The organism is Streptomyces sp. ID05-26A (genome assembly GCF_033794685.1).
In the GTDB taxonomy this organism is placed as follows: Bacteria; Actinomycetota; Actinomycetes; order Mycobacteriales; family Pseudonocardiaceae; genus Lentzea.
Genome location: NZ_JARAYZ010000002.1, coordinates 2,415,214 through 2,521,173, shown reverse-complemented (window position 1 = coordinate 2,521,173; position 105,960 = coordinate 2,415,214). Strand labels below are relative to the sequence as shown.

Annotated in this window: 103 protein-coding genes and 1 rRNA gene (1 of these 104 only partly in view); 68 read left to right on the top strand and 36 right to left on the bottom strand. The window is 69.2% G+C overall.

From position 1 onward, the window contains the following. The first annotated feature begins 184 nt into the window (after positions 1-184). The 3 genes from rrf to PV646_RS27155 all read left to right on the top strand — a co-directional run bounded on the left by rrf (position 185) and on the right by PV646_RS27155 (position 5,184). Positions 185-301 (top strand): 5S ribosomal RNA (gene rrf, locus PV646_RS27165). Between the two features lie 401 nt (positions 302-702). Beyond that, on the top strand, positions 703-2,244 hold the full coding sequence (locus PV646_RS27160) for a deoxyguanosinetriphosphate triphosphohydrolase family protein (RefSeq protein ID WP_500345014.1): 1,542 nt from the start codon (positions 703-705) through the stop codon (positions 2,242-2,244). 228 nt (positions 2,245-2,472) lie between these two features. Next, entirely contained in the window at positions 2,473-5,184 is a 2,712-nt protein-coding gene (locus PV646_RS27155; RefSeq protein WP_500345013.1) for a S8 family serine peptidase, read from the top strand. Positions 5,185-5,321: 137 nt separating this feature from the next. On the opposite strand, the gene PV646_RS27150 is transcribed toward PV646_RS27155, so the two are convergent. Then, positions 5,322-6,224: a hypothetical protein gene (locus PV646_RS27150; protein WP_229694335.1), complete on the bottom strand. Its 903-nt coding sequence runs from the start codon at positions 6,222-6,224 to the stop codon at positions 5,322-5,324. A 397-nt stretch (positions 6,225-6,621) separates the two neighbouring features. Between PV646_RS27150 and PV646_RS27145 the strand changes: the two genes are divergently transcribed. Genes PV646_RS27145 through PV646_RS27125 form a run of 5 tightly spaced genes read left to right on the top strand, consistent with a single transcriptional unit; the run spans position 6,622 to position 9,204 of the window. After that, positions 6,622-7,302: an acVLRF1 family peptidyl-tRNA hydrolase gene (locus PV646_RS27145; RefSeq protein ID WP_500345012.1), complete on the top strand. Its 681-nt coding sequence runs from the start codon at positions 6,622-6,624 to the stop codon at positions 7,300-7,302. Between the two features lie 31 nt (positions 7,303-7,333). Next, on the top strand, positions 7,334-7,729 hold the full coding sequence (locus PV646_RS27140) for a hypothetical protein (protein ID WP_500345011.1): 396 nt from the start codon (positions 7,334-7,336) through the stop codon (positions 7,727-7,729). 10 nt (positions 7,730-7,739) lie between these two features. Continuing rightward, entirely contained in the window at positions 7,740-8,243 is a 504-nt protein-coding gene (locus tag PV646_RS27135; RefSeq protein WP_500345093.1) for a SigE family RNA polymerase sigma factor, read from the top strand. Then, complete coding sequence (locus PV646_RS27130; RefSeq protein WP_500345010.1) at positions 8,243-8,710, top strand: hypothetical protein; 468 nt, start codon at positions 8,243-8,245, stop codon at positions 8,708-8,710. The genes PV646_RS27135 and PV646_RS27130 overlap by 1 nt, the downstream gene beginning before the upstream one ends. Positions 8,711-8,727: 17 nt before the next feature. Next, positions 8,728-9,204 carry a GNAT family N-acetyltransferase gene (locus PV646_RS27125; RefSeq protein ID WP_500345009.1) on the top strand — a complete coding sequence of 159 codons (477 nt, stop codon included), beginning with the start codon at positions 8,728-8,730 and terminating at the stop codon, positions 9,202-9,204. Here the strand turns inward: PV646_RS27125 and PV646_RS27120 are convergent. Further along, positions 9,170-9,745, bottom strand: coding sequence for an NAD(P)-dependent oxidoreductase (locus tag PV646_RS27120; RefSeq protein WP_500345008.1), 576 nt, complete (start codon positions 9,743-9,745; stop codon positions 9,170-9,172). The two genes, PV646_RS27125 and PV646_RS27120, sit on opposite strands and share 35 nt — an antisense overlap. Continuing rightward, positions 9,742-10,623: an EamA family transporter gene (locus PV646_RS27115; RefSeq protein WP_500345007.1), complete on the bottom strand. Its 882-nt coding sequence runs from the start codon at positions 10,621-10,623 to the stop codon at positions 9,742-9,744. The genes PV646_RS27120 and PV646_RS27115 overlap by 4 nt, the downstream gene beginning before the upstream one ends. An 80-nt stretch (positions 10,624-10,703) precedes the next feature. On the opposite strand from PV646_RS27115, the gene PV646_RS27110 reads away from it, so the two are divergent. Further along, positions 10,704-11,579, top strand: coding sequence for a LysR family transcriptional regulator (locus PV646_RS27110; protein ID WP_500345092.1), 876 nt, complete (start codon positions 10,704-10,706; stop codon positions 11,577-11,579). 81 nt (positions 11,580-11,660) lie between these two features. Here the strand turns inward: PV646_RS27110 and PV646_RS27105 are convergent, their stop codons facing one another. Further along, positions 11,661-12,425 (bottom strand): SDR family oxidoreductase, encoded by a 765-nt coding sequence (locus tag PV646_RS27105; RefSeq protein ID WP_500345006.1) that lies wholly within the window; start codon positions 12,423-12,425, stop codon positions 11,661-11,663. Positions 12,426-12,592: 167 nt separating this feature from the next. Between PV646_RS27105 and PV646_RS27100 the strand changes: the two genes are divergently transcribed. From PV646_RS27100 to PV646_RS27070, 7 genes are all read left to right on the top strand, one after another. Continuing rightward, positions 12,593-14,221: an ABC-F family ATP-binding cassette domain-containing protein gene (locus tag PV646_RS27100; protein WP_500345005.1), complete on the top strand. Its 1,629-nt coding sequence runs from the start codon at positions 12,593-12,595 to the stop codon at positions 14,219-14,221. A gap of 174 nt (positions 14,222-14,395) precedes the next feature. Further along, positions 14,396-14,605 (top strand): helix-turn-helix domain-containing protein, encoded by a 210-nt coding sequence (locus PV646_RS27095; protein WP_030473247.1) that lies wholly within the window; start codon positions 14,396-14,398, stop codon positions 14,603-14,605. Between the two features lie 65 nt (positions 14,606-14,670). Then, positions 14,671-15,477: an enoyl-CoA hydratase/isomerase family protein gene (locus PV646_RS27090; RefSeq protein ID WP_500345091.1), complete on the top strand. Its 807-nt coding sequence runs from the start codon at positions 14,671-14,673 to the stop codon at positions 15,475-15,477. A 99-nt stretch (positions 15,478-15,576) separates the two neighbouring features. Further along, positions 15,577-17,457 (top strand): ABC transporter ATP-binding protein, encoded by a 1,881-nt coding sequence (locus PV646_RS27085; RefSeq protein ID WP_500345004.1) that lies wholly within the window; start codon positions 15,577-15,579, stop codon positions 17,455-17,457. 234 nt (positions 17,458-17,691) lie between these two features. Next, positions 17,692-19,305 (top strand): FAD-binding oxidoreductase, encoded by a 1,614-nt coding sequence (locus tag PV646_RS27080; protein WP_500345003.1) that lies wholly within the window; start codon positions 17,692-17,694, stop codon positions 19,303-19,305. A 28-nt stretch (positions 19,306-19,333) separates the two neighbouring features. Continuing rightward, positions 19,334-20,488, top strand: coding sequence for a sensor histidine kinase (locus PV646_RS27075; RefSeq protein ID WP_500345002.1), 1,155 nt, complete (start codon positions 19,334-19,336; stop codon positions 20,486-20,488). Continuing rightward, the gene (locus PV646_RS27070; RefSeq protein WP_500345001.1) at positions 20,485-21,120 is read left to right on the top strand and encodes a response regulator transcription factor; all 636 of its coding nucleotides are present in this window, start codon (positions 20,485-20,487) and stop codon (positions 21,118-21,120) included. Before PV646_RS27075 ends, PV646_RS27070 begins: the two co-directional genes overlap by 4 nt. Here the strand turns inward: PV646_RS27070 and PV646_RS27065 are convergent. Together PV646_RS27065 and PV646_RS27060 are read right to left on the bottom strand one after the other, a co-directional pair. Then, complete coding sequence (locus PV646_RS27065) at positions 21,110-22,669, bottom strand: penicillin-binding transpeptidase domain-containing protein (RefSeq protein WP_500345000.1); 1,560 nt, start codon at positions 22,667-22,669, stop codon at positions 21,110-21,112. The two genes, PV646_RS27070 and PV646_RS27065, sit on opposite strands and share 11 nt — an antisense overlap. Positions 22,670-22,742: 73 nt before the next feature. Beyond that, entirely contained in the window at positions 22,743-23,483 is a 741-nt protein-coding gene (locus PV646_RS27060; protein ID WP_500344999.1) for an SIS domain-containing protein, read from the bottom strand. A gap of 103 nt (positions 23,484-23,586) precedes the next feature. Between PV646_RS27060 and PV646_RS27055 the strand changes: the two genes are divergently transcribed. Continuing rightward, positions 23,587-23,769: a hypothetical protein gene (locus tag PV646_RS27055; RefSeq protein WP_500344998.1), complete on the top strand. Its 183-nt coding sequence runs from the start codon at positions 23,587-23,589 to the stop codon at positions 23,767-23,769. A gap of 4 nt (positions 23,770-23,773) precedes the next feature. On the opposite strand, the gene PV646_RS27050 is transcribed toward PV646_RS27055, so the two are convergent. Then, positions 23,774-24,724 carry an ArsR/SmtB family transcription factor gene (locus PV646_RS27050; RefSeq protein ID WP_500344997.1) on the bottom strand — a complete coding sequence of 317 codons (951 nt, stop codon included), beginning with the start codon at positions 24,722-24,724 and terminating at the stop codon, positions 23,774-23,776. Positions 24,725-24,950: 226 nt separating this feature from the next. Here PV646_RS27050 and PV646_RS27045 point away from each other — a divergent pair, with 226 nt between their 5' ends. Next, a complete protein-coding gene (locus PV646_RS27045) occupies positions 24,951-25,559 on the top strand; it encodes a C39 family peptidase (RefSeq protein ID WP_500344996.1) in 609 nt (202 codons plus the stop codon). Here PV646_RS27045 and PV646_RS27040 read toward each other — a convergent pair. Genes PV646_RS27040 through PV646_RS27030 form a run of 3 tightly spaced genes read right to left on the bottom strand, consistent with a single transcriptional unit; the run spans position 25,534 to position 27,903 of the window. Next, positions 25,534-26,109 (bottom strand): nucleotidyltransferase family protein, encoded by a 576-nt coding sequence (locus PV646_RS27040; protein WP_500344995.1) that lies wholly within the window; start codon positions 26,107-26,109, stop codon positions 25,534-25,536. The genes PV646_RS27045 and PV646_RS27040 overlap by 26 nt on opposite strands. Before the next feature lie 10 nt (positions 26,110-26,119). Continuing rightward, positions 26,120-26,782: a response regulator transcription factor gene (locus tag PV646_RS27035; RefSeq protein WP_500344994.1), complete on the bottom strand. Its 663-nt coding sequence runs from the start codon at positions 26,780-26,782 to the stop codon at positions 26,120-26,122. Continuing rightward, positions 26,779-27,903: a sensor histidine kinase gene (locus tag PV646_RS27030; RefSeq protein ID WP_500344993.1), complete on the bottom strand. Its 1,125-nt coding sequence runs from the start codon at positions 27,901-27,903 to the stop codon at positions 26,779-26,781. The genes PV646_RS27035 and PV646_RS27030 overlap by 4 nt, the downstream gene beginning before the upstream one ends. Before the next feature lie 87 nt (positions 27,904-27,990). On the opposite strand from PV646_RS27030, the gene PV646_RS27025 reads away from it, so the two are divergent. After that, on the top strand, positions 27,991-29,409 hold the full coding sequence (locus PV646_RS27025) for a DUF1349 domain-containing protein (RefSeq protein ID WP_500344992.1): 1,419 nt from the start codon (positions 27,991-27,993) through the stop codon (positions 29,407-29,409). Here the strand turns inward: PV646_RS27025 and PV646_RS27020 are convergent. Next, a complete protein-coding gene (locus PV646_RS27020; RefSeq protein WP_500344991.1) occupies positions 29,342-30,166 on the bottom strand; it encodes an alpha/beta fold hydrolase in 825 nt (274 codons plus the stop codon). The two genes, PV646_RS27025 and PV646_RS27020, sit on opposite strands and share 68 nt — an antisense overlap. A gap of 124 nt (positions 30,167-30,290) precedes the next feature. Here PV646_RS27020 and PV646_RS27015 point away from each other — a divergent pair, with 124 nt between their 5' ends. The 5 genes from PV646_RS27015 to shbA all read left to right on the top strand — a co-directional run bounded on the left by PV646_RS27015 (position 30,291) and on the right by shbA (position 34,893). Then, positions 30,291-30,929 (top strand): alpha/beta hydrolase, encoded by a 639-nt coding sequence (locus PV646_RS27015; RefSeq protein ID WP_500344990.1) that lies wholly within the window; start codon positions 30,291-30,293, stop codon positions 30,927-30,929. Then, positions 30,922-32,160, top strand: coding sequence for an NAD(P)/FAD-dependent oxidoreductase (locus tag PV646_RS27010; RefSeq protein WP_500344989.1), 1,239 nt, complete (start codon positions 30,922-30,924; stop codon positions 32,158-32,160). The genes PV646_RS27015 and PV646_RS27010 overlap by 8 nt, the downstream gene beginning before the upstream one ends. Beyond that, complete coding sequence (locus PV646_RS27005; protein WP_500344988.1) at positions 32,157-32,837, top strand: DUF1365 domain-containing protein; 681 nt, start codon at positions 32,157-32,159, stop codon at positions 32,835-32,837. Before PV646_RS27010 ends, PV646_RS27005 begins: the two co-directional genes overlap by 4 nt. After that, complete coding sequence (locus tag PV646_RS27000) at positions 32,834-34,060, top strand: class I SAM-dependent methyltransferase (protein ID WP_500344987.1); 1,227 nt, start codon at positions 32,834-32,836, stop codon at positions 34,058-34,060. The genes PV646_RS27005 and PV646_RS27000 overlap by 4 nt, the downstream gene beginning before the upstream one ends. Before the next feature lie 230 nt (positions 34,061-34,290). Beyond that, a complete protein-coding gene (gene shbA, locus PV646_RS26995) occupies positions 34,291-34,893 on the top strand; it encodes an RNA polymerase sigma factor ShbA (RefSeq protein ID WP_452253951.1) in 603 nt (200 codons plus the stop codon). Here shbA and PV646_RS26990 read toward each other — a convergent pair. Then, positions 34,856-35,539: an alpha/beta fold hydrolase gene (locus tag PV646_RS26990; RefSeq protein WP_500344986.1), complete on the bottom strand. Its 684-nt coding sequence runs from the start codon at positions 35,537-35,539 to the stop codon at positions 34,856-34,858. The two genes, shbA and PV646_RS26990, sit on opposite strands and share 38 nt — an antisense overlap. Positions 35,540-35,603: 64 nt before the next feature. After that, on the bottom strand, positions 35,604-36,782 hold the full coding sequence (locus tag PV646_RS26985) for an MFS transporter (protein ID WP_500344985.1): 1,179 nt from the start codon (positions 36,780-36,782) through the stop codon (positions 35,604-35,606). A 50-nt stretch (positions 36,783-36,832) separates the two neighbouring features. On the opposite strand from PV646_RS26985, the gene PV646_RS26980 reads away from it, so the two are divergent. The 10 genes from PV646_RS26980 (at position 36,833) to PV646_RS26935 (ending at position 48,129) form a co-directional block, all read left to right on the top strand. Further along, positions 36,833-37,873: a carbohydrate kinase family protein gene (locus PV646_RS26980; RefSeq protein ID WP_500344984.1), complete on the top strand. Its 1,041-nt coding sequence runs from the start codon at positions 36,833-36,835 to the stop codon at positions 37,871-37,873. Between the two features lie 99 nt (positions 37,874-37,972). Further along, on the top strand, positions 37,973-40,090 hold the full coding sequence (locus tag PV646_RS26975) for a transglycosylase domain-containing protein (RefSeq protein ID WP_500344983.1): 2,118 nt from the start codon (positions 37,973-37,975) through the stop codon (positions 40,088-40,090). 705 nt (positions 40,091-40,795) lie between these two features. After that, positions 40,796-41,587 carry a M23 family metallopeptidase gene (locus PV646_RS26970; protein ID WP_500344982.1) on the top strand — a complete coding sequence of 264 codons (792 nt, stop codon included), beginning with the start codon at positions 40,796-40,798 and terminating at the stop codon, positions 41,585-41,587. 568 nt (positions 41,588-42,155) lie between these two features. Next, the gene (locus tag PV646_RS26965; protein ID WP_500344981.1) at positions 42,156-43,664 is read left to right on the top strand and encodes an HAL/PAL/TAL family ammonia-lyase; all 1,509 of its coding nucleotides are present in this window, start codon (positions 42,156-42,158) and stop codon (positions 43,662-43,664) included. Beyond that, positions 43,664-44,422 (top strand): 3-methyl-L-tyrosine peroxygenase-related protein, encoded by a 759-nt coding sequence (locus PV646_RS26960; protein ID WP_500344980.1) that lies wholly within the window; start codon positions 43,664-43,666, stop codon positions 44,420-44,422. Before PV646_RS26965 ends, PV646_RS26960 begins: the two co-directional genes overlap by 1 nt. Before the next feature lie 13 nt (positions 44,423-44,435). Beyond that, positions 44,436-45,092, top strand: coding sequence for an O-methyltransferase (locus PV646_RS26955; protein WP_500344979.1), 657 nt, complete (start codon positions 44,436-44,438; stop codon positions 45,090-45,092). 61 nt (positions 45,093-45,153) lie between these two features. After that, entirely contained in the window at positions 45,154-46,104 is a 951-nt protein-coding gene (locus PV646_RS26950) for an LLM class F420-dependent oxidoreductase (RefSeq protein WP_500344978.1), read from the top strand. Between the two features lie 3 nt (positions 46,105-46,107). Further along, positions 46,108-46,680 (top strand): TetR/AcrR family transcriptional regulator, encoded by a 573-nt coding sequence (locus tag PV646_RS26945; protein WP_500344977.1) that lies wholly within the window; start codon positions 46,108-46,110, stop codon positions 46,678-46,680. Continuing rightward, complete coding sequence (locus PV646_RS26940) at positions 46,677-47,579, top strand: TIGR03619 family F420-dependent LLM class oxidoreductase (protein ID WP_500344976.1); 903 nt, start codon at positions 46,677-46,679, stop codon at positions 47,577-47,579. The genes PV646_RS26945 and PV646_RS26940 overlap by 4 nt, the downstream gene beginning before the upstream one ends. 43 nt (positions 47,580-47,622) lie before the next feature. Further along, positions 47,623-48,129, top strand: a complete 507-nt coding sequence (locus PV646_RS26935; RefSeq protein ID WP_500344975.1) for an MmpS family transport accessory protein — start codon at positions 47,623-47,625, stop codon at positions 48,127-48,129. On the opposite strand, the gene PV646_RS26930 is transcribed toward PV646_RS26935, so the two are convergent. Beyond that, a complete protein-coding gene (locus tag PV646_RS26930) occupies positions 48,116-48,565 on the bottom strand; it encodes a peroxiredoxin (protein WP_500344974.1) in 450 nt (149 codons plus the stop codon). The genes PV646_RS26935 and PV646_RS26930 overlap by 14 nt on opposite strands. Positions 48,566-48,596: 31 nt before the next feature. Here PV646_RS26930 and PV646_RS26925 point away from each other — a divergent pair, with 31 nt between their 5' ends. From PV646_RS26925 to treZ, 7 genes are all read left to right on the top strand, one after another. Further along, entirely contained in the window at positions 48,597-49,508 is a 912-nt protein-coding gene (locus tag PV646_RS26925) for a LacI family DNA-binding transcriptional regulator (protein WP_500345090.1), read from the top strand. A gap of 13 nt (positions 49,509-49,521) precedes the next feature. Further along, positions 49,522-49,941 (top strand): RidA family protein, encoded by a 420-nt coding sequence (locus tag PV646_RS26920; RefSeq protein WP_500344973.1) that lies wholly within the window; start codon positions 49,522-49,524, stop codon positions 49,939-49,941. Positions 49,942-50,046: 105 nt separating this feature from the next. Then, positions 50,047-51,861, top strand: coding sequence for a 4-alpha-glucanotransferase (locus tag PV646_RS26915; protein ID WP_500344972.1), 1,815 nt, complete (start codon positions 50,047-50,049; stop codon positions 51,859-51,861). Between the two features lie 94 nt (positions 51,862-51,955). Next, positions 51,956-52,258, top strand: a complete 303-nt coding sequence (locus PV646_RS26910; RefSeq protein ID WP_500344971.1) for a hypothetical protein — start codon at positions 51,956-51,958, stop codon at positions 52,256-52,258. 69 nt (positions 52,259-52,327) lie between these two features. After that, positions 52,328-54,433 (top strand): glycogen debranching protein GlgX, encoded by a 2,106-nt coding sequence (gene glgX / locus PV646_RS26905; RefSeq protein WP_500344970.1) that lies wholly within the window; start codon positions 52,328-52,330, stop codon positions 54,431-54,433. Beyond that, complete coding sequence (gene treY, locus PV646_RS26900) at positions 54,433-56,511, top strand: malto-oligosyltrehalose synthase (protein WP_500344969.1); 2,079 nt, start codon at positions 54,433-54,435, stop codon at positions 56,509-56,511. The genes glgX and treY overlap by 1 nt, the downstream gene beginning before the upstream one ends. Continuing rightward, a complete protein-coding gene (gene treZ / locus PV646_RS26895; protein ID WP_500344968.1) occupies positions 56,508-58,181 on the top strand; it encodes a malto-oligosyltrehalose trehalohydrolase in 1,674 nt (557 codons plus the stop codon). The genes treY and treZ overlap by 4 nt, the downstream gene beginning before the upstream one ends. On the opposite strand, the gene PV646_RS26890 is transcribed toward treZ, so the two are convergent. Next, complete coding sequence (locus PV646_RS26890) at positions 58,100-58,444, bottom strand: ANTAR domain-containing protein (protein WP_500344967.1); 345 nt, start codon at positions 58,442-58,444, stop codon at positions 58,100-58,102. The two genes, treZ and PV646_RS26890, sit on opposite strands and share 82 nt — an antisense overlap. Before the next feature lie 189 nt (positions 58,445-58,633). Here PV646_RS26890 and PV646_RS26885 point away from each other — a divergent pair, with 189 nt between their 5' ends. The 4 genes from PV646_RS26885 (at position 58,634) to PV646_RS26870 (ending at position 60,615) form a co-directional block, all read left to right on the top strand. Beyond that, entirely contained in the window at positions 58,634-58,813 is a 180-nt protein-coding gene (locus PV646_RS26885) for a CsbD family protein (RefSeq protein WP_500344966.1), read from the top strand. Next, entirely contained in the window at positions 58,791-59,417 is a 627-nt protein-coding gene (locus PV646_RS26880; protein WP_500344965.1) for a UdgX family uracil-DNA binding protein, read from the top strand. The genes PV646_RS26885 and PV646_RS26880 overlap by 23 nt, the downstream gene beginning before the upstream one ends. Positions 59,418-59,684: 267 nt before the next feature. Beyond that, positions 59,685-59,942 carry a helix-turn-helix domain-containing protein gene (locus PV646_RS26875; RefSeq protein ID WP_189152492.1) on the top strand — a complete coding sequence of 86 codons (258 nt, stop codon included), beginning with the start codon at positions 59,685-59,687 and terminating at the stop codon, positions 59,940-59,942. Positions 59,943-60,108: 166 nt separating this feature from the next. Next, positions 60,109-60,615, top strand: a complete 507-nt coding sequence (locus PV646_RS26870; RefSeq protein WP_500344964.1) for a hypothetical protein — start codon at positions 60,109-60,111, stop codon at positions 60,613-60,615. A gap of 4 nt (positions 60,616-60,619) precedes the next feature. Here PV646_RS26870 and PV646_RS26865 read toward each other — a convergent pair whose 3' ends face one another. From PV646_RS26865 to gabT, 5 genes are all read right to left on the bottom strand, one after another. Further along, the gene (locus tag PV646_RS26865) at positions 60,620-61,993 is read right to left on the bottom strand and encodes an amino acid permease (RefSeq protein WP_500344963.1); all 1,374 of its coding nucleotides are present in this window, start codon (positions 61,991-61,993) and stop codon (positions 60,620-60,622) included. Positions 61,994-62,934: 941 nt separating this feature from the next. Continuing rightward, a complete protein-coding gene (locus PV646_RS26860) occupies positions 62,935-63,498 on the bottom strand; it encodes a CAP family protein (RefSeq protein WP_500344962.1) in 564 nt (187 codons plus the stop codon). 520 nt (positions 63,499-64,018) lie between these two features. Next, complete coding sequence (locus PV646_RS26855) at positions 64,019-64,978, bottom strand: LacI family DNA-binding transcriptional regulator (protein ID WP_500344961.1); 960 nt, start codon at positions 64,976-64,978, stop codon at positions 64,019-64,021. Positions 64,979-65,033: 55 nt separating this feature from the next. Continuing rightward, positions 65,034-66,344: an aldehyde dehydrogenase family protein gene (locus PV646_RS26850; protein ID WP_500344960.1), complete on the bottom strand. Its 1,311-nt coding sequence runs from the start codon at positions 66,342-66,344 to the stop codon at positions 65,034-65,036. Beyond that, complete coding sequence (gene gabT, locus PV646_RS26845) at positions 66,341-67,642, bottom strand: 4-aminobutyrate--2-oxoglutarate transaminase (protein WP_500344959.1); 1,302 nt, start codon at positions 67,640-67,642, stop codon at positions 66,341-66,343. The genes PV646_RS26850 and gabT overlap by 4 nt, the downstream gene beginning before the upstream one ends. A gap of 82 nt (positions 67,643-67,724) precedes the next feature. Here gabT and PV646_RS26840 point away from each other — a divergent pair, with 82 nt between their 5' ends. After that, positions 67,725-68,984, top strand: coding sequence for a PucR family transcriptional regulator ligand-binding domain-containing protein (locus tag PV646_RS26840; RefSeq protein ID WP_500344958.1), 1,260 nt, complete (start codon positions 67,725-67,727; stop codon positions 68,982-68,984). On the opposite strand, the gene PV646_RS26835 is transcribed toward PV646_RS26840, so the two are convergent. Both PV646_RS26835 and PV646_RS26830 read right to left on the bottom strand, forming a co-directional pair. Then, positions 68,958-69,755 carry an intradiol ring-cleavage dioxygenase gene (locus PV646_RS26835; RefSeq protein ID WP_500344957.1) on the bottom strand — a complete coding sequence of 266 codons (798 nt, stop codon included), beginning with the start codon at positions 69,753-69,755 and terminating at the stop codon, positions 68,958-68,960. The two genes, PV646_RS26840 and PV646_RS26835, sit on opposite strands and share 27 nt — an antisense overlap. Before the next feature lie 47 nt (positions 69,756-69,802). After that, complete coding sequence (locus PV646_RS26830) at positions 69,803-70,960, bottom strand: FAD-dependent monooxygenase (protein ID WP_500344956.1); 1,158 nt, start codon at positions 70,958-70,960, stop codon at positions 69,803-69,805. Between the two features lie 110 nt (positions 70,961-71,070). Between PV646_RS26830 and PV646_RS26825 the strand changes: the two genes are divergently transcribed. Next, complete coding sequence (locus tag PV646_RS26825) at positions 71,071-71,529, top strand: MarR family winged helix-turn-helix transcriptional regulator (protein WP_500344955.1); 459 nt, start codon at positions 71,071-71,073, stop codon at positions 71,527-71,529. Positions 71,530-71,739: 210 nt separating this feature from the next. Here PV646_RS26825 and PV646_RS26820 read toward each other — a convergent pair whose 3' ends face one another. Continuing rightward, a complete protein-coding gene (locus PV646_RS26820) occupies positions 71,740-72,066 on the bottom strand; it encodes a helix-turn-helix transcriptional regulator (protein WP_500344954.1) in 327 nt (108 codons plus the stop codon). 208 nt (positions 72,067-72,274) lie between these two features. Between PV646_RS26820 and PV646_RS26815 the strand changes: the two genes are divergently transcribed. From PV646_RS26815 to PV646_RS26800, 4 genes are all read left to right on the top strand, one after another. Then, positions 72,275-72,682 carry a nuclear transport factor 2 family protein gene (locus tag PV646_RS26815; RefSeq protein WP_500344953.1) on the top strand — a complete coding sequence of 136 codons (408 nt, stop codon included), beginning with the start codon at positions 72,275-72,277 and terminating at the stop codon, positions 72,680-72,682. Then, positions 72,682-73,299 carry a ScbR family autoregulator-binding transcription factor gene (locus PV646_RS26810; protein WP_500344952.1) on the top strand — a complete coding sequence of 206 codons (618 nt, stop codon included), beginning with the start codon at positions 72,682-72,684 and terminating at the stop codon, positions 73,297-73,299. Before PV646_RS26815 ends, PV646_RS26810 begins: the two co-directional genes overlap by 1 nt. 87 nt (positions 73,300-73,386) lie before the next feature. After that, positions 73,387-74,622 (top strand): ATP-grasp domain-containing protein, encoded by a 1,236-nt coding sequence (locus PV646_RS26805; RefSeq protein ID WP_500344951.1) that lies wholly within the window; start codon positions 73,387-73,389, stop codon positions 74,620-74,622. A gap of 70 nt (positions 74,623-74,692) precedes the next feature. Continuing rightward, positions 74,693-75,958, top strand: a complete 1,266-nt coding sequence (locus PV646_RS26800; protein ID WP_500344950.1) for a serine/threonine-protein kinase — start codon at positions 74,693-74,695, stop codon at positions 75,956-75,958. Between the two features lie 28 nt (positions 75,959-75,986). Here PV646_RS26800 and PV646_RS26795 read toward each other — a convergent pair whose 3' ends face one another. The 3 genes from PV646_RS26795 to PV646_RS26785 all read right to left on the bottom strand — a co-directional run bounded on the left by PV646_RS26795 (position 75,987) and on the right by PV646_RS26785 (position 78,967). Further along, complete coding sequence (locus PV646_RS26795) at positions 75,987-76,652, bottom strand: HAD family hydrolase (RefSeq protein ID WP_500344949.1); 666 nt, start codon at positions 76,650-76,652, stop codon at positions 75,987-75,989. Between the two features lie 22 nt (positions 76,653-76,674). Then, positions 76,675-77,973: a wax ester/triacylglycerol synthase family O-acyltransferase gene (locus PV646_RS26790; protein ID WP_500344948.1), complete on the bottom strand. Its 1,299-nt coding sequence runs from the start codon at positions 77,971-77,973 to the stop codon at positions 76,675-76,677. A 61-nt stretch (positions 77,974-78,034) separates the two neighbouring features. Beyond that, positions 78,035-78,967: an anti-sigma factor RsbA family regulatory protein gene (locus PV646_RS26785; protein WP_500344947.1), complete on the bottom strand. Its 933-nt coding sequence runs from the start codon at positions 78,965-78,967 to the stop codon at positions 78,035-78,037. 146 nt (positions 78,968-79,113) lie between these two features. Here PV646_RS26785 and PV646_RS26780 point away from each other — a divergent pair, with 146 nt between their 5' ends. Next, positions 79,114-79,851, top strand: a complete 738-nt coding sequence (locus PV646_RS26780) for an alpha/beta fold hydrolase (RefSeq protein WP_500344946.1) — start codon at positions 79,114-79,116, stop codon at positions 79,849-79,851. A 117-nt stretch (positions 79,852-79,968) separates the two neighbouring features. Here PV646_RS26780 and PV646_RS26775 read toward each other — a convergent pair whose 3' ends face one another. Then, positions 79,969-80,508 carry an MOSC domain-containing protein gene (locus tag PV646_RS26775; RefSeq protein WP_500344945.1) on the bottom strand — a complete coding sequence of 180 codons (540 nt, stop codon included), beginning with the start codon at positions 80,506-80,508 and terminating at the stop codon, positions 79,969-79,971. A 263-nt stretch (positions 80,509-80,771) separates the two neighbouring features. Here PV646_RS26775 and PV646_RS26770 point away from each other — a divergent pair, with 263 nt between their 5' ends. From PV646_RS26770 to PV646_RS26735, 8 genes are all read left to right on the top strand, one after another. After that, the gene (locus PV646_RS26770; protein WP_089916669.1) at positions 80,772-81,767 is read left to right on the top strand and encodes a LacI family DNA-binding transcriptional regulator; all 996 of its coding nucleotides are present in this window, start codon (positions 80,772-80,774) and stop codon (positions 81,765-81,767) included. A 274-nt stretch (positions 81,768-82,041) separates the two neighbouring features. Continuing rightward, positions 82,042-83,685, top strand: coding sequence for an ABC transporter substrate-binding protein (locus PV646_RS26765; RefSeq protein ID WP_500344944.1), 1,644 nt, complete (start codon positions 82,042-82,044; stop codon positions 83,683-83,685). Positions 83,686-83,687: 2 nt separating this feature from the next. Continuing rightward, positions 83,688-84,593: an ABC transporter ATP-binding protein gene (locus PV646_RS26760; RefSeq protein ID WP_500344943.1), complete on the top strand. Its 906-nt coding sequence runs from the start codon at positions 83,688-83,690 to the stop codon at positions 84,591-84,593. After that, positions 84,590-85,570 (top strand): ABC transporter permease, encoded by a 981-nt coding sequence (locus PV646_RS26755; RefSeq protein ID WP_500344942.1) that lies wholly within the window; start codon positions 84,590-84,592, stop codon positions 85,568-85,570. Before PV646_RS26760 ends, PV646_RS26755 begins: the two co-directional genes overlap by 4 nt. A gap of 2 nt (positions 85,571-85,572) precedes the next feature. Beyond that, on the top strand, positions 85,573-86,391 hold the full coding sequence (locus tag PV646_RS26750; RefSeq protein WP_500344941.1) for an ABC transporter permease: 819 nt from the start codon (positions 85,573-85,575) through the stop codon (positions 86,389-86,391). Continuing rightward, positions 86,388-87,344 (top strand): ABC transporter ATP-binding protein, encoded by a 957-nt coding sequence (locus tag PV646_RS26745; protein WP_500344940.1) that lies wholly within the window; start codon positions 86,388-86,390, stop codon positions 87,342-87,344. The genes PV646_RS26750 and PV646_RS26745 overlap by 4 nt, the downstream gene beginning before the upstream one ends. Next, entirely contained in the window at positions 87,337-88,689 is a 1,353-nt protein-coding gene (locus PV646_RS26740; RefSeq protein ID WP_500344939.1) for a GH1 family beta-glucosidase, read from the top strand. The genes PV646_RS26745 and PV646_RS26740 overlap by 8 nt, the downstream gene beginning before the upstream one ends. A gap of 252 nt (positions 88,690-88,941) precedes the next feature. Next, complete coding sequence (locus PV646_RS26735; protein WP_500344938.1) at positions 88,942-90,192, top strand: lysine N(6)-hydroxylase/L-ornithine N(5)-oxygenase family protein; 1,251 nt, start codon at positions 88,942-88,944, stop codon at positions 90,190-90,192. 9 nt (positions 90,193-90,201) lie between these two features. Here PV646_RS26735 and PV646_RS26730 read toward each other — a convergent pair whose 3' ends face one another. Next, complete coding sequence (locus PV646_RS26730) at positions 90,202-91,020, bottom strand: DMT family protein (protein WP_500344937.1); 819 nt, start codon at positions 91,018-91,020, stop codon at positions 90,202-90,204. Between the two features lie 65 nt (positions 91,021-91,085). On the opposite strand from PV646_RS26730, the gene PV646_RS26725 reads away from it, so the two are divergent. From PV646_RS26725 to PV646_RS26710, 4 genes are read left to right on the top strand one after another with little or no spacing between them, the layout of a single operon-like run. Continuing rightward, complete coding sequence (locus PV646_RS26725; protein WP_500344936.1) at positions 91,086-91,454, top strand: GntR family transcriptional regulator; 369 nt, start codon at positions 91,086-91,088, stop codon at positions 91,452-91,454. Beyond that, a complete protein-coding gene (locus PV646_RS26720; protein WP_500344935.1) occupies positions 91,454-91,609 on the top strand; it encodes an ATP-binding cassette domain-containing protein in 156 nt (51 codons plus the stop codon). Before PV646_RS26725 ends, PV646_RS26720 begins: the two co-directional genes overlap by 1 nt. Then, the gene (locus tag PV646_RS26715) at positions 91,603-91,887 is read left to right on the top strand and encodes a hypothetical protein (protein ID WP_500344934.1); all 285 of its coding nucleotides are present in this window, start codon (positions 91,603-91,605) and stop codon (positions 91,885-91,887) included. The genes PV646_RS26720 and PV646_RS26715 overlap by 7 nt, the downstream gene beginning before the upstream one ends. Beyond that, positions 91,884-92,543, top strand: coding sequence for a hypothetical protein (locus tag PV646_RS26710; RefSeq protein WP_500344933.1), 660 nt, complete (start codon positions 91,884-91,886; stop codon positions 92,541-92,543). Before PV646_RS26715 ends, PV646_RS26710 begins: the two co-directional genes overlap by 4 nt. Here PV646_RS26710 and PV646_RS26705 read toward each other — a convergent pair whose 3' ends face one another. The 3 genes from PV646_RS26705 to PV646_RS26695 are packed head-to-tail and all read right to left on the bottom strand — an operon-like array spanning position 92,544 to position 94,812. Beyond that, positions 92,544-93,524 (bottom strand): LacI family DNA-binding transcriptional regulator, encoded by a 981-nt coding sequence (locus PV646_RS26705; RefSeq protein ID WP_500344932.1) that lies wholly within the window; start codon positions 93,522-93,524, stop codon positions 92,544-92,546. Continuing rightward, on the bottom strand, positions 93,521-93,979 hold the full coding sequence (locus PV646_RS26700; protein ID WP_500344931.1) for a hypothetical protein: 459 nt from the start codon (positions 93,977-93,979) through the stop codon (positions 93,521-93,523). The genes PV646_RS26705 and PV646_RS26700 overlap by 4 nt, the downstream gene beginning before the upstream one ends. Further along, entirely contained in the window at positions 93,976-94,812 is an 837-nt protein-coding gene (locus PV646_RS26695) for a DUF1996 domain-containing protein (RefSeq protein WP_500344930.1), read from the bottom strand. The genes PV646_RS26700 and PV646_RS26695 overlap by 4 nt, the downstream gene beginning before the upstream one ends. Before the next feature lie 214 nt (positions 94,813-95,026). Between PV646_RS26695 and PV646_RS26690 the strand changes: the two genes are divergently transcribed. Then, the gene (locus PV646_RS26690) at positions 95,027-96,736 is read left to right on the top strand and encodes a discoidin domain-containing protein (RefSeq protein ID WP_500344929.1); all 1,710 of its coding nucleotides are present in this window, start codon (positions 95,027-95,029) and stop codon (positions 96,734-96,736) included. Here the strand turns inward: PV646_RS26690 and PV646_RS26685 are convergent. Further along, entirely contained in the window at positions 96,720-98,642 is a 1,923-nt protein-coding gene (locus tag PV646_RS26685) for an endo-beta-N-acetylglucosaminidase (protein ID WP_500344928.1), read from the bottom strand. The two genes, PV646_RS26690 and PV646_RS26685, sit on opposite strands and share 17 nt — an antisense overlap. Positions 98,643-98,883: 241 nt before the next feature. Here PV646_RS26685 and PV646_RS26680 point away from each other — a divergent pair, with 241 nt between their 5' ends. Then, positions 98,884-99,723 (top strand): dienelactone hydrolase family protein, encoded by an 840-nt coding sequence (locus PV646_RS26680; RefSeq protein WP_500344927.1) that lies wholly within the window; start codon positions 98,884-98,886, stop codon positions 99,721-99,723. Positions 99,724-99,780: 57 nt separating this feature from the next. Here PV646_RS26680 and PV646_RS26675 read toward each other — a convergent pair whose 3' ends face one another. From PV646_RS26675 to PV646_RS26660, 4 genes are all read right to left on the bottom strand, one after another. Then, on the bottom strand, positions 99,781-102,303 hold the full coding sequence (locus PV646_RS26675) for an ABC transporter permease (RefSeq protein ID WP_500344926.1): 2,523 nt from the start codon (positions 102,301-102,303) through the stop codon (positions 99,781-99,783). Continuing rightward, positions 102,296-103,087: an ABC transporter ATP-binding protein gene (locus PV646_RS26670; RefSeq protein WP_500345089.1), complete on the bottom strand. Its 792-nt coding sequence runs from the start codon at positions 103,085-103,087 to the stop codon at positions 102,296-102,298. Before PV646_RS26670 ends, PV646_RS26675 begins: the two co-directional genes overlap by 8 nt. 181 nt (positions 103,088-103,268) lie before the next feature. Then, positions 103,269-103,754, bottom strand: a complete 486-nt coding sequence (locus PV646_RS26665) for a hypothetical protein (protein WP_500344925.1) — start codon at positions 103,752-103,754, stop codon at positions 103,269-103,271. A 46-nt stretch (positions 103,755-103,800) separates the two neighbouring features. Next, positions 103,801-104,778 (bottom strand): LLM class flavin-dependent oxidoreductase, encoded by a 978-nt coding sequence (locus PV646_RS26660; RefSeq protein ID WP_500344924.1) that lies wholly within the window; start codon positions 104,776-104,778, stop codon positions 103,801-103,803. Between the two features lie 38 nt (positions 104,779-104,816). Here PV646_RS26660 and PV646_RS26655 point away from each other — a divergent pair, with 38 nt between their 5' ends. Together PV646_RS26655 and PV646_RS26650 are read left to right on the top strand one after the other, a co-directional pair. Further along, positions 104,817-105,086, top strand: a complete 270-nt coding sequence (locus PV646_RS26655; RefSeq protein ID WP_500344923.1) for a GNAT family N-acetyltransferase — start codon at positions 104,817-104,819, stop codon at positions 105,084-105,086. A 35-nt stretch (positions 105,087-105,121) separates the two neighbouring features. Next, on the top strand, positions 105,122-105,960 hold the 5' portion of the coding sequence (locus PV646_RS26650) for an MBL fold metallo-hydrolase (RefSeq protein ID WP_500344922.1). It continues 151 nt past the right edge of the window; only the first 839 of its 990 coding nucleotides appear in the window; its start codon is at positions 105,122-105,124; the stop codon falls past the right edge of the window.

Genomic DNA, 105,960 nt, shown 5'->3' with positions numbered 1-105,960 from the left:
TAGGCCAGAGGTGGAAGACCGGTAACGGTTGGAGCTGACTGGTACTAATAGGCCGAGGACTTGTTACAAAGACGCTACGCATCCACTGTGCGGTTCTGGGAGAACAACCAGGACCGATCGAACCCCCAGCAGGGTCATGAGTTCTTGCTGGTTCGGGGTTTCTGGTTTGTGAATTCCATAGTGTTTCGGTGGTTATAGCGTTGGGGAAACACCCGGTCCCATTCCGAACCCGGTAGTTAAGCCCTTCTGCGCCGATGGTACTGCACTGGTTACGGTGTGGGAGAGTAGGTCGCCGCCGAACTTACGTACAGAAGCCCCTGAGGGTCGAGCGCCACAAACGCTCCCCTCAGGGGCTTTCTGTCTTGGTCACACGCCTTGTCTTGGGCACACGGCCGGGACTGGCTTCCGGCGCGGCCCAGCCACCTCGACATCGTCCACAGTCTGGACATCGTCCACAGTCTGGCTGGCTCAATGCCGTCCGCGGCTCAGCCAACTCGATAACGTCCGCAGCCCAGCCAGCTCGATGCGGGTCCACGGCTCAGCTAACTCGATCGGGTGAACGATGGCCTGATTCGGCTCCTGCTCCCTCTACTAGTTGTTTACCGAGGGAGGTGTGTCCCAAAACCATGGTCATCTTCGCCGCGCAAAGAGGAAGACGCGTGGGGCGCCGAAGCTCATGACCGCCCCGGTACCTTCTCTTCCATGCACAACGAGCAACGTGCCGCCCGTCGTTCGGCCGGCGTGGGCAGGACCGCCGACCTCGCCACGAACCCGTTCCGGGTCGACCGGGACCGCGTCGCGAGCTCCCCGTTCTTCGCGAGGCTCGGTGGCGTCACGCAGGTCGTCAGCTCCACCGGCTCCGGCCTGCTCGTGCACAACCGCCTCACCCACAGCCTCAAGGTCGCGCAGGCGGCCCGTGCCATCGCCGAACGCCTGACCATCCGTCCCGAGCTCACCGCGGTGCTGGAGAAGCTGGGCGGGTGTGATCCCGACGTCGTCGAAGCCGCCGCGCTCGCCCACGACCTCGGCCACCCACCGTTCGGGCACCTCGGCGAGCAGGTGCTCGACCGGCTGGCCCGCCACCGGTTCGGGTTGCCGGACGGGTTCGAGGGCAACGCCCAGTCGTTCCGCATCATCACCACGACGGACGTGCGCGGGCCCAAGGCGCTCGGGCTCGACCTGACGGTGGCGGTGCGGGCGGCGATGTTGAAGTACCCGTGGACGCGTCACCAGCCGCTCGGCCTGGCGGTCGCGCCGCGTGGTGCGTCCGAGCCGGACGACCTGCCGGGTACCGGTAGCTCGAAGTTCTCCGCGTACGTCACCGAGATCAACGACCTGCGGCAGGCGCGTGAGCCGTTCGACGGGCGCATCGAGTCGTGGCAGCAGACCGTCGAGGCGAGTGTCATGGACACCGCGGACGACATCGCATACGCGATCCACGACCTGGAGGACTTCCACCGGGTCGGGGTGCTGCAGCACGCGACGGTCGCCGCCGAGCTCGGGACGTGGCAGGCGCAGGCGCTCGACCTCGCCGGCTTGAGTGACGCCGAACTCAGTGCCGAGATCCGCATGCCGGGACGGTCGCTGGAGACGTTGCGGCGGCGCATGCACCTCAAGGACTCCTGGGTGATGAACGACGAGGCGTTCGCGCTGGCGGTCCGGAAGGTCAGCAAGGAGCTCGTCGACGGGCTGCTGGCGGTGCCGTTCGACGGGTCGGTCGAGGCCGAGCAGGCGGTCGCCGGGTTCAGTGCTCGGTGGACTCGCCGGTTGGTCGACGCGGTCGGGGTGATCGAGGAGCCGACGCCGCGGTCCGGGCACGTCGTGCTGGCCGTGCAGCAGTGGCACGAGGTGCAGGTGTTGAAGTTCGTGCACCGGCGCTTTGTGTTGCTGCGGCCCGATCTGGCGTTGCACCAACGTGGACAGGCCCGTTTGCTCAGTTCGCTGGTGGACGCTCTGGAACAGTGGGTGACCGATCGGGCAGAGGCGGATCGGTTGCCGCGCAGGCTGCACGACCTCGTCGAGCTGGCCGAAACGGAGTACGCGGCGCTCGCCCGGACGGAGCCGTCCACATTGGTCGGTCCGGCCGGTGACCCGCACGTCGGTCCCGACGTCGTGAAGGGGTTGGCGCGGGGACGGGCGGTCGTCGACTTCATCGCGTCGCTGACCGACAACCAGGCGGCCGCGCTGCTGGAGGCGCTTTCCGGGCGAACCGGTCAGTTGTGGACTGACGCTTTTGTTCTGTGAAGTGTGATTGTGTCTGCTAAGTGAGAAGTAGCCCATCTGGATGCTGACTGTGATCAGGCAAGCACCATACGTTGACGCCTCGACCGGGAATCGCCGGTCGCAGGCCGCGTGCTCGGGGGCACGCCAACGTTCGGGGGAGAAACTCCTGTGCGCCGATCTCGAAGAGGCACGACCTTAGTCACCGCAGGTACCGCAGTTCTTCTGGCCGCACTCACCGCTGTCACGCCCGTGTCCGCAGATCCGGGCAAGGCGTCCAAGTCCATCACCGACCGCACGGCAGCGCAGATCGCCGCGCTGCAGAGCGTCAAGAAGTCGCTCACCCCTGCCGAGTCCAAAGTAGACAGCGCACTCGTCGTGGAGGCGCGCAAGCGCGTCTCGGCCGCGACGACGAGCGCTCTCCCGCAGGTGCAGACCGGCGTTGCCGTGACGCCGAAGTCCACCACTCTCGTCGACATCCGTGCCAAGCAGTATTCCGAGGACCTGGTCAACGCTGTCCGCGCGGCGGGTGGGCAGATTCGGGCAGTGTCCCCCGAGCACCGCACCGTGCGCGCCGAGGTCCCGATCGCGAAGATCTCCGAGATCGCCGCACGCTCCGACGTGGCCCGCGTCGAGCCCGGCAGCGACGCGATGACGCAGGACGTGAAGAACAAGCGGGACACCAAGGCCCGCAAGCAGGCTCCGTCCAAAGAGGACAAGTCGGCGGAGATCGAGCGCCGGCTCTCGGAGAAGCAGCTCTCCGTCCAGGCCGCCAAGGTCGCGGAGAGCGACAAGGCGCACAACGCCGAGGCCGCACGTGGGTCGTACCGCGTGACCGGTGTCGGCACGAAGCTCTGCGCGTTGTCCGACGGTGTGAGCTCGCTGGCCGTGTCGCAGGCCTCCGGTGAGCTGCCCGCTGTCGACATCGTGCCGGGTCAGGCGGGTTCCGGTGACGAGGGCACCGCGATGCTCGAGATCCTGCACGACCTCGCGCCCAACGCGGAGCTCGGCTTCGCGACGGCGTTCAACGGCGACGCGAGCTTCGCGGACAACATCAAGAAGCTGCGCTTCGACCTCGGCTGCGACGTCATCGTCGACGACGTCATCTACTTCAACGAGTCGCCGTTCCAGGACGGCATCATCGCGCGCGCGGTGGACGCGGTCGTGGCCGACGGCGCGTTGTTCTTCTCCAGCGCGGGCAACCAGGGCAACGTCGTGGACGGCACGTCCGGCCACTACGAGGGCCAGTTCGTCGACTCGGGTGTGGGCGTCGGCAAGTTCGCCGGTTCCGCGCACGACTTCAACCCGGACCCGAACGCGAAGCAGCTGTTCAACCCGCTGTCGAACGGCTCAGGCGACACGCCCACCGTGCTGCACTGGGCGGACCCGCTGGGTCAGTCGGCCAACGACTACGACCTGTACCTGGTCAACGCCCAGGGCAACGTTGTCACGTTCAGCCAGAACAACCAGGACGGCGCGCAGGACCCGTACGAGCGCATCAACACCCCGTCCAGCTCCGCGGGCACGCGCCTCGCGGTCGTGAAGTACCGCGGTGACGACAAGTACTTCGCGCTGTCGCTGTTCGGCGGCCGGTTCGCCGACACCAACGACGGCCTGAAGAAGTACGTCACGCCGGGTACCACGCGTGGCCACTCGGCGGCGAAGGGCGCGATCTCCGTCGCGGCCGCTCCCGCCGCCGGCGCACTGCCGTTCGACCTGGAACCGGGCGACCCGGCCAACCCGAGCGGCCCGTACCCCGGCGCGTTCACCAGCGCGCAGAAGCCGGAGCGCTTCACCTCCGACGGCCCGCGCAGGACGTTCTTCGCGCCGGACGGCTCGCCGCTCGCCGAGACCCGGCAGAAGCCGGACCTCACCGCGGCCGACGGCGTGACCACGTCGGTGCCGGGCTTCGCGCCGTTCTTCGGCACGTCCGCCTCGGCCCCGAACGCCGCCGCCATCGCCGGTCTGATCCTGTCCGGCAACCCGACGCTGACGCCCGCCGAGGTCAAGGAAGCCCTTGTCACCACGGCGATCGACATCGTCGAGTCCGGTGTGGACAACCGCACCGGCGCCGGCATCGTGATGGCCGACCGCGCCCTCGCCTACACGGGCGCGTCGCCGCAGGCACTGGCCCGCGCGCAGAAGCCGACGATCGTCAACGACGCCGACGGAAGCGCTTTCCTCAAGCCGGGCACGAGCGCCACGGTGACGCTGCCGGTGGCGAACAACGGTGACGGCTCGGCCGCGTCGACCTCGGTCGTGCTGTCGACGACGTCGGCCGGCGTGACCATCGCGCCGCGCTCCAAGTACTACGGCAACATCGACCCGGGCCAGACCGTCAGCAACACCTACAAGGTGACCGTGCCGGCGTCCGCCGGACTCGGTTCGGCGGTCAAGCTCGACGCGCGCGTGACCTACGCGGGCGCGACGTCGCCGACGACCACCTCGTTCACGCTCCGCGTGGGTGAGCCGTCGCGCGACTTCAAGACGTTCGCGTACGGCGGCGCACCGGTCGCCATCCCGGACAACGACCAGACCGGCGTCTCGATCTCGCTGCCGGTCACGGGTGTCGGCGCGGCGTCGAACCTGAAGTTCTCCGTGGACGGGTCCGCGTGCTCCGCCACCGAGGCCTCGACGACGGTCGGCATCGACCACACCTTCGTCGGCGACCTGGTGGGCACGCTCACCTCGCCGTCCGGCAAGTCCGTGACGCTGTTCTCGCGGGCGGGTGGCACCGGCAACAACATCTGCCAGGCCGTGTTCACCGACGACGCCACGCTGCCGTTCTCGGGCGTGACGAGCGGCCAGGCGCCGTTCACCGGGTCCTGGAAGGCGGGGGCGCCGCTGTCCTCGCTGACCGCGGACGCCGTGGACGGCAACTGGGTGTTCAAGGTCGCCGACGTGGTGGGCTCGGACCGCGGCTCGATCCGGGCGGTCACGCTGTCCATCGCCGGCTGGGTGTGATGAGCTGAGTTGAGTTGAACAGGAAGGCCCCCGGCTCACGAGCCGGGGGCCTTCCTCGTGGCCGCGGTGCGGCGGCACATGCGAAAGGGGCGCCTCCCAGGCTGGGAAGCGCCCCTCACACGTCTGTCAGAGCCTCGCTAGCGGTTCGGCCACTCCCACCGGATGCCGAACACGCCAGGACCGAACCCGAGCGCCACGGCGTGCACACCGCCACCCGAGTCCAGGGTGAGGTTGCGACGCCGCGATGGCGTCTCGTCCCCCGCGGGCACGCTGTACTGCTGCACACGCGAAGGCAGGTTCGTCTCGTCGAACCGGACCTCGATCACGTACTCGCGCACCGGCAGCCGGAACTTGCGCGCGAACGTGTTGTTGCCCTTGGGGGCGTGGCCCTCGGGGAACACCAGCTGGTATTCCATGATGAGGGTCTCGCCGCGGGTGAGCGGCCGTTCGAACATCATCTCCGCGACCATGATGTTGGCTTCGTGGTCACGGGCGATGCGGCCGAGGTGGCAGTTGCGCACGTTCAGGATCTCGGGGAGAACATCGCTCTCCTCGGTCTCGAACACGAGTGCCCAACGGTCGGGCCCGTCCTGTTCCGCACGGAGGATCTGCCGCACCCACACGGATTTCTGCCCGCCGTCGGCAGAGATCTCGATGCGGTCGTGCTGGCTGATCCGGCCGAGCTTCAGGTCGGAGGACGTGTCGACCTTCGAGAGCAGGTTCGCGACCCGCTCCCGACGCGCCCAGAGCGCGTCGATCGGCATCATCGTCGTCGGACGGCATCGGCGGCCTCGCGGACGAGGTGGGCCGAGCAGTGCCGACAGTCCCGACTGAGGCACGCCCAGGACCGACTCGAGGTGCCGGAGCGCCTCGAGTGATTCGGGGCGTTCGGGCCTTCGCCGTCCTGATTGCCAGTAGCTGAGCGTCGCGACACTGATGGTCACGCCGCGCAGCGCCAACCGGTGCTGGATGCGGTCGAGGCTGAGCCGGCTCGCCTTGATCGCCGCCCTCAACGCTTCGGGGAACGGTCCCGTCGTCAAGAGCTGCGTAAGGCTGCCGTGGCCCGTTGAGTCCGTCTCGTCAACGGTCAGTGTTGGTCGACCGGCAGCAGTCGTCATGGTGACTCCCCGCTGTCATAAGATCACGCCCCAGTGACCCTACCCGTCCGTGAACATCGCTGGTCGGAGCCGGATGGAGTCAATGGTTAATCCATACGGTTGATGAGTTCACGCTTTCGAGACTCATCTGTCAAGCACTCCGAACCCATCAGTAACATCTCTGTGCCGTTCACGGCCCGTGTCGGAGTGGTTCTAGTGTGTGCATGGTGACCAACTCGGGCGTGCTGACTCTTCACTCAGTCGATCCCGGCATTTGGGAGCACGGCCGGTGCGGCCTGGGAGCCGTACGACCGTTCCGCCGTACCAAGGGGTGGGACGCGTGAGCCGGGTGCGGCCGGTGCCCGGTGGACGGGCCGTCGAAGTCGAGCCCGAACGCGTCGAAGGCTGGATCGGCAGGTTCGCCGATCGCCACGGCGCCGTGCAGATCCTCACAACGGAGGCCCAGGTCGTCGTCACCGCCGAGGACGGCGCGACGGCCACGTTCGCGACGCGCGGAGGTACCTCTATATACGAGGTGGTCGAGAAGCTGATCGAGCCCCGCAGGATCGGACTGGTCCTCGTGCGGCTCGGCGGTCACAGCGTCGGGGTGGCGTTCGGCGGCAGGGTCGAGGTCTCGGCTACGGACCGCAAGCAGGTCCACGGCCGCATCCGGGCCGGCGGGTGGTCGCAGCAGCGGTTCGCCCGGCGCCGCGAGGGCCAGGCCAGGGTCGCGCTGCAGGCCGCCGCGGACGACGTGGCGAGGGTGCTCGTGCCGCGGCTCGCCGAACTCGACAGCGTCGTGCTCGGCGGCGACTGGCAGGCGCTGGACGTGCTGCGCAACGACCGCAGGCTCTCGGGCGTCTTCAGCAAGGCCGAGGATCGCGTGCTGGACGTGCCCGAACCCCGGCGAACGGTCCTGGACGAGGCCGCTGAACGGGCCCGCTGCGTCGAGATCGTGATCCAGGACACAAGGGCAACCGGACCGGAGCCCGACCGCATGGATACGGGTGAGGGTGCCTGATCCTGGCGCCACTGACCTGCTGGAGCTGCAAGTGCGCAAACGAATGGTGATCGTGGCCGGAGCGGTCGCGCTGGGTGCCATCGGCATCGCGGTGCCCGCGCTCGCGCTGAGCGGCGGCGGCAACGCGCCCCAGCCCACGACCTCGGCTCCGCAGCCGCCCGTCTCGACCTCGCCCGAGGTGACGCCGACGACCGTGCTCCCGCCGTCCTCGACGAAGCCGGAGCACCCTCCGACGACGGTGCTGCCGCCGTCCTCCTCGAAGCCGGGATACCCGCCCACCACCGTGCTGCCGCCGGCGTCGTCCACGCCGGCGCACCCGCCGACGACCGCGTACCCGTCGGTGCTGCCGACGCCGTCGGTCAGCCACGGCCCCACGACGTGGAGCCCGCCCGCCACGACGCCGGCCCCGTCGACCTCGCCCCGGTAGGGAGTCACCTCTGAACTGGGAGGCCGAGTTCACCGACTGCTTCGACCGGTACGCCGACTCGATGCGGTTCACCGCGTTCTTGTTGTGCGGGAACTGGCACGAGGCGGAAGACCTCATGCAGTCGGGGTTCTTGAAGCTCTACCTGGCCGGTCCGAAGCTCTCGGACCGGTCGGGGCTGGAGCCGTACCTGCGTCAGATCGTCGTGCGGACGTTCCTCGCCGAACGTCGCAAGGTGCGCTGGCGCAGGGAGAAGCTGACTGACGCACCCCCAGAGGGCCTGTCCTCCGTCGCAGGGGCGGAGGACAGGCTCGTGGTGTGGCAGGCGCTCACCGCCGTGCCCGCACGGCAGCGTGCTGTCCTCGTGCTGCGCTTTTGGCACGATCTGAGCGTCGAGGACACCGCGACGGCGCTGAACTGCACGACGGGCACCGTGAAGTCGCAGAGCAGCAAGGGCCTGGAGACGTTGCGGCGCAAGCTGGGCCCGGAGTTCGACCACTTGAGGCTGGAGGTGTGATGGTTCGCGAAGACGATCTGCGGGCGACTTTCTCCGCTCTGCACCAGGAAGGGGCGCCGCCGCGTGCCGTCACCGCGGCCGATCTGATCCAGCGCGGCCAGGCCGTGCGGTCCCGGCGCCGCACCATCGCGGTGGTCGGCAGCGGGCTTGCGACCGTGGGGGTCGTGGCGGTGGCGCTCGCCGTGCTGCCGGCCGCGACGCCCCCGGAACCGGCGACACCGCCGTTCTCGACGACCTCCCAGCCTCCGCCGACCCCCTCGCCGTCGTCGGTCCGGGTGGAGTCGACGCCGACGACGGTGCTCCCGCCCAGCTCGCACTCGCCCCAGACGCCGCCGGTCCAGTCGACGACGCCGCCGGGGTCGACCACGACGCCCGGCTCGGTGACGAAGCCGGGCGTGCCGCCGACGTCCGTCAGTCCGCCCCAGTCCTCCTCCACCGCTTATTCGGTGCCGCAGACGTCGCGCTGAGGGCAGGATCCTGGGCCATGAGCGCTCAGATCTGCCTGGTCGAGGTCACCGACGCCAATCGCGACGCCGTGGTCGCCGTGCGCGTGCATCCCGCGCAGGAGCAGTTCGTCGCGTCCGTCGACAAGTCCTTCCGGGACGCGCTGGAGAACGCTGACGCCAATCCGTGGTTCCGCGCGGTCTACGACGGCGACGTCGCGGTCGGGTTCGTCATGCTGAGCTGGAACGTGACGCCGCAGCCCGGCGTGGTCGGGCCGTACTTCCTGTGGCGCCTGCTGGTCGGCGCCGGGCACCAGGGGCGCGGCTACGGCAGCGCGATCCTGAACGAGGTCGTGGCGCTGCTGCGGGCGAACGGGGCCGCCGAGCTGTTCACCAGCTACGTGCCGGGGGAGGGCTCGCCCGAGCCGTTCTACCGCGGGTTCGGGTTCGTTCCCACCGGGGAGACCGACGAGGACGGCGAGGTCATCCTGCGGCTGGAGCTCGGCTCGCGACCGTGAACCGCCTGTCCTCGCCGGGGTTCTCCAACTCGTCGAGCACCGCGACGGCCAGGTCCTCCGCCGAGATCGAGGACGGGCCGGTGAGCAGCACGTCCGTACCCCGGCGGTAGGCGCCGGTGCGCTCGCCGGGTTCGAGCAGCGCGGGCGGGCTCAGGTAGACCCAGTCGGCCCGGTGGGCCTCGCACTCCTCCAGCTGGCGCATGCTCGCCTCGGCGACGGGACGGATGTGCGCCGGCACGTACCGGGTGTCATCCAGCACGAGGCCCGTGCCGTCCGGTGTTCGCAACGGTGCGGCGCCACCGACGACGATGACGCGCGTTCTGGCCGCGAGTACCGCATCGAGCACCGTGGTGGTGGTCGTGCCCGTGGTGGCGACGACGACACCGTCCACTCCGGACAGAACGGTGTCCATGAACCCGCGGTCGGTGGCGTCACCCCCGGTTCGGCGGGACACGCCCGTCACGTGGTGCCCGCGGCGCTCCGCCTCGGTGACGACGCGCGAACCGACCATGCCGGACGCGCCGACGACTGCGATCTTCACTGGAGAACTCCTTTGACGAGAACGGGTGCCGGTCGCTGGGCGGCGACGATCGCGGCGAGGGCGAGTGCGAAACCGGTGAGCTGCACCGCGTCCAGGGTCTGGCCGAGGACGACGACGCCGAGCAGTGCGGCGACCATGGGGGACAGCAGGCCGAGCATCGAGACGGACGTGACCGGCAGCGTGGTGATCGCGCGGAACCACAGGACGTAGGCGAGCAGGCCGCCGACACCGCCGAGCCACAGGTAGCCGAGCAGTGCGGTGAGGCCGATCGCGGGCGGCGGGCCCTCGAACAGGAACGTCACCGGCACGAGGAACAGTCCGCCGGCGGTCATTTGCCAGCCCGCGAACGCCGTCGGGCTCGCCGCGGCGGGCCTGCCCCACTTCTTCGTCAGCGTCACGCCGAGCGCCATGGTCGCGGCGCCGCCCAGCCCGGCGAGCACGCCGACCAGGTCGAACCCGGCCGCCGGGCCGAGCACCACGAGCCCGACGCCGAGCATCCCGACGACGCCCCAGGCGAGCCGCCACGCGGACGGGCTCTCCCGCAGCACCCCGACGGCCAGCAGCGCCACCACGAGCGGCTGGGCGGCGCCCAGGGTGGCCGCGACGCCACCGGGCAGGCGTTCGGCCGCGATGAACAGGAACGGGAAGAACAGGCCGATGTTGAGCACGCCCAGTGCGGCCGCCTTGCCCCACCACGAGCCCTTCGGCAGCGTCCGGGTGAGCGCCAGCGCGATCAGGCCGGCGGGAAGCGCGCGGAGCAGGCCCGCGAAGAGCGGGTGGCCGACCGGCAGCAGCTCGGTCGTGACCACGTAGGTCGAGCCCCAGACCACCGGCGCGAACGCCGCGAGCGCGGTGCGGGAGAGGTCGCTGTTTCTCACGTCGTCCAGTGTTGGCGCGCTCGATCAATGAGTCCAACACATGCTTTTCATCTGATCCATCGTGATTCAAGATGGGTGGAGTGGAGCTCCAGCAGATGCGGTACGTGATCGCGGTCGCCGAGACCGGCAGTTTCACGAAGGCCGCCCGCCAATGCCTCGTCGTCCAGTCGGCGCTGAGCCATCAGATCGCGCGCCTCGAACGCTCGCTCGGCGCGCGACTCTTCGAGCGCACCAGTCGCAGCGTGCGACTGACTCCGGCGGGAGCGGCGTTCCTGCCGTCCGCGCGGCAGTGCCTCGACTTCGCCGAACGGGCGGCGGCCGAGGTCGCCGCGGCGGTGGGGGAGGTGCGCGGACGGGTGGTCGTCGGCGTGATCCCGACCGTCGCCGCCGTGGACCTCCCCGCCGCGCTGAAGGTGTTCCGGGACCGGTATCCGCAGGTCCGGGTCGCGCTGCGGATGTCGACGAGCTACGAGATGGTGAGCCAGGTCCGGGAGGGCGGGCTCGACCTCGCGTTCCTCGGGTTGCCGCTCGGCGTGCGGACGGAGGGCGTGCGCGGACGTGAGCTGGCGCGGGACGACCACGTTGCCGTGGTGGCGCCCTCGCACCCGTTGGCGAGCCTGGAGTCGACGAACCTGAAGGCCCTGGCCGAGGAGTTGTTCGCGGACTTCCCGGCGAACTCTCCCGGGCGCATGCAGGCGGACCAGGCCTTCTCGATCGCGGGACTGCACCGCGAGGTGGCGTTCGAGGTGACGACCGCGGAGCTGATGGCCGGGCTGATCCGCGAGGGGCTCGCGGTGGCCGTGCTGCCGTCGCGGTACACGCCGCAGCTCAGCGGGGTGGTGACGGTGCCGATCGTCGACGGGCCCTCGCGGGTGGAGCACCTGGTGTGGAGCGCGGCCGGGCCGACACCGGCGGCGGCCGCGTTCCTCGACGTGCTGGGCGTGGTGCCGGACTAGGCGCTGTCCTGCGAGTTCGTCTGGTGAGAGACGCGGGCCCTCGGCTGCCGCTGTCGCCCGACGAGACTTACAGGACAGCGCCTAACCAGCGGTTCCGGTGGAGAGCAGGCCTCCGTCGACGCGGACCGTCTCACCCGTGATCCACGAAGCGCCGTCGGAGCAGAGGAAAGCCACGAGAGAGGCGACGTCCTCGGGCGTGCCGAGGCGCTTCATCGGGTACTGCTGCGCCGCCTCTTCTTCGCGGCCGACGTAGAGAGCCTCCGCGAACTTCGTCTTCACCACGGCGGGCGCGACGGCGTTCACGCGCACCTTCGGGCCGAGCTGCCACGCGAGTTCCTCGGTCAGACGGATCAGCGCCGCCTTGGACGCGCCGTACGCGCCGATCACGCCCGTGGACCGGATGCCGCCGATCGACGCGACGTTGACGACCGCGCCGCCGTGCTCGCCCATCCACGCCTTCCACGCGAGCTGGACGAAACCCAGCGCGGCCACCACGTTGACGTCGAAGATCTTCCGGACCGCGTTGAGGTCGGCGTCCATCAGGAAGCCGTACTGCGGGTTGATGCCGGTGTTGTTCACGAGCACGTCGAGGCTGCCGAACTCCTCGACCGTGCGCGTCACGGCCTCTTCCCGGGACGCGTCGTCGCCCGCGTTGCCCGCGACGGCGAGCACACGACCGCCCGTGTCCGCCTCCAGCTGCTTCGCCGCCTCGGCCAGCTGGTCGGCCTTGCGGCCGGTGATCGTGACGGAGGCGCCGCGGGAGAGGAGCTCGCGCGCGATGCCGAGGCCGATGCCGCGGGACGCGCCGGTGACCAGCGCGGCCCTGCCCGAGAAGTCTTCGCTCATAGCCGCAATCTATGCGTCCCGCCACAGGTGGGAAATCCGATGGCCGTGATCCCGTAGAATGGTTCGCGTGATCCTCCTCGAGTAGGCCGGCCCGGACGTGCCATCCCTTGTCATGCCCGGCTGTGCTGATTTGCAGGGCACAGAACGCAAGCCACTCGGAGTTTCTCTTGATCACCGCAACTGACATGGAGTTGCGCGCGGGCTCACGCATTCTCGTGAGCGGCGCCAACCTGCGCGTTCAGCCCGGCGACCGCATCGGCCTCGTGGGCCGCAACGGTGCCGGCAAGACCACCTCCCTCCGCGTTCTCGCCGGTGAGGGCGAGCCGTACGCCGGCGCCATCATGCGCAAGGGCGCGCTCGGCTACCTGCCGCAGGACCCGCGTGAGGGCGACCTCTCCGTCATCGCCAAGGACCGCGTGCTGTCCGCGCGCGGCCTCGACCAGCTGCTCCGCGACATGGAGAAGGCCCAGTCGAAGATGTCCGAGCTGGTCGACCCCGACGAGCTCGACAAGGCCGTCACCAAGTACGGCAAGCTGGAGGAGCGCTTCTCCTCGCTGGGCGGGTACGCCGCCGAGTCCGAGGCCGCCCGCATCTGCTCGAACCTCGGTCTGCCGGACCGGGTCCTCGCGCAGCCGCTGAGCACGCTGTCCGGTGGTCAGCGCCGCCGCGTCGAGCTGGCCCGCATCCTGTTCGCCGCCTCCGAGGCCGGCGTCGGCGCCAAGTCGAGCACGATCCTGCTGATCGACGAGCCCACGAACCACCTCGACGCCGACTCGATCACGTGGCTGCGCGGCTTCCTCAAGTCGCACGACGGCGGCCTCGTCGTGATCTCCCACGACGTCGAGCTGCTCGACGACGTCGTGAACAAGGTGTGGTTCCTCGACGCGATCCGCGGCGAGGTCGACATCTACAACCTCGGCTGGAAGAAGTACCTCGAAGCCCGCGCGACGGACGAGAAGCGCCGTCGCCGTGAGCGCGCCAACGCCGAGAAGAAGGCCGGCGCGCTGATGGTGCAGGCCGCCAAGATGGGCGCGAAGGCCACGAAGGCCGTTGCGGCGCAGAACATGGCGAAGCGCGCGCAGAAGCTGCTCGACGGTCTCGACGACGTGCGCCAGAGCGACAAGGTCGCGCGGATCACCTTCCCGGCGCCCGCCTCGTGCGGCAAGACCCCTTTGATGGCAGAGGGTCTGAGCAAGTCCTACGGCTCGCTGGAGATCTTCACCGGCGTGGACCTGGCCATCGACAAGGGTTCCCGCGTCGTCGTCCTCGGCTTCAACGGCGCCGGCAAGACGACGCTGCTGCGGTTGCTGGGCGGCAGCGAGAAGATGGACGCGGGCAAGATCGTGCCCGGTCACGGCCTGAAGATCGGCTACTTCGCGCAGGAGCACGAGACGCTCGACCACGACGCGTCGGTGTGGCAGAACATCCGGCACATGGCGCCGGACGAGCAGGAGCAGAAGCTGCGCTCGCTGCTCGGCACGTTCCTGTTCACCGGCGAGCAGCTCGACCAGCCCGCGGGCACGTTGTCCGGTGGCGAGAAGACGCGGCTCGCACTGGCCGGTCTGGTGTCGTCGGCGGCGAACGTGCTGCTGCTCGACGAGCCGACGAACAACCTCGACCCGGCCTCGCGCGAGCAGGTTCTCGACGCGTTGCGGCGCTACGAGGGCGCTGTCGTCCTGGTGACGCACGACCCCGGCGCGGTCGAGGCACTGGAGCCGGAGCGGGTGATCCTGCTGCCCGACGGCACCGAGGACCACTGGTCCGAGGACTACCTGGACCTCGTTCAGCTGGCGTGATCTCCACCCGTCAAAGGGTTACCGAGCGCGTTCTGTGATCAACTCAGTGTGATCGAATCGACCGTTCGGCGATCTCTTTGCTTGATCACCTGGCGTTCTGCCGGTTCCTGTTCGATCATTGCGACGACAGGGGCCGTGCAACGGCCCACCTGCTCGTACGGAAGGCGGGACAAGGTGGCTGACCTGAAGAAGGGTGCCCGGATCACCGGCGCCACGCGGGACAAGCTGGCCGCTGACCTGAAGAAGAAGTACGAAAAGGGCGCGAGCATCCGGGCTTTGGCGGAGAGCACCGGGCGTTCCTACGGCTTCGTGCACCGGGTTCTCTCCGAATCCGGGGTCACGCTGCGCGGTCGCGGTGGCGCCACCCGGACGAAGAAGAAGTAACCAAAACTCAGACTGCTACTCTCCGGTAACTAGCTTCTAGTCCGCCGGAGGTAACGACCATGCCAGTGCCTTCCATCGACGCTGGCGTGCTCGAGCGCGGTGGCGTTCGGCTCGCGATCTCCGGGCCGCGCGCGACCATCACGCTCGATCGTCCCGACGTGCTCAACGCGCAGACGCCGGCCACCTGGCAGGCGTTGCGGCACATCGGCGAACAGCTGGACCCGGACGTCCGCGTCGTGGTCGTCCGGGGTTCCGGCCGCGCCTTCTCGGCGGGGCTGGACCGGCGGATGTTCACCGGTGAGCCCGTCGACGGCGAACCCGGTGGTCTCGGGGCGATCCTGGCGCTGTCTCCTGAGGAGGCGGACGCCCGCATCGCGTCGTACCAGGCCGGGTTCACCTGGCTGCGCGACCCGGCACGCGTGACGATCGCCGCTGTGCACGGGCATGCCATCGGCGCGGGGTTCCAGTTGGCGCTGGCGTGCGACTTCCGCGTGCTCGCCGAGGACGCGCAGTTCTGCATGGCCGAGACCGGGCTGGGTCTGGTGCCCGACCTCGGCGGCACGCTGCCGCTGGTGCGACTCGTGGGGTACTCGCGCGCGGCCGAGATGTGCGTGACCTCCCGCCGGGTCAAGGCGGAGGAATCGCTGCGGATCGGCCTCGCGAACTCCGTCGTGCCCGCGGACGGGCTGGACGCCGCCGTCGACGAGCTGGTGGCCGCCGTGCTGAAGCCGATGGCCGGTGCCGTGACGGAGACGCTGGCGCTGATCGCGTCCGCCGCCTCGGGTGTCGACGCGCAGACCCAGCTCGCGGTGGAGCGCGCCGCCCAGCTGCGCCGGCTCCAGTCGTTCGCGGCTCTGTCCGCTCAAAGCTGAACCTTTCCCGTTCGCGAGTCGTCCGCGAAGGAATTGTCAGACCGCTGTGCTGTTCTTATCAGCGTGGACGGTTACAGCTCTTGGCGATTCATGATGGGGGTGACCTCGGACGCGCCTGCCAAGGTGCGCCGGGGGACCTTCCGGCGAGTGCTGGCCTTCGCCGGGCCGCACCGGGCGAAGCTGCTGGTGTTCCTGCTGCTGACGGTCGTCTCGTCGGTGCTCGCGGTGTCGACGCCGCTGCTGGCCGGTCGCGTGGTCGACGCGATCGTCCGCGGCTCCGTCCCCTCGGTCGTCGTGTGGCTCGCCGTGGCGATCGCGCTGATCGCCGTGGTCGACGCCGGTCTGGGCGTGGTCGAGCGCTGGCAGTCGACGCGCATCGGTGAAGGCCTGATCTACGACCTGCGCCGGGCCGTGTTCGGTCATGTGCAGAAGATGCCCGTCGCGTTCTTCACGCGCACCCGCACCGGCGCGCTCGTCTCGCGCCTGAACAACGACGTGATCGGCGCCCAGCGCGCCTTCACCTCGACGCTGTCCGGCTTCGTCACGAACATCATCCAGCTGGTGCTGTCGCTGGGTGTCATGTTCACGCTGTCGTGGCAGGTCACGGCTCTGGCGTTGGTGCTGCTGCCGGTGTTCGTGTTGCCGGCCAAGCGGATGGGCCGCCGGATGGCGGACATGCAGCGCGAGGCCTCGACCTTGAACGCCTCGATGGTCACCCAGTCGACCGAGCGCTTCTCCGCGCCCGGCGCGACGCTGGTGAAGCTCTTCGGCCGTCCGGCCCGTGAGGAGGAGGAGTTCTCCGAGAAGGCCGCGCAGGTCCGCGACATCGGAATCCGGACGGCGATGGCCACCCGCTGGTTCATGACGGGCCTGACATTGGTCTCGGCCCTCGCGCAGGCGCTGGTCTACGGCCTGGGCGGCTACCTCGCGCTGACCGGGCACCTCGCGGCCGGCGCCGTGGTGTCGCTCGCCCTCCTGCTGACCCGCCTGTACGCCCCGCTGACGGCGCTCGCGAACGCCCGCGTCGACCTGATGACGGCGCTGGTGTCGTTCGAGCGCGTCTTCGAGGTGCTGGACCTCGACCCGATGATCAAGGAGAAGCCCGACGCCCGCGCGGTGCCCGAGGGCCCGGTGTCGGTGGAGTTCTCCGACGTGCGCTTCGCCTACCCGTCCGCGGACAAGGTGTCGCTGGCCTCGCTGGAGTCCGTGGCCACTTTGGACACTCGCGGCGGCGAGGAAGTGTTGCACGGCATCAGCTTCAAGGCCGAGGCAGGTCAGCTCGTGGCGCTGGTCGGCTCGTCCGGGGCGGGCAAGTCCACCCTCGCCTCACTCGTCCCGCGGCTCTACGACGTCGACTCCGGCGCCGTGCGCCTGTCGGGCGTCGACGTCCGCGACCTGACCTTCGACGCGCTCCGCTCGTCCGTCGGCGTGGTCACCCAGGACGGCCACCTGTTCCACGACACGATCCGGGCGAACCTGGAGTACGCCGCCCCCGGAGCCACCGACGACGAACTGTGGGACTCACTGCGCCGGGCCCGCCTGCTGGACCTGGTGACCTCGCTGCCGGACCAGCTCGACACGGTGGTCGGCGAGCGCGGCTACCGCCTGTCCGGTGGCGAGCGGCAACGCCTCACCATCGCCCGTCTGCTGCTCGCGAAGCCCCGCGTGGTGATCCTGGACGAGGCCACCGCGCACCTCGACTCGGAGTCGGAGGCCGCCGTGCAGGAGGCGCTGACCGAGGCGCTGCAGGGCCGCACGTCCCTGGTGATCGCCCACCGCCTCTCGACGATCCGCGCGGCCGACCAGATCCTGGTGCTGGAGCACGGCGACATCGTCGAACGAGGCACGCACACCGAGCTGATGACGGCCGAGGGCCGCTACGCGGACCTGTACAACACCCAGTTCGCCGAGCCGCCGGTCGTCGGCGTGCTGCCGACGCCGAAGTTCAGCGAACGGCTCGGGGTGCCGCAGGCGAACTGACTCCGGCCGGGGTGCGGACCAGCCGATCGGTTGGTCCGCGGCTCATCCCTCGTGCCGGGTGATCGGCTGATGTCGCGGGGACTTCGTTCCGCCACGGTGAGAGCTACCGAGGCGGAGGGAAGTCCCTGACGCGTTTCCGGGGCCGCATGACCTGCTGTGGTCGCTTCGCGCCAACGGCTTGCGCTCCAGGAACTCCTTCCGCCACGGGGAGACCACAACGTGGAGGGGACGGCGATGAGCAACTCCGGGGGCGGGCACCTGAGCCGGCGGGCGCTGATGGCGGGCGCGGGAGTCGTGGCGGCAGGCGGCCTGATGGGTCAGGGACGCGCGGCCGGCGCTCCCGCGGGGCCGGGCCAGGCGGCCGTGCGGATCGGGCCCGGCGACGTGCGGTACGAGAACCTCCTGCGGGGCAACAACTTCCGGTTCGCCGGGCAGCCCGACGAGATCCGGGTGGCGGCGTCGGCAGACCAGGTGGTGCGTGCGGTCGACGAGGCGGTGCGGGCCGGGCGGCGGATCGCGGTGCGCAGCGGTGGGCACTGCTTCGAGAACCTCACGGCCGCGCCCGAGGTCAGGACGTTGCTCGACCTGTCGGCCATGAACGAGGTCGGGTTCGACGAGCGGAGGCAGGCGTTCTCGGTGCGGCCCGGTGCGACGCTCGGGCAGGTGTACCGGGCGTTGTGCGCGGGGTGGGGCGTCACGATTCCCGGCGGCGGATGTCCCGAGGTAGGGGCCGGAGGGCACATCGCGGGTGGCGGGTACGGGCCGTTGTCGCGGCGGTACGGGGCCGTGGTGGATCACCTGTACGGCGTCGAGGTCGTGGTGGTCGGCAAGGACGGCAAGGCACGCGTCGTGGTTGCGACGCGGGAGGAGGACGACCCGAACCGCGAACTGTGGTGGGCGCACACCGGGGGCGGTGGCGGCAACTTCGGGGTGGTGACCCAGTACTGGCTGCGGTCGCCCGGAGGCGAGCACCTGTTGCCACCCGTGCCCAGGAACATGGTGCAGCACGTGGTGTTCTGGGACTGGGGGCAGTTCACCGAGGAGAAGCTCAACGGGGTGCTGCGCAACTTCGGGACGTGGCACGAGCGCCACAGCGCGCCGGGCGTCCCGGAGGCTGGGCTGTACGGGATCCTCGAGGTGAAGCACCAGGCCGGCGGGGTCGTGATGCTGGCGGTGCAGGCCGACGCGGACCTGCCGGGAGTCGACGCGATGATCACGGAGTTCGTGCGCGCGGTGTCGGCGGGCCTCGATCTCACGCCGGTGTTCGACCTGCGCAAGCCGATGCCGTGGCTGCACCGGATGACGTGGCCGGGCACCGGCGAGCCGGGGGACGTGCTCACCCGGCGGTACAAGATCAAGGCGGCCTACCTGCGGCGATCGTTCACCCCAAAGCAGCTGAACGCCTTGTGGCGCAACCTCATCACGCCGGGTGGGGAGTCGGGCAGCGTGCTGCTGATCGGCTACGGCGGGCAGGCCAACGCGGTGAAGCCGCAGGACACCGCGATCGCGCAACGGGACGTGGTGATGAAGGCGGTCTACCAGTCGGTTTGGACCGAGGAACAGGAAGACGCGGCCAACCTCGCCTGGGTGCGCGCGCTCTACCGCGACGTGTACGCGGACACCGGTGGCGTGCCGGTGCCCAACGAGGTCAACGACGGTTCGTACATCAACTACGCCGACGCCGACCTGGCCGACCCGCGGTGGAACACGTCCGGCGTGTCCGCGCAGTGCCTCTACCACAAGGACAACTACCCGCGCCTGCAACGGATCAAGGCCCGCTGGGACCCGCGCAACGTCTTCACGCACGCCCTCGCGATCGAACCTCGCCAGGCCATCGAACCTCGCTAGGCTCGCGCACACCTGGGGAGGGACGCGGATGAGCATTCCGGTGGCGCGGTGGCCGTACGTCCTGCTGGCGTTGCTGGCCGCCGCCACCACGCTCGACCAACGACCGGTGCTCGCCGAACTCGTGCTGTGCGCGGTCGTGGCGGCCTGGCTGGCGGCGGGGATGGCGCTGAAAACCGCCCACCCCTGGGTGTTCGCCGGCGGGCTGACCGTGCTCACGGGAGTGTTGGTGGTGCTCAACCCGTTGTTCGGGTTCCTCACCCCGGTGCCGTACTTCTACACGTTCCGGACAGTGCCCTTCCCCTGGCAGCCGGCCGCCATCGCAGGCGTCGCGGCCATCGCGGGAACGGCCCAGGCGTACGGAATCGACAAGTCCACGGTCGGCGGCGTCGCCATCTGGGTCGCCGTCATGGCCGGCAACGCCGTGCCGATGTGCGCGTACGCGTTCGTGCTGCGCAAGTTTGAACGGCAGGAGGCGGACCGCGAGGAGGCGCTCGCCCAGGCACGCGAGGCGAACCGCAGGCTCGCGGAGTCGTTGGCGGACAACGCCACCCTGCACGAGCAGCTGGTGGCGCAGGCCAGGGAGGCCGGGGTGCGCGACGAACGCCAGCGGATGGCGCGGGAGATCCACGACACCCTGGCCCAGGGGCTGACCGGCATCATCAGCCAGCTCCGCGCGGCCGACGAGTCGACGTGGCGGCGGCACGTCACGGCCGCGGCCGGGCTCGCCCGGGAGAGCCTCGACGAGACGAGACGGTCCGTCTCGGCACTGCGTCCCGAACCGCTGCGGACCGCCCGGCTGCACGAGGCGCTCACCAGCGTCACCGAGAAGTGGTCGGCGCTGCACGACATCCCGGCCAGGGTCGTCACCACCGGGCAGGCGCGGCCGCTCGCGCACGAGGCCGAGTTCGCGCTGCTCCGGGCGGCGCAGGAGGCGCTGGCGAACGTGGCGAGGCACGCGCGGGCCGGCCGGGTCGGCGTCACCTTGTCGTACCTGGAGAACGAGGTGGCGCTGGACGTGCGGGACGACGGCCGCGGCTTCGACCACGCGCGGACCGGGCACGGGTTCGGGCTCGAGGCGATGCGGCAGCGGATCGAAGGTCTGGCGGGCACCGTGCAGATCGAGTCCGAACCCGGTGCGGGCACAGGAGTCTCGGCCCGCGTGCCAGTGGAGGCGAGAGCGTGATCAAGGTGCTGGTCGTCGACGACCACCCGGTCGTCCGGGACGGTCTCACGAGCCTGTTCGCCCAGGACCCCGGCTTCGAGGTGGTCGGGGAGGCGGGTGACGGCGCCGAGGCGGTGCGGCTCGCGAAAACGCTCGCACCCGACGTCGTGCTGATGGACCTGCGCATGCCGGGCACGGACGGCATCGCCGCGACCAGGGAACTGGCCGGCACCACGCACGTGCTGGTGCTGACCACCTACGACAACGACGGCGACGTGGTCGCGGCGATCGAGGCGGGCGCCACCGGCTACCTGCTCAAGGACGCTCCGCGGGACGAACTCGTGCGCGCGGTCAGGGCCACCGCGCGGGGCGAGGCCGTGCTCGCCCCGGCCGCGGCGGCGTTGCTGATGAAACGGGTGCGCGGTGCCGTCGCGGAGGTGCTCAGCCCGCGTGAGCTGGAGGTGCTGCGGTTCGTCGCCGGCGGGGCGACGAACCGCGACGTGGCCCGGGGTCTCTTCATCACCGAGGCCACCGTCAAGTCACACCTGCTCAACATCTACGCCAAGCTCGAGGTGAGCGACCGGGCGGCGGCGGTCACCGAGGCGTTCCACCGCGGATTGCTCGTTCCGCGAGAGCAGCGGTTCAGCCCTTGAGGAACGCCGCCGTGGCGTTCATCGCGCTCTCCGACGAACCGGCCTTCTCCACGACGACCGCGAACGCCACGTTGTTCTGGTAGCCGACGAACCAGCCGTGGGCGGAGCCGCTGCCCACCTCGGCCGTGCCGGTCTTCCCGGCCAGGCCGGGGATCCCGGCGAGCTGCTTCGCGGTTCCGGAGGTGACGACCTCGCGCATCATCGCGCGCAACGGCGGCAGGACGCCCGCGGGCGGGGCCGCCGCCACGTCGTTCGCCTCGGACGGCTTGCCGCGCAACAACGTCGGCGTCGGCGTCCTGCCGGACACGACGGTCGCCGCCACCAGCGCCATGCCGAACGGGCTGGCCATCACGTTGCCCTGGCCGAAGCTGTTCTCCACCTGCTGGTCACCGGTGGCGGGCGGGACCTTGCCGGTGTTGGTCTCGGCGCCGGGGACGGCCCAGTCGGCGCCCAGCCCGAACCGCTTCGCCATGGCCGGCAGGGCGTTCGCGTCGAGCTTCGAGCCGAGTTCACCGAACGTCGTGTTGCAGGACAGGGCGAACGCCGTGTGGAACGGCACGCTGTCGTGGCCGAAGCCCGCGTTGCTGATCGTGCGGGTGCCGATGGTGGCTTTGGCCGGGCACGGGACGGCGGTGCCCGACTGGACGAGGCCCGCGTTCATGGCCGCCGCGGCGGTGACGATCTTCATCGTCGAACCGGGGGCGTAGCGGCCGATGAACGGGTTGGTGCCGACCATCGCCTTGTTCTGCGCCACGGCCAGGATCTCGCTGGTGGAGGCCTCGATCGCGACGATCGCCGCGCCCTGCGGGAGCGCGTCCACCGCGGCCTGGGCCGCCGCCTGCCGGTTCGGGTCGACGGTGACGGTGATCTTCTCGCCGCCCTCGGCCTTCTTGCCGTCGAGCTTCGTGAACGCGCCGCCCGCGGTGATGCCGACCTCCCAGCCGTCGACGCCCTGCACGTCGCCGACCACCCCGACGATCGTCTTGTACAGGCCGTCCGGGAGGGAACGCGCGTCCAGCGGGCTGCCACTGCGGCCGAGCAGGGCACCTTCGGCGAGCGCCTTGCGGTAGGTGAGGGCGGCGCCGGTGGTGAGCTGCGGGTGGATGACGGTGGGGTCCCAGTGGACCTTCCAGGCGTCGTTCACCCGTTTCATGGAGAGCTTGACGTCGTACTTCATCACGCTCGCGCTCGGCATCGTCCACGTGACGGCCGCCGTGAGCTCGGCGGTCTGCGCGCCGGCGGGCGGAACCTCGGTCGTCGTCACGCTCGCCTGGTAGGCGGACGTGCTCATCCCGGCCTTCGTGGCCTCCAGGGCCGTGGTCGCCGCGTCCGGCGCGTCGGTGAAGACGGCGGCGCTGGCGGGCCCGGAGAACGCCCTGCTCAGGAAGGAGTGGGCGATCTGCGACGGGGTCTCGGTGTTCTTCGCCGGTGCGTCGGCGATCACCACCGTCCTGCTGCCCGACCAGAGCAGGGTGCCCGCCACGCCGACCACGGCCGTCGTGACGAGCGCCCCGCTGATCAGGATCCATCTACGGGTCTTCTGTTCCACTGTTCCCCCAGGTAAGTGCTTTCCCCGGTGGGAGACTAACGGCAGAACGCAGAGGATCTGTGAGGGTTTCTACTCATCCGAGTTGCGGAATGCGGGTCTGGTAGTGGCGGAGCAGGTCGGCGTTGGCCGCGTCGCCGCCCTCCACGTTCGCGCTGCGCCACAACGGCAGTTGCACACCGGACTCGGTCGCCTTGTCGATCAGGCGGACCATCAGCAGGTTCCACAGGAACGTGGTCGCCAGCGTGGAGATCGCCGCGGTGACCGGGGCGTGCTCCGGGTAGGTCGAGTCACCGGGCGGGACCAGGTTGTCGAGGACGACGGTCGAGACCTCGGCCAGGGTCGCGCCCGCGCGGCGGGGAGCCTGCGCGCTGGACGCCACCGAGGTGACGCCGACGACCGGGCAGCCCCTGCTCGCGGCCTCCTGGGCCAGTTCGACGGGGTAGTAGTTGACGCCCGAGGTCGAGAACACGAACAGGACGTCGTGCGGCGCGAGACCCGACTCGCGCAGGACTTCGCCCGCGAGGCCGGAGCGCCGTTCGGCCGACGTGCTGCTGATCGCGCCGTGCATCGGGAGCAGTTCGGGGTGGTAGATCGGACGGACGCAGGCCAGGCCGCCCGCGCGGTAGAAGGTCTCGGCGACCGCCGCCAGCGAGTGCCCCGCACCTGCGGTGAGAAGGATTCCGTCCGCCTGGACGGCGGCCAGCACGAGCTCGGCCACGTCGTCGAGCGCGGCCGCGTTGTGCTGCTCGACGCGCGTCAGGTGCGTGCGCACGAGGTTGCCGTAGTCGGACCCGGTCACGGTGTCGGTCGTCATGCGGGTCAGTAGTACCGGATTGCAGATCACCTCACCAGTAACCCGCGCACCACAAACCTCGATACGCGCGATGAGGGGTGCGATGTCTCGTCGTGGACAGGGGGTGGGTTGGATCAGGCGGTACTTCTACTTCTGGGTGGTGCTGGTGGCGGTCTTCACGGCGGCAGCGGCCACGAACATCGCGCTGGCGGTGACCTACTCCGAGCTGTGGCCGGTGTGGGTGGCGCTGGTGCTGCTCGTCGTCGCCGGCGCGTGCGCGCGGGCGGCGGTCCGGGCGCGGCCCTGACACCTCACGCCAGCAGTTCGACGCCCAGCGCCGAGGCCGTGTGCAGCACCGAGTTGCGGTGCCGCTGGGCGACGGCCAGGCCGGCGTCGCGCAGCACCGAGGCGTGAGCACTGGCCGAGGCGGCCGAGATGCCCAGGCGGCGGGCCAGTTCCGTGGTGGTGCAGCCACCCGCGATGACCTGCAGGGCGGCGGCGCGGGTGCGGCCGAGCAACGCCTCCAGCGACCGCTTCCCCGCGCTCGTCACGTGCAGGTCGCGGGCGATCGGGTAGACGAGCACAGGCGTGCGGCTCGGGTCGCGCAGCATGATCGGCCGCTCCCGGCAGAAGTACGACGGCACGAGCACCAGGCCCTGGCCGTGCAGGTGGACGTCGCGCAGGGGGAAGCGGGACTCGATCGACAGCACCGGCCGTGCCCACGAGATCGTCGGGTGCAGCGCCGAGAGCACGCCCTCGCAGCCGGAGTCCAGGAAGGACCGCGCCCGCACCGCGCGGTCGGCGTCGACGACGGCGCGGACCTCGTCCCAGATCGGCGCCAGCGCGTGACCGTAGTAGCCGCGCAACGCGTCGCCGAGCGAGTCCAGCGTCGCCACGTCGCCGCTGGCCAGCAGGTGCGTGCGCGGGTCGAGACGCTGCTGGCGGCCCAGTTGCGCCAGGTCCGCGCGCAACGACTCCACCGGCGTGGACAGGACCGCGTCGATGCCCGCGTCGACCGCGCACGAGCCCGCGGTGGGCGTGAGGAAGTCGGGGGAGTAGCCGACCGGGGGTGCGAGCTGCAGCAGCCAGCGGGTGGTGCCGGGCAGCGTCGTCCGCACGGTCGCGCGCCACGGGCCGAACACCGGCGCCGCCGACCGCTGCCGCAACACGTGCAGGCTCAGCAGGATCTCCCACATCGGGTCGGGACCCGCGGCGACGCGCACCCTCGCCAGGTCCTCCGCCGTGAAGTGGACTCGCAGCACGGCAAGCAGAGTGGCACAGCGATCCGGGGCGTGTACGGCATTCGAGACCAGTGAGCCGAAAGGTGCACACCGCCCACGCTGAGTAGGTGCGCGCAGGTCTCGTAGTGCCCTCACCTGGCTTTTTAGGCTCTGCCCGAATGTCGTGGCGACTGTTCTGGTGCTCCCGCCAAGCTTCTGCCGAGCGCCGGGCAGGGGACCGGCGCCACCACTGAGGGGATCACTTCCGATGAGGCTTGCGAAGATCACCGGGGCCGTCGCCGCGCTCGGCGTCGCCCTGACCGTCCTGACCGCGCCGGTCGCGTTCGCCGCTCCCGGCGAGACCGTCATCCCGGCCGCCGCCGAGCTGGGTATCCAGGGCGAAGGCGTGCTGCCGCACCAGTTCCAGGTCCAGAAGACCGGCTACTGGTGCTCCGCTGCCGCCGCCCGCATCGCCCTGACGGCGCGGGGCAAGTACGTCGAGCAGTCCACGCTGGCGAGCTTCATGAAGGTCACGACGAACGGCCTGCCCAACATCAAGAACCTCGAGAACGCCCTCGACCACTACACCGGCTCGACCTACTACCAGGTCAAGCAGTGGTCGACCGACGCTCAGCTGCTGACGAAGCTCAAGGCCGACGTCGTCTACAACGCCAACCGCGGCCACGCGGTCGTCATCAACGTCATCCGCCTCAACGGCCGCAACTACTCCGGTGGCCACTACGCCACGATCGTCGGCTACCGCGCGGGCGGCACCGAGTTCGCCGTGTCCGACCCCGCCTACGCGGGTGGCGGGCTGCACTGGCTGAGCGCCTCGAACGTCTCGTCGGGCATCAAGCTCCGCCGGTACGTCGCCTGAGGTCCTCGGGCTGATCGACGTCCGAGCCGTCCGCCACGTCAGCGCACTCGACGTGGCGGACGGTGTTCGACCGGAGGTAGTCCCGTGCTCCCTGGTCGCCCGCCGCCGACGCCATGACGCCCGCGAAGTGGTCGGACCCGATCAGCACGGGGTGCCCGACCTCGCCGTCGTAGGTGGCCCTGGCCAGCGCTTTCGGCTCGGCCAGCGCCATCAGCCGGTGCAGGGCCGCGACGGTGACCCCCGGCGTGTCCACGGGCAGGACCAGCACCGCGTCCGCGCTGCCGGCCGCGTGCAGACCGGTGCGCAGCGACGAGCCCATGCCGGTGTCCCAGTGCGGGTTGTCGACGACGGTCACGCCTTCGAGCCTCGCCTGCCGCCGCACTTCGGACGCCTGCGCGCCGAGCACCACGACGACCGGCGCGCACCCGGCGGCCCTGAGGAGTTCCGCGGCCGAGTCGACGAAGAGCTTGCCGTCCAACGGGACGAGGGCCTTGGGGGAGCCGAACCGGCGGCCGGCCCCCGCGGCGAGAAGAAGACCGGCCACGCGCATGGCGTCGAATCTAGACGCTCCCGTCGATCCGGTAGCCGATTCCCGGTGTCGTCGCGATGACCGGTGGCTGGCCGAGCTTGCGGCGCAACCGGCCCACCGTCACGGTCACGGTGTTGGTGAACGGGTCCGCGTGCTCGTCCCACACCCGCTCCAGCAGTGCCTCGGCGCTCAGGAAGCCGGGATGCGCTCCCAGCAGCGCTTCCAGGACGGCGAACTCCTTCACCGAGAGGGTGAGTTGCCGTCCGTCGCGCACGGCGGTCCGGCGCACCGGGTCCAGCTCGATCCCGCCGGCGCGCAACGTCGGGGGCCTCGCGTCCGGTCTGCGACGGGCCAGCGCCCGGACGCGCAGGACGAGCTCCGGGAAGTGGAACGGCTTGGCGAGGTAGTCGTCGGCACCCAGGGTCAGCCCGCTGACCCGGTCACCGGGCGCGCCCGCCGCGGTCAGCATCAGCACCATCGGCCGGCCGGCCCGCTCGATGATCATGCGGCACAGCACGTCACCGTGGAGGCCGGGCAGGTCCCGGTCCAGGAGCACCACGTCGTACGGCGCGAGGTCGAGGCCCGCGACGACCAGCCCGTCGTGCGCGAGGTCGACGGCCATCCCCTGGTCGCGGAGTCCTTCCGCGACGACCTCGGCGAGGGCGTGGTCGTCTTCGACGACGAGGACCCTCACGCGGTCACCGGCACCTTCGCGGCAGGCAGCGTGACCGACGCGCTCAGGCCGCCCTCCGGCAGTGCGCGCAGGTCGAGCCGGCCGCCGTGCGCGGCGGCGATGGCGGCCACGATGGACAGACCCAGTCCCGACGAGCCGACGCGCTCGCCGCCGAGTCGTTCGAAGGGCTGCGCCAGCCGGTCGACCTCACGCTGGTCGAAGACGGGCCCGCCGGTCTCGACGACCAGCACCACGTTCTCCTCGGCCGCGGAGCCGGTGACCTCGACCCGTCCGCCGGGCTCGTTGTGCTGCACGGCGTTGTCGACGACGTTGCCCACCAGTCGTGCCAGCAATGCCGGACTGCCGTGGGCGACCGTTCCCCGCAGTACGTCCACCGTCACGACCAGCCCCTTCGCCTCGATCGCGGCGGACTGCTCGTGCAAGGCGTCACCAGCGAGCTCACCGAGGTCGACGGGAATGGAGTCGGCCGGCGCGCCGTGCTGCGCCCTGGCCAGCACGAGGAACCCGTCGAGCAGGTGGTCGACCCGGTCCAGCTGCACGCGCAGGCGGTCGGCGAGCGCCACCGTCGAGGCCGCCGGATCGGGCTTGGCGACCGCGACGTCCAGGGAGGCCCGCATCGTCGCCAGGGGAGTGCGCAGCTCGTGGGAGGCGTTGGCGGCGAAGCGGCGTTGCGCGGTGAACGACACCTCGAGCCGTTCGAGCAGCTCGTCGATGGTGTCGGCGAGGCCCTTCACCTCGTCGGCCGGGCCGGTGACCGCCAGCCGCCGGTCCAGGCTGTCGGCGGAGATGCGCCGGGTGGCGCTCGTGATCGTCCGCAACGGCCGCAGCACGCGCCGTGCCAGCACCCGGCCGGCCAGCAGCGAGACGACGGCCATCACGAGCAGCGCCAGCGCCGATCCGGCCAGCATTCGGCGTGCCTGCTGCGCGTGCACCTCGTCCAGTTGTCGTTGCAACTGCTGGATTTGCTGCTGTGCCGCGTCCTGGGACGGCGGGTTCCCGGCGGGCGCGGTGTCGCTCATGCCGCCGGACAGCACGAAGGTCAGGACCAACAACCCGACGCCGGACACGAGGAACACGGCGGCGTACAGGATCGTGAACCTGGCACCGGCGGTTCTGCTCATGCCGTCAGCATGCCCGCGACGACCTAACAACGGCATGACAAGGCGAGTTCGGGCCGTGTTAGCCGTTGATCTGTAGACCCATCGGCCATGTCGAGCACCACGCTTCTCCGTCGCGAGTGGACCGCGTTCCGCAGTCCGGGTCGTCTGATCGCCCTGGCCGCCGCGGCCCTCGTCGTCATCGCACTGGGCCTGCTGTTCGCCCCCGGCACCTCGTCCGGCGTCAGCGACGAGTTCTGGTTCCGGCACCAGGACCTCGGCCGTGACGGCGCCATCACGGTCCGGATGACGGCGATGACCGGGACGATCACCTACCCGCCGCCGGGCCACGACCAGATCGTCCCCGGGCTCGTGCCGTGGGCGAAGGCCGGGATCATCGTCAAGGACGGCCCGCGGCAGGGCTCGCCGTACGCGGCGCTCGCGATGACCGGTGGCCACGGTGTCCGGTTCCAGCACGACTACGTGCACGACGTCGCCGGAAACGCGGGCAGCGTCTCGGAGCAGTCCCCGCGCTGGCTGAGGCTGACCCGTTCCGGCGACACCGTCACCGGTTCCGAGTCGGCGGACGGCGAGCAGTGGCACGTCGTCGGAACCGCTGAGCTCGCCGGGCTGCCGGAGACCGTGCAGATCGGACTCTTCGCCACGTCGCCGGGCGATCTCACGCTCCGCGAGACCGCTCTCGGAGGCACGATCGAGGAGGTTCGGTTCACTCAGGCCGTCGGCGTCTTCGACAACGTGGAGGTCCAGGGAGGAACGGGCTCGTGGAACAGCGAGCCGGTCGGCGAGATGAACCACACGGACTGGGAGAAGTTCCACAACGCGGCAGGCGCCGTGGAGAAGGACGGCGTCGTCACCATCAGCGGCAGCGGCGACATCGGGCCGATCGGTGAAGGCGGTCCGCGCGGCGTTGAGAAGACGTTGTCCGGCCTGGTGATCGCGTTGATCATCGTGCTCGTCCTCGGGGCCCGCCACGGCGCCCGCGGCCCGTCGTCCCGGCAGGCGATCGCGGTCCAGGCGGCCGTCCTCGGATCGGCCACCTTCGTCACCGGCCTGCTCGCCTCCGGCATCGTCGTCGCGACCGCCGAGACTTCGTCGCTGACCGGTGTCCGGGTGGTCGTCGGTGTCGCCGCGGCGCTCGCGCTCTGCGCCGTCTTCTCGTACGGGCTCGGCGTGTGGTTGCGCCGTGGCTGGGCGGCGATCCTCGCCGGACTGGTACTGGTCGCCGTGCCCTACGCCGTCACGGGGGTGCCGCTGCTGCCCGACGTGGTCGCGGAGTGGCTGCTCCGGCTCACCCCGGCCGCGGGCTTCGCCGTCAAACAGACGATGGTGGAGTATCCGCAGGTGACGGCCCACTACGCGCCGTCGGCCGGGTACTTCCCACTGCCGGGGTGGGCCGGGTTCGCCGTGCTCTGCGCTTACACGGCGGCCGTGCTGTGGCTGGCTAGCCCAGGTTCTCCAGGATCAGCGAGGACGCCGCTTCCGGGATCTCCTCGGGAATCCAGTGGCTGACGTCCTCGACCATCTCGAACCGGTACGGCCCGGTGCACCACTTCTCGGTCTCGAATGCCGCGAACGACCCGAACGCGACGTCCTCGGTGCTCCACACGTACATGGTCTTCACACTGACCTTGTCCGCGGCCCCGTGCGGCTTGCCGGCGCGGTACCAGTTGAGCGCGGCCGTGAGCGCGCCCGGCTCGGACAGCCGCTGGACGTACTCCTCGACGTGCGAGGGCCGGATCCGCCACTCGAACATCTGCTTGATGGCCTGGGCGTTGTTGTCGAGCATGCGCTTCTCGGTGCTGCGCTCACGCCAGTCGCGCATGTACTGCGACCGCATCGCCTGCTCCTCGTCGGTCTGCAGCGCGGTCTTCAACGCGCCGGGGTGCGGCGTGGAGAAGACGGTGAGGGTGCGCAGGCGTTCGGGGTGCTCGATCGCGGTCCACCACGCGACGGCGCCGCCCCAGTCGTGGCCGACCAGGTCGAACGTGTCCCAGCCCTGCGAGTCCGCGATCGCGATCACGTCCTCGACCAGGTGCGTGACCGTGTACTCGGACACCTGTTCCGGGCGCACGCCGGGGGAGTAGCCGCGCTGGTCGGGGGCGACGGCGCGGAAGCCGTTCACGCCGAGGACCGCGACCTGGTGCTCCCACTCGATGGCGGCCTCGGGAAAGCCGTGCAGCAGCAGCACCGGGCGGCCGTCCTCGGGACCGGACGCGATGGCGTCGAAGGAACCGGCCTCGGTGGAGATGCTGATGTGGTCGATCACGGGTTCGGACACTACCTGTGTGAGCTGGCTCTCATCGGGCGAGCCAACTGGCGTGGCCTCCCGAACATCAAGTGTGCATCCGCATGTAGACGTGGCGAAACCACAGGGCGATACGAATGCCGTCGTGTTAGTGCTGCACGGTGGACGGGAACACGGCACGGATCCGGTCCGGCGCCTCAACCTCGCGTACCTGCGGATGGTTCCGCTGGCCCGCGCGCTGCGCGCCCCCGGCGTCGAGGTCTGGAACCTCCGCTACCGGGTGCGCGGGTGGAACGCGCCGAGCCTCGACCCGGTGAAGGACGCCCGGTGGGCGCTCGACCGGATCTCCGAACTCCACCCCGGCAAGCCGATCGTGCTCGTCGGGCACTCGATGGGCGGGCGGACCGCGCTGCGCGTCGCCGGGCATCCGAGCGTGGTCGCCGTGTGCGCGCTGGCGCCGTGGCTCGTGCCCGGAGAGCCGTTCGAGCAGCTCAGGGGCAAGGCGCTGCTCATCGCGCACGGGGACATGGAGCGGATGACGGACCCGGCGAAGTCGCTGGCGTTCGCGCGGCAGGCCAAGACCGTGACGGACCGGGTGGCGCGGTTCAGCGTCGTCGGCGACGGGCACGCGATGCTCAAGAGGGCGAAGGACTGGACCCGGCTGGTCGTAGCTTTCGTCCACGGTGAGCTCGGGCTCGAACCGGTGGCACCGGACATCGCGAATGCGATGCGAGAGGCCTCGCCGCGAGGCCTCGACGTGCCGTTGGGAGGCTCGCGTGGCTGAGGTCGCCGTCATCGGAGCAGGGGTTGCCGGGCTCACGGCCGCTTACGTGTTGCAGCGCAAGCACGACGTGACGCTGTTCGAGGCCGACGACCGGCTCGGTGGCCACGCGCACACGCACGACATCGGCGGCACGGCCGTCGACTCCGGGTTCATCGTCCACAACGAACGGACCTACCCGAACCTGATCAGGCTGTTCCGCGAGCTCGGCGTGTCCACTCAGGACTCCGAGATGTCGATGAGCGTGCGCTGCGACGGCTGCGGTCTCGAGTACGCCGGGGCCCGGAAGCTGCCCGGCCTGTTCGCACAGCCGAAGAACGCGGCCAACGGCCGGTACCTGCGGATGCTCGCCGAGGTCACCCGGTTCTACAAGCACGCCCAGCGCGTCCTCGCCCACGAGGAGGCGCACGACGTCACGCTCGGCGCGTTCCTCGCGATCGGCGGGTACAGCCGCTACTTCGTCGACCACTTCATCATCCCGCTGGTCAGCGCGGTGTGGTCGTCCGGTGCCGCGCTGAGCATGAAGTACCCGGCCTGGTACCTGTTCGAGTTCCTCGCGAACCACGGGATGCTCGCCATCGGCGGCACCCCGCAGTGGAAGACCGTGGTCGGCGGCTCGCGCACCTACGTCGAACGCGCCGTGAAGGGTCTCAAGGCCGTGCACGTCGGCACGCCCGTGCGGGCCGTGACGCGCACCGCCGCGGGCGTGGAGGTCCGCGACGAGAACAACGTGCTGCACACCGCGGACCACGTCGTCATCGCCACGCACCCGGACCAGGCGCTGGGCCTGCTGGCCGACCCGACGCGCGAGGAGAAGGAGGTGCTCGGCGCCTTCCGGTACTCCCGCAACGAGACGTGGCTGCACACCGACGCCTCGATCCTGCCGCGGGCTGCCGGCGCGCGGGCGTCGTGGAACCTCTACAAGCGCGCCTGCCGGGAAGCGAACGACCAGGTGCTCGTCAGCTACCACATGAACCGGCTGATGCGGCTCGACGAACCCCGCGACTTCGTCGTCACGCTCAACCCGCACGACGTGAACCCGGACCGGGTACTGGCGAAGATGGTCTACGAGCACCCGATCTACACGCCGGAGTCCGTTGCCGCGCAACGACGTCTGACCCAGATCAACACCGGCACGACGGCCTACGCCGGCGCGTACCACGGCTGGGGCTTCCACGAGGACGGCTGCGCCTCCGGCGTGCGTGCGGCCCAGCACTTCGGGGTTGCGTGGTGATCTACGACGTCCTCATCACCCACCAGCGCCGCGAGTTGCTCGACCGGTCGTTCAGCCACCGCGCCTACATGTGGCTGGTCGACCTCGACGGACTGCCGCGCCTTCCCCTGTGGGCGCGGCCGTTCGCGAGGTTCGAGGCCCGCGACCACCTCGGGTCGCCGGACAAGACCATCCGCGAGAACCTGGACGAGTGGCTGGCCGGGCACGGGATCGACCTCGGCGGCGGGCAGGTCCTGATGCTCGCCAACGCGCGCGTGCTCGGTTACGTCTTCAACCCGCTGTCCGTGTACTGGTGCCACGACGCTGCCGGAGAGCTCGTGTGCGTCGTCGCGGAAGTGCACAACACCTACGGCGGACGGCACTGCTATCTGCTGCGCACCGACGACAAGGGCCGTGCGTCGGTGGACAAGGAGTTCTACGTCTCCCCGTTCCTGGAAGTCGACGGCCACTACGTGATGAAGCTGCCGAAGCCAGGAGCCCAACTGTCCGTGACCATCGCGTTGCGGCAGAACGGGAAGACGACCTTCAGCGCGACGATGAAGGGCGAGCGCAGTTCGGGACTGCGCATGCTGCTACGCCGTCCGCTGATGCCCCAGCGCGTGTCCGCGTTGATCCGCCGCCACGGAATCGCGCTCTACCTCAGGCGCGTCCCGATCATCCCCAGGAGTGATGGATGAGCACGTTGTCCTTGCCCCGTCCCGGTCAGGGCATCTGGCCAGGGCTCTTCAAGGCACCGCGTTCGCCGATGCGCGCCCGCATCGCCGAGTCGCTGTTCCGAAACGCCGTGCGCACGTTGCCGGTGACCGTGCAGTTCCCCGACGGCAGGACGTGGGGAGCGGGTGGCCCGGTGATGCGGCTCGCCCGTCCCGACGAGTTCTTCCACCGCCTCGGCGCCGACGCCAAGATCGGCTTCGGCGAGGCCTACATGGTGGGCGACTGGGTGTCCGACGAGCTCGCGGACGTGCTCGCGGTGTTCGCGGCCAAGCTCTCGACCCTGATCCCGCCCGGCCTGCAGCGGATGCGGCGGTGGGCCGAGCGGCGGCAGACCGAGGTCAACGACGTCGCGGGCTCGCGGCAGAACATCCACCGGCACTACGACCTGTCGAACGAGCTGTTCGCGCTGTTCCTCGACGAGACGATGACGTACTCGTCGGCGTTGTTCGACCGGGGCGAGACCGACCTGCGCACGGCCCAGTTGCGCAAGATCGACGGTGTGCTCGACTACGCCGGCGTCCGGTCCGGCTCCCGCGTGCTGGAGATCGGCACGGGCTGGGGCGCGCTCGCCATCCGGGCGGCGCAGCGGGGTGCCACGGTCACGTCGCTGACCATCTCCGCCGAACAGCGCAAGCTGGCGCTGGACCGGGTGAGGGACGCGGGTCTCCACGATCGGGTGACGGTCGAGCTGCGTGACTACCGAGAGGAGCACGGTCAGTACGACGCCGTCGTCAGCGTCGAGATGATCGAGGCAGTCGGTGCCGAATACTGGCCCGAGTACTTCTCGATGCTCGACCGCGTGCTGGCTCCGGGAGGCCGCGTCGGTCTGCAGGCGATCACCATGCCGCACGACCGCATGATCGCGAGCAAGGCCAGCTACACCTGGATCCACAAGTACATCTTCCCCGGCGGGCTCATCCCGTCCGTGCGGTCGATCGAGGAGTCGGTGCGCGACCACACCCGGCTGCGGATCGCCGAGACCCGGTCGTTCGGCGACGACTACGCCGAGACCCTCCGCCGCTGGCGCGAAACGTTCCTCACCCGTTGGGACGAGGTGCGGGACCTGGGCTTCGACGACACGTTCCGCCGGATGTGGGAGTTCTACCTGGCCTACTCGGAGGCAGGTTTCCGGGTCGGATACCTCGGAGTGCAGCAATTCGGCATGGCCGAAAGACTGGGCCGTTAGGACCACGTTCTACCCCAAAAGGGTGCTGCTCACCCCACCCGACTGGACTTCGTGGTCCTCTTTGAAGCAGGCGGTATCAATCGGCTCGCTGCGGTCTCTTCTTCAGTGAAGCCCCCAGTGTCGCTGTAGTGGAGGAGGTCGCCGGGATGGTTATGCCCACAGCCGTGCGGACCGGTGGCGGTGTCGGCGTCCTCAGTGCCGAGGAGGCTTGGAATTCGCCAACGGTGCCCATGCGCCGTCGGGTGCGCCAAGCGCCGGTCTCCAACCAGTGGCTCGCCGAAGCCGAGTTCGCCGACCTCGTCGATGCCGCTCTTGCCGGAGACAGACGGGCGGTCGAGCACCTGCTCGGCCGCATCCAGCCGCTGATCGTGCGCTACTGCCGCGCCCGTGTCGGCGGCAGGGAGCGCACGCTGGTCTCAGCGGAGGACATCGCGCAGGAGGTGTGCGTGGCGGTGCTCGGCGCGTTGTCGAAGTACCGCTACGAACCCGGCTCGTTCCTCGCGTTCGTGTACGGCATCGCCGCGCACAAGGTCGCCGACGCGCGCCGCCGCGCCGTCCGCAACCGCGCCGAGGTCGTGCCGGAGCTGCCGGACTGCCCCTCGCTGGAGACCGGCCCGGAACAGCACGCGGTCAACGGCGAGATGATGGCCCAGGTCACGCGCCTGCTGCACAAGCTCCCGGCCCGCCAGCGCGAGATCCTCGTGCTGCGGGTGGCCGTGGGCCTGTCCGCCGAGGAGGTCGCGCTGGCGGTCGCCTCGACCCCCGGTGCTGTGCGGGTGGCACAGCACCGGGCGCTCACCCGGATGCGGGAGATGATCGCCGAGGAAGGCTGACGCGCTCGATGATCGCGGCGAGTTCTCGCGGGCAGGACAGGAACGGGGAGTGTCCTGCATCGAGACGTTCCGCGGTGGTCGCTCTTCCCGCCATGGCCTCCTGGGCCGGTGGCGGGATCGCGTTGTCCTTCTCGCAGATGACGTAGGTGCTGGGTGTGCGGTGCCAGGCCGCGTCCGTGACCTGGTCGGTGAAGGCCTTCCTGCTCTGCGGCAGGAGTTCGCCGGTCGGCGGGTCCTCGACGTCGTTGAAGAAGACGGTCTCCGGCGTCAGCGCGTGGACGACGTCTTCTTCCGCGCGCCACCACGGCGGGGGCGTGCCGCCGACCATGCCGAGGAGCGAGTCGCCGACGTCCGGCAGGAACGCGGCCACGTAGACGAGGTGCTGGACGTCGGGTGTGGCCGCCTGCGTCGCCGGGATGCCACCGTAGGAGTGCGCGACGATCACCGTCGGACCGTCGATCGCGTCCCTGATCGCTTCGGCGTCGTCGTGCATGCCGTGCCTGGGCGCGCCTGCCGGCGCCACGCTGGGCAGGTCGACGGTGCCGACCCTCCAGCCGTTGGAATCGAGGAGGGTGCGCAGCGGTTCCCAGCACCAGGAGCCGTGCCAGGCGCCGTGCACCAGCAGCAGAGCGGGGCGTTCGGACATGTCCTCAGTGGACGCTCCACCCGGTGCCGCCGCAAAGCCCGGGCTTCCGCTGGCCGGAAGACTCTCACGTCCGCAGGTCGCTGAACCCCGCGATCATCGCCGTGACCAGCACCAACGCCCCGAAAGTCAGCAACGCGACCGCGCCGCCGGCGAGGTCCGCCAGCAGCGCCCCGACCACCGGGGCAACGGGAGTGAGCCCACGGCTGGCGAAGTTCAGCAAGGCGTCCATGCGCCCCATCAGCTCGTCGGGCACCAACGCGGTGAAGACGGCGCCCACGGAGACGTTGAGCAACGGCGTGCCGATCGCGGTGAGCATGAGAGGCACGAACGGCCACCACGCGCCGAACGGGAGTGCCATCGCCATCATGCTCGCGCCGAACAGGGTGAGCACCGCGACTACCAGGCGGCCCGGCGTCATGGTGACCTTGGGCGACAGCAGGGCGCCCAGGACACCGCCCACGCCGATGCCCGTGAGCACCAGGCCCACGAGCCAGTCGGAACCGCCGCGCTCCTTGACCAGCCACATGATCGGGAGCATCGAGGCCGCGCCGAGCAGGTTCAGGGTCAGGAAGATCGCGATGATGTTGCGCAGCCCGCGCTGGTGCCACAGCCAGGTCCACGGCTCGCGCAGGTCCTGGAGCATGCGCTGACGTGCGCGCTGCTCGGTGCGTGGCGGGATCTTGGCGAACCAGGCGCACACGGCCGCGATGAGGAACGACAGGGCGTCGCCGACGAACGGGACCGAGCGGCCCAGGCCGAAGAGCAGCGCGCCGAGGGACGGCCCGGCCAGGTACGCCACGTGGGTGCGTGCCTCCTCCTGCGCGAACGCGGCCTTGAGCTGGCCGGCGGGCACGACCTCCTTGATCGCGGTGGCCCTGGCCGGGCCGGTGAACGCGGTGCAGACGCCGTCCACCGCCGCCAGCACCAGGAACAGGGGGATGGAGTCGAGGCCGGTGACGACGTTGACCGCCATCACCGCGACCGCCACGGCCTGGGTGGTCTGACTCCAGACCAGGACCCTGCCGCGGTCCCAGCGGTCCACCCACACACCCGCCGGCATCTGGGTCAGGATCAGCGCCGCCGCCCGCACGCCCGCGATCACGCCCGCCCAGAAGAGCGAGCCGGTGACCGCGAGGATCAGCAGGGGGACCGCGACCGTCGTGAGCTGGGTGCCGAGCTGGGAGACCGCGCTGCCCAGCCAGAGGAGCTGGAACTGGACGTTTTTCCTGAGCGGCACCGCCATGCGGACGTTTCTAACGCATGATCACCGGCCGCGGGTGGCAAGGTCTACCCATGGCTGACCCCGGCGCCGAACCCGCCTACGACGTGCTGCTCACCGGCACCGTGTTCCTCGACATCATCTTCACCGGCCTGCCCCGCCCACCGGAGCCGGGGACCGAGGTGTGGGCCGACGGCCTCGGGTCGTGTCCCGGAGGCATCGCGAACCTCGCGGTGGCGCTGCGCCGGCTCGAACTGAAGACCGCGCTCGCGGCGGCGTTCGGCGAGGACGCGTACGGCGACTTCTGCTGGGACGTGCTCGCGGACCAGGAGGGCGTCGACCTCTCTTACTGTCGTCGCTTCTACGGATGGCACTCGCCCGTGACCGTGTCCATGGCGATGGAACGCGACCGCAGCATGGTCACGCACGGGCACAAGTCGCCCGTCATCGCGGACGACCTCTTCGCGCCGCCGCCGACGACCAAAGCGTGCTTCGTGCACATCCAGGCGGAGGACGAGCAGTGGGTGCGCACGGCGAAGGAGAACGGCGCTCTGCTGTTCGCCGACATCGGCTGGGACCGCACCGGGGCCTGGTCACCCGAGCTGCTGCGCCGGCTCGACGGATATGACGTGTTCCTCCCGAACCACGTGGAGGCGCAGGGCTACACCCGCACCGACACGCCCGAGGCCGCCGCGCGCAGGCTCGCCGAGCACGTGCCCGTGGTGGTCGTCACACGTGGCGGCGGGGGAGCGGTCGCCGTCGACAGCGCCACCGGCGAGTGCGTGGACGTGCCGGGCCTGAACGTCGCGCAACTCGACGCGACAGGTGCCGGTGACGTGTTTGGCGCGGGGTTCGTGATGGGCACTCTGGCCGGGTGGCCACTCGAACACCGGGTGCGGTTCGCGAACCTCTGCGCCGCGCTGTCCGTGCAACATTTCGGTGGCTCGCTGTCGGCTCCGGGCTGGGGAGACATCGCGGTCTGGTGGCGGACGGTGAGCAGGCGGCCGGACGAGGAGCTGTCGCGGTACGGGTTCCTCGACGACCTGCTTCCCGACCACGCGGGGGTCGAGGTGCGCAGGGCCAGCCCGACGATCGGACTGCGGTTGCTCCGGTAGGTTGGAAAACAGTCGATCAGCGGACGCAACCTAATGGGCCTTCCGCGCGACTTATACGTGTAGAGAGTCTCTGGGGATTTGCTCGGAAGGAGTTGCGGGTTGTTCGCCGCACGCGCGTCAGGCTTGGTCAAGTTGCTGGGGTTGTGCCTGACTGCGGGCGTTCTCCTCGCCGCGATGGTGTTCCCGTTCGTCGGAGGTCTCGGACTCGCGTCCAACCGCGCGGCCGACACGGTCGACCAGACGTCGGGTGACCTCGCGAAGGGGGAGCTGCCGCTCGTCACCACCATCCAGGACATGAACGGCGACCCGATCGCCTACCTCTACGACCAGTACCGCATCCCGTTGGAGTCCAAGGACATCGCGGACACCATGAAGGGTGCGATCCTGGCCATTGAGGACAAACGGTTCTTCGAGCACCAGGGCGTCGACTGGCAGGGCATCGCCCGTGCCGCCGCCAAGGCCGGTGTGGACGGTGGGGCGACGCAGGGCGCGTCGACGCTCACCCAGCAGTACGTGAAGAACTACATGGCGTTCGTGCTCGGCGCCGACAACGAGCAGGAAGCCTGGGAGAAGGCCACCGAGGCGACCATCGGCCGCAAGATGCGCGAGGCGCGCGTCGCGTTGCAGCTCGAGCAGCAGATGAGCAAGGACGAGATCCTCACCGGCTACCTCAACATCGTGCCGCTGGGCAACCAGACCTACGGTGTCGGCGCGGCGGCGAAGGCGTACTTCAACACCACCGCCGACAAGCTGACCGTCCCGCAGGCCGCGCTGCTCGCCGCGATCGCGAACCGGCCCTCCTCGCTCAACCCCGGCGCCTCCCCGGAGAAGGCGCTGGAGCGCCGCAACATCGTCATCGACAAGATGCGCGAGAACGGCGCGTTCGGCGCCGACGAGACCGAGGCGAAGAAGAAGGCCGAGGAGTTCAAGGCCCAGCCGATGGGCATCGTCGAGGACCTGCAGATCCTGCCCAAGGGCTGCGTCGGTTCCGGTGACGGCCCGATCTACGGCTTCTTCTGCGACTACCTGCTCGACTACCTGCGCACCGCCGGCATCACGAACAAGGAACTGCAGCGCGGCGGCCTCACCATCAAGACCACGATGGACCCGAAGGCCACCAAGGCCGCGAAGCAGTCGGCCGAGCAGCAGGTGCCGAAGACCCAGAACGGCATCGCGAACGTCATGTCCGTCGTGCAGCCGGGCACCGACAAGCACCGCGTGCGCGCCCTCGTCGCCTCCCGCGACTACGGCAACAAGGCCGAGCTCGGCCAGGTCGCCCGCCCCGTGCCCGCCGAGGTCCTGCCGTTCGGTCCGGGCTCGGTGAACAAGATCTTCACCGCCGCCGCGGCCCTCGAACGCAACGTCATCGGCATCGACAAGCCGATGGACGTCCCGAAGGTCTACTACTCGAGGGTCTACCCCAACGGTGGCGCGCCGTGGAAGGTCGAGAACGCGGGCACCTACGGCGAGAAGATGACGCTGACCCAGGCCCTCGCGCAGTCCCCGAACACGGGCTTCGTGATCCTGCAGGAGAAGGCGGGCCTCAGCCAGACCGTGGACATGGCGTACCGCCTGGGCATGCGCGAAACCCTCCAGGGCGCGAACCGGTCGGGCGAGCCCCTGAAGCAGGACAAGTCGAACGGCCCGTCGCAGGGCGACTGGACGAAGCAGAACAACGCGGGCTCCTACACCCTCGGCCCGGGCGCCACCAGCGTCCTCGAACTGGCGAACGTGGCGGCGACCATCGTCTCCGGCGGCACCTGGTGCCCGCCGAGCCCGGTGGAACAGGTCGTCGACCGCTACGGCAAGCCGATGCAGCTCAAGGAACTGCCCTGTGAGCAGGCCGTGAACTCCGACCTGGCGAACTCGCTGGCCCAGGGCATGTCCCACGACACCACCGGCAGCGGCACGGCGGCCGACGCGGCTCGCGGCAGCGGCTGGAACCGCCCGACCATCGGCAAGACGGGCACCACCGAAGAGCACAAGTCGGTCGCCTTCCTGGCCGCGACCCCGCAGTACGCGGGCGCCGTCATGACCTACGCCGACGGCAACCGCCCCGAGGTGATCTGCGCGAACCCGATCCGCCTGTGCGGCGGTAGCAGGTCGGGTGTGTTCGGTGGCCAGGTCGCGGCACCCACCTGGTTCAACGCGATGAAGGTGATCCACGAGGGTCTGCCGGTGGCTCCGCTGCCGCCGGCGGCTGCCAGGTACAAGTAAGTCTCGCTCGGTCAGGGGCCGTCGGACGCCAGGTGCGTCCGGCGGCCCTTTGTGTTGCGTGGGGCTGGTCGGGACGGTTCGCGAGGGGCTGTGTGGGCAGGCCGGGAGGGGTCGGGTCGGGTCAGGTGCGTCGGTCTGGTGGGGCAGGGGCGGTGCTGAGCGGGCAGGCGGAGTGGACCGGGTAGCGGCGATGACCGGCACCGGCTCGTGTCTGCCCGCGCAACCACCCACGCAAGGTGACGCGACCCGTACAGGCCGGCCATCCCGCTGGAACCCGACGCCTCAACGCAAGCCCCGTACTCCCGCCAGGCACGGGCGTGCCCAAACGACCTCGACCACCCGAAGTGACCACCCCGAGGCCGTTCGTCCCCGCCCCCGTCCCCGGCAAACCTTTCACGATAAAGCGACTGACCAGTACAAACACCAGCCCGGGGATTGGTTCAGAACGCGGTGACCATGCCCTGAACCAGGTGATTACCCAAAGTGACCAGCAGTGGGCCTAATCACCTGAACCCCCACTTCGCTTGCCCGCGTCGGTCACGCGAGGTTACGTTCTGCGCCGCATGTCACGGTTCGATAACCGCAAGGACACGGAACGCCCCCGAAGCGGTCCAGTCCACCACCGGGCCCCCGAAGCCCGCAGCCAGGCCCCCGACGCCAGGCGCAGCGCGGTTGCCGAACTCCCCCGAGTGCATGGAGGCAGTTTTGGCACGGCATCGAGCGAAGGGTCCGCTGGTCGACGTCATCACCAGAGTGGACCTGGACCGCAAGAAGGCCGTCGCGGTGGTTGTCGCCGCGGGCGCCCTTGCCGGCGCCGGTTTCGCCCAGGCGGCCACCACCGTCAGCCCGGTCGATCGCATCATCGCCCCTGTGGCGGCCACGAAGAACCTCGCCGCGGCGATGACCGCGCCGCCGCAGCAGCAGGGTCCGCAGACGATTCACTCCGTCGCGACCGGGTCCGAGGCTCGCAAGCTCCTGCAGGCCGAGCAGATCCAGGCGCAGTTCCACGTCGCCGAGGCGCTCAAGTCCGCCGAGGGCGCGTACGCGCAGCGTCAGGAGGCCGCCAAGGTCGAGGCGGCCCGTGTCGCCGCCGAGGAAGAGGCGAAGCGGCCCAAGTGCGTGCGGCCCGCCCAGGGGTCGTTCACGTCCGGCTTCGGTGCCCGGTGGGGGACCAGCCACAACGGCATCGACATCGCGAACGCCATCGGCACGCCGATCGTCTCCGTCATGGACGGCACGGTCGTCGAGGCCGGGCCCGCGTCCGGGTTCGGGCTGTGGGTTCGCGTTCAGCACGACGACGGCACCATCACCGTCTACGGGCACATGAACACCATCGACGTGCCGCAGGGCGCCAAGGTCAAGGCCGGGCAGCAGATCGCGACGATCGGCAACCGCGGGCAGTCGACCGGGCCGCACGTGCACTTCGAGGTGTGGGCCGCCGGCGGTCAGAAGATCAACCCGGTCGGCTGGCTCGCCGAGCGCGGTGTGAGCCTGTAACTCGGCCGCCTGATCACGAGAAGTCCCGGTAGTCTCCGGCCACGCCGTCGTGCACGACGCACGGCGGCGTGGCCGTGTTCGAGCCCGGCACAAGGGAAAGCCGCGTTCGAGGCGGTGACAGCGCGCCCCATTCGGGTCAACGGAGCGATTCCCCGGGCCTTCGTGGTCACGCAAGGCGACGTCGTGATGGACGAGTCGCGGTGGCCGAGGTGGCGCCCCGCGTGCGGATCCGCCAGGTTGAGTCCGTGCGAGAGCTGAAGAGGTCCGTTTCAGGCAAGATCCCGCGCCGTCTCCTGAGGGACGGCTCGCGGTGAGGCTGCCGATCACCGTTGTCGTTGGTGTGAAAGGACATTCTCTTGCGGTGACGACAGGTTCACCCCAGTGGACCAGTCCACCGATCTTTTGGGCCGAATCGTGCGCGGAGAGTTCGATCACCTCCCTGGCGGCTTGAAGGTGCCTGCGCGGAGCTGAGAAATTTTCCTCGCTTAGTGCGTACATAAGGCCCTTCCTCGCTGACTGGTCTACCGGGATCGTCGCGAGTGGCTCCCCACAGTCCTCAGGAGGCATCGTGCCTGTCGGAACCTCTTCTGCTGCCCTGAATCTGGCCGCGCACCTCGAACCGGCGCAGCTCGAACTCGCCCGCGACCCGCTGCACGTCGTACTGCCGGCGGACGTGCGCGACCGGATCGCGCGGTGTCGCGAGTTCGTGCTCGAAGTCAGCGCGTCCGGACGCGCGATCTACGGTGTCACAACGGGTTTCGGCCCGCTGGTGGAGTTCGCGGGCCGCGCGGACAGCGCCGGTCAGTGCGACAACACCATAATCCACCTCATAGTCGGCCACGGTGAACTGTTACCGCCGGCCGTGGCTCGTGCGGCCGTGCTCGCCCGGCTTTTCTCGTTGGCGCAAGGGCGATCTGGAGTGTCCCAGCAGGTCGTGGACTCGCTGACTGCCATGCTGGACACCGAATTCGCCCCAGCCGTACCACGATTGGGCTCGGTCGGAGCCAGTGGTGATCTCCAGCCGCTGGCCTATGTGGCACATGCGTTGCGTGGTAACGGCAACGCGTTCTTCCAAGGAAGACTGATGCCCGCTGCGGAAGCGCTTACACGGGCCGGGCTGAACACACTCGTGCTCGACGGACGGGACGCGCTCGCGTTGGTGAACGGCATCTCGGTGACGGCTGCGGCGCTCGGACTCGCTGTCGCGCAGGCAGTTAGGGCACACCGCACGGCGGAGTTGTTGTCCGCCTTGATGACCGACGTGCTGGGATGCGGCACCGAGTTCATGTCGGTTGGACTACTGGCCGCGTTCGGGCATCCGGACGTCGCTGAAACGGGTGCGTCCATCAGGACGTGGCTCGAGGGCAGCACACCGTCGGGCGAACGGTCGCTGCAGGAGCCCTACAGCATCCGTTGCACACCACAGTTGATCGGCGCGGCCGGCACGAGCGTGCGGCACGCGGACGAGGTGGTGCGCCGCGACCTGAACGGCGTGAGCGACAACCCGTTGTTCTTCCCGGAGACCGGGGAGGTCGTGCACGGCGGCAACTTCTTCGGCCAGCCCAGCGCTTTCGCGGCCGATCAGCTCAACGTCGCCCTGGTGCAGCTGGGCAACCTGGCCGAACGCCAGCTGGACCTGCTGGTGGATCCTCACCGCAGCAACGGGTTGCCGCCGATGCTGAGCCCGCTGCCCGGTCAGCACCACGCGTTGCAGGGCGTGCAGCTCTCGATGACCGCCACCGTCGCCGCGATGCGCAGGGCCGCCGCGCCCGCCTCCATGCAGAGCCTGCCGACGAACCTGCACAACCAGGACGTCGTGCCGTTCGGCACGCAGGCCGCGCTCACCGCGCTGGACCAGGCGAAGCTGTTGCGGTACCTGCACGCCGGGGTCGCGCTCGCGTTGCGCCAGGCCGTGCACGTCGGCGCGCGCCGCCCGCAGGCGCCCCGGCTCGCGGCGGTGTTCGACCGGCTGGCGCTGGAGGTGCCGCCGATCGTGGAAGATCGGCCACTGGACGTCTCGCTGGGCCGGGTGGCGGACGTCCTCGACGCCCTCGTGTCCGAAGTGGAGGGTGTTTGATGAGTGCTCCCGTCTGTCTCCCCGCGTGGGGGCACACCTGGGTGGACCTGCCCGTGCTGCGGATGCCGATGCCGGGCACGGAATTGATTCCGTGCGCGAACGGCTGCTTCCAGCTGCCGATCTCCATCCGCACCCCGGAGGATCCGGTGGAACACGCCGTGCACCGGTGGTTTCTCGGCCATCACGGCGCGTTTCTGGTCTGGAAGTTTCTTTCGGCTTCACTCGATCGGCTGATACGCGAGCCTGATTCGCAGTCAGTCGGCCTGACTGCGCTTGGATACGACGCGTACTCGGTGATGCTCGCCTATTCGGGCAGTTGTTCCCGTGAGATGTACGAGGACGTCATCCGGCCGATGATGGTGACGTTCGACCCGGCGTTCAGCGGGCGGTGGGCACGTGACTACGAGCCCCTGCCCGGCCTGTTGCGCCGGGCTCGTGCCGCACTGGGGCCCGTGGCGGCGCAACCGCTCTCCTCCGCGAGCAAGGCGAACCTGTTGGCACACATGGAGGTCATGCGCAGACTCGTGCCCGGCGGCCCGTCGCTGCTGCGCGAGTCCGGCCGGTCGCGCACGACCACCACCGACGCCGAGCGCGCCCGGTTCGACGAGTTCTTCCTCGTCAGCCGGGAGAACGTGTGCGTGAGCCGCTACCGCGCCCACCGCGCCGCCGTCTTGTCCGCGATCGGTCACGACCTCGCGAAACGCCCGCTGGGGAGCGAGTGCGGAGAGACACTCAGAAAGTTCGCCACCCGACTATGAGAGAAGGCCGCGCGTGAACGACTTCAAGGCCGTGGTCATGACCCCGCAGATCTACCGCTACGTGCGCGAGCAGGCAGGCCGGCCCAGCGCGGTGCAGGAGAAGCTCATCGCCCGCACGCTGGAGCTCGGCGACTCGGCGGAGATGCAGATCCCGCACGAGCAGGCGGTGCTGCTGTCGTTGCTGGTCAAGCTCACCGGCGCGCAGACCGTGGTCGAGGTCGGCACCTACACCGGGTACTCCACGCTGGCGTTCGCGCAGGCGCTTCCCCCGTCCGGCAAGGTCATCACCTGCGACGTCTCGCCCGAGTGGACCGCGATCGCCGAGGAGGCGTGGCAGGCGGCGGGCGTGCGCGACCGGATCGAGCTGAGACTCGGGGCGGCCGCCCAGACGCTCGCCGAGATGCCGGAGGAACCGGTCATCGACCTGGTCTTCATCGACGCGGACAAGGTCGGGTACGTCCACTACTGGGACCTGCTGGTGCCGCGCGTCCGGCAGGGCGGCCTGCTGCTCGCCGACAACACCCTCTACTACGGCGAGGCCGCCGCCGACCAGCCGGAGGGCAACGCCGCCGCGATCGACGCCTTCAACAGGTTCGTGCGCACCGACCCGCGGGTGGAGTCGGTGCTGGTGCCCATCGCGGACGGGCTGACCATGGCCCGCAAGAGGTGAGGTTGTGGGCATACCGACCGGTCGGTAGGGTGGCGGCGAAGCTGCTGACCGGGAGGCGTTCATGGCTCGTTGGGGAATCACGCTGCCGCTGATCGGCGTGCCGGTGCTGGAGCACCGCGCGCTGGTGTCCGAGCTCGCCGGGCTCGGCTACACGGACGTGTGGTCGGCCGAGACGACGGGCACCGACGCGTTCACACCACTCGCCCTGGCCGCGCAGTGGTCCTCCGAACTGCGTTTCGGCCCGGCGATCGCGCCCGTCTACACGCGCGGCCCCGCCACGCTGGCGATGACCGCCGCGACGCTCGCGGAGGTGACCGGTGGCCGGTTCGTGCTGGGCATCGGCTCGTCGTCGCCCGCGATCGTGCAGCGCTGGAACGCGATCCCGTTCGAGGAGCCGTTCAAGCGCACCCGCGACACGCTGCGCTTCCTGAAGTCCGCGCTCGCGGGGGAGAAGGTCTCCGCCGACTACGACACGTTCTCGGTGAAGGGCTTCAAGCTGGAGCGCCCGCCGGCCGAGAAGGTGCCGATCATGCTCGCGGCGCTGCGCCCGAACATGCTGCGCCTGGCCGGACGTGAGGCGGACGGCGCGATCACGAACTGGCTGGCAGCCTCCGACGTGCCGCAGGTGCGCGAGGAACTGGGCGACGCCGAGCTCGCGGCCCGGATCTTCGTCTGCCCGACCGAGGACGCCGACGCCGCACGGGCGCTGGGACGCATGCTGATCAGCACCTACCTGACCGTGCCCGCCTACGCGGCGTTCCACGACTGGCTGGGCCGTGGCGAGGCGCTGCGCCCGATGCACGAGGCGTGGGCCGCGGGCGACCGCAAGGCCGCGTCGAAGTCGATCCCGGACGAGGTCGTGGACGCGCTGGTCGTGCACGGGTCGGCCGACCAGTGCCGCGACCGCGTGGCCGAGTACCAGGCGAACGGCGTCGACACCCCGATCATCGCGCTGCTCCCGACCGGTGGAGACCAGGTCGAGCAGGTGCGGGCGCTCGCACCCCAGAGGTAGCCGATGTCCAGCGCGACCGAGCAGAAGATCATCGACGCGGCCGTGCGCCTGTTCGCGTCGCAGGGCTACGACGCGACCTCGGTGCAGGAGGTCGTCAACGCCGCCGGTATCACCAAGGGCGCGCTCTACCACTACTTCCGCTCCAAGGACGACCTGCTCTTCGAGATCTACCGGCTGCTGATCACGGCCCAGGCGGCCGACATGGACCGGATCATCGGCCTCGGCCTGCCCGCCGGCGAGACGGTGCGCGAGATCCTGGCGTCTCTCGTCACCTCGACGGCCGAACGGGTCGACGAGACGGCGGTGTTCGTCCGCGAGCTGCACCGGCTCGGCGAGGACCGGATGACGGACTTCCGCGCCGAACGCCGCCGCTACCACGAGACGTTCCTCGCGGTCGTGGAGAAGGGGCAGGCGGACGGCGAGTTCAGCTCGCTCGTCCCCGCCGACACGGTCGTGCGGATCGCGCTCGGCGTGGTGAACCAGCTGCCGATGTGGTTCCGGCCGGACGGACCGAAAACGCCTGGTCAGCTCGCCGGGGAGATCGGCGACTTCGTGCTGGCGGGGCTGGCCGCGTGAAACTCGGACTCGCCCTGCCCCAGTACGGCCGCTTCGCCGACCCCGCTCTCACGCTGAGGGTCGCCGCCGAGGCCGAGGCCATGGGGTTCGACAGCCTGTGGGTCGGGGACCGGCTGCTGCTCCCGACCGCGCCGCGCGACCGCTACGTCAGCCGCGACGGCGTGATCCCGCCCGAGTACGAGAACTTCCTGGACCCGCTGACCCTGCTCGCCGCGGTGGCGGCGACGACCTCGCGAGCCAGGCTCGGCACGAGCACCCTCAACGCGCTGTGGCAGCCACCCGCGCTGCTCGCCCGCACCGTGGCCACGCTCGACCAGGTCAGCGGCGGCCGGATCGACCTCGGCATCGGTGTCGGGTGGTCGCGTGACGAGTACCAGGCGGTGGGGGTGCCGTGGGAGGGTCGTGGCGCCCGGCTGGAGGAGACGCTCGACGTCCTGGACGCCTTCTGGTCCGGCGACGTCGTGCGGCACGAAGGTCCGTTGTGGACGGTGCCGGAGTCGGTCGTGAAGGCCAAGCCGGTCCGGCGTCCGCCGGTGCTGCTCGCGGGGCTGGTGCCGGCCGCGTTCACGCGCATCGCACGGCGTGCGGACGGCTGGCTCGCCGTCGGCCTGCCGCTGCCGATGCTGACCGCGACCATCGCGTCGATGCGCAAGCAGGCCTCGGCGTTCGGCCGCGATCCCGACCTGCTGCGGTGTCCGTTGCGGATCAACCCGCACATCACGGCCGAGAAGGCCGATCCGGCGCACGTGCCGCACACCGGCACGATCGGGCAGGTCGCGGACTACGTGCGGACGGTCGACGGGGTCGTGGACGAGGTGTTCGCCGACTTCCAGCAGACCGCTGGATCCGTCGAGGAGTACCTGGAGCTCGCGGGACGGCTGCGCGCGGCCGTCCGGTAACGGCGGGAGACAGCGGATCGACCTCACTGACAAGGGGGTCACCATGTCGCAGCAGCCACCGGAGTACGGCGTCGCACCGCCGTTGTACGGCGACGCGCCCAAGACGCGGAAGGGCCCGTGGATCTTCCTGCTCGTCCTCGCGCTGCTGGCCGTCGGCGGCGTGATGTACGGGCCTCGTGCGGTGGAGGCGGTGCGCGACGCCGTTCAGCAGGCTGAGCCGGAAGCAGGGCCGCCGCCGCCCGCGGTGGTGCCCGAACAGCCCGCCGCACCCGCGAAACGGGTCGTCGTGTTCGAGGTGACCGGCACCGGCAAGGCCTTCAACGTCACCGCGACCGTCGGCACGTCCATCCACAACGAGCCGGGCGTGACGCTGCCGTGGACGCGCACCGTCGAGGTGCCCGCCGACAACGCCTCGAAGTCCGTGATGCTCGTGGTGGTCGCGGGCCCGGACGGCGCCGAGGTGCACGGCAAGTACACCGTCGACGGCACCACTGTCCGCGAGGGCAAGGCTTCCGGGCCCTACGGCGTGCTGACGATCACCGACTCCTGAGAGCCGCCAGCGCCTTGTCGGCGTGCGCGTTCATGGAGAACTCGCTCTTGATCACCTCGATGATCTCGCGGCCGGCGCCGATGACGAACGTGTGCCGCTTGACCGGGGTGATGCCGAACCGGCGCTTCACGCCGAACTGCTCCGCCACCTCGCCCGCGACGTCGGAGAGCAGCGGGTAGTCGAAGCCGTTCAGCTCGGCGAACTGCTTCTGCTTGGCCACGTCGTCCATCGAGATCCCGACGCGCTGCGCGCCCGCCTCGGCGAACTCGGCGGCGAGGTCGCGGAAGTGGCAGCTCTGCGCCGTGCACCCGGACGTCATCGCGGCGGGGTAGAAGAACAGCACGACCGGGCCGTCCTCGAGCAGTTCGGACAGCTTGCGCTCGGTGCCGTCCTGGTCGGGCAGGGAGAAGTCGGGGGCGAGGTCGCCGGGCTTCATGGATCTCCAATACGCTCGGGCCGTGACCAGCATGTCCGACGTGGCCAAGGCCGCAGGGGTGTCCGCTGCGACCGTATCGCGTGCCCTGCGTGGCGAACCGGGCGTGTCCGAGGCGACCCGGCAGCACGTGAGCGAGATCGCGCGGCGGATGAAGTACGCGATCGCCCGCGACGCCTCCTCTTTGGCCGGTGGCCGCCGGTACGCGATCGCGGTGCTGACGTCCGAGGTCAGCCCGGTGCTCGCGGGCGCGGAGGGCGCGTTGCGGCAGGCCGGCTACGACGTGCTGCTCTACGTCCTGGGCGACGCGGACGCGCGCGCGAAGTTCTTCGACGAGCTGCCGCTCGGCCGCCGTGTGGACGGTGTGCTGCTGCTGTCGATGTCGCTGTCCTCAGCGGAACAGACGGCGCTGGAGTCGTTGGAGGTCCCGCACGTCACGGTCGACGACACCGATCTCCGCCACGCGCTGCGGACCGCCGTCACCCACCTGCTGACCCTGGGACACCGCGAGGTGGCACTGGTGCTCGCCGACGGAGTGGACGAGTCGTACGACGAGATCCTGGTCGCCGCCGGACTCTCCGTGCGTCCCGAGTGGACGGTGTGGTGCTCGCCGACCGTCGACGGCGGCGAGCAGGTGGTCGATGTGCTGCTCGACGGCGAACGCCTGCCCACCGCGGTGATCAGCTCGAACGGCGCCGCGGCCGTCGGGATCTTCCTGCGCATGCAGCGGGACGGGCGCGCGGTGCCGGACGAGGTGTCGATCGTGTCGCTCGACGGGCAGGAGCTCACCCGCGTCGTCGGGCTGACCTCCGTCGAGGGAGCCGCCAAGGAGCAGGGGGAGCGGGCGGTGGCCGACCTGTTCACGCTGATCAGAGGCGGGGAGATCGAACCGGCGGAGCACTCGGTGCGGCTGGTCGTGCGCAACTCGAGCGGACCCGCTGCCTGAGTACTGTGGCGCCATGCCCCAGCGCCTGACCGAACTGCCCGACCTGCCCACCACCCCCGGCTACGCCCACGCCGTGACGGTCACCGGCACGCTCGCGTTCGTCTCCGGTCAGGTCGCGGTCGACGCCAGGGGATGCGTGGTCGGGGTGGACGACCTGGCGGCGCAGACGCGGCAGGCGCTCGGCAATCTTCATCACATCATTCGAGGTTTGGGCGCGAACTGGTCGGATGTCGTCAAGTTCACCTGGTTCGTCATGGACGCGTCGGAGGTTCAGACCATTCGCGACGTCCGTGACGAAATCCTGCGTCCCGCGCTGGGGGACGTGCCCAACCCGGCCAGCACGCTGGTTCAGGTCGCCGCGTTGTTCGGGCCCGACTTTCTCGTCGAGGTCGAAGCGGTCGTGTCTATTCCAGGTGAAGCATCGGATGTCTAAGTAAATGCATCTCTGCGTAGGTGTCCCGACCGGCCTGCACCCTTCGGGTGACCAGGGACCATTTGCTCTGGTAATGCGGACCGGGCTGTGACATAGCTTGTAGTCGTGGAGAAGTTGGTGGCGCGGCTGGCCGACGCATGGGGTGTGGCCACTCGGTACGAAAACGCGGACCAGCAAGAGGTCGTCGTCGATCCCGAGGTCGTCGTCAAGGTCCTCGCGCAGTTCGGTGTCGACGCGTCCACTGAGGACTCGGTCGCCCGCGCGCTCGCCGACGTCGAGCGGCGCCGGGCCGAGCAGAAGCTCCCGCCCACGATCGTCATCCGCGAGTACGAGACGTACGACCTGCAGGGGCCGGCGACCGTCGAGCTCGAGGACGGCACCTCGTTCGCCGTCGAACGGCACTTGCCCGACTCGGTACCGCTCGGCTGGCACCGCGTGGTGACGCCGGAGCAGACCGTCACGCTCGCCGTCGCCCCCAGGACGCTGCCGGACGTCCCGCACGCCTGGGGCTGGATGCTGCAGCTCTACGCCGCGCGCTCCAAGGAGTCGTGGGGGATGGGCGACTTCGCCGACCTCGCCACGATCGCGCGCCGCTCGTCCCTCGAACTCGACGCCGGCGTCGTGCTGGTCAACCCCGTGCAGGCCCCGGCACCGACGCACCCCGTCGAACGCTCGCCGTACTCGCCGACCACCCGCCGGTTCGCGAACCCGCTGTACCTGCGCGTCACCGACACCGCCGAGTTCCTGTCGGCCTGCCCGCGCACCCGGCAGCTCATCCGCGACCTCAAGCCCGAGAACCAGGACCTGATCGACTACGACGCCGTCTGGGAGGCGAAGAAGCAGGCCCTCGAGCTGCTCTTCCCCGGCGGCGAGGTCGAGATGGACGCCGACCTGGAGAAGTTCGCGACCTACTGCGCGCTCGCCGAGATCCACGGCGCGGACTGGCGCGAGTGGCCGGAGGGCCACGAGGCACCGCCCGCGGAACGGGTCGGCTTCTACGCCTGGCTCCAGCACCTCTGCACCCGCCAGCTGCAGGACGTGCGGCTCGCCGCGCACGAGGCCGGCATGGCCATCGGCGTCATCCACGACCTCCCGGTGGGCGTCGCCCCCGGCGGCGCGGACACCTTCGCCGACGCGGACGCGTTCGCCATCGACGTCACGGTCGGCGCGCCCCCCGACCAGTTCAGCGCGGACGGCCAGGGCTGGGGCCTGCCGCCGTGGCGCCCCGACCGGCTCGCCGAGACCGGCTACCGGCCGTTCCGGCAGGTGCTGCGCAGCGTCCTGAAGCACGCGGACGGCATCCGCATCGACCACGTCGCGGGCCTGTGGCGGCTCTGGTGGATCCCGCCGGGCGAGCCGCCGTCGCGCGGCACGTACGTCCACTACGACGCGGACGCCATGCTCGGCGTGCTCGCGCTGGAGGCGTACCGGGCCGGCGCGGTCGTGGTGGGCGAGGACCTCGGCACGGTCGAGCCGATCGTCACCAAGACCTTGCAGGAGAACGGCATGCTGACCAGCGCCGTCCTCTACTTCCAGCGCGACTACTACGCCGAGGGCCACCCCCTGATCCCGCCGTCGCAGTGGAATCCCAACCAGATGGCCAGCATCTCCACGCACGACCTGCCGACCGCGGCGACGTTCTTCGCGGGCCCGGACGGCCCCGACTTCGACGAGTTGATGCGCCAGGAGGGCGTCACAGCGGCGGACCGGGTCGAGGGCGCCCACGAACTGCTCGCGCAGTCACCCTGCGCGTTGGTCCTGACTTCACCTCAGGACGCTCTGCGGGAAACCCGGCAGCCCAACGTGCCGGGCACGATCGACGAGCACCCGAACTGGAGAATTCCCCTACCCGTGGCGCTGGACGAATTTTTCCCACGGGTCCGGGAAGTAACCCGGCCACTCCGCAACCGCGAAAGATGAAACTTTTGCGTAACGGCAGGTCATAGACCTGAGGGGTATTGTAAGGCCGTCACCGGACGGCGGAAGACGAACGTTCTTGGAGGTGGCGTACCAAATGAGCTCAGCCGTGGGCACGCGGACATCGACCGGCGTGCTTGAACTGGCCGTCGAACAGGTTCTCGCTTCGGTGAGACCGACCGCACTCGGCGACCCGGTGGTCGGGGCACGGCGCGCGGAGGAATCGCTGCGTGACGCGCTGCGGGACGCAGGTCCCGTGGAGGACAACACCGCCTTGCAGTACGCCCTGGCGTGCGCGGAGGCGGCTTGTGAACACCTGAAGTACGTGGAGATCCAGGAGGCGCGCACCTTGCTCACGGCCGCACGTGGGCAGCTGGTTCTTGCACACGAACGAGTGTGATGCTTAACCAGGATTAGATGGATAGGGTCGGCGGGTAGCTAGTTCTCTGTGACGAGGAGCAACAGCATCGTGCGACCCTGGCCTGGTAGGCCCTACCCGCTTGGCGCTGGATATGACGGCGTAGGCACGAATTTCGCCCTCTTCTCCGAGGTCGCGGAGTACGTCGAGCTCTGCCTCTTCGACGACGACGGCACAGAGACACGTGTGAGGCTGCCGGAGGTGGACGGTTTCGTCCACCACGGCTACCTGCTGGGCATCGGTCCCGGCCAGCGGTACGGATACCGCGTGCACGGTCCGCACGACCCCTCCCGCGGCCTGCGGTGCAACCCCAACAAGCTGCTGATCGACCCGTACGCCAAGGCCATCTCGAACGGCATGGCGTGGGACGAGGCGCTGTACGGGTACAAGTTCGGTTCGCCGGACGAGCGCAACGACACCGACTCCGCGCCCCACGTGCCGAAGTCCGTGGTGGTGAACCCGTTCTTCGACTGGACGAACGACAGGCTGCCGAAGACGCCGTACAACGAGAGCGTCATCTACGAGGCGCACGTTCGCGGTCTCACCATCGACCACCCGGAGATCCCGCCGCGCCTGCGTGGCACGTACGCGGGTCTCGCGCATCCGGTGATGATCGATCACCTCATCAAGACGGGCATCACGGCGGTCGAGCTGATGCCGGTTCACCAGTTCGTGAACGATCACACGTTGCAGGAGCGCCGGCTCAGCAACTACTGGGGTTACAACACGATCGGGTTCTTCGCGCCGCACGACGGCTACTCGGCGTTGCCGCTCAACCAGGTGCAGGAGTTCAAGGGCATGGTGCGCGCCATGCACCAGGCGGGCATCGAGGTCATCCTCGACGTCGTCTACAACCACACGGCGGAGGGCAACCACCTCGGGCCGACGCTGTCGATGCGCGGTATCGACAACGAGTCGTACTACCGGCTGGAAGACGACGACCCGAAGTACTACACGGACTACACGGGTACCGGTAACTCGCTGAACGTGCGGTCTCCGCACACGTTGCAGCTCATCATGGACTCGTTGCGGTACTGGGTCACCGAGATGCACGTCGACGGTTTCCGGTTCGACCTCGCGGCGACGCTGGCCCGCGAGTTCTACGACGTGGACCGGCTGGCGACGTTCTTCGAGGTCGTGCAGCAGGACCCGGTGGTGTCGCAGGTCAAGCTGATCGCGGAGCCGTGGGACGTCGGTCCCGGTGGGTACCAGGTCGGCAACTTCCCTCCACTGTGGACGGAGTGGAACGGCAAGTACCGCGACACCGTGCGGGACTTCTGGCGCGGTGAGCAGGCGACGCTCGGTGAGTTCGCGTCGCGCATCACCGGCAGCAGCGATCTCTACCAGGACGACGGCCGCCGGCCGTACGCGTCGATCAACTTCGTGACGGCGCACGACGGCTTCACGCTGAACGACCTGGTGTCGTACAACGACAAGCACAACGAGGCCAACGGCGAGGACAACCAGGACGGCGAGAGCCACAACCGGTCCTGGAACTGCGGTGTCGAGGGCCCGACGGACGACGAGGAGATCCTCACGCTCCGGCGCCGGCAGCGGCGCAACCTGATGGCGACGATGTTGCTCTCGCAGGGCGTGCCGATGATCGTGAACGGCGACGAGTTCGGCCGCACGCAGAACGGCAACAACAACGCGTACTGCCAGGACAACGAGGTCTCGTGGGTCGACTGGTCGTTGCTGGAGGCCAACGCCGAGCTCGCCGAGTTCACCTCGGCGCTCGCCGCGTTCCGCAAGGCGCACCCGGTGTTCCGGCGCCGCAGGTTCTTCGCGGGGCGGCCGATCCGCAAGGGTGACGAGCTGCGCGACATCGCGTGGTTCACGCCCGCCGGTGAGGAGATGACCGAGCAGAACTGGGAGGACGACCTCGGCAAGTGCATCGTCGTCTTCCTCAACGGCGAGGGCATCCCCGACCTCGACTCGCGTGGCATGCGCGTGACCGACGACTCGTTCCTCATGGCGTTCAACGCGCACTACGAGGACATCGAGGTGACGCTGCCGGAGGCCGAGTACGGTCCGGAGTGGAGGGTCGTCGTGGACACCACGACCGGTCAGGTCGGCGGCAGTGAGAAGCCGGTGGCGGCGTCCGGGCAGCTCACGCTGACCGCGCGGTCGCTCGTCGTGCTGCAGCGGGTGGGCTGATGGGCGCGCCGTCCTCGACGTACCGCGTCCAGTTCACCCCGTCCTTCACCTTCGCCGACGCCGCCGCCGTCGCGGACTACCTGGCGCGCCTGGGCGTCGGCGCGCTGTACGCGTCGCCGATGCTCGACGCGCGGGAGGGTTCGACGCACGGCTACGACGTCACCGATCCGACGAAGGCGCGTCCCGAGCTCGGTGGCGACACCGGGCGGGTCGCGCTGCAGGCCCGCCTGGAGGAGCTCGACCTCGGGCTGGTCGTGGACATCGTGCCGAACCACATGGTCGTGCCGAACCCGTGGTGGGAGGACGTCCTCGAACACGGGCAGGCCTCGAAGTACGCGCGGTTCTTCGACATCGACTGGTCGTCGGGCAAGGTGCTGCTGCCGGTGCTCGGCGAGGACGCCGAGGACGAGGTCCACGAGCACTACCTGAAGGCGAACTGGCGGCGTGGCAACACGGAGCTGAACTACCGCAGGTTCTTCGACATCACCGAGCTCGCGGCGATCCGGGTCGAGGACCCGGAGGTGTTCGAGGCGACGCACCGGGCGGTGTTGTCGTGGGGTGTCACGGGGTTGCGCATCGACCACCCGGACGGGCTCGCCGACCCCGGCGGTTACTTCCGGCGGTTGCGCGAGCACTTCGACGGCTGGCTCGTCGTGGAGAAGATCCTCGGGCCGGACGAGTCGCTGCCGCAGAGCTGGCCGGTCGACGGCACCACGGGCTACGACGCGTTGCGTGAGATCTGCGGCGTGTTCATCGCGTCCAGGGATGCTTTCAGCGGTGACTTCCACGAGATCGAACACGCGTCACGGCAGCAGGTCGCGGACTCGATCCTGGTGGCCGAGGTGCGCCGCATCGCCCGGCTGGTGCAGGGCGTCGAGTTCGAGGACGCGTGCCGGGCCGTCGCCGAGGTGATGGTCAACTTCCCGGTGTACCGGTCGTACCTGCCGGAAGGTCTGCGCCACTGGGAGACCGCGGTCGCGCTGTCGAAGTCGTCCGCTGTGCGCGCGTTGGACGAGCAGGTCCGCGCCGACCCGCACGGTGAGCTGGCGACCAGGATCCAGCAGACGTCCGGCATGGTCGTCGCGAAGGGCACCGAGGACACCGCGTTCTACCGGTACACGAACTTCGTGGCGCTCAACGAGGTCGGCGGTTCGCCGGACCGCTTCGGGTTGCCCGTCGGCGAGTTCCACCAGCGTGCGGCCCGGCGTGAGTCGGCGGAGCCGGCCGCGATGACCGCGCTGTCCACGCACGACACCAAGCGCTCGGAGGACGTCCGGGCGCGGCTCGCCGTCCTGGCGGAGATCCCGAACGAGTACCTGGCGTTCGAGGCCGCGATGAGCGCGAAGCACGGCCTCTCCGAGCCGTCGCTGAACCGGCTGGCCTGGCAGTCGCTCGTCGGCGCGTGGCCGCTCACCGAGGAGCGCCTGGGCCAGTACCTGGAGAAGGCCTCCCGCGAAGCGAAGATCAAGACGTCGTGGGTCGACCGGAACGCCGAGTTCGACGCCGAGGTGGCCGCGTGGCCCGCGAAGGTGTTGAACGAGCCCGAGGTCGCCGCGTTCGCCGAACGGCTCAAGGCTCCCGGCTGGTCGAACTCGCTGGGGCAGAAGCTGGTCCAGCTCACCGCGCCCGGCGTGCCGGACGTGTACCAGGGCACCGAACTGTGGGACTTCTCGCTGGTCGACCCGGACAACCGCCGGCCGGTCGACTACGACGTGCGCCGGGACCTGTTGGCGCGCATCGAGTCCGGCTGGCTGCCCGAGGTCGACGACTCGGGCGCGGCGAAGCTCCTCGTGGTGCAGAAGGCGTTGCACGTGCGCAAGCGCGGGCTGCACGGTTACCGCCCGCTGCACGCCGAGGGCCCGGCCGCCGAGCACGTGCTGGCGTTCGAACGCTCCGGTGTGATCACCGTGGCGACGCGGCTGCCGGTCGGGCTGGAGCAGAAGGGTTGGCAGGACACGGTTCTGCCGTTGCCGGGTACCAAGTGGACGGACGTCCTCACCGGGCGTCCGGCGACCGCGGACCTGGCCTCGTTGCTCGACACCTATCCGGTAGCGCTGCTGGTGCAGGGGGATCAGTGAGCTTCTCCGTCTGGGCGCCGGCGCCCGAGTCGGTGCACGTGCGCGTCGACGGCTTCGACCACGAGATGAAGCGCGACGGCGACTGGTGGTCGTCGGACGCCGAGGGCACCGACTACGCGTTCGTCATCGAGGGGAACGCGTACCCGGACCCGCGGTCGTTGTGGCAGCCGAACGGGGTGCACGAGGCATCCCGGGTGTACCGCCACGAGTTCGCGTGGACCGACAGCGGGTGGACCGGCCGGGCGTTGCCGGGTGGTGTGATCTACGAGCTGCACATCGGCACGTTCACGCCGGAGGGCACGTTCGACGCGGCCATCGGCAAGCTCGACCACCTGGTGGACCTCGGCGTCTCGTTCGTCGAGGTCATGCCGGTCAACAGCTTCGACGGCGTCGAGGGCTGGGGTTACGACGGCGTGCTGTGGGGTGCCGTGCACGAGCCGTACGGAGGCCCGGACGGCTTCAAGCGGCTCGTGGACGCCTGCCACGCCCGAGGTCTCGCCGTGCTGCTGGACGTGGTCTACAACCACCTCGGGCCGTCCGGCGCGTACCTCGACAGGTTCGGGCCGTACTTCGCCGGGCGCAACGACTGGGGTCCCGGCCTGAACCTGGACGGGTCCGGCTCCGACGAGGTGCGCCGGTACGTCATCGACAACGCGCTGCAGTGGCTGCGGGACTTCCACGTCGACGGGCTGCGGCTCGACGCCGTGCACGCCCTGGCGGACCAGCGGGCGACGCACGTGCTCGAAGAGCTGGCCGTCGAGGTGGACGCGCTCTCCGCGTCCGTCGGCCGTCCGCTCACGCTGATCGCCGAGTCCGACCTGAACGACGCGAAGCTGGTGACAGCGCGCGAAGGCGGCGGCTACGGCCTGCACGCGCAGTGGTCGGACGACCTGCACCACTGCCTGCACGTCGCACTGACGGGTGAGACGTTCGGCTACTACGAGGACTTCGCGGCGCCCGGAGCCGTGAAGAACACGCTGGAGAAGGTGTTCTTCCACGCCGGCACCTGGTCGTCGTTCCGCGGGAAGCACCACGGCAAGCCGGTCGACACCGCGCTGATCCCGGGCCACCGGTTCCTGGCGTACACGCAGAACCACGACCAGGTCGGCAACCGGGCCACGGGGGACAGGCTGCCCGCGACCGTGTCCACGGGGAAGTTGTTGTGCGCGGCGGCAATGGTGTTGTGCTCGCCCTACACCCCCATGATCTTCATGGGGGAGGAGTGGGCGGCGTCGACGCCGTGGCAGTTCTTCGCGTCGTTCCCGGACCAGCACCTCGCGGAGGCCGTCCGCACCGGCAGGCGGCGTGAGTTCTCGCGGCACGGATGGGGTGAATCGGACGTTCCGGACCCGATGTCGCCGCAGACCGTCGAGAACTCGCGGCTGCGCTGGGACGAGGTCCGTGAGGGTGAGCACGGGAAGGTGCTGGAGACCTACCGGGCGCTGATCGCGTTGCGCCGCTCCCGCCCGGAGCTGGCCGACCCGAGGCTGGACCGCTTCACCGTGGTGCAGGACGGGGAGTGCTTCGTGTTGCACCGCGGAGCGGTCCGCGTGGTGGTGAACCTCGGCACGACCCCCGTCCCGCTGCCTCAAGGAGACGTGCTGCTGACTTCCTCGGCGATCCCGTCGTCGCTCTCACCGGATTCGTTCGCGGTGGTCGCGTCGGCGTGATCCCACAGCATCTGGTCGGCCAGGTCGACGGGCCGTCCTAGTTGCGCGTGCACGAACGCCGTCACCAGCCGGTCGGCGGCGACGTGCAGCTTGATGTTGTGGTGCTGGGAAATGTGCACCAACAGCTGGAACGCCTGCTGGGGTGTGCAGGGTTTGCGTGCGGCGATCAGGCCTGTGGCCTGCCCGATGACTGTCCGGGACACCAGAGCTTTGCGCAGCCCCGCCACCTCGGCCTCGAGGGCGGTGATTCTCGCGGACGACACCGCCGACTCCTTTCGCGTCGTCATGGTCACAGCGGCATGCCGGTGTGACCATGACGGGCTCTGGAGCTGCATTGCGAAGGGCGGGCACACCCAGAGCAAGCCGTCACACCGGCTTGCGGCTGGGTTCTCAACCGCGAGTGATCACCTTATCAACTGTTTCGGACGGTGCTCGCCGGGTAACCGAGTTGCATGGGTGCCGATGAGAAGTTCGAGAACAAGGCGGAAGAGCTCAAGGGCCGCGCGAAGGAAGCCGTCGGCGACGCCACCGGCAACGAGCAGTGGCAGGCCGAGGGCCGCGCCGAGCGCGCCAAGGGCTCACTCAAGCAGGCCGGCGAGAAGGTCAAGGATGCCTTCAAGTCCGCCAAGTAAGAAGATCGTGGGCGCCGCCCAGTTCGTCCCCGAGGGGAAGAGCTGGGCGGCGCTTCGTACTGCGGCGAAGGGGTGTCGTGGGTGTGACCTCTTCGAGGACGCCACGCAGACCGTGTTCGGCGAGGGGCCCGTACCGGCGCGGGTGATGATGGTGGGCGAGTGTCCCGGTGATCGCGAGGACACCGACGGTCACGTTTTCGTGGGCCCGGCCGGGCGGTTGCTGGACAAGGCGTTCGAGGCCGCGGGCATGGATCGTGCGAAGACGTACCTGACGAACGCGGTGAAGCACTTCCGGTTCACCGAACGGGGCAAGCGCCGGATCCACCAGACGCCCCGGCGCGGCGAGGTCGTGGCGTGCTTCCCGTGGCTGCGCGAGGAGATCCGGGTGGTGAAGCCCCGGATCGTGGTCGTGCTGGGGGCCGTGGCGGCCAAGGCGGTGCTGGGGCCGTCGTTCAAGCTGACCGAGCACCGCGGTGAGGTGCTGGAGCACGAGGGCCTGCGGGTCGGGGTGACCGTGCACCCGTCGTCCGTGGTGCGGGCGGAGAACTTCACCGAGGCGTTCGACGCCTTCGTGGCCGATCTGGTGGCCGTCGGGAAGCCCTGAAACGGGACAACCCCCGGACGACTCCTGCGTGTGCAGGCCGAGCGGGACCAGCGCTCGAAGTCCGGGGGCCGGGTGGCTGCCTGGGTTTACGACTAGGCGTCACCAAAAGGCGGTCCTATCGGACAGCCACCTCACGAGTCCTGTTGCTATACAACTTCGGACCACCTCCTCTCGTGTGTACCGCGAACCTACGTCGGGATCGTCGAGCCTCGCAACGGACTTTTCTCACGTCACCTCAGGCGTCTGATTCGCGTAGAATCCGCAGGCATGGTGCGCATCCCCCTGACTTCACTGGAACGGGAGCGCGGCAGGCGGCTCGGTCAGATGCTGCGGGACGCCCGCGGTGACGAGAGCATGGTCGAGATCGCGGCCCGCGCCGGCCTGTCCGCCGAGACCGTGCGCAAGATCGAGACGGGACGCGCTCCCACGCCGTCGTTCTTCACCATCGCCGCGCTCGCGGGCGCCCTCGGGATCTCGCTCGATTCCATCAACGAAGTGCTGACCCCGCAAAGCCGATCTGCTTAGTTCCCCCGATGGTGGGGCCTCGGACTTGAGCGGATTAACACTAAAGTCGGAGAAGTCCGCCTGTTCCCGGAACGATCCTTGACGCCGCTTCCCGCCCCGTGCTCCGGTGGAGCCACGAGATTCGCTCTTCTCGATGCAGGGGGAAATGGTGAAATTCATTTCAGCTGTGATCGCTGCGTTGTTCGCGTTCACCCTCGTGGGTGCTCCGGCGGCGTCCGCGACGGCAGAAGCGCAGATCAGCAGGGCTGACCTGCTCAAGCGGGCGGCCGTCTGGCTGACCGCGAACAACGGCAAGCAGGTGCCGTACAGCATGTCGAAGTACTGGAAGGACGGGTATCGGCAGGATTGTTCGGGATTCGTCTCGATGGCCGCGACTCTGGGCAACGCGAATCCCAAGGGCGGACCGAACACGGTCGCTCTCGCCACCAGCAAGTACACGACGCCCATCAAGATCGCGGACATGAAACCCGGTGATCTCTTCATCGACCCGGTCGACGAACCCGGCGACGACTTCCGCCACGTCGTGATCTTCGAGAAGTGGACGAAGGCGGACAAGTCGCAGTACATGGCCTACGAGCAGCGCGGCAGCCACGGCACCGACCACCGCGTGCTCACGTACGGCCTGAAGAACACCAAGTACAAGCCCTACCGGTTGAAGAACGTCACCGGCTGATCGATCACGTTCGGTCGTGGCCGCGCAGGCGCAGGGCCGACCTGCTGAGCGCCACCGCGGCGACGACGGCGACGAGCACGCCCGTGGACAGGATCTGCCCGCGGGCCTGCTCGTCGCTGAGCATCAGCACGATGATCGCGGCGATCGCCGCCAGCGCCAGCCAGGACAGGTACGGGTAACCCCACATGGGGACCGCGGGGTTCGTCATCGTGCGGCGCAACCGAATCTGCGACACGGCGATGAACGCCCAGACGACCAGCAGCGCCGAGCCGACCGCGTTGAGCAGCAGCAGGAACACCGTGTCCGGCCACAGATAGTTGAGGAGCACGGAGAAGAACCCGAACGCCGTCGAAGCCAGCACCGCGTTGCGTGGCACGCCGTTCTTCTTGCGCAGCAATGCTTTGGGGGCTTCGCCCCGGTCAGCGAGTGAGCTAAGCATGCGTGCGGCGCCGTAGAGGGTGGCGTTGATGGCGCTCAGCAGGGCCACGAAGATGACGACGTTCATGATCTGGCCGGCCGCGGGGATTCCGATTCTGTTCAGGACCGCGACGTACGGGCTGGCGCCTACCTCGGAGTCGTTCCACGGCAGGAGGGTCACGACCACGGCCATCGAGCCGAGGTAGAAGACGAGCAAGCGGGTCATCGACGTTCGGACGGCCTTTTTGACGGCGTGCTTGGGGTCTTCGGCGTCGGCCGCGGCGATCGTGACGACCTCCAGGCCGCCGAACGCGAACACCACGGCCATGAAGCCGGCGATCACGCCGGACCAGCCGTTGGGGAGGAAGTCGCTCAGGTTGCTCGTGCCGGGGGAGTCGACGTTCGGGAGCAGGCCCGCGATGGCTGCCGCGCCCAGCGCCAGGAACAGGACGATCGCGGCTACTTTGAGGCCTGCGAACCAGAACTCGAACTCGCCGAAGTTGCGGACGTCGGTGAGGTTCACGGCGGTCAGGGCGGCCATGAAGATCAGGACCCAGGTCCACTGCGGCACCGCAGGCACCCAGCCCGCCGCGATCTTGGCCGCGCCGGTTGCTTCCACCGCGAGCACCACGCCCACTGCTGCCCAGTAGGTCCAGCCGACCGTGAAGCCCGCCCACGGGCCGATCGCCTTCTCCGCGTGCACCGAGAAGGCGCCGCCGCTCGGGTGTTCGGCTGCCATTTCTCCCAGCATGCGCATGACCAGCAGAGCGAGGATTCCGGCGAGAGCGAACGAGATCAGGACTGCGGGGCCTGCCAGGGCTATGCCGGCCCCTGTGCCGACGAAGAGGCCCGCTCCGATCACGCCTCCCAGCGCGATCATGGTTACATGCCGTTCCCGCAGGTGAGTCACGCTCTCAAGCCCCGTTCGAGTGTGCCGATGGCGGGCCGATAGTGAGTTCATGGCGGCGGAGAGTCAAATCGTGTGATCGGGGTTACATCGTCTGAGACTGAGTGAGGGTGAGATCGATGAACTCGCCTGAGGGAGTACTGCCTTCTGGGGTCCTGCCTTCTGGGGTCCTGCCGCGGCTCGACACCTTTTTTGGGGCGCTCGAGCGGTTTTCGGAGTGGGGGTGGTTGGTGTTGCGGTCGGAGAACCGGTTGTTGCTGACCACTGACCACTCGGTGTCCGCTGTGGAGATGGCTGCCGGGGTTGGTGGGGAGGTGCAGCACTACCTGTCTGTTCGGATGCTTGGGGGGCCGGTGGTGGTGTTGCCCTCCCGTGGTGGGGTTCCTGGGCGGTGGTTGATCCTCACCGAGTCTGCTGATGAGGCTTCTCAGGTGAACTTGATTCGGTTGCGGGCTCGGGGGGCTTTGACCCATCGGTTGGGGACGTTGGTGCCGTTGCCTCCGTCTCGGATTGATGGAGGGGCGGTTCGGTGGTTGGGGGAGGTGCCTGGGGGGCGGCCTGGGGTGCCTCCGTTTTCGGCTGTGGTGGCTGCTTTGAGGGCTGTTACGGAGACTTCTGGGTTGCGGTGAGGGGTGGGTTTCGCTGGCTCTGCGGGTGGTCACCTTGCGATCCGCGACCTGGCGGGTGGTCACCTTGCGGGCGGCGTGGTTGCGTTGCGTGCTTTCCCTGGGGGCGCTGCCCCCAGACCCCCGGCAATCTGATCAGGGGGCCCGCGCCACGAGCAGGTTGATGGCACGCCTGTTGCGTTGGGCGGCTGCCTGTTGCTTTGAGGGTTGCGTTGGCGGTGGGGTCCCATCACGAGCCGAGCCAAGAGCGGGCCACATGCCTGGAGGGGTGTCAACTCGACAATAAGCGCGTCGAGTTGACACCCCTCCAGGCATGCAGCAAGAGCTATGGCGCGACTCGTGATGGGACCCCACCGCCTGGACCGCCTGCTAAGGACGAAGAGCCGTACGGCTCGCCTGCGGCGTCGCGCTCTGTTGGGTTGGTGGGTGGACGTTCGCCTTGAAGTGGTTGAGGGTGTTGCCTCGTTCTGCGAAGTTCAGGACCACGTAGGTGCCGTTCCTGCCCTGGGCCAGGCCTACGCCCAGGCGGTCTGAGGTCTTCCAGACCATCGCGGTGAAGTGCAGCACTGAGTAGTCGAGGTTCTCCCTCGTCATCTCTTTGGTGTAGTCGTAGTCCTGCGATTCCGCGTACCAGTCTTCCAGGGCTTTCACGATCACTGTATCGATTGATCGGGACCTGCCGGTCTTGTAGAGGTTCTCGCCGTAGGGGTTGTTCGGGCGGTGTTCGAAGGCTTTTGTGTCGTGTAGGTGGGTTGCCCATTCTTGCGCTGTTCTTGACACTTCGGAATCGAGGGAGAGAGGCGTCACGCTGTGCATTGACCGGTACGCGTTGATGAGTTCCAGGGTCTTGGTGACCGGGTCTTCGGCTTGTGCTGGGCTCAGTGGGAACAGCAGGGCTGCTGCTGTGGCGATTACGGAGAGCATCGATCGCATGACGCTTTTGTCCCCCAGAAGGTGCATGGTGGGCAAGAGTGCTGGTCAAGTTGCTGTCTTGATTGGCTCTGCGTAGTCGTGAGGCGGGCTTGGCGTGTGATGCAGGTCATGGCGGGCTGGGTGGTGGGGGTGAGGTTCGTTTGGACTCCGGGTTAGTGGTGGATAGCCCGGTTGCGTTGTAAATTCACTCCACAGGATGCGTCCTGGGCTCTACGGTTTATGGGTCGGACACCTAGCAGAAGGAGCTTGGCATGGACGGGTACGAAATTCTCGCCGACGAGGATGGCCACGTTCGCGGGTACGACTAGAGGGTGCACTGTCGGCCGGGTTGGGGAGCCGTCCCGAAGTGGCTCCCTGCGGTCTGAGTGGGTTTGTTCGCCCTTGTTCGTTCGCGGTGGTAATGCGCGTGAGGTTGTGGAAATTGTCGCGCGCGGATGTGGGCTGCGGTGAGAAGCTCGGCCGTGTTGACGAGATCCGGCCTACCGAGGTGTCGGCGGGCAGGATCTCCAACGGAGCGTGGTCAGAGCTGTGGCGGGTGGGTTGTGCTTGCTCGGACCACGAGAGTCGTGGGGAGTTCGCGGTGTTCTACCGGGCCGCCTGCCAGGAGGGTTGCCAGTAGGTCCACCGCTACCTCGCCTGCCGCTTCTGTCGGCATGTGGACCGTGGTCAGGGCCGGTGAGCACATCGTCGCGTAGAGGATGTCGTCGAAGCCGGTCACGCTGATCTCGTCCGGCACCTTGACGTTGTTCGCTGCCAGGTGGGCGAGTGCGCCCAGGGCCATCAGGTCGTTGTAGGCGATGAACGCCGTCGCGCCGGTCCTGAGTGCTTGTTCTGCGGCTGCGTAGCCGCCGTCGAAGTTCGGGTCGAACGAGCCGAGCAGGTGTGCGCGGTTCGCGAGGCCCTGCATCCTGCGGTTGTTCGACCAGGCTGCGGCTGGGCCGCCGAGGTAGACGTAGTTCTTGTGGCCCAGGGATTCCAGGTGTGTCACGACCTGTTCCATGCCGTTGGCGCTGTCCATCAGGACCGAGGAGACGCCCGGGACGATCCTGTTGATCAGGACCAGTGGGGTCAGGGCCGCCAGTTCCACGATCGTGTCGTCGGAGAGCAGGGACGCGCAGAGCACCACGCCGTCCACCTGGGCGGACATCGTTCGTACCAGTTCGGCCTCGGTGTCCGGGTCCTCCCTGCTGTCGCAGAAGAACACCGAGGTGCCCGCCTCGCCCGCCCTGGTCTGGACTCCCCGCAGGATCGAGGGGAAGAACGGGTTGAGGAGGTCGGGCACCACGATGCCGAGGTTTCCGGTCCGGCCGGTGATCAGGCTGCGGGCCGCCCTGTTCGGCTGGTAGCCGAGGCCCGCCACCACGTCCAGGACCCGTTGCCGGGTGGCCTCCTTCACGAGGCCCGGCGCGCTCAGGGCGCGCGAGACCGTCGAGACGGAGACCTGTGCCTGGCGAGCTACATCCCTGATCGTGACGGCCACGCGCAAATCATCGCAGTCAAGGTCAAGTACGACCCGGGCATCGGCGGAATTCCGGTTACAGTTCCAGGCCCGTGAGGACGAGGACTCGCTGGTCGGTGAGGTCGTCCATGGCCGCGCGCAGGCCCTCGCGGCCGATGCCGGACTCCTTCACGCCGCCGTACGGCATCTGGTCCGCCCGGTAGCTCGGCACGTCGCCCACGATCACGCCGCCCACCTGGAGTCGTTGTGCGGCGCGGAAAGCCAGTCGCACGTCGGTGGTGAACAAGCCCGCCTGGAGGCCGTAGCGGGAGGTGTTGACGCGGTCGAACGCCTCCTCGACGCTGTCCACCCGCGTCAGCGTCACGACCGGGCCGAAGACCTCCTCGGCGTCGACCTTCGAGCCCTCCGGCACGTCGGTCAGGACGGTCGGGGCGTAGGTGCGGCCGTCGCGGGTGCCGCCGGTCAGGACGGTGGCGCCGGCCTCCCGCACCCAGGCCTCCACGCGGTCGGCGGCGGCGTCGTTGATCAACGGGCCCACGTCGCCGGCCACGTCGAGCTTGTTCACGTGCTGCACCACGGCTTCCGAGAGCGCGTCGTACACGTCGGTGTGCACGTAGACGCGCTGCACCGAGATGCACGACTGGCCCGCCTGGTACATCGCGAACGTGGCGATGCGCTGCGCCGCGAACTCGAGGTCCTGCCAGTCGGGGGCGACGATCGCGGCCGCGTTGCCGCCCAGTTCGAGCGTGACGTGCTTGCGCGGCACCCGGTCCTTGATGCCCCAGCCGACTGGGCCGGAGCCGGTGAACGAGACCACCGGCAGGCGCGGGTCCTCGACGAGTGCCGCGGTGTCCTCATTGGACAGGTGCAGGACCGAGAACGCGCCGTCGGGCAGGTCGGTCTCCGCGAGCAGGTCGCCGAGCAGGAACGCGACCTTCGGCGTGGACGGCGCGGGCTTCAGCACGATGGGGGCGCCGACGGCCAGTGCCGGGGCGACCTTGTGCGCCACCAGGTTCAGCGGGAAGTTGAACGGCGCGATGCCCAGCACCGGACCGCGCGGCACCCGGCGGACCAGCGCGAGACGGCCCTCGGCGGACGGGTCGGTGTCGAGGCGCTGCAGTTCTCCGGAGAAGCGGCGGGCTTCCTCGGAGGCCCAGCGGAACGTGGAGATCGCGCGGGTCACCTCGACGCGGGCCCACTTCAGCGGTTTGCCGGAGTCGTCGTTGATGGCCTGCGCGAACTCCTCGGCGCGTTCGGCCAGGCGGCGTGAGATGTGGTCCAAAGCGGACGCACGGCGGTGCGCGGGCAGCGCGGCGAGTTCGGGGGCGACGGCGACGGCCTTCGCCACCGCGCTCTCGACGTCTTCGGGAGTGTGGAAGGGAATCATGCGAGCAGAGCTCCTTCGAGCACGTCGAGTCCTTCGGCGAGCAGGTCGTCCGGGATGACCAGCGGGGGCAGCAAGCGGATCACGTTGCCGTAGGTGCCGCACGTCAGCACGACGACACCCTGTTCGTGGCACGCCTTCGCGACGCGCGCGGCGACGTCGGGGGTGCGTTCGGTGAACTCGATGGCGAGCATCGCGCCACGGCCGCGGATGTCGGCGATGACGTCGGTCTTCTCCGCGATCGCCCTGAGGCGGCTCAGCACGGTCTCCTCGATGCGGCGGGCAGCGGCGTTGAGGTCGCGCTCGCGCATCGTGCGGATGGCGCCCAGAGCCGCCGCGCACGCCACCGGGTTGCCGCCGTACGTGCCGCCGAGACCGCCGACGTGCACGGCGTCCATGATCTCGGCGCGGCCGGTGACGGCGGCGAGCGGCAGGCCGCCCGCGATGCCCTTGGCCGTGGTGATCAGGTCCGGGACCACGCCCTCGTGGTCGAGCGCGAACCACGAACCGGTGCGGCAGAAGCCGGTCTGGATCTCGTCGGCGACGAACAGCACGCCGCGCGCACGGCACCATTCCGCGATCGCCGGCAGGAAGCCCTCGGCGGGGGTGATGAAGCCGCCCTCTCCCTGGATCGGCTCGATGACCAGCGCGGCGGTGTTGTCGGCACCCACCTGCTTCTCGATGGCGGCGATCGCGCGGTCAGCCGCCTCGGGGCCGGTGAGGCCGTCGTGCAGCGGGTAGGACGTGGGCACGCGGTAGACCTCGGGCGCGAACGGGCCGAACCTGTGCTTGTACGGCATGTTCTTGGCGGTCAACGCCATCGTGAGGTTCGTGCGGCCGTGGTAGCCGTGGTCGAACACCACGACGGCCTGCCTGCCGGTGACGTGCCGGGCGATCTTGACGGCGTTCTCGACGGCCTCGGCGCCGGAGTTGAACAGCACCGACCGCTTCTCGTGGTCGCCGGGCGTGAGCTCGTTGAGCTGCTCGCAGACCTCGAGGTAACTCTCGTACGGCGTGATCATGAAACAGGTGTGGCTGAACCTGTCGATCTGCGCGTGCACGGCCTCGGCGACGGCGGGCGCGGGGTTGCCGACGTTCGTCGCGGCGATGCCGGAGCCCAGGTCGATGAGCTGGTTGCCGTCGACGTCGATCAGCAGGCCGTCGTCGGCCGAGTCGATGTAGGCGGGCAGCGTGGAGCCCACCCCGGCGGCGACGGCGCCCTTGCGTCGCGCCTGGAGTTCCAGTGATTTGGGACCGGGGATCGCGGTTACCAGTCGCTTCTTGGGCAGCAGTCGGGTCATGAGCTTCAGCATGACCCTGGTCAGCGCGGTGCGCAGTGGCTGAAATGGCGATCTCCGGGCAGATGGTTGTACAAAGTGGCACATGCCCATCACGGTGCGGGATCTGGCGGGGAAGCTGGCGCTGCCGGTGCTGGCGGGAGACGTGTCGAAGCCGGTCGGGTGGGTGCACGGGACGGAGTTGGAGGACCCGACGCCGTTCCTGGAGGGCGGTGAGCTGCTCCTGACCACGGGTCTCCACGCGCTGCGGGACGGCTATGTCGAACGGCTCGTGCGCGCCGGGGTCGTCGGGCTCGGCTTCGGCACCGGGCTGGGGCACGACGTCGTGCCGGCCCCTGTGGTGCGGGCGGCGGAGGAGGCGGGGCTCGGACTCGTCGAGGTGCCGCGTGCGGTGCCGTTCATCGCGATCAGCAAGGCGGTGTCGAAGGCCCTCGCCGCCGACGAGTACGCCGCCCTCACCCGCACCAGCGATGCCCAGCGCGCACTCACCAGGGCCGCCGTCCGGGCCGGTGTCGAGGGAGTGGTGCGCAGGCTCGGTCAGTGGATCGACGGCTGGGCCGTGCTCCTCGACGCGTCCGGGCAGCCCGTGCACGCACACAACCCCCGCCTGGTCCCGGACCTGACCGCCGGACTCGCCCGGCTGAGGACCGCGGGCGGCCTGGCCAGTGCCGCGTTCGAACTCGACGGCGTGCACGTGTTCCTCCAGGTCCTCGGCAGCCGTGCCCGGGGCGTGCTGGCGGTCGGCACCGCCAGGCCCGATCCGGGCATCGTCAACACGGCGGCGTCGCTGCTCGTCCTCGCGCTCGCCCAGCACGACTCGGTCGACGCGGCCAGGAGGGAACTTCGCGGTGGCCAGTTCCGCCTGCTGCTGAACGGAATCCCGGTCGACGGCCTGCCCGATCGCTTCCGCGTGCACCTCGCCGACGAACCGCCCGAGGACGGCTTCTGGGCCGAGCACGAAGGCCGGATCGTCGTGCTGGCAACGGAGTCCGACGGCTTCGCATCGTCCGAAGTGGACGTCACGGCGGTCGCGCGTGGCTATCGCGAGGCCCAGCAGGCGAAGAAGGCGGGCGTGCGGAGGTTCGAGGACCTCGCGGGCACCCTCGAGGTCCCGGACGGGTTCACGGAGGCGTTGCTCGGGCCGCTCGACGCCGAGACCCGCGAGACGCTGCGGGTCTGGCTGGGCCACCACGGTTCCTGGGACCCGGCGGCCGCCGAACTCGGCGTGCACCGGCACACGCTGCGCAACCGGGTTCGCAAGGCGGAGTCGGCGCTGAGGAGGTCGCTCGACTCGCCCGGCCTGCGCGCGGAGTTGTGGCTAGCCCTCCACCGCGAAGGTCAGTGAGGCGGTGTAGCCGGACGCGACGTCGCCCGACATCGTCGCCATCTGCTGGTCGACGCCGTCGCGGAACACCATGTCCTGCTTGAGGGTCGTCCGCGACATGTTCTGCACGCTCTGCGTGTAGCCGGTCGTGCCGTAGACCTCCTTGCACGTCGTCTCGGGCAACGCGAGCTGCGAGGTCGTGATCTTGTTGCCGGCCTTGGTCGCCTCGGCGAGGCTCGGGTAGACCTCGAAGTGGATGTGCGGCCAGCGTCCCGCGTACGCGCCGGGAAAGACGCTGACGAACTTCAGCTTCCCGGACGAGTCGGTCTCCTGGACGCCGCGCAGGAAGTTCTCGTCCTTCACGCGGTCCGAGTACATCGAGTAGTCGCCGTTGATGTCGCAGTGCCACAGGTAGACGGCGGCGCCCGTGAGCGGCTTGCCGTCGTCGTCCTGCACGGTCAGGTCGATCGTCAGCCGCACGCCCTCGGCCGTGCGGGTCGAGGAGCCGAAGCTGGAACGGATGTCCGAACGCACGATTCCGCTCTGCGTCAACGCGTTCGGGCCGTTGGAACCGTCGCCGGGGTACGGGCCGGCGGTCTCCTCGGGGATGGTCGCCAGCGGTGAGCCTTCCGCCGCGGAAGACGTGGTCGTCGTCGTGCTCGTCGCTGTCGTGGTCGCCGGGGCGCAGGCCACGAGGGTGAGGCCTGCGCCGCCGAGCAGCGACAACGCCCGCCGGCGCCCGAAGAGCGTGGCGAGGTCGAACTGGAGGCCGCGGTCGTGGTTGTCCGTCATGCGACCAGATTGGGGCTGGATCCTGTGAGTCGCCTGTGGACGAGCTGTCACTCGCCTAGCAGCGCGAACTCCGGCAGGGTCAGCGCCGAGTGTTCGGGACGGACGACCGCGGGCATCGTCTCGCGCGAACGCAGTGCGGCGTTGCGCGCGGCCAGCGCCTCGGCGGTGCCGGGGAACAGTTCCGCGTTGCCCACGTCGACGAGGTTCTGGTTCGCCTCGACGAACGGACGGATCGTGCGCTCGTACGCCCCGAAGTCACCCATGGTGCCCGCCAGCACGTAGGCGCCGACGAGCGCGAGGCTCGACCCCTGTCCGGTGAGGAACGACGGCGCGTACGCGGCATCACCGACCAGGACGACGCGGCCGGACGACCAGCGCGGCATGCGGATCTGGCTGACGGTGTCGAAGAAGAGGTCGTCGGCCTCGTTCATCGCCTTGACCATCCCCGGCACCTCCCAGCCGTCGCCGGCGAACACCGACGCCACGAGGTCGCGCTGGGCCTGCGGGTCGCGGAACGCGCCGAACGGCGCCTCGGGGAGGGTGAAGCTCAGGAAGCCGTGCACGGTCTCGTTCGTGCCCACGGCGTACAGCGCGGCGGCGCGGCCGGGTTCGTTCCACATCAGGGCTTCCTGTTCGAGGCCGAGGTGGTTGGGCAGCGTGAAGCCCGCGAAGCAGTAGCCGAGGTAGCGGTGGAACCGCTCCTCCGGCCCGAAGGTCAGGTCGCGCACCACCGAGTGCAGGCCGTCGGCGCCGATCACGTGGTCGTAGGTGCGCCGGAGGCCGCTGCGGAACGTCACGTCCACGCCGCCGGAGTGGTCGTTCATCGTGACGATGGTGTTGTCGAACAGGAACTCCACGTCGTCGCGCACGACGTCGTGGAGGATCTCGGCCAGGTCGCCGCGCCGGACCTCCAGGTCGCCGCCGGTCCCGCCGGTGATCGTCTCCGGCCGGATCGACGCCACCTGGTCGCCACCGGCGTCGAGGAACGTGATGCGGCGGGTGTCCACGTGGGCCTCGCGCAGGCGGGGGAGCAGACCCATCCGCTCGACGACGCCCAGCGCCGTGCCGCGGATGTCGATCGGGTAGCCGCCGCCGCGCAGGGTGTGGGACTTCTCCACGACGGTGACGTCGAAGCCGCGGCGCCGCAGCCAGAACGCGAGCGCGGGGCCGGCGATGCTGGCGCCGGAGATCAGGACTGAGCTCATGGTTCCCTCCAGATAACTAACTTAGGTATCCTTTTTTGGGCCGCGATGATCGCTACGGTTGCGAGCGACTGAGGCAAGCGTATACCTAAGTTAGGTAAGTAAGGTGTGAGATGAGCGCCCTGGACCCCGCGGCGATGCTGCCGCACCTGATGCAACTGGGCACCGTGCTCAACCGCAGCCGACTGGTCGAGCGGGCCATGGAACAGGTCGGCATTCCCGTCGACCGGCCCGGCCTGACCGTGCTCATCACCCTGCGCATGGCCGGTCAGCCGTTGCGGGTGGGGGAGATCGCCACCCGGATGCAGGTCGTCGGGCCTCACGTCACCAGGCACCTGCACGACCTGGAGCGCGCCGACCTGGTCCGCCGTGTCGTCGACCCCGACGACCAGCGGGCGCGTCTCGTCGAGCTCACGGAGAAGGGCGCCGGGGTGGCCGGGCGGTACCTGGGGGCCGTCCTGGGCTGGTTCGCCGAGGCCGTCGGTGACTGGTCCGAGGAGGACAAGGAGACGTTCGGACGGCTCCTCGGCCGGTTCGTGGAGGACCTCCAGGCCCACGTCGTCCGGGACTGAGCGACCGCCAGTCAACCGATGTCTGCACCCGTCTCCGGCTTCGAGTCAGCGGCTGCTCGAAGCCGGCGTGCGGGTTGCGGCTGAGGCCTGCTCCCGGTGAGGTGCGGGCCTCGGATGTCTGCCTGTTCGCTTCGAACGCGCAGCGGCGCGGTGCCGCCGGTTCTTGCCGAAAGCGAATTCAGGACAATTCTTGCGACGGCCGGCGCACTATCACAAAGTATTCACCCGGTGGACGGCGCGGTCGTCCGTCTTGGTCCTGCGGTATTCACGTTCGGCGACCGCCGCCCGGTCGACCTCCGCGTGCGGCACGTCGAGTGCCGCGCTGATCCAGGCGCGCCAGTAGGGGCCGGGAATGCGTTTGCCGCGTTCCCACCTCGACACTTCTTCACGAGTGACGCTGTCGTTTTGTGAGATCTCGCACAACAGGTCCGCGAGATCCCGCTGGGTGAGGCCCTGCTCGCGCCGTGCCTGGGGAATCAGGGCCGTGATCGGCGGGGTGGCCAGGTGCTCTGTGGCTTGGGGGGCTGCCTTGAGCACGGTTCTGCTCCGTTTCACTGCGATGACGGGGGGACGACATCCACAGTGCCTCAAAGTCGATGGTTTCGTGCCGTGCATTGCGGTGATACCGGCGGTCGTTGAAAGTTCAGACACCTATGCAATCACTTGATCGGATGTTCGGAGGAAACACAACTGGTCCAATGGGGTGTGCGCACTCACGTTTCCAGCGGCTGGTTAGTGTGGGGAAATGTTCTCTACGGTGGAAGTGGTGCAGGTGTTCCTCGCGCGACTCGCGGCACAGGACGCACCGGGCATCGCGCGGTTGTGCGCGCCGGCCGTGGAATGGGAGGCGCCCGAACCGAACGGCGCCCGCTGGACGTCCGGCACGCGCACCCGTCGTGAGGTCGAGGCCCAGTTCCTGACCTTGTTCGCCACCTACGGCCTGGAGCAGCTCTCGGCCCGTCAGGTGATCGTCGACGGAGGAGACGCGGCCGTGATCGGTTCGGCGCGCTGGCGGGTCCAGGCCACCGGCGAGTCGGTGCAGACACGTTTCACCACCGTGCTCTCCGTGCACCTGGGAGAGATAGAGCAGTACTGGCACATGCCCGACACGCTGGCCGCGGCCGTCTCGACCGGCCTGGCGCGGACCGGGTGATGAGCGCGCAACGCGAGAGAGCCGTGCACACGAGGACGAGACTGTTGCAGGCCGCTGCGGAGGTCTTCGACCGCGACGGGTTCGCCGGTTCCAGCCTCACCGCCGTGTGCTCCCGCGCAGATGTGTCCAAAGGTGCGTTGTACTGCCACTTCCGCTCCAAGGAAGCACTCGGCGTCGCGATCATCGAGGAGCAGTCGCTGCTGTGGCACCGGTTGCGCGACGAGGTGCTCGCCGTCGAGCCGTCACCGGTGCAGGCGCTGATCGTGATGTCGTTCGAGTTCGTCAGCAGGCTCGAGACCGACCTGACCGTGCGGGTGAGCGCGAAGTTGCTGCGGGAGGCGGTGTTCTTCGACGTCGCGGCCGCCGCGCAGGTCATCGGCTGGGTCACCGTGGTGCGGGATCTGCTGTCGCTGGCGCACGAACGTGGTGAGCTGCGGCCGGAGGTCAACGTGCGGCACGCGGCCGAGCAGGTGGTGGCCGAGTTGCTCGGGTTGCAGTTCGTGGCGCAGGCGCTGACCGGCGGCACCGACCTCCGCGTCCGCCTGAGCCGGCTCTGGCGGGCGACGTCCGGCTGCCTCGTCACGACGCCGGTCCGGGAGAAGTTGCGGTTCGAGTGACGACCGTCTCGTCCCAATCGAGACAGGAATGGCCGTTCACGCCTCCGAGGTTGTCCTGCTCATTCAGTGCGAACGTGGAGGACGACGGTGACCGGTCGCAGCATCGTGGTGGTGGATCCGTTCTCGGCGGGCAGAGGCGTCGCCCCCGCGTTCGCGCGGCGCGGTGTGAACGCGATCGCCGTGCTGACGACGGAGAAGCCGCTCGCGGAGCTCACCTCGACCTGGAACCCCTACGACTTCCGCGAGATCCACGTGCTGCACGACCTCGACGAACTCGCCGCGAAGCTCGCCGTGCACGACCCGATCGCCGTCGTGCCGGGTGACGAGACCGGTGTCGAGACCGCGGAGACGGTGTCCGAGCTCATCGCGCCGGGCCGCTCGAACGTCTTGACCCTCTCGTCGGCCCGCCGCGACAAGTGGCAGATGGCCGTGGCGCTGCGCACCGCCGAGGTGCCGCACCTGCGTCAGATCAGCTCGGACTCCGTCGACGAGGTCGGTGCCTGGATTCGGCGGGAGAACCTCGAGGACTCGCCGATCGTGCTGAAACCGCAGGCGAGCGGTGGCGCGGACGACGTGTTCGTGGCGATGCCCGGCGACGACTGGCGGGCGAAGTTCGACCGGATCCTCGGCTGCGTTAACAAGCGGAACATCCGCAACGACAAGGTGCTCGTGCAGGAACTCGCGGTGGGCACCGAGTACGAGGTCGACACCTACTCGATCGACGGTGAGCACGGGCTGGTCGCGGTGTGGCGCTACGCCAAAGAACGCCGCGGCGACCGGCTCGGCATCTACCTGTCGAACACGCTGGTGGCGTCCGATGAGCCGGTGGTCGACGCGCTGTTCGAGTACGTGTGCCGGGTGCTCGACGCGACCGGCGTCCGCAACGGTCCCGCGCACGTGGAGGTCATGATGACCCCGGACGGACCGCGGCTGATCGAGGTCGGGGCGCGGCTCGCGGGGGCGGAGCAGCAGGAGCTGACGTTGCTCGGCACCGGGGAAAGCCAGATCACCCGGATGGTGCGGCACCGTGTGGACGGTGAGCTGGTCGGCCGGTACGAGCGGCGCCAGCACGTGAAGTCGGTGTACCTGTCGTCGCCCGCGGCCGGTGAGCTCGGCAACTCGGTGCGTTTTGGCGAGCTGGCCTCACTTTTGCCGAGTTACCGGAGTGATGCGCTGGCGTATCGGGAAGGTTCCATGGTGCCGCGTACCGATGACCTGTGGACGTCGTTGGGATCGGTAGTGCTGGCGACGACCGATCTTCGTCAGCTCGAGCAGGACGTGGCGGTGGTCCGGGAGATCGAAGCCGGACTGATCGTAGTTTGATCTTCAGGTTGGCCGGGTACCTGGAACCCCAGGTGACCCGCTAGGTTGCTGCGGAGGCGAGCGGAGGCCCATGAGCGCACCTTGGGACGGCGATCTGACCGGGGCGGTGATCGACAACCGCTTCGTGGTCGGAACGCTCCTCGGGTCCGGCGGCATGGCGGAGGTCTACCGCGCGTACGACCGTTCGACGACGTCCTCGGTGGCCATCAAGATCTTCGCGGGTCCCGGCCTGCCCGACGACGAACTGCGCCTGCAGCGCGAGGCGTCGATGCTGGCCTCGCTGGACTGCCCCGGCATCATCCCGGTCTACGCCAGCGGAAACGTGTCGCGGCGCCCGTACTTCGTGATGCGCGAGATCACCGGCGGCACACTGCGCCAGCGCATGCGCGAACCGCTGCCGCCGAGGTTCGTGGCGCGGATCGGCAGCCAGATCGCCGAGGTCCTGGACCACGTGCACGGCCTGGGCGTGGTGCACCGCGACATCAAACCGTCGAACATCCTGCTCGACGACACCGAGAAGCAGGCCTACCTCGCGGACTTCGGCCTCGCGCTGGTGGCCGAGGTGACGCGGGTGACGACGTCCGGCATGCTGGTCGGCACCGCCGGATACCTCTCGCCGGAGCAGGTGCGCGGCGTGGACGTCGGCGGTGCGGCCGACGTGTACGCGCTCGGACTGGTCCTGCTGGAATGCCTGACCGGACGGCCCGAGTACCCCGGCGGGGACGCCGAGGCCGCGCTGGCCCGGCTGGCGCGTGCGCCCCGGATTCCCATCGACCTGCCCGCCGCGTGGGTGTCGTTGTTGTCCGCCATGACGGACATGGTTCCCAGCCGCCGTCCTTCCGCTGCTCAGTGCGCGGAGGCGTTGAGCGCCGCTCACGAGGCCAGCCGCGGACTGCCGGCCCTGCTGCCGGACGCGGCGGTCACGTTCGCCGCCTCGGCGCCTGCCGTGCCGGAGCCCCGGTCCCGGAAGCGGTGGGCCATCACGGCCGCCGTCGTCGCGGCCACCGCGCTCGCCGCTGTGGTGGCGAACCTCGCCGGCGGGAGCGAGGCCCCCGCCGCGGACAAGCCCGTGGCGCCGGACGCGCAGACCCAGGTGGTGACGGTGACGCAGTCGACCGTGACCGTGGTGCGGACGTCGTCCGGAATTTCGGAGGCGCCCGGTGTGCCGGGGGCACCGCAGCCCGGCTCCGGTGGGGTGGTCGCGGGGACCTCCACCCAGGTCGTGGAGACCAGTGAGGTGGAGCCGTCCGGGGCGACGACCACGACCAGCAAGGAGAAGAAGAACAAGAAGAAGTCTTCGGAGGTCCCGACCCCGACGGCGGTTCCCCAGCCGTAGAGCCGGACTTCGCTCCGCGAGGGGAGTGTCAGGCGTTCGGCTCCTCCACCACGGCGAACGGCAGGTCGGACAGCTCCGCCCGCAGCGTGTCCAGGTCCGGGTACACCGCCGAAGCCCCGCGGTCGACCAGTTCGTCCTCGCTGAACCCGCCGGTCAGCAGCCCGATCGACGGCAGGCCCGCTCGTGCGGCCGCCTCGCAGTCCCACACCGAGTCGCCGATGACGACGGCGCGGTCGCTCTTCACCTCGCGCAGCGCCACCTGGATCAGGTCCGGCGCCGGCTTGCTGTCCTCGACGTCGTCGGACGTCGTCCAGGCGACGTCGCCGGGGTCGAGCAGCTTCAGGTAGTGCTCGACGTGCCTGCGCTTGCCCGAACTGGCGAGCACCACGGCCAGGCCGAGATCGGTCGCCGCGCGGATGAGGCGATGAGCGCCCTCCAGCGGCTGGATCTCGTCCAGCATCTCGTCGAAGTACTGCTCCCACGCTTCGCGCAGCTTGTCGCCGTGGTCCTCTTCGACCTTGTCGCCCGCCACGGCGGCAACGAGCTTGTCGCCGCCCATGCCGATCGCGCGGTGCACGCGCCAGGCGGGCACGGTCACGTCGGCACCGCGGAAGGCGCGTAGCCACGCCACCGTGTGGTGGTAGTTGGTGTCGACCAGCGTGCCGTCCACGTCGAGGACCACGGTGTTGCTCATGAAGTCAGGTTTGCCCGGGGCCCTACCTCGGCAAACCCACCAGCTCCCTGGTCTCCTGCAGGGCCGAGAGCTCGCGGCGCAACACGCTGTCGAGCCAGTGCGCGTCCGACATCCACGACTGGTTCGTGTTCAGGCAGACGTGCACGGACGACTTGTAGACCGACAGCGCGATGCCGACCGCGTGGCCGGGGGCGACGGGCGCGACCGGGTACATCTCGCACAGCGAGGCGCCGTCCAGGGCGAGCGGAACGGACGGCAGCGGCACCGACGTGACCAGCGTGTCGAACAGCAGGGGAGCGCAGCGGCCCATGACCGGCGCGGCCAGGCGGTGGACCAGTGGCGGCACCTTGTCGGCGAGCAGGGGCAACGCGCCCGCGCCCCGGTCCGGGCCCGCGGCCTTCGCCGACTCCATCTGCGCGCGGACGTTCCGCAGCCGTTCCGCCGGGTCCGCCTCGCCGACCGGCAGTGAGACGAGGAAACCGGAGATCTGGTTGCCCGAGGCGCCGTCGCCGGAGCGTGAGCGCTGGTTAACCGGGATCAGGGCCCGCACGACCGAGTCGGGTCCCGCGCTGCCGTGCGCGGAAAGCCAGTGGCGCAACGCACCTGTGACGAGGGCCAGCAACACGTCGTTCACCGTGCCGCCGTGCGCGCGGCGGATTCGGTGCACGTCCGCGAGATCCAGGCGCGACATCACCACGCGGCGTGGCCGGGTGGACGCGGTGAGCACCGGCGAGTTCAGCGTCGGTGGGCGCGTGTTCATCAGCACGCTCGACGCGATGTCGAGGGTGTCCTTGATCCCGCGCAGCGACGGGAGGGACGGGATGATCGACTTCGCCGCCGGTTCCGGAGCGTCCGGAATGGACAGCCGCGACGGGTCGAAGAGCTGAATTCCCAGGCCGACGGCCTTCATGCCGTCGCACAGCGAGTGGTGCAGCTTCGCGACGACGGCGAACCGGCCGCCCGCGAGGCCGGTGATGACGTGCAGCTCCCACGGCGGGCGCGCGAGGTCGAGCGGCTGCGCCATCAGGTGCGAGACCAGGGTGGCGAAACGATCACGGCCACGCACGTGGTGCGTGAAGACGTGGTCCTCGGGCGCGAAGCCGGGATCCTCGACCCAGCGCGCGCCGCCCAGCATCGAGGTGCGAGCGCGCTGGCGCAGGCGCGGAATCTCTTGCGCCCGTTCGCAGAGCACGGCCGCGATGCGGGCCGGATGCACCGGAGTGGACGGTGCGAAGGTCGCGACCGCGCCCAGGTGCAGGGGATTGGAGTCGCCCTCCATCGCGAGGAAAGCGATGTCGAGGGGGGAGAGGTGGTCTGTCATATCCGTGCAAGGAAAACAGGTCCTCGTGTCGCGCGCATTGCGATGAGATGGCGGCGACTCCCTACCGCCCCAAGTACACTCGAACGGTGGTACCGCTGTGACTCGTGTGGGTGCGAACCAGGTCACACAACAGGTTCACCATCACGATCCCGAAGCCGGACAGGCCGGTGAACGACGGCGGGAAGCCGGCGCCCGCGTCACTCACCTCGCACACGGCGGTGTCGCCCTCCCGCCACAGCCGCAGCACCCCGCGGCCGGACGCGTGCAGGATGCTGTTCGTGGCCAGTTCGTTCACCGCGAGCACCAGGTCCTCGACCTGCTCGCGCCGCAACCAGTGCGCGTGGGCCGACACGAGCTTGCGCATGTGCGCGAGCGTGCCGACGGAGAACTGGTGCTCCTCGACGCCGGGCGGTGGCGGCGGTAACGGCACGTTGTAGATGTCGGCGAGCGCGGTGGGGTCGGTGTACCACGCGCTCGCCACCCGCCGCTCGCCGTCGATCACGACGGGATGGGTGCGCCGCGCGTCCTCCAGCACGTGTCCGGGCAGCGCCGTCGCGTCGTACGGGCAGAGGATGACGCCTTGCCGTCCCTCGAACGCAGTGTTGATCAACGCCTCGTGCTGCACGCACGCCGGGTACTCGAGCTCGGTGCGGCCGGGCCAGATCGGTTGCCCGACCACGCGGAACCGGCGTTGCGTGCTCGCGCTGAACGCCATCAGCACACCGGGGATGATCCGGCCGGGGTTGCGCCCGGCCTCGGTCATGTCGATGAAGTGCACCTGGTCCGCGACAACGCCCAGCCGCGCGCGCAACGGGGCGATGCTCACCTCGGGCACCGCCACCAGCACGGGCTCGCCTCTGTCGACGCCGTCCGCCACGAATCTCGCCGTACCGGAGAGGAAGGTGTCCTCGTCCCGGTAGAACAGGGCTTCGTGCGCGAACGGAGCAACGGAGTTCATCGGCTTCCCGGTGCGGTCGACGGCTGCGGCAGGCATCCATTCTGCTCCCCGTAACGGTGTTTCGGCGGGGGCCAGGCCGGTGGTTGTCGGTTCGCGTGAAGCTGTGAACGGGATTCGTCGTGCGGGCGGGGAAAAGCCCAGGCAGACTCGCGGTTGTCGGGGCCTTGCGAGGAGGTGACGCCGTGCTCGCACACCACACGCTGACCGGGCCGGAGGACGCGCCGGTGCTGGTGCTCGGCAACGCGCTCGGCACGACCACTTCGTTGTGGGACGACTTCTCGTTGCCGTTCCGGGTGCTGCGCTTCGACCACCGCGGGCACGGGCTGAGCCCGGTCGTTCCCGGGCCGTGCTCGATCGCGGACCTGGCCGGGGACGTGGTGGAACTGTTGGACCACTTGGAATTGCGCCAGGTGTACTACTGCGGGGTCTCGCTGGGCGGGATGGTCGGGATGTGGCTCGCCGCGCACACCGATCGGATCTCGCGGCTGGCGTTGGTGTGCACCACCGCCCATGTTCCCGACAAGGCACGGTTGTCCGAGCGGATCTCGTTGGTGCGTGGCGCTGGGATGGAGGCCGCCGCGGACAAGGTCCTGTCGCGGTGGTTCACGCCGCTGTGCCCGCCGGACGTCGTCGCGCGGTTCCGCAGCGAGTTGCTGAAGGTTGATCCGGCGTCGTACCTCGCCTGCGTCGAAGCGGTGCGGGAGATGGACCTCCGCGCGGATCTGGCGAAGATCGACGTGCCGACCGTGGTGATCGCGGCGGCTCAGGACCAGGCGACGCCCACCGAGCTCGTCCGGCAGATCGCGGACGAGCTGCCCGATTCGGAGCTGTACGTGGTCGGGGACGCGGCGCACCTGGCGGTCGTTGAGGCGCCTCGGACGATCTCGGTGATCCTCGACGACCACTTCGGGAACGAATAGGCGTTGCCGCGTCCGGGTGCGGTCGCGGCGGCTGGCCCCGGTTCCAGCGTTCGCATCGCCACGCCAGGTGCCGTAGGTGGTTGTCCTGCGTTGGCGAGTGCGGGTGGTCTTGTGTCGTCAGACCTTTTCCAGCGGGCGGTGCGGCTCCGCCGGGAGTTCGACGCGGATCTCGTCACTGGGCCGCACGACGCCACCGACCAGCACGATCGACATGATTCCCGCGCGCCTGACCAGCTCCCCGTCCGGCCCCTTGCCCACGACCTCCTTGAGCAGGCCCTTGGAGAAGCCGTCGATCTGGATGCACGGGTTGCGCAGGCCGGTGACTTCCACGACGGCCTCGGGGCCCAGGTGCAGCAGCGTGCCGGTCGGAAGGCCGAGGAGGTCGATGCCCTGGGTGGTGACGTTCTCCCCGATCTCGCCCGGTTCGACGGAGAAGCCCTTCGAGCGGAGCTCGTCGAACAGTTCGGAGTGCATCAGGTGCACCTGGCGGAGGTTCGGTTGTGTCGGATCCTGGGCGACGCGGGACCGGTGCTTGACCGTGACGCCCTGGTGGACGTCGCCCTCGATGCCCAGGCCGGCGAGCAACGTGATGCTCTCGCGGGTGGGCTTGGTGAACGTGTACTCCTCGTTGCGGCTGACCGCCGTGACAACCCCCATGGTCCTGATTGTGCACGATGAGTTGAGACGCTGGCGGTGCGCCGAACGGAGTAGCGAAACACGGAAGGACGAATCGATCAAGGCATCTCAATTCAGGTCACTCGATGGTGTCCTACCTGCATCGATGCACCCTGCTGTGGAAACGCTCTCACGAACTTCCGGCAAGAGTCTTGACTAATCCTCAGGTGAGGCTGTTGACTCCGTCACACCTCGTCGGAACCGGTTACGGAACCGGTTCCAGAGGCGGCGGAAGGAAGTTCGGCATGCGTGTCACGATCGCAGAGGTCGCCCAACGCGCCCAGGTGTCCAAAGCGACCGTGTCACGCGTGCTGAACGGCAAGCCGGACGTGGACGCCTCTACGGCGCAACGGGTTCGCAAGGTCATCGACGAGATCGGGTACGTGCCCAGCGCTCGTGCCGTCGGTCTCGCTCGGGGGCGTACCCGGACCGTCGCGATGCTCGCGCCCTCGCTCACCTGGCCGTGGATGGGTGAGGTGCTGCAAGGCATCGTCGACACCCTCGAGGCCGACGGGTACGGGCTGCTGCTCTACACGCTCAACCGCGGGCCGGAGTCGCTCAACCAGTTCGCGAACCACGTGTCCGCCAACGCTTTCGACGGCCTGCTGGTCGTCGAGCCGCCGGACGCGCTGCACTACATCTCCACGCTCTACCGGGCGGGCCTGCCGGTCGTCATGATCGACGACCGCGGCTCGCACCCGGAGTTCCCTTCGGTGACGACGACGAACCGGCAGGGAGGCGCGGATGTCGCGAGGCATCTCGTCGCGGCAGGCCGCCGCAGGTTCGCCGTCGTCACCGGACCTCCGCACTTCGGGTGCACTCAGGCGAGGCTGGACGGGTTCCGGCTCGCTTTGGCGGAAGCGGGCCTGACGCTGCACCCGGATCTCGTCGTCGACGGCGACTTCACCACCGAGGGTGGTGAAGTCGCCGTGGACAAGCTCGTGGCGAGCGGGATCCCGTTCGACGCCGTGTTCGCGCAGAACGACCTTTCGGCGGTCGGTGTGCTGCGGGCGCTGCGAGAATCCGGCAGGACCGTCCCCGGTGACGTGTCCGTGGTCGGCTTCGACGACGTCCCGGTCGCGGGACACACCGAACCCCGGCTGACGACGATCCGCCAGCCGCTGCAGGAGATGGGTGCCGCCGCCGCGCGGATGCTGCTCTCCACGCTCGAGGGACAGCCGATGCCCGACCACCCGCTGGTGCTGCCGACCTCGTTGATCGTGCGCGAATCCGCGCCCTAGTGGCGTGACGCAGAACATTGGCGGCGTATCCGCGCCCAGCAGGATCCGTCGCGGCACCGCCCCCACGCCCCCGTACAACCAGTACGAGGACGTGGGGGCGGCACCACGACACATCCGTCTGAACGCGAATACACCGGCAACGTTCTGAGCCACGCCACCAGAATCACCCGCTCCACCACAACTGAACGGACACGCCAGGCCACCGCATGCGGCCTGGCGAGTTCGCCGTACGCATGAGAGAGCGCTCTCATGCTCCGTATCGGGAGATTCCCCCATGCGCAGAACAATCATCGTCGCGTTGGCACTGGCGCTCGCGGCGACAGGTTGCTCCTCCGGCGGTTCCAGCAAGGCCTCCGGTGTGTTGACCGTGGGCATGCCCAACGGGCCGTTGACCGAGAACCACAACCCGTTCCTGCCCACGTCGGCGGCGGGTTCGCTCGGCTACCGCTACCAGATCTACGAGCCCTTGGCGTTCGTGAACAACACGCGCCCGGCCCAGGACCCGGTGCCGTGGCTCGCGACGAAGTGGGAGTGGACGCCGGACTTCAAGAAGGTCACCTTCACGATCCGGGAGAACGTGAAGTGGTCCGACGGCAAGCCGCTCACGGCCGCTGACGTCGCCTTCTCGTACGAGATCCTGAAGAAGTGGCCGGCGCTCAACAACCGCGACTCGCTCAAGGTCGAGACCGCCACGGCCACGGCAGACGGCAAGGTCGAGGTCTCGTTCGCGAGCCCGCAGTTCGTGAACCGCAACAAGGTCATCAGCGCGATGGTGATCCCGCAGCACGTGTGGAGCACCATCCAGGACCCGACGACCTACACGAACCCGAAGCCCGTCGGCACCGGTCCGTACGAGCTGAAGTCGTTCACCTCGCAGACCGTGACGATCGCGCGGCGTGCGGAGTACTGGCAGGAACTGCCCAAGGTCCCGGAGATCCAGTACACCTCGTACAACGACAACACGGCGCAGACCACCGCGCTGGCGTCGGGTGCGAGCCAGTGGTCGTACGTCTTCATCCCGGACTACCAAAAGCTTTACGTCGACAAGGACCCGGCGAACCACAAGCTCTGGTTCCCGGCCGGCCTGGGCATCCACGGTCTGTGGCTCAACACCACGGTGGCGCCGTTCGACAACGCCGCGCTGCGCTCCGCGATGAGCGACGTGATCGACCGCGAGGCGATCTTCGTCAAGGGTGAGGCCCGTCTGTTCCCGAAGCTCGAGTCGAAGACCGGCATGCCGTTGCCCGCCGGTGACTCGTTCCTCGCGCCGGAGTACAAGGACGCGAAGTTCAAGATCGACGTCGACGGTGCGAAGCAGAAGCTCACCGCCGCGGGCTTCAAGTACGCGGGCGACGTGCTCCAGGCGCCGGACGGCAAGCCGGTCACCCTCGAGCTCACGAACCCGTCCGGCTGGTCGGACTACCTGACGGTTCTCGACATCATCAAGGGCGACCTGAAGAAGATCGGCATCGAGGCGACCGTGCGCACGCAGACCGCGGACGCGTGGACGACCGACTTCGCCAACGGCCAGTTCCAGGGCTCGCTGCGCTGGACCAACACCGGTGCCACGCCGTACGAGATGTACCAGAACATCATGGACGGCGCGGAGATCAAGCCGATGGGGCAGACCGCGGCGGTGAACTTCGGGCGCTACAACAACCCCGAGGCCACCACGGCGCTGGCCGAGTACGCGAACGCCGCCGACGACGCGGCGCGGGCCAAGGCCCTCGCGGTGCTGCAGAAGATCATGGTCGAGCAGGTCCCCATGATCCCGACCTCCGCCGGCCCGATCGGCGCGGAGTACAGCACGAAGAACTGGGTCGGCTGGCCGACCGAGGAGGACCCGTACGGTCCGCCGCAGGCGACCCTGCCCAACGCCCTCCAGATCGTCATGAAGCTGAAGCCCGCGGGATCTTAACCATGAATGAAGTCGCGCTTGAAGCGAAAGGTCTGGTCAAGACCTACAAGCGCGTGCGCGCGGTGCAGGACGTCTCCATCGTCCTGCGCCGCGGGCGCGTGACCGCCCTCGTCGGTGAATCCGGATCAGGCAAGTCGACGGTGGCGAAGCTGCTCGCGCGGCTCGTGGAACCCACCTCCGGCGAGATCCTGCTGGACGGCGAGAAGGTGCGCAGGGTCCGGGAGTACCGGCGCAAGGTCCAGATGGTGTTCCAGGACCCCTTCGCATCGCTCAACCCGGTCCACACGATCCGCTACCACCTGACCCGGCCGCTGAAGATCCACAAGCGGCCGGAGACGGTGGAGGAACTGCTGCAGCGGGTGAACCTGCCCGCCGACTTCGCCTCGCGGTACCCGCACGAGCTCTCGGGCGGTCAGCGGCAGCGCGTCGCGATCGCACGGGCGCTCGCCGCGAACCCCGAGGTCCTGCTCGCCGACGAACCGGTGTCCATGCTGGACGTCTCCATCCGGCTCGGCGTGCTGAACCTGTTGCTGGACCTGAAGGAACGGCTCAAGCTCGCGGTCCTCTACATCACTCACGACATCGCGTCGGCCCGGTACTTCGCGGACGAGACGTTCGTGATGTACGGCGGCCAGATCGTCGAGGGTGGCGACAGCGAGACCGTGACGCAGCGGCCGGCCCACCCGTACACGCAGCTGCTGATCGAGTCGGCGCCCGACCCGGAACGGGCCGTCGTCGCGCTGGACGCGCCGCTGGAGGAGGCCGCGCAGGTCTCGACCGGCTGCCCGTTCGCGCCGCGCTGCCCCAAGGTGCAGACGCGGTGCTGGACCGAGGCACCCCCGCGCACCGAGGTCGACTCCTACGGGCACTGGGCGGCCTGCTGGTTGTACGCGGAGGCGGCGGCATGACGTTCCTGCTCCGCCGTGCGCTGTTCTACTTGGTGACCCTGTGGGCGGCGATCACGGTCAACTTCCTGTTGCCGCGCATGCTTCCCGGCGACCCGGTGCAGGCGATGATCACCAAGCTCGGTGGCCGCCTGAACAGCGACGCGATGGCGTCGCTGTACGTCCTCTTCGGACTCGACGACGACAAGTCGATCTGGCAGCAGTACGTCGAGTACTGGGGCTCGCTCTTCCGGGGTGATCTCGGGCTGTCGTTCACGTTCTTCCCGACGCCGGTCGCGGACGTGCTGGCGCAGTCGATGCCGTGGACGCTCGGCCTCGTCGGCGTCACCACGGTCATCGCGTTCCTGCTCGGCACCCTGCTGGGTGTCTACGCGGGCTGGAAGCGCGGGTCGTGGATGGACAACCTCATCCCGGTCACGACGTTCCTCTCGTCGATCCCGTACTTCTGGCTCGGGCTCATCGCGATCTCGCTGTTCTCCGTGACGTGGCCGCTGTTCCCGGCGTCCGGCGGCTACGCACCTGGGCTGGTGCCGGAGTTCTCCGGCGAGTTCATCGGCAGCGTGCTGGAGCACGCGGTGCTGCCCGGCGTCACGATCGTCGTGAGCTCGGTGGCCGGCTGGATCCTCGGCATGCGCAACATGATGGTGACCGTGACGGCCGAGGACTACGTGCTCGTCGCGCGGGCGAAGGGACTCACCCAGAAGCGGATCATGTTCGCCTACGCGGCGCGCAACGCCGTGCTGCCGTCGATCTCGGGTTTCGCGCTGTCACTGGGTTTCATCGTCGGTGGCGCGCTGCTGGTCGAGATGGTGTTCTCCTACCCGGGCCTGGGATACGTGCTGTTCCAGGGCATCGGCGGGAAGGACTACCCGTTGATGCAGGGCGTGTTCCTGGTGATCACGCTGGCGGTGCTGGTGGCGAACCTGCTCGCGGACATCGGCTACCTGCTGCTGGACCCGCGCACCCGGAAGGAGGGCTGACGATGAACTTCAAGACCAAGCTGGGCCTGGGCATCCTCGCCTTCTTCACGCTGATCGCGGTGATCGGCGAGTGGATCGCGCCGTACGACCCGTCCGCGATGAGCGACGACCTGTTGTCTCCGCCGTCGGTGGCGCACTGGTTCGGCACGACCATGACCGGGCAGGACATCTTCTCCCAGGTGCTCGTGGGCACCAGGGGAGTGATGGTCGTCGGGCTGGTCTGCGGTGTGCTCGCGACCTTCCTGTCGATCCTGGTCGGGGTGACCGCGGGGTTCCTCGGCGGCGCCGCCGACGAGGCGTTGTCCATGCTGTCCAACGTCTTCCTGGTGATCCCGGCACTGCCGCTGATCATCATCGTGGCCTCGATGCTGCCGTCGGCGGACACCGTGCTGATCGCCGCGGTGATCAGCCTGACCGCGTGGGCGTGGGGTGCGCGGGTCCTGCGCGCCCAGACGATGTCGTTGCGCCGCAGGGACTTCGTGGAGGCCGCGCGGGCGTCCGGTGAACGCACGTGGCGCATCATCGTGTTCGAGGTGCTGCCGAACCTGCTGGCCGTCATCGGCTCCGGTTTCGTCGGCACGGTGATCTTCGCGGTCATGCTGCAGATCACGCTGTCGTTCGTCGGCGTCATCTCGCTGTCGACCTGGAACTGGGGCACGATCCTGTTCTGGGCGCAGAGCAACCAGGCGCTCGGCCTGGGCGCGTGGTGGTGGTTCGTCCCCGCCGGCCTGTGCATCGCCTTGCTGGGCACGGCGCTGGCACTGATCAACTTCGGGATCGACGAGTACGCGAATCCCCGGCTGCGGAAGGTGCGCGCATGAGCCCGGTGCTGGAGATCCGCGATCTCTCGGTCGACTACGGCACCCTGCGTGCCGTGCACAACGTCACGCTCACGCTGAACAAGGGCGAGGTGCTCGGGCTCGCGGGGGAGAGCGGCAGCGGGAAGTCCACCTTGGCCTACGCCGCGACCAGGCTGCTGCAACCGCCGGGACGCGTGCCGTCGGGAGAGGTGCTGTTCAAGGGCAAGGACCTGCTGTCGCTGAGCGACAAGGAACTGCAGGTGCTGCGGTGGAGCGAGATCTCGATCGTGTTCCAGGGCGCCATGAACGCCCTGAACCCGGTCATCTCGGTCGCCACCCAGCTCGACGACGTGCTGCGCACCCACCGGCCGGAGATGAAACGGCCGGCGCGCACCGCCCGCGCCCGCGAGTTGCTGGGCCTGGTGGGCATCCCGACCGATCGGCTGACGGCGTACCCGCACCAGCTCTCCGGTGGCATGCGGCAGCGCGTGATGATCGCGATGGCGCTCGCGCTCGAACCCGAGATCGTCATCATGGACGAGCCGACGACCGCGCTGGACGTGGTGGTGCAGCGGCAGATCCTCGGCCAGATGATGCGGCTGCGCGAGACGCTCGGTTTCTCGATCATCTTCATCACCCACGACATCTCGCTGCTGGTCGAGTTCTCCGACCGGATCGCGATCATGTACGGCGGCCGGGTGGTCGAGGAGGCGCCGGCGGGGGAGATCTACCGCGCCGCCAAGCACCCGTACAGCCAGGGCCTGCTCTCGTCGTTCCCGGCGTTGCGCGGCCCGCGTCGTGAGCTGAAGGGCATCCCGGGCTCACCGCCGGACCTGCGCTCGATGCCGCCGGGCTGCCCGTTCCACCCGCGGTGCCCGTCCGCGATGGACGTGTGCGGGGACCGGATGCCGTCGCTCGAGTCCGTCGACGAGACGCGCCGCGTGGCGTGCTGGCTGGAGGGTGTCCATGTCTGAGGTGATCGCACCTGATCCTCTTGAGGGCCTGCCCGCGGACTTCTTCTGGGGGGTCGCGACCTCGGCGTACCAGATCGAGGGAGCGTGGGACGAGGACGGCCGGACACCGTCCATCTGGGACACGTTCTCCCGCCGTCCCGGCGCCGTCGTGAACGGTGAGACCGGGGACGTTGCCTGCGACCACTACCACCGCATGCCGGCCGACGTGGCGATGATCGCGGGCCTGGGCGTCGACAAGTACCGCTTCTCCGTGTCGTGGCCGCGCATCCAGCCCGGCGGCCGCGGCCCGGTGAACGCCAAGGGCATCGACTTCTACTCCAGGCTCGTCGACGAACTGCTGGACAAGGGCGTCGACCCGTGGCTGACGCTCTACCACTGGGACCTGCCGCAGGAACTGGAGGACGCGGGCGGCTGGCCGCACCGCGACACCGCCTACCGCTTCGCCGAGTTCGCGGGCCTCGTGCACGACGCGCTGGGCGACCGCGTGCCGACGTGGACGACGCTGAACGAGCCGTGGTGCTCGGCGATGCTGGGCTACGACGTCGGCAGGCACGCGCCGGGCCGCACGAACTTCGCGGAGGCCATGCGCGCCACGCACCACCTGCTGCTGGCACACGGCTTGGCCGCGCGGGAACTGCGTTCCCGGGGCGTGGCATCGTTGGGCATCACGCTGAACATGGGCACCCACTCGGCCGCCTCGGACGACCCGCGCGACGTGGACGCGGCCCGTCGCGCGGACGGCCTGGGCACCAGGATCTACATGGATCCGTTGGTGCACGGGCGTTATCCGGCGGACGTGCTGGCCGACATCGCCGCACGCGGTGCCGAACTCCCGGTGCGGGAGGGCGACCTGGAGATCATCTCGACCCCGCTGGACGTGTTCGGCGTGAACTACTACACCTCGCACGTCCACAAGGCGACCGGCGACCCGGCCGTGTCCGAGGTGGTGCCGCAGGGCCGTCCCGTCACCGCGATGGGCTGGGAGATCGTGCCGGAGGGCTTCACGTCGTTGCTGGTCCGCCTGCACGAGGACTACGGCGTGCCGATGGTGATCACCGAGAACGGCGCGGCCTTCGACGACCTCGACGTCGAGGACGGCCACGTCGCCGACGCCGACCGCGTCGACTACCTGAAGTCGCACATCTCGGCCGTGGCCGCTGCCGTGCGGGCCGGTGCGGACGTGCGCGGGTATCTCGCGTGGTCGTTGATGGACAACTTCGAGTGGGGTTACGGCTACGGCAAGCGGTTCGGCATCGTCCGGGTCGACTACGAGACCCAGCGGCGGACCTTGAAGCAGAGCGCGCGGTGGTTCCGGGACCTGATCACCCGGCCCCGCAACTCCTGATCTCCGGCCCGGCCGTCGTGGAACTCATGCGCCCCCACGACGGCCGGGCCGGTTCCACTCCTGGGTGGCCACGCCCGAAGGCGCAGACCTGCGCCGAGCGTCCGCGTGGTGCCCTTCGCCTCTCCTGGCCACTTCAGTGACGCCTTTCGGTGCCCCAGCGGCGTAGATCACGCCCGAATGCACTAGCTAAGGCATACCTAAGTTAAGTTAGGGTCACTTTACGCCACGGTGGAGTGCCAGGAGAGGATCGCGATGGAACCGGTGTTAGACCTGGCCGGAATAGGCTTCGGGCCGTCCAACCTCGCTCTCGCGATCGCCGTGGAGGAACACGACCTGCCCGTCCGGGCCCGCTTCTTCGAGCGGCAGCCGCGGTTCGGCTGGCACCGGGGGATGTTGCTCGAGGACGCGACCATGCAGGTCTCGTTCCTCAAGGACCTCGTCACCCTGCGCAATCCCACCAGTGGTTTCAGCTTCCTGTGCTACCTGCGCGACCGCGGGCGGTTGATCGACTTCGTCAACCACAAGAACCTCTTCCCGCTGCGCAAGGAGTTCCACGACTACTTCGAGTGGGCCGCCGAACGGGTCGGGCACCACGTGTCGTACGGCACGGAGGTCTCCGAGGTCCGCGCCGTGGACGAGGGGTTCGAGTTCACCGCGGGGGAGCAGCGGGTCAGGACGCGCAACCTGGTGCTGGCGACCGGGCTCGAGGCCACCCTGCCCGACGGCATCGAGACGAGCGACCGGGTCTGGCACAACAAGGACCTGCTCGCGCGCGTCGACACGCTGAAGGACCCGCGTCAGGTCGTCGTGGTCGGCGCGGGGCAGAGCGCGGCGGAGGCCGTGGCGTTCTTCCACGACCGGTTCCCGCAGGCCGAGGTGCACGGCGTCTTCGCGCGGTACGGCTACAGCCCCGCCGACGACAGCTCGTTCGCGAACCGGATCTTCGACCCCGCGGCGGTGGACGACTTCTACTCCGCGCCCGAAGAGGTCAAGCGCAGGCTCATGGGCTACCACGCCAACACGAACTACGGCGTGGTCGACGGCGACCTGATCGAGAAGCTCTACCGGCGGGTGTACGGCGAGAAGGTCGTCGGACGGCAGAGGTTGTTGCTGCACAACACTTCCAGGCTCGTCGACGTGACGGCCGACGGCAAGTGCGTCGTCGAGTCGCTCGCGGACGGCGGCCGGCTGCCGATCGACGCCGACGTGATCGTGTACGCGACGGGCTACCGGCCGGCCAACCCCGTCAGGCTGCTCGGTGACCTCGCCCGCCACTGCGAACGCGACGAGAGCGGCCGCCTGAAGGTGACCCGCGACTACCGCGTCGTCACCGGCGACGGCCTGCGCGGCGGCATCTACCTGCAGGGCGGCACCGAACACACGCACGGCATCACGTCGTCGCTGCTGTCGAACACGGCGGTGCGCGTCGGCGAGATCCTCGACTCGGTGCTGCTCCGGGTCCAGCAGCACCAGGCCGAACCGGCGCTCCAGTCGGTCAAGTAGTCCATCGGGTCAGGCGTCGACCCGGACCCGGTGGTAGTAGGCCAGCACGACGGTTCCGGTCACCGCCGCCACCGCGCTGATCACGAGGCCCGCCTGCGACAGCGCGCTCATGCCGGTGCCCTCGCCGAGCAGCTTGATGCCGATCCACGCCGCCACGATCGGATTCACGACCGTCTGCCCGGCCACGACGAGGTCCGGCGGTCCGGCGGCGTACCCGAGTTGGATGAACCACGCCCCGGTCAGGAAGGCGACGGCCAGCCCGCCGAGGGACACCCACTCGACCACGGGCAACGCGGTCGTGACGTCCCTGACCAGCACGGCGACCAGTCCGTACGCGATGCCGGCACCGATCGCGAGTGCCAGCGCCCGGATCGCCCCCGCCGTGAACGTCGCGGCGACGACGCACACGAGCACGCCCGCGACGACGAGTTGCCCGGCCTGCAGTGCCACCTTCGGTGAGACCTCGGTCGGCACCGCCGCGCCCGCCGTGATGGACACGAACACCACGATCCCGGCCGTCGCCACCAGCACCGCGACGGCGAGCAGCCCGGTCAGTCGGCGCGCCCGGGCCACCGCGATGATCGGGATGGCCAGCGCGTTCAGCGGCGCGACCACCGACACGGGGGCCAGTGCCAGCGCGACGACCTGCAGCACCGCGCACGCGAAGAGCACCAGGAATCCCTGAACCCAGCGGCGAGAACGCACGAGCTGGTGCGCGGAAGTCAGCTTCAGGTCCGGGGTCTCCCGCACACCGGCGTGCTGCCACATCGCGCCGAGTGCGCTGCACCCGGCCGCGAGCACCGCGCAGACGATCGCGACCCCGACCACGTGGTCAATGCTACCTCGGTGCTGCTATGGTTCATTACATGAGTAACGAACCGAGGAAGTAACCGATGTTCGACGACCGGAGCCCGATCTACCGGCAGATCGCCGAACGGATCAAGGCGGACGTGCTCAGCGGGGCGTTGAAGGCGGACGAACAGGTCATGTCGACCAACCAGTACGCCTCCTACTACCGGATCAACCCGGCCACCGCGGCGAAGGCCTTTCAGCAGCTCGTGGACGAACAGGTGCTCTACAAGAAGAGGGGGATCGGGATGTTCGTGGGCGCGCAGGCTCGCGACATGCTGCGGGCACAGGGGCGGGAGACCTTCTTCGGCGAGGTCGTGGACCCGATGGTCGCGGAGGCGCGGGCCATCGGCATTCCGCTCGCCGAGGTCATCCGCCGGATCGAACAGTACGAGAACAACGGGGGCGTGTGATGCGGGTCGACGTGCAGGGCTTAACGGTTCGCTACGGCGACACGGTCGCCATCGACGACATGAGCTTCTCGTTGTCGGGCAACAAGATCTACGGTCTGCTCGGCCGCAACGGCGCGGGCAAGACCAGTCTGATGTCGGCGCTGGCGAGGTGCTGATCATCGACGCCGGCCGGCTGGTGCTGCAGGAGGAGGCCGACGTGCTGCGCTCGCGCGGTACCGAGGTCACCGGCAACGCCACCGACGTCGACGAGTTCACGGCCGGGCTGACCGTCCTCGGCGAGAAGTCGCTGGGACGCACCAAGGCCGCGATGGTCTACGGCGCACTGGACGACGGGCAACTGGTCCGCGCTCGTCAGCTCGGCCTGGAACTGGGGCCGATCGCGTTGCAGGACCTGTTCGTCCACCTCACCGAACCGGTCGGAGGCAAGCGGTGAAGACCTTCCGCCACCTGACCACCGCCCTCGTCACGTTCTCCGCGCTGGTCGCGGGCGGCGCGTTCGCGTTCGTCGTGGCGCTGACGTTCGCCGTCTCGCTCTTCCGCGACGTCGAGATCAGCGCGTGGAACGTGGTCGCGTCCCAGATCGGGCCGTGGTTCCTGTTGTTCATGGGCGTCTACGCGATCCACAACGTGCTGCCGATCGCCGTCGCGCACGGCCGCACGCGCCGTGAGTTCCTCGTTGCGGCGTCAGGGTTCTCCGTCGTGCTCGCGCTGGTGATGACGCTGGCCGAGTGGCTCGGGTTCCTCGTCGAGGGAGGGATCTACTCGCTCATGGACTGGCGTGCGGACGAGCACGCCACCCAGCTCGGGTACCTCCTGATGTACCTGGTGTGGATCGCTGTCGGCATGCTCTGCGCGGCGGCGTTCGACAGGTTCGGCGCGGGTGGGATCTTCGTCCTGCCGGTCGCACTGGCGCTCGTGGTCGCGACGCGGGTGCGGATGCCCGGCTCGGGGAACCTGCCGTTCCTCGACGACGTCCCGGACCTGCTCGGGCAGGGGCTGTACGGGGTGCTGGCGGTGTCGTTCGTGGTCGCGCTGGCCGGGACGTGGGCGATCGCCCGGGACATGCCGGTGCGTCAGCGCGGCGCATGATCAGCCGCTGTCCCGCACCACCAGTGAGGGTTCGAACATCACCGACGTGGCGGGGGAGCGCGGCTGCTCGATCTGCCGCAGCAGCTGACGGGCCATCTCCGCCGCCATGTCGCTGATGGGCTGCCGGACCGTCGTGAGCTCGGGTTCGGACGTCAGCGCGGCACTGCTGTCGTCGAACCCGACGACGGCCACGTCCGCGGGCACCTTGCGGCCGCTGCGGTGCAGCACGGGGATGGCGCCGTTCGCCATCAGGTCCGAGGCGATGAACACGCCGTCGACGTCCGGGCAGCAGCGGAGCAGCCGCTCCATCGCGGCGATGCCGGACTGGCGGGTGAAGTCCCCGTGCACCACCACGGCGTCCGGCACCTCGGCGAGGAACCCGGCGAGCCGGTCCTGGCCCGCCGCGGTGTCCTGCGGGCCGGTGATCGTCGCGATCCTGTTGCACTGCAACGACTTGAGGCGGCGTCCGGCCAACGCGGCACCGGCCGTCTGGTTCACGTCGACGTACGTGATCGGCATCGGCTTGAGCGGACGGCCGGCCAGCACGACCGGGAGCCCCGCCGCGATCAGCTGACCGGGGACCGGGTCCGCCGGGTCCGTGTGCACGAGGATCACGCCGTCCAGCCGTCCGCACCGCAGGTCGCTCAGCGCCTGCTCGCGGGTCCCCGGCCCGGTCATCATCAGCACGAGGTGGATGCCGAGCGGGCGCACGACGCGGGTCACGCCGCTGACGACGCTCGCGAGGTGCGGGTCGCCGTCCATGCGGCGTTCGTCGGGCAGCAGCAACCCGATCGCGTCGGCCCGGCGCGTGACCAGGGAACGGGCGGCGATGTTGGGCAGGTAACCGGTGCTGGAGATGGCTTTCTGCACGGCGTGCCGGAGTGACTCGTCGACGCTGGAGGCGCCGTTGACGACTCTCGACGCGGTCGCGCGCGACACACCGGCCACCCGAGCCACCTCCTCCAGCGTCACGCGCTTCACCCGGCCGCCAGTTCCGCCGTGCGGTGGCGTTCCATCAGCTTGACGACCTCGGCGGTCGGCGGGTGGGTGATGGCCGACCCCGCCGACCGCACGACTTCGAGGGATTCCGTGAGGTGGGTGCGCACGAACTGCTTCAACGCGTCCGGGCTGGTCGCGGCGAGCTGGATCTCGGCGTCCGTCGGCATGCCCGGCATGTCGTGCCCGGCGTGGTTGTTCACGTACGGCGCGTCGAGCAGCTTCCTCAGTTCGGTGAGCTCGACGGTCCGGTTCTGCTTCAGCTCCGCGGAGTCGGTGAGGTCGAGCAGCTTGAGCGCCTGCTCGTCGGTGGCGATCGCCAGTTCGACGAACGCTCTTTCCGTTGCGCCGTAACCGTTCTGCGGCGCCGGTTGCGGGAGGGGAGGGGGTGGAGCCTGCTGGCAGGCCGCGAGAAGGCCTGCCAGCAGGAGCACTGTCATCCGTGGTTGCCGTTGTGGTCGCACTTGATCACCACGTTGAGACAGTTGCGGACGCGGCGTTCCATTTCGGCGCGCGGCCACACGTTGAAGAAGTCACCGTGCATCGTTTGTCCCGTACCGGAGGCGAGTCGCAGTCCGGCGGTGCTGCCGTTGACCGGATACCGCAGCACCATGCGCAGTTTCGGCACGGAGACGGGGTGGCTCGACGGGCAGCCGCCCGCGACCGGGTAGGACATGTGGGACTTGTGGTCGGCCGAGTCGAGGTTGCGGCCGTCCCAGCACTGCGGGAAGTCCAGGTAGGTCTCGAGCATCGTGCCCGCCGGGCAGGTCACGAAGTTCTTGGACGGGTTGACGTGTCCGGCGTGCAGGCAGGACCAGCGCGCGATGCTGTCGGTATCACCCGTGGCCTTCGCGTTGCCCGCGACGATCTTCAACCCGTACGGCGTCGGCTGGATCGCCGCCGGGTTGTTCACGCCCTCGCCGAGGTAGTAGAAGGTGACGCCGGTCGGTGCGATCGCCGTGTTGTTCCGGTACAACGTCGGCACCCAGTAGGACGAGATGTCCGAGGCCGGGTTGCAGTTGCCGGTCTGGCCCTCCAGCGACTGCTGGGTGGACCGGGCGTTCGTCGAGTGGTTGCCGAAGAAGTCGTGGAAGTGCGAGGCACCGGCCAGGTTCGGCAGCACGATCGGGTCGTCCGCCAGCCGGTGGCTGATCGGACACTCCGCGAGGAACTCGGCCACGCGGACTGGTTCTCCTTGTGCCGCAACGGGAATGCTGAGTGCTGTGGCTATCAGCCCGATGACGGCGGCGATGTGGAACAAGGGCTTCCTCATTGAAGCTTTCCTCTCCGCAGCAGGATTGGGAGAGCGCTCTCACGCCAATCGAGCATGGCGCAGGTCGTAATCGGCCGTCAATCCGCAAGAAACGTTCAGAAGTCCCGGTTTTCTTGACAGGACGCGATCGGTGCCCTGACTCTCGGTGCTGAACTCCTGTCGCAGAGAGCGCTCTCTCGCCGTCCTCGCTCGTTCTCCGGCCCCAGGAGCAGCAATGTCAGGAAGGCTTCAACGCGGAAGATTTCCGCTACTGGTCGCGGCGGTGGTCGCGGTATCTCTGACAGTCCCGACGACAGCGTCCGCCGCCGGTCCGCTGATCTCGCAGAACCGCCCGGTCACCGCCTCCAGCAGCGAGAACGTCGCCTTCGCCGCCACCGCGGCGGTCGACGGTGATCTCGGCACCCGCTGGTCCAGCGCGTTCGGTGACCCGCAATGGATCCAGATCGACCTCGGCTCGTCGGCGCGCGTCGACCAGGTGGTGCTGGCGTGGGAGACCGCGAGTGCGCGGGCCTACACGCTGAGCATTTCACCGGACGGCACGAACTGGCAGGAACTTCGTCGAACGACGACCGGACCCGGTGGCACCGAGACACTTCCGGTCACCGGCACCGGCCGGTACGTGCGCCTCGACCTCACCGCGCGGGCGACCCAGTGGGGCTACTCGCTGTGGGAGTTCCAGGTGTTCGGCACCCGCGACGGTGGCGGCGGGGAAAACCTGCTGTCGTACGGGAAGTCCGGTGCCGCCTCGACGTTCCAGGACGACCCGAACTGCGGCGGGTGCACGCCGGCCAAGGCGTTCGACCGCGATCCGGCGACCCGCTGGGCGACGAACCCGACGAACGGCTGGGTCGACCCCGGCTGGATCTCCGTCGACCTCGGCGCACCCGCGCAGATCTCGAAGGTCGTGCTGCAGTGGGACCCGGCGTTCGCCACCGCGTACCGGATCGAGGTGTCGGACAACAACTCCAGCTGGCGCGAGATCTACTCGACGACCACCGGCCGTGGCTTCAAGGAAACGCTGACGGTCAGCGGCACCGGCCGGTACGTGCGGATGTACGGCACGGCCAGGTCGAACGGCTACGGCTACTCGTTGTGGGAGTTCCAGGTCTACGGCACGGGCGGTGCTCCAATCACGCCACCACCGCTGCCGCCGAACCCGTCGTTCCCCGGCCGGCTGGTGTGGGCGGACGAGTTCAACGCGCCCGCGAGCACCGGGCCGGACGCCTCGAAGTGGACGCCGGAGACCGGACCCGGCGTCAACAACGAACTGCAGTACTACACGAACAACAACAATGCCCGGCACGACGGCAACGGCAACCTGGTGTTGCAGGCACGGCGGGAGGTCACTCCCGGCAGCGCGTGCCCGGTGGATCCGGTGAGCGGCAGCGGGACCTGCCAGTACACGTCCGCGCGGCTCAACACCTACGGCAAGTTCAACTTCACCTACGGCCGCGTCGAGGCGCGCATCAAGGTGTCGTCGACGCAGGGGTTGTGGCCCGCGTTCTGGATGCTGGGCGCGGACTTCTTCGACCAGCGCAGGCCGTGGCCCTACACCGGCGAGATCGACATCATGGAGCACGTCGGCAAGGAGCCGAACCGCGTGTACTCGACGCTGCACGCCCCCGCCTACTTCGGTGCCGGCGGGTACGGGTCGCCGTTGGAGCTCGGTCAACCGGCCTCCAGCGCCTTCCGGACCTTCGCGGTCGAGTGGGACTCCAGCCACATGACGTTCAGCGTGGACGGCAACCGCTTCTTCACCGTCGACCGGAACGTCCTGGAGACCACGCGCGGGCCGTGGGTGTACGACCACCCGTTCTTCCTGATCATCAACAACGCGGTGGGCGGCGACTGGCCCGGCCCGCCGGGGGCCGGGACGCAGCTGCCGCAGGACATGGTGCTGGACTACGTCAGGGTGTACCAGTGAGGGCGATCCGCGCGGGTGGGGAGACGTCGAACGCCTCGCTGACCGCTTCGACCTCGATCTGCGCGGTCTCGCCGGAGTTCAGCGGGATCGCCGGCACGAAGTACGCGTCGTTCGCCGTGCCACCGAGGAAGATCCGCTCGGAACCGGTCCACTTGTAGACCCGGTACTGCCTCGCACCGGGTGAGCGCGTCCAGGTGAGCCGTGCCGACGCCGTGGTGGCGTTGGTGCGGCTCACCTGCTCGACCTGGACGTTCGACGGGCTCGCCGGGGGAGTCAGGACCGGGTTCGTGACGCCGATCCGGCCGATGAGCGCGGTGATCGCGGCTCCCGGCAGCACCCGCAGCGAGATCTCCGTGAGCGTCGCGCCGGAGTGCTCGCCGAGCGGGAACACGCTGCGCCGCCACGCCCCGCTCACGCCACCGAGGTCCAGGACGCGTTCGGTGGCACCGAACCGCAGGATCGCCTGCAACCGCGACGGACCGGTGCCGGTGCGGTGCACGATCTCGAACTGGCTGTCGCCGGTCAGCTTCAGCGACGTCGCGAACAGCCGGACGTCGTTGGTGGACTGGGGCGTACCGGTGATCTTCAGCGCGGTGCCGCCGTCGTACGGGTCGTCCCAGTCGAGCGACGGGGTGACCTTCGTGCCGGTACCGCTGACACTCCACCGCCACGTCGGCAGGACGTCCTGCAACGACAGGTTGTTCCAGGCCTGCGACGACCGGAGGATGCCGTTGACCGCGAACTTCCTGCCGTGGCCGGTGTTGAAGTTCGTGACGAACGGCAGCTGCGTGATCGGCGTGAGTTCGGTGATGTAGTGGGCGATGCCCTTCCAGGTCGCCGTCGTGGTGGTGTTCGCCGGGTCACCGTTCGGGCCGACCCAGAACCTGTTGTCGCGGGCGTAGAAGTCGGCCGGGCTCGTCGCCGTCTTGAACGTCCACTCCGGACGGTAGAAGCCGAGCGAGGTCACGTGCGGCTTGTTCTCGGGGAACATCGAAGCCCAGCCGACGCTCGTGTTGTAGCCGTTGGACTCGACGTCCACACCGGACGCCAGGTCGTACGGACTGCGGCCCATCTGCCGCGCGAGCGCCGCCGAGTTCGCGAGACCCTGCGTGGTCCACCAGAAGTTCATGAACATCTCGTCGGACTGCTCGAAGAACGTCCTGTTGCGCGCGGTCAGGGCGTTCTGCCAGCTGACACTTCCGGTGTCGGTCATCGCGTCGTACCAGATGACCCGCAGCCCGGACTTCTTCATGTACACGATGAAGTCACGCATGTCGTTCGCGAGCTGGGTGTTGCCGCCGGCGGTCTCCTGGTTGAGGAACCAGCCGTCGAACCCGTGGTGGCGGGCGACCTGGATCATCTTGTCCGCCACGGGGAACCGGTCGCCCTCGCGCTTCACGAAGTCGCGGACCCACTGGATCTGGCCGCCGTACGCGGTGGGCGGGAGGAACACGTTGCCGATCACCCGCACGCCGTTGCGGTGCGCGGCGTCGGTGACGGTCGGGTTCGGCGCGAGGATCAGGCCCTCGGACGCGGAACCGCCCCAGAAGACCAGTTCGTCGATGTACTGCCAGTAGTTCGTGGCGTAGTAGTTCATGTCGAGCGCGCCCTGGGCGGGGTTGCCGCTCGTCGGCGCGTAGGCCACCAGAGCCTGCACTCGGGCCTCGGCGGGGTGGGCGTGCGCGTTGGCCGGTCTGGCCGGGACGACACGTCTCGCGAGCGGGACCGTGCTGCGGTTGTACCGCGCGTCCCGGTCCGTCGCGGGATCCCAGTCCAGGATCGTGGCCGGATGCCAGTAGGACGCGTACGGCTGCGCGGTTTCGGCTGCGGACGCGGGAGTCTCGGACAGCAGACTGGTGAGTGCTGCTGTGGAGCTCAGAACGAGGAACTGTCTCCGAGTGGGCACGAGATCACCCTCGTGGGCCATCCGATTGGCGGCATACCGCCGCTGCGGTGACGGGACAGGACGACAACGTCCCGGTCTGCTGCGCTCGGTAACCGCGTCGATTTCGACGAAGTCCGGTCGAACGCCGTCGAAACATCCCGGTAACCATCCGAGTGGCCGAATCCCCGCCGGGCTACTGGGCGGTAGCGTGTGCCTCGCCGTCGCTTTTGGTTCCCCTGCAACCAATCGAGGTGTCTTCGTCGTGCGCATCAAAACCATGCTTGCGGCGCTGGTCCTGGCGCTGATCCCAGCCACCGCCCCTGCCGTCGCCACCGCGGCGGCGAACCCCTACGAGCGCGGCCCCGCACCCACGGCCGCATCGGTCGAGGCCTCCCGAGGCACCTTCGCCGTGACGTCCGCGGCCGTCGCCCGCCAGTCGACCTTCGGCGGCGGCACGGTCTACACCCCGACCAGTGATCTCACGTTCGGCGCGATCGCCGTCTCACCCGGCTTCACCGCCACCCAGACGTCCGTCGCGCACTTCGGCCCGCGCCTGGCGTCCTACGGGTTCGTGGTGATCACCATCAACACCCTGTCCGGCTTCGACGACCCCGACAGCCGGGGCCGTCAGCTGCTGGCCGCGCTGGACCACGTGGTCCGCACCAACCCGCGCGTCGACGCGTCACGCCTCGCCGTGATGGGTCACTCGATGGGCGGCGGGGGAGCGTTGCGCGCCTCCGCGACCCGTCCCGCGCTGCAGGCCTCGATCCCGATGGCCGGCTGGCACACCACCAAGAGCTGGTCGACGGTCCGGGTGCCCACCCTGGTGCTCGGCGGCCAGAACGACCCCACCGCGCCCAACTCGCAGCACTCGACCCCGTTCTACAACTCGATCACGGCCGCGCCGGACAAGGCGTTCCTCGAACTGCGCGGCGGTGACCACTCGGCGCCTCGCAGCGACAACGTGACGGTGCGGAAGTACACGCTGTCGTGGCTCAAGCGGTTCGTGGACGACGACGTGCGCTACGACCAGTTCCTGTGCCCGGCCCCCGCGCCGAACACGCTCATCAGCGCCTACAAGGACACCTGCCCGCACGCCTGAAAGACGTGAAGGGGCTGTGCCGGCCAGCGACGGCCCGGCACAGCCCCTTTTCCACGCCTACTCGTAGGCGATCGCGTCCAGCACGTTCAGCCTGGCCGCCCGGATCGCGGGCAGGATCGCCGCGATCACGCCGACGAACGCCGCCACCACCAGGTACTGGACCATGGTGGCCCAGGGGAGTCCGATCTCCGAGATGCCCTGGTCCTTCAGCGCCTGCACGGTCGCGATGCCCAGGGCGAGCCCGACCGCGAGGCCGAGCACCGCGCCGAACACCGAGATCACCACCGACTCGACGGTGATCATCCTCATGACCTGCGACCGCCGCATGCCGATGGCCCGCAGCAGACCCAGTTCACGGGTCCGCTCGATCACCGAGAGCGCCAGGGTGTTGATGACACCGAGGACGGCGATCAGGATCGCCAGCGCCAGCAGGATCTGGATCATCAGCAGGACCGTGTCGAACTGCGAGGTCGTCTGCTTCACGAACGCGCTGCGGTCCTGGACGGTGATCTCCGGGTTGTCGGTGAACAACGGCTCGACGCGCTTCTGCACGTCCGCCGCGGACACGCCGGGAGCGACCTGGACGAACGCCTGGGCGATCTGGTCGGACCGGAAGTTCGCGCTCGCGGACTCCGGCAGCACGAGCGCGCCCTGCAGCACCTGGGACTTCGCCCAGATGAAGGCGACCGTGTAGTCCCGCGGCTGCGCGGCCTTGGCCAGTTGCAGCGAGACCTTGCTGCCGACCGTCCAGCCCTTCTCGGCCGCCATCTCCTCCGGCAGCGCGACCTGGCCGTCCTGGAGCGGAGCGATGGTCCCGGACTTCGGCTTGAGCGCGAACATCGTGGTCAGCGCCGGCATGTCGGTGACGCCGACCGCGAACATCTGGCTCTCGCCCTGCAGCACGCCGTCCTGCGACCAGCCGACCGCGGACCTGACGCCGTCGGTCTTCTCGATCTTCGTCAGCACGTCCCGCTGGAACGTCGCCGCCGCGCCCTCCATCTGGCCCTCGCCGGAGATGATCAGGTCGGTCTGCAGCTGACCGGAGGCCAGCTTCTCGATCGACTTGGTCGCCGACGTCAGCACCACGCTCACGCCGGTGATCAGCGAGATGCCGACCATCAGCGCGGCCGCGGTGATCGCGGTCCGGCGCGGGTTGCGCGCGGAGTTGCGGCGGCCCAGCAGGCCCGGCATCGACCACGACAGCAGCCGGCCGATCAGCGACACCATCGGCTTGGACAGGATCGGGGTCAGCAGCGCGACACCGACGAACGCCACCAGGATGCCGCCGAAGATCAGCGGCAGCGAGGCCTGGTTGAAGCCGAACGCCAGCGACGTACCGCCCAGGGCCGCGACGGCCGCACCCGTGATCGTGATCTTCGTGAGCGGACGGTCCGGCGTGGCCGCCTCGCGCATCGCCGCGACCGGCGCGATCCGCGACGCCCGCAGCGCCGGCATGACCGCCGCGACCACGGTGACGATCATGCCCACCGCGAACGACGAGATGATCGCCGACATCGGCACGCCGATGCCCGCGAGCTGCAGGCTGCTGCCGCCCACCGAGCTGAAGATGGTGGCGAGCAACGCCCCGACGCCGACCCCCGCCCCGAGACCGACGATCGACGCGATCAGGCCGATCACCAACGCCTCCAGCACCACCGAGCCGATGACCTGGCCGCGTGAGGCGCCCATCGACCGCAGCAGCGCCAGTTCGCGGGTGCGCTGGGCGACGATGATGGAGAACGTGTTGAGGATGATGAAGATGCCGACGAACAACGCGATGCCGGCGAACCCGAGCAGCACGTAGTTGAAGAACTTCAGGCCCTCGTTGATCTGGTCGGCCTGCTCCTTCGCCAGCACCGCACCGGTCTTGACGTCGTAGCGGGAGCCCATCTTCGCCGCGACCGCGTCGCGCAGGGCGTCGTCCGTGGTGCCCTGCGCCGCCGTGACGGTGATGCCGGAGAAAACGTCCTTCTTGCCCAGCAACAACTGTTGCGCGACCGGCTCGGTGAACGCCACCGAGAGCTCGCCGCCCAGCGAGTCGCGGCCGCCCGCGTACTCGTAGATGCCGGTGACCTTGAAGGTCTTCTTGGGCTCCAGCGTCAGCAACGCGATGTCGTCGCCCACCTTGAAACCACCGGTGGTCGCGAGGTACCCGCCGAGGACGACCTCGTCGTCCGCCGCGGGAGCCTTGCCGTCGCGGATCTTCTCCTGGCCGGTACCGGTCCAGTTGAAACCGAACCGCGGCGAGCCCGACGTGGTGATGACCTTGCCGTTCTTGCCGATCGGCCGTGCGGACCCCTGCACGTCACCGACGGCCGAGGCCACGCCCGCCACCGACTTCACGTCCGTGATCGCCTGTGGTGTCAGCGGTTCGGGTTCCTTGCCCTTCTCCGCCTTCGGCGACACCGAAACGTCCACATTGGCGAAAGCCGACGAGAACAGGTCGGTGAACGACCGCTGCAGCGTGTCGGTCAGCACGAACGAACCGGACACGAACATCACGCCCAGCACCACCGCGAGCGCGGACAGCACCAGCCGGAGCTTGCGCGACAGCAAGCTCTTGATAGTCGCCTTAAGCATGCGGCACCGCGACGGAGTCGAGGTGCTTCATCGTCTCGAGCACCTCGTCGGCCGAAGGCGACAGCAGCTCGCGGACGATGTGGCCGTCCTTGAGGAAGATGACGCGGTCGGCGTACGACGCGGCGTTCGGGTCGTGCGTGACCATCACGATCGTCTGCCCGAACTCACGGGCGGAGCGCTGCAGGAAACCGAGCACCTCGGCACCGGACTGCGAGTCCAGGTTGCCCGTCGGCTCGTCCGCGAACACGACATCGGGCCGTGACACCAGAGCACGCGCACAAGCGACGCGCTGCTGCTGACCGCCCGACAGCTGCGTCGGCCGGTGGGTCAGCCTGTCCCTCAGACCCACCGTGTCCACGACGACGTCGAACCAGGCCTTGTCGACCTTCTTGCCGCCGATCGCGAGCGGCAGCGTGATGTTCTCCTCCGCGGTCAGCGTCGGCAGCAGGTTGAACTGCTGGAAGATGAAACCGACCTTGTCGCGCCGCAGTTCCGTGAGACCGCGGTCCTTCAGGCCGGTGACCTTCGTGCCACCGACCCACACCTCACCGCTGGTGACGTCGTCGAGCCCGGCGAGGCAGTGCATCAACGTCGACTTGCCGGACCCCGACGGGCCCATGATCGCGGTGAACCTGGACTTCTCCAGGTCGACGCTCACCCCCGCGAGCGCGGTCACGGCAGCGTCGCCGGACCCATATGACTTCCAAACGTCGACGGCTCTGGCCGCGACTCCATCGGACGCGCTCACTTCTCTGTCCCCTCCTATGGCTTTCGTGCGCACCATCTTCGGCGACACGGGCACACCGAAGGGTCAGGTCTTCCACTGAGATCGACCCTGAGATTAACCCCGGTGCCCCCGCCCGAGTCGCCACGCTGAGAGAACTCTCAGCTGCACCGCGTGCACGGATGGTCGCAGGAGGAAACGATATTTCACTGCTGCGGCACTGTCTTCAGCCTTCGGAGGACTACGCCGTCAACTTCCGTCGCATGGGGACGGTGGGTTCCATCAGCCAGGAAACCAATTCCACCCGGAGGCCTTCGCGCAGGGCGTTCTCGGCCAGCCAGTGGTCGACGTCGCCGCGGTAGGCGCGGGCGGGCCGCGGCCAGCGGGCCAGATGCTCGAGGAACGCCGCGTTGCACGCGATCGGTCCTCCCGGCGGTCGCACGCCGAGCACGAGCACTGGGTCCTCTCCGGTGGCGAGAGAGGCGGCGGTGTCGTGCACACCACCGAAGAGGACCCGGTCCGCACCCAGCTCACGGGCTTTGTCCGCCACCCCGAAGAACGCCGACCCGCGCCCGTGAGCGCGCACCACCAGCTGGTGCGCACGGAGGTCGGCATCAAGGAACTCGTCGGCGTACGTGCCGTCATCGGCCAGCACCAGCACGTTCGTGCCGCCGGGGAGAGCCCCGGCCTGACCGGGATGCGTGATGCCGATGACGTTGATGCCCACAACGTCAATGGTGCCGGGCCTGTGTTAACCCTTGGCACCACGCGCGTTAAACAAGTTTCGGAAGCACTTCCGCCCCGAACAACCGGATCGTCTCGACGACCGATTCGTGCGGCATGCCCCCGATGTCCACCATCACGAGGTGCGTGTCGATGGACAGGTGCTCCGCCAACGCGTTCAGCCTCCGCGCGACCTCGTCCGGCGTCCCGCACACCGCCGAGCCGTCCATGATGGCGTCGACATCGATGTCGCCGTCCCCGCGCCACGGATCCGCGAACCGCGCGTACTCGGCGAGGTGAGGCCGCCACCGTTCCCGCGCGTCGTCGTTCGCCACGAACACATGGCTGGGCACACCGACGCGTCCGCCGGGGAAGCGCTCGCGGTACCGTTCGACCACCTCGCGGTAGATCGACGGGTCGCGCAACGTCGACGGCAGCATCAGCGGCATCTCCAGTTCGGCGCCCAGGTCCGCCGACACCGCCGACCCCGACCCGATCCACACCGTCGGCCGCGGCGTCTGCACGGGCCGCGGTGTCGTCGTCACCTCGCTGAGCGGCCCGCGGAACTTGCCGTCCCAGCTCACGCCGGGCTCCTCCAGCAGCTTGAGCAGCAACCGCAGGTGCTCCTCGAACCGCGCCCGCAGCTCACCGGGCTGCACCCCGAACGCCGCGTCGGTCTGCTGGTCGACCCCGCGCGCCACGATCAGCTCCGCCCGCCCGTCCGACAGCACGTCGAGCGTCGCCAGCGCCTCGGCCACCAGCACCGGGTCGCGGTGGGCGAGCAGCGTCACGCCGGTCGAGAGCCGGAGCGTGGACGTCCGCGCCGCCACTGCCGCCAGCAGCAGCTCGGGCGCGGACACGATGTAGCGGGTGAAGTGGTGCTCGCCGATCGCGACGCCCGCGAACCCCGACTCCTCGGCCACGACCGCCTGCTCGACCATCGCGCGCAGCCGGTCGGCCTGGGGGACCTCCTGGCCTGTGCACGGGTTGGGCAGGTGGTCACCCAGGATCAGGAGGTAGACGTCCATGCGCGCCATTTTCCCTCTTCCGAGGCAAGATGGTTGATGTGGTCACCAACAACGAGTCCGAGAGCCGCTACGAGGTCCACGTCGACGGCGAACTCGCCGGCTTCCTCGAGTACCGGAACGTCGGCGGGGTCCTCGCCCTCGTGCACACCGAGGTCGGCGAGGCCTACGCCGGTCAGGGCCTCGGCGCCCAGCTCGCGAAGTACGCGCTCGACGACGCGAAAACCCGGGATGTCAAGATCTCCCCGTTGTGCCCGTTTGTCGCCAAGTACATCGACAAGCACCCGGAATACCGTGTTACCGTCCGGTAGATAGTTGCGAGCGCTAACAGTTGAGGTGGGCGAGCGTGTGGAGTGAGCCGGGCGCGTTCGAGGTCGCACCAGGTGTGCACCGGATTCCGCTGCCGCTGCCGAACGACGGGCTGCGCGCGGTCAACGTCTACGCGATCGAGGACGGCGACGGCCTCGTCCTGGTCGACTCGGGCTGGGCGCTGGACGAGGCGCGCGACCAGCTGGAAGCCGCCCTCGGCACCCTGAACAAGGGCTTCGAGGACATCAGGCGGTTCCTCATCACGCACGTCCACCGCGACCACTTCACGATGGCCGTGTCGCTGCGCAGGACGTTCGGCAGCAAGATCGGGCTCGGCCTCGGCGAGCAGCCGTCGTTGCTGCACATGCTGCACGGCCAGGAGGACCAGCACGTCGGTGACCTGCGCAAGTGGGGCGCGGGGGAGCTGGCCGAGACGTGGATCAAGATCATGCACCACGTCGACCGCGGCGACGCCCTGCGCGACTACGAGGAGCCCGACGAGTGGCTCGTCCGCAGCACCGTCGACCTGGAGCACCGCCGGCTCGAGGTCATCCCGACGCCCGGCCACACCCGCGGGCACGTCGTGTTCGTCGACCACGACGCGAAGGTGCTGTTCTCCGGCGACCACGTGCTCCCGCACATCACGCCGTCGATCGGCTTCGAGCCGCTGCGCCCCGAGTTGCCGCTCGGCGACTACATGACGTCACTGCGGCTCACCCGTGAGCTGCCGGACCTGAAGCTGCTGCCCGCGCACGGCGAGGTGACGGACAGCTCGCACGAGCGGGTCGACGAGTTGCTGCGGTTCCACGAGCAGCGGCTGGAGGAGATCGGCAAGGCGGTCGCCGGCAGCGCGTTCGAGACGGCGCGCAAGATCGG

Excerpts from the sequence above, each read along its gene's own strand:
- PV646_RS26745 (WP_500344940.1), top strand. The coding sequence starts at position 86,388 with ATGAGCCCGGTGCTGGAGATCCGCGATCTCTCGGTCGACTACGGCACC.
- shbA (WP_452253951.1), top strand. The coding sequence starts at position 34,291 with ATGCGCCGTCGGGTGCGCCAAGCGCCGGTCTCCAACCAGTGGCTCGCC.
- PV646_RS27030 (WP_500344993.1), bottom strand. The coding sequence starts at position 27,903 with ATGAGCAGAACCGCCGGTGCCAGGTTCACGATCCTGTACGCCGCCGTG.
- PV646_RS26945 (WP_500344977.1), top strand. The coding sequence starts at position 46,108 with ATGTCCAGCGCGACCGAGCAGAAGATCATCGACGCGGCCGTGCGCCTG.
- PV646_RS26935 (WP_500344975.1), top strand. The coding sequence starts at position 47,623 with ATGTCGCAGCAGCCACCGGAGTACGGCGTCGCACCGCCGTTGTACGGC.
- PV646_RS26800 (WP_500344950.1), top strand. The coding sequence starts at position 74,693 with ATGAGCGCACCTTGGGACGGCGATCTGACCGGGGCGGTGATCGACAAC.
- PV646_RS26810 (WP_500344952.1), top strand. The coding sequence starts at position 72,682 with ATGAGCGCGCAACGCGAGAGAGCCGTGCACACGAGGACGAGACTGTTG.
- PV646_RS26750 (WP_500344941.1), top strand. The coding sequence starts at position 85,573 with ATGAACTTCAAGACCAAGCTGGGCCTGGGCATCCTCGCCTTCTTCACG.
- PV646_RS26990 (WP_500344986.1), bottom strand. The coding sequence starts at position 35,539 with ATGTCCGAACGCCCCGCTCTGCTGCTGGTGCACGGCGCCTGGCACGGC.
- PV646_RS26830 (WP_500344956.1), bottom strand. The coding sequence starts at position 70,960 with ATGAGCTCAGTCCTGATCTCCGGCGCCAGCATCGCCGGCCCCGCGCTC.
- PV646_RS27045 (WP_500344996.1), top strand. The coding sequence starts at position 24,951 with ATGAGGCTTGCGAAGATCACCGGGGCCGTCGCCGCGCTCGGCGTCGCC.
- PV646_RS26850 (WP_500344960.1), bottom strand. The coding sequence starts at position 66,344 with ATGATTCCCTTCCACACTCCCGAAGACGTCGAGAGCGCGGTGGCGAAG.
- PV646_RS26670 (WP_500345089.1), bottom strand. The coding sequence starts at position 103,087 with ATGGTGCGCACGAAAGCCATAGGAGGGGACAGAGAAGTGAGCGCGTCC.
- PV646_RS26885 (WP_500344966.1), top strand. The coding sequence starts at position 58,634 with ATGGGTGCCGATGAGAAGTTCGAGAACAAGGCGGAAGAGCTCAAGGGC.
- PV646_RS26840 (WP_500344958.1), top strand. The coding sequence starts at position 67,725 with ATGCCCATCACGGTGCGGGATCTGGCGGGGAAGCTGGCGCTGCCGGTG.
- PV646_RS26930 (WP_500344974.1), bottom strand. The coding sequence starts at position 48,565 with ATGAAGCCCGGCGACCTCGCCCCCGACTTCTCCCTGCCCGACCAGGAC.
- PV646_RS26960 (WP_500344980.1), top strand. The coding sequence starts at position 43,664 with ATGAGTGCTCCCGTCTGTCTCCCCGCGTGGGGGCACACCTGGGTGGAC.
- PV646_RS26910 (WP_500344971.1), top strand. The coding sequence starts at position 51,956 with ATGAGCTCAGCCGTGGGCACGCGGACATCGACCGGCGTGCTTGAACTG.
- PV646_RS27025 (WP_500344992.1), top strand. The coding sequence starts at position 27,991 with ATGTCGAGCACCACGCTTCTCCGTCGCGAGTGGACCGCGTTCCGCAGT.
- PV646_RS26985 (WP_500344985.1), bottom strand. The coding sequence starts at position 36,782 with ATGGCGGTGCCGCTCAGGAAAAACGTCCAGTTCCAGCTCCTCTGGCTG.
- PV646_RS26795 (WP_500344949.1), bottom strand. The coding sequence starts at position 76,652 with ATGAGCAACACCGTGGTCCTCGACGTGGACGGCACGCTGGTCGACACC.
- PV646_RS26950 (WP_500344978.1), top strand. The coding sequence starts at position 45,154 with ATGGCTCGTTGGGGAATCACGCTGCCGCTGATCGGCGTGCCGGTGCTG.
- PV646_RS26920 (WP_500344973.1), top strand. The coding sequence starts at position 49,522 with ATGCCCCAGCGCCTGACCGAACTGCCCGACCTGCCCACCACCCCCGGC.
- PV646_RS27060 (WP_500344999.1), bottom strand. The coding sequence starts at position 23,483 with ATGACGACCGACACCGTGACCGGGTCCGACTACGGCAACCTCGTGCGC.
- PV646_RS26785 (WP_500344947.1), bottom strand. The coding sequence starts at position 78,967 with ATGCCTGCCGCAGCCGTCGACCGCACCGGGAAGCCGATGAACTCCGTT.
- PV646_RS26695 (WP_500344930.1), bottom strand. The coding sequence starts at position 94,812 with ATGAGGAAGCCCTTGTTCCACATCGCCGCCGTCATCGGGCTGATAGCC.
- PV646_RS27075 (WP_500345002.1), top strand. The coding sequence starts at position 19,334 with ATGAGCATTCCGGTGGCGCGGTGGCCGTACGTCCTGCTGGCGTTGCTG.
- PV646_RS26740 (WP_500344939.1), top strand. The coding sequence starts at position 87,337 with ATGTCTGAGGTGATCGCACCTGATCCTCTTGAGGGCCTGCCCGCGGAC.
- PV646_RS27125 (WP_500345009.1), top strand. The coding sequence starts at position 8,728 with ATGAGCGCTCAGATCTGCCTGGTCGAGGTCACCGACGCCAATCGCGAC.
- PV646_RS26735 (WP_500344938.1), top strand. The coding sequence starts at position 88,942 with ATGGAACCGGTGTTAGACCTGGCCGGAATAGGCTTCGGGCCGTCCAAC.
- PV646_RS26925 (WP_500345090.1), top strand. The coding sequence starts at position 48,597 with ATGTCCGACGTGGCCAAGGCCGCAGGGGTGTCCGCTGCGACCGTATCG.
- PV646_RS26700 (WP_500344931.1), bottom strand. The coding sequence starts at position 93,979 with ATGACAGTGCTCCTGCTGGCAGGCCTTCTCGCGGCCTGCCAGCAGGCT.
- PV646_RS26790 (WP_500344948.1), bottom strand. The coding sequence starts at position 77,973 with ATGACAGACCACCTCTCCCCCCTCGACATCGCTTTCCTCGCGATGGAG.
- PV646_RS26865 (WP_500344963.1), bottom strand. The coding sequence starts at position 61,993 with ATGAACTCACTATCGGCCCGCCATCGGCACACTCGAACGGGGCTTGAG.
- PV646_RS26860 (WP_500344962.1), bottom strand. The coding sequence starts at position 63,498 with ATGCGATCGATGCTCTCCGTAATCGCCACAGCAGCAGCCCTGCTGTTC.
- PV646_RS26815 (WP_500344953.1), top strand. The coding sequence starts at position 72,275 with ATGTTCTCTACGGTGGAAGTGGTGCAGGTGTTCCTCGCGCGACTCGCG.
- PV646_RS27105 (WP_500345006.1), bottom strand. The coding sequence starts at position 12,425 with ATGAGCGAAGACTTCTCGGGCAGGGCCGCGCTGGTCACCGGCGCGTCC.
- PV646_RS26660 (WP_500344924.1), bottom strand. The coding sequence starts at position 104,778 with ATGGACGTCTACCTCCTGATCCTGGGTGACCACCTGCCCAACCCGTGC.
- PV646_RS27040 (WP_500344995.1), bottom strand. The coding sequence starts at position 26,109 with ATGCGCGTGGCCGGTCTTCTTCTCGCCGCGGGGGCCGGCCGCCGGTTC.
- PV646_RS26690 (WP_500344929.1), top strand. The coding sequence starts at position 95,027 with ATGTCAGGAAGGCTTCAACGCGGAAGATTTCCGCTACTGGTCGCGGCG.
- PV646_RS26765 (WP_500344944.1), top strand. The coding sequence starts at position 82,042 with ATGCGCAGAACAATCATCGTCGCGTTGGCACTGGCGCTCGCGGCGACA.
- PV646_RS27080 (WP_500345003.1), top strand. The coding sequence starts at position 17,692 with ATGAGCAACTCCGGGGGCGGGCACCTGAGCCGGCGGGCGCTGATGGCG.
- gabT (WP_500344959.1), bottom strand. The coding sequence starts at position 67,642 with ATGACCCGACTGCTGCCCAAGAAGCGACTGGTAACCGCGATCCCCGGT.
- PV646_RS26875 (WP_189152492.1), top strand. The coding sequence starts at position 59,685 with ATGGTGCGCATCCCCCTGACTTCACTGGAACGGGAGCGCGGCAGGCGG.
- treY (WP_500344969.1), top strand. The coding sequence starts at position 54,433 with ATGGGCGCGCCGTCCTCGACGTACCGCGTCCAGTTCACCCCGTCCTTC.
- PV646_RS26675 (WP_500344926.1), bottom strand. The coding sequence starts at position 102,303 with ATGCTTAAGGCGACTATCAAGAGCTTGCTGTCGCGCAAGCTCCGGCTG.
- PV646_RS26835 (WP_500344957.1), bottom strand. The coding sequence starts at position 69,755 with ATGACGGACAACCACGACCGCGGCCTCCAGTTCGACCTCGCCACGCTC.
- PV646_RS26980 (WP_500344984.1), top strand. The coding sequence starts at position 36,833 with ATGGCTGACCCCGGCGCCGAACCCGCCTACGACGTGCTGCTCACCGGC.
- PV646_RS26825 (WP_500344955.1), top strand. The coding sequence starts at position 71,071 with ATGAGCGCCCTGGACCCCGCGGCGATGCTGCCGCACCTGATGCAACTG.
- PV646_RS26720 (WP_500344935.1), top strand. The coding sequence starts at position 91,454 with ATGCGGGTCGACGTGCAGGGCTTAACGGTTCGCTACGGCGACACGGTC.
- PV646_RS27130 (WP_500345010.1), top strand. The coding sequence starts at position 8,243 with ATGGTTCGCGAAGACGATCTGCGGGCGACTTTCTCCGCTCTGCACCAG.
- PV646_RS26755 (WP_500344942.1), top strand. The coding sequence starts at position 84,590 with ATGACGTTCCTGCTCCGCCGTGCGCTGTTCTACTTGGTGACCCTGTGG.
- PV646_RS27000 (WP_500344987.1), top strand. The coding sequence starts at position 32,834 with ATGAGCACGTTGTCCTTGCCCCGTCCCGGTCAGGGCATCTGGCCAGGG.
- PV646_RS26770 (WP_089916669.1), top strand. The coding sequence starts at position 80,772 with ATGCGTGTCACGATCGCAGAGGTCGCCCAACGCGCCCAGGTGTCCAAA.
- PV646_RS26725 (WP_500344936.1), top strand. The coding sequence starts at position 91,086 with ATGTTCGACGACCGGAGCCCGATCTACCGGCAGATCGCCGAACGGATC.
- PV646_RS26760 (WP_500344943.1), top strand. The coding sequence starts at position 83,688 with ATGAATGAAGTCGCGCTTGAAGCGAAAGGTCTGGTCAAGACCTACAAG.
- PV646_RS27160 (WP_500345014.1), top strand. The coding sequence starts at position 703 with ATGCACAACGAGCAACGTGCCGCCCGTCGTTCGGCCGGCGTGGGCAGG.
- PV646_RS26775 (WP_500344945.1), bottom strand. The coding sequence starts at position 80,508 with ATGGGGGTTGTCACGGCGGTCAGCCGCAACGAGGAGTACACGTTCACC.
- PV646_RS26880 (WP_500344965.1), top strand. The coding sequence starts at position 58,791 with ATGCCTTCAAGTCCGCCAAGTAAGAAGATCGTGGGCGCCGCCCAGTTC.